Origin of the sequence: Chlorogloeopsis sp. ULAP02 (genome assembly GCF_038404745.2) — a bacterium.
Lineage (GTDB): Bacteria > Cyanobacteriota > Cyanobacteriia > Cyanobacteriales > Nostocaceae > Chlorogloeopsis.
Genome location: NZ_JAYKTT020000089.1, coordinates 1 through 88,120, shown reverse-complemented (window position 1 = coordinate 88,120; position 88,120 = coordinate 1). Strand labels below are relative to the sequence as shown.

Below are 88,120 nucleotides of genomic sequence, written 5' to 3'. Positions count from 1 at the left end.
AAATTAGTCGTGTCTTTTTCATAGCGATTGCCTTAAGAGTTAACCAAGCTTGAATATATCTGCTATGACACCACCATCATCTACCAACCTAGCCTTTGCTGGGGAGTCATACACCACTAACAGCGAAGGTTCTCCAAATAAATCTTGAGCTAGCGTTATACCCTCAGCATGATCTTCCCGATTTCCATAGGGAATTTTTTGTACTAACTCTGGGCTATGAAGGACATTTTCTTGCAAGTGAACGCCTCCGCGCAAACGGTATAGTTGCACTGGGCCATCTAAATCCATTGTTGGCCCTGCTAATATTAATAAGTCTTCTCCATGCAGGCACAAGTCTCTAATTCCTAAACCATTCAAGAACATAAAGTGCTTTTTGTACTGTCTTCCCGCTTCTGAAATGTTTTGTAAACTCAGCACTCCTGCTTGAGACGATTCTACTTCTATTTCCAACATTACAGCCCAACCACGCAGCACAGGGCCGCGCAAACCCACAAAAATCCGATGTTGATAAACTATTATACCTTCTATATCAAAGCCATTGTCTTTACCAGGAATTTCTGCTTTGACAAAGAAACCTAAATGAGGATCGTCTGCTAAAGCTTCCATCAGCAAGTTTCCCTGCTGCGTTACTTCTAATTTGCCAGCAGTTAACTGTACATTAGAATCCTCTGGATGAGGGCAACATTTGTGTAACTCACCGTCAACAAGAGGAATACGAGCCAAAATATAACGGTTTGGTTCCGACTTAACTTGTGTTAATCTCTTAATATTTTCGGCATCAGATTTTTTGGGTTTTGGTTTTTTGCGTTTCCAGCTATGGGAACCGACTATCCACAAATAATAACCATTGTGATCAATACCTTCAATATCAATTTCTTCCTCTTCTGGTGCGGCTAAACTGATATATTCCGCTACATGAAATTGTTTATGCTGGGCAAAATTATGATTATCCCAACACAGACGTTCAATACTGGAGGTTTCATCCGATCCCAACCACAAATACTTTTTATCTGTCAGCATTACCGCAGATAAGTCTTCCCTGTGTTCTTTAAAACTATTAGTAAATGTAAGTAAAACTTGATTTAAAAAATTTGGGTCTTGCATTTTACACGCTCTCTACTTAGATAGCTTTCATGTATAAATTTTCGTATATTAAAATACTCAGTATTGGCTATTTTGAAATATTCAAAATAAAATTGTTGTTAAATTACTTTACAAATAAAAGATTTTTTGAAATATTGCAATCTCAAAAGTCAATATGACAACAATTTGCATTACTTTAAGATTATATCAATTGGTAAAAAAACAGTGCAAAATTATAATCAATGCTATTATTTAATATATTGTATACAATCATTGATATTTGTCTAAGGTGTGTTAATTCCTATGACCTTAGCTAGCAACTCTAAAGTGAAAAGCAACGTGAAAAGTTTAGGATACTATGCTTATTCAGCAATTCAAAAACACTTTAAAAAGACTTTGAAATGGGAAACAGAAGTAAAAAAAGATAAAGATCCAGAAGCGCTGCATCAAATGCGGGTAGGTATACGTCGCCTGCGAACTGCTGTTAGTAGGTTTGATCAAGCGATAAATTTGCCGAAGTTAGTTAATGATAAAAATCTCGGTAAAATTGCGCGCCGTCTTGGCAATTTGCGAGACTTAGATGTGCTAAAAGAAACTTTAGAAAATCTCGCTCAACCAGATTTACCGAAAAAAGAGCGGCAATCCCTACAAACAGCTTTTGATGCTTTGGAAAAACAACGTGAAAAAGCACTGCAAGATGTACGAACAACCTTTAAAGATGAACGTTACAAATCTATAAAACAAAGTTTACAAGATTGGTTAGATGAACCTAGTTATCAATCACTAGCATCTCTACCAATGCAGGAAGTTTTACCAGATTTACTCTTACCAGAAATCAGTAGTTTCTTGCTGCATCCGGGTTGGTTAATTGGAATTCAAGTGGAACCCTCAGGAGAAATTATCTCACAAGAGTGGAAAGCAGAAACAATAGAACAAGAATTAACAACAAATGGCAAACTTCTTCATAGTTTGCGCAAACAAACTAAACGCCTGCGTTACCAAATGGAACTATTTAGTGACTTATATGGCGAATCTTACACAAATTATGTTGCCCAAGTAAAAAGCATCCAAGATATTTTGGGATCTATGCAAGATAGCGTAGTTTTAAGTGAGTGGCTTGTAGATGTTTTCAAGTGTGAACTTCACACTCAACTTCCTACGCTGGCGGATATACTAGCCCAAAACCGTTATCGAATGTGGCAACAGTGGCAACCCCTGCAAGGGCAGTATCTGAAAACTGAAACCAAACAAGAATTGCGTTTAACAGTAATTCAGCCTTTCAAAGACTAAATTCCTGGCTCAACCAAGCGGGTAGTGGGGCGGCTCTGATATAAGTCTTGCACAACTTGTACAGCACAGGCTACAGTTACAAGTCCGATGACTGCAACAGGTAACAATCCTTTACCAAACAAGGCGATCGCTATTACCACAACAGTTGTTCCGATTCTATACTTGGAGCGGATTTTACAGTAGCGAATGACGCCAGTGCGGTGGAGAATACCTAAAGCTAGGTAACATAAACCTACAGAGCCGCACAGCAACCATCGTGTCGCATCGGCAAGTGGTAATGTTTGCTTACTCAACAACACTTCTTCTACACCAACTCCCGCCGCAGCAATACCAATGACTAAAGGTAAATGGGTGTACAGCCAGATTGCAACTATACTAATTTTTCCCTCTGCTCGCGCCGTTTGAATTGGTGTACCACCAAGATTGTCAAAATAAACCCACCACAAGCTAAAAGCAATACAAAGACCGAATATAGCAGCAATTACGCTCAAAACATCCCATTTTTGCTGAGAAACACCATCAACTACAGCAATAATTGCTTCACCTAAAACAATGATTGTAAATAGCCCAAAACGTTCTGGCAGGTGGGAAGCGTGAGGGAGTAGTTTAAGTTGAAACTTTGTCGCTGTAAAGGGTGTCACCAAATCGACGATAATTCCTACAGCCCAAAGAACAAAACGCCAAGGTGTGCCGATAAATGCAGATAGCAGCCATAACATAGCAGCAATAGTAAAACCTGTGGCATAGCGTGTTGTCAGGGGACGTGCAGCAGGAATGTGTATACCAGCGCGGACGTATTCTACAATCAGTACAGCTCGCCCAAAAGCATAGGAAAGGGCAAAGCCTGGTGCACTTTCACCCAAACCGTAGTGGATGTTAACAGCCAGCGCTGCCACTGTCAGCATTTGTAAAGCAACCAGCAAACGCCGTCCGATGTCGTCGCTATCAAAGCGGTTAGCATACATAGTAGTGCCAATCCACGACCACCACACGGGTATAAACAGAAAGACAAAACCTAAAAATCCTGATAGCGAAACATCTTCTTCGAGATTGTGGGCGAGTTGAGAAACCGCAACCACAAACACCAAATCATAAAATAGTTCTAGCCAAGTGGCGTGTCGATGTTCTTCGCTGTCTTCACTGGTACGTAAGCGAGGAGGTTGTAAAAAGTTTGTCATAGTATTAATTTTTGATTGTTTTTTACAATTAGCTATTAACTACATAGGAGAAGCTTTTTCCCTTCTGCCACCTGCCTTCAACTTAGCTATTAACTAGACACGATTATCCGCCACATACTTGCCCCTAACCCAATAGCTGCTAGATGTTGCCATAGCAGCACGCGCAACGGTTGCCGAGCAATTTTTTGGGTTAATAATATCGATAAGAAAACAGAAAAAATCAAGGTAGTTCCCTGTAAAAAAGCAATTACAGCTGGATGTGCCACTACAACTGGCAATTGTTCGCCATTCAAACCAAACGTAGCAAAAAATACTGGTAATACCCGCCCTCCTTCTCCCAAGCCCAAGCGCAGATAATGAGCTAAATTACCACCCAGCACCAATGGCAAGTAACCATAAGCTAGCTCTACAAAACCTCGTGGCTTGATCCGATTTGGAATTTTAACCGCATTCACAGAACAGATGTAATTATTCAACCAGCAATAAACCTTTATTAGTGCATATCCTAGAAAAGGAATAGCCACGGGAATAATCAAAGCTAGTAGAGATAATCCCAAATGTGGCAAAAACTGAGTTAAATCTAGTTGTATCCCCAGCCATGACTGCAACTCCGGCAGACGATGCAAATATACTCCACCCAACAGTAAAAACAACAGTGCCACTTCATAACTGCGAGGTATGTGAGTTGTCCACAATTCAATTCCAGGGGGACGTAAATTAAACTCGACGGAACGATGGGGACAAGCCTTCAGGCAAGTCATGCATAATACGCAGTCTCTATTATCTTCTAGCTGTGCGGGGTGAGAGTATAAGGGACATCCATCAGTTTCCATCCCTTCACCTTTTTGTGGGCCTCCTTTATAACATTGATAGGTGGTGCAAGTGGCAGAACAAATACCTTGTTGCGCTCGTAGTTCCGTCATTGAAAGTTTGGCGTATAAGCCATTCATGCCGCCAATGGGGCAAAGATAACGACACCAAAATCGCCTCTCAAAAATAGCAGAGAAAATCATCGCTCCGGCTGTAATTAACAGCAACAAACAAGCCGAAAGGTAAGCTGTATTTTCTAAGTGCCAGAGTTCTTCCCACAAGAAAATCAAGGTAAACATCCCAAATAAAAACCACCCACCCCATTTTTCAGCTTTTTCTCGCGGCCAGCTTTTAAGTTGTCTGGGAAACAACCACGTCGATAATTTCTGCGTGATTTCACCGTAAATCATGAACGGACAAACGGCACACCAGATCCTACCAAGAAAAGGAAATAAAAAAAGAAATACAGGCCACCACCAAGCCCAAAATAGATTTAAAGCAAAATTCCGATCGCGTGTTTGCGGCCCTACAAATAATACCGCGATAATAAAGGCAAAGGCTGCGGTAGTAAAGCCATAATTAATGTGATCAGGCCACCACGAACTACGCAGAAACTTCCGCAAACCAGGATAGGTATTTAAAAGATTCACCCGAAATCGCTTTTTCTTTGTTTCCGCTGCCCAGAAAATTTCTTCTGTTAACTCTTTTGTCTCTCCTGCTTGGACAATTGCCCGTTCCACCAAGTTTTGTAACTCTTTGATATTGCCGGGGAAGTCATAGGATTGTAGGCGACGTAACGCTTCTGGGGTGATGTGCGGTTTGGCAATGCCTCTGGCGCGAGTGTAAAGACTGATATAATACTCTACTTGAGCATTAATATCGGCTTTTCGTACCCGCAGCGGTGGTACTTTAATAATTCGACCAACACAGCGTTCAATTTGGGGTTGAGCTTTTTCTGCAACTATCAAAATGCGGGCGCGACTAATGCGGGGTTCGCTCGGTGAATCTCCGGAACGAGTTACGGGAATATATGTGTGATCTTGTAGTAGTTTTTTGACTTGGGGTAACAACTCAGGCGGAATTTCTTGGATATTGTTAAGAACAAGAGTTCCTTCCCCCAACCATTCCAAAAGTCCGGGTTTGCCACCAGCACGCCCAAATAATTCGGCACCACTAGTTTGGAGAATGCCGCAGTTAATTTTGATAATTGGTTCTCGCCGTTGTTTAGAACCAAAATGAATTAAGGCAGCAATATTGTCTTTTTCTAATCCTGGTTCGCCGAAAATCAAAACTGACTTGCGATCGCTTGCTGCTTCTCTAATTTGTTCGCGCAAACGCACTGCGTAACGACTTGTCCCTACAATACCTCGTTGCGCCTTTGTAACTAAATAAGGGCGTAGTGCCAAAGAGCGTTCTTGCTCGTAGCTAAAAGCAGATGCTAGCTGTGCCAATTCCTGTGCTAACATTCGCGATACAACCTGAGCAATTTCTGGGTATTGATTGCTTACTTCTCGAAATTGATTAGCATATGCAACCCAAAAACGACATTCTGTAATAGTAGTAATTGTGCGCTGAGGCAATTCATCTAACAGTATTTCTTGTAAATGAATGACAGAACCAGGAAGAAAACCAACAGTTAAACTTGGGTTGTTTTTATTACTGCTATTGCTTTCAAGCTGACCTTCCAACAAAATATAAAGTGCTTCTGGAGGACTATCTTCAGTAGTGATATTGTGGTTTGCTGGAAAAACTTTTTCTTCGAGGATTTGAGCGATCGCACTTAAGGGTTCAGGTGAGAGAATTCCTAAAGCCGTGCGTTCCTGTAGCCATATCACTGTTTCTTGTGATGTCATCGTGGCTGTTCCCCTCTCGGCACTGCTGTATACAAAGAATTATCTCCTTGACAAGACCTTTGAGCAAGAAAGAGGTAGGGTGGGCATTTTCTAACATCTTTAAATCTCTTCTATGAAGCTCAGTAATGCCCACCTTACTTTTATAGAGGTAGTAGGGTGGGCATTGCCTTTAGAAAAGTATATTTTATAACAATTAACTTATAGGGCAATGCCCACCAAAATTCCTTATATTACCCATATGTCCCAATATCGACGCTCCTATGTGCCAGGAGGAACTTTTTTTTAACTCTGGTGACTTACTGCCGCACACCTCTATTTTCGGAGCCAGAAAATATCTCTCACTTGCGGACTGCTGTTGCCAAGATTCGGACTGAAAAACCCTTTGAAATTCTTGCAGCAGTCATTTTACCCGACCATATTCATTTTCTTTGGACTTTACCATCTGATGATTCAGATTACTCGCAACGAGTCTCCCGATTAAAAGTGCTATTTACAAGGTTACTACGGGGTAAAAAGTCATTACCTCAAAATGTTTCAGCTTCTCGCCGCAAACATCGAGAAAGTAATGTCTGGCAACGTCGGTTTTGGGAACACACTATTTGTGATGAAGCAGATCTGGCAAGGCATTTGGACTATATTCACTACAATCCAGTTAAGCATGGGTTAGTATCTTGTCCACACCTATGGGAGTATTCCAGTTTTCACAAATGGGTTAAAAAAGGTAAATATCAGGCTGATTGGGCTTGTAGCTGCTGTGGTAAGAAGCCCCCACTCCCTGATTTCGCTCATATGGTATTTGGTGAATCAGGATAAGGTGGGCATTGCACCTTATTACAATTTTTGTAGGGTGGGCACTGTAAATTTTCCTCAAACCCTTATTTTTCAGTTGTGAACAGTGCCCACCTGACTTACGCTCTGCTAAATCAGGAGAAGGTGGGCATTGCCCAAGTATGGAAATCTCTTCTATGAACATCACAACAATGCCCACCCTACGGACTACGGGCTTTTGTAGGGTGGGCACTGTAAATTTTCCTCAAACCCTTATTTTTCAGTTGTGAACAGTGCCCACCTGACTTACGCTTTGCTGAATCAGAAGAAGGTGGGCATTGCCCAAGTATGGAAATCTCTTCTGTGAACATCACAAAAATGCCCACCCTACGGACTTTGCTGAATCAGGGTGTGAACATTACACAACTGCAACCGCCCACAAGCTCTTGAGTTTACTTTTCATAACAATATTTAAGAATAAATTTATATTTGCGAGAAAACATTTAGATAAAAATATTACTTAATGTCAGGGTAAGCTGTGGCTCTAAATTATTATCGAATTACAGTCGATATAAGCCACTATTAGCAACCATCCTGACTATTTTTGTGTCTGGAAATAGTGTCGAGAGATGTGTATTGAAAAGTATGTGGTTTTGTACATTTCTTTACTAAATGTAAAAATTACTCTATTTTTCAACTCTTAAGAATTTTGTTAGAAACAAAATAGGAAAATCTATCTATAGATAGATGAAAGGGTAACGTTAGTGATTCACTGCACGTAACCGCAGTTGTCTAGACATAAAGCACTCTAGACAAAATGTAGAAGGTAGTGAAGAACTTAATTTAGTCTCTGACCATTCTATTGCATTCAGATCCCAGCCAGCCCTCAAGTATTAGGTTTCATTCAGTCATGTTAGACTTGTCCGTCTATAGCTCTCAAAAAAACCAGCAACTGATCAACTCTACCGATTGGAACGTTGTAGAAACAGAATTTGATCCCTCTAGGCTACATCATCAAGAAACAGTTTTCACCCTCGGCAATGGATATTTAGGAACACGAGGCACATTCGAGGAAGGTTATCCTCATGATTCTCCAGCAACCATCATTCATGGAGTTTATGATGATGTGGCGATCGCTAGTACTGAACTAGTTAACTGCCCCAACTGGCTACCGTTTGTAGTGAAAGTAGCAGGAGAACGCTTTCACATGGACAGTGGAGAAATCTTGCACTACGAACGTCGCCTCGATTTGCGTTTAGGTATAGTCAGCCGAGATGTACGGTGGCGCAGTCCCGCCGGACATACTGTGGAATTTCATTTTGAACGGTTTGCCAGTTTAGCAAATCAACATTGTTTGGCAATCAGATGTCAAATTACATCTGTAGATTTTGAGGGCGATATTGAGGTAGAAGTTGGGTTTCATCCTGAACCACGCACTCAAGGTGTAAAACATTGGCAAACTTTGAAGCAAGGTGGCTTAGATAATCTGATTTGGCTGCACAGCAAAACTCTCCATTCTGCCATCGAACTTGGCATGGCAGCTCAGTTAATAGTAGAAGGAGAAGAAGCTGCATCGGTACACGTAAATCAGGTTAAAGATCATAGCCCGACGCTGGTAACAACTTTGCAAGTAGAACCAGAAAAGACTGTAACTCTAGAAAAGATTGTCACCCTCTACACCTCACGGGAAATACCAACTCCTGCCGAAGCAGCGTTAATTCGACTCGTCGCTGCACCCAGCTATTCAACTTTGTTAGCAGCGCACATTGCTGCATGGGAGCGGGTTTGGCAAGATAGCGATGTGGTAATTGAAGGCGATCGCTTCTCGCAGTTGAGCATCCGCTACAATCTGTTTCAGCTACTTGCGGTTGCACCCCGTTATGACGATAGAGTTAGTATTCCTCCCAAAACCCTTTCCGGTTTTGCTTATAGCGGACATATCTTTTGGGACACGGAAATTTTTATTCTGCCTTTGTTGATCCACACTCAGCCAGCCTTAGCGCGTAACTTACTTACCTATCGCTACCACACTTTACGGGGGGCGCGACGCAAAGCCCAAGAAATGGGATATAGAGGAGCAATGTATGCTTGGGAAAGTGCTAGCACTGGCGATGAGGTAACTCCCCGGTGGGTACCAGGACCAAATGGCGAACAAGTCCGGATCTGGTGTGGCGATATTGAGGTGCATATCAATACTGATGTGGCTTACGCTGCTTGGCATTACTGGCAAACCACAGGTGATGATGAATGGATGCGCGACTGTGGCGCGGAAATAATTTTAGATACGGCGGTGTTCTGGGAAAGTCGGGTAGAGTGGAATCAACAGCGCCATTGCTATGATATTCGCGATACAATCGGCCCTGATGAAAACCACGATCGCGTGGATAATAATGCTTTTACCAATTTAATGGTGCAGTGGCACCTACAAACTGCTTTGGCACTGTGGGATTGGTTAGCTAAGTGCTATCCCGACACCTCAGTACAATTGGCACAAAAGCTTTACTTGCAGCCAGAACAACTCGAACTGTGGGGTGACATTGCCAATCATCTCTATATAAATCAAGATTTGGCAACTGGTTTGATTGAGCAGTTTGAAGGCTTCTTCAATTTAGAAGATGTTAATTTAGCTGACTACGAACCCCGTACCAAATCAATGCAAGGTTTGCTAGGAGTAGAAGCCACTAGCCAAAAGCAGATTCTCAAGCAGCCAGATGTATTGATGCTCATGTATCTGTTGCGCGATCGCTTCGACCGTAAAACCCTAAAAACCAACTGGGATTATTACAGCCCCCGTACCGATCATACCTATGGTTCCTCTCTTGGCCCGGCAATTCATGCTATTTTGGCTTGCGATCTCAATCAGCCAGCCGAAGCCTACACCCACTTTATGCGGGCAGCGATGGTAGATTTAGCGGACGTGCGTCGTAACGCCCACGAAGGGATCCACGCCGCTAGTGCTGGGGGAGTGTGGCAAGCAATCATCTTCGGCTTTGCTGGTGTACGGTTGACAAACTTTGGCCCCATCGCTTGTCCAAATCTTCCTCCCAACTGGACGCGCCTGAAATTCCGACTCAAATGGCGCAATGAGTGGCATGAGTTTGATTTAACTGCCTAATTGCACTAGGTGCTAAGACGCAAAGACAATCAGACGCAAAGGGGGTGAGACGCGGTGAGGAAGTCAGAGTCTTGGCGGTTCCCGTCGAGTCCGAACTTCCGAACCCGGAGGGCGATGCGGAGAGAAATAAGGAGAGAGAACCTGATTAAACAATTCTCCGTGTCACCGTCTCCTCTTCCCTCCCCGCGTCACCGTGTCTCTTTCAAAACCACCCTTCCTGTTCCAAAGTCTCAATCAACTGCAATCCACGCGGATCGCCTACTCCTAAAATTGCTGTTTTAGCATCTTCTCGTACGCCCAAATCTTGATCTTCGGCAAAGGCTTGAATCAAAGCATCAACGGCAGTTGCATAGACAACGTTAGAAGGTAGTTCACGGCATAATTGTCCGATCGCCCAAGCACTATTACTGCGCACTGCTGCGATTGGATCTTGCACCAAGGCTTCAATTAACGGTGGTATTGCCTTAACAACAACTTCATAACCCACTTCTGCCATTTGTGCCAAAGAACTAGCAGCCCACAAGCGTACTGCCGGGATATCGGTTCTCAAAGCATCTGCTAGAGGTGCTAAACAGCGGCGATCGCGGCAGTTACCCAATGCCCAAACAACTCCTTTGCGCACATATCCATTCCAATCGCGTTCCAATTGAGCAATCAATGGTTCAACTGCATCTGGGCTGGGATTACGTCCGAGTCCATAGGCTGCACTTACCCGCACTAGAGGACAAGTATCAGTTAATAGGCGAATCAGATGGGGAATAGCACGTTCATCTTCTATGTCGCAGAAAGCACGCGCTGCTAGCATCCTCTGCTGTGGCTGAGAATGCTCTAATAGCGGTAGCATCTCCTCTGGATCGGGTTTTGGCACTTCTGACTCTGCGGTCAGCGGCTCCATTTGATCTAAAGGGCTTTCTAGCTCCGCTTCAGCATCGAGTAGGCTAAGGTCATCTTCGTCGTACATACATCAAAAGTACCATTACCTACTGCCACTTACCACACCCTTTTTAATTTTGGATCGTGGCATTGACACTCCCGCGTTTATAAAACGAGGGATTCTTGGGTCAAAAGGGAGCTATTTCACGACTCGTAAAAATTACTTAACAAAAGGTGTAAGGGTTTAGGGGGGTGAGGGTTTCAGGGTGTAGAGTTACAAGGGAAATGATTTTTGAATATTTATACTACACTTCCATGCCCTTGATGGAAATCATGCTGGAAGTATACAATACCTATGCTTTTGGATACAGAGGTTTTAACATCCAAAAAGATTGGGTTTGATAACCTAACTGATTATAAAGATTCAGAGCGGCTTGATTGGATGGAAAAACTTGTAACCCAATTTGGCGATCGCCTCTGTTTTTTGCCCATGCTTCTGCATACTTCATTAAAGCTGTACCAATACCTCGTCGCCGATATTCTGGTACAACATAAAGTAAAAAGATATGAGCGTGGCGATCGCCACTGACTTGGTCAATCGCATTTCCCATCCACAAGCAACCGACAACAGCAGTGGAAGAGTGGGGGAGATTGGAAGAAATATCCTCATTTTTGTTCCCTTGTCCCCGCGTCCCCTTGTCCTCTTCCTCTACCCACCACAACGGAGTGTTGTCAGAGAAATATTGTTCAACCGTGTGCGATAGATGGGAAAAATCCTGAGTAGGAAACATATCCTGGTAAGTCAGGTGCATGAACCTGATTAGCATTGCCCGATCCATAATAGAACCACGCTTAATGCTGTATCCCGGTAGTAGTTCCTCAGCCAAAGTAGTATTTACGCTCACTAGTATTTTTGATGGCGACTTCAGAAAATTAGAGGTGCAGAAGATGATACGCTCAGATCAAAAGGTGAAGACACAGAGAAAAAACTCTCCTCATCTCTCAACGCCAGTCCGCTCATATCGGGTGTACTCAAGCGGCTGACTCCTCTCCCTATTCCCCCATCTTCAATCGGTGCGGGTGCTGCCATATCTGAAGGCAAAAATATGCGAGCGCTAACTGCCACCAGGGCAAGCAAAAATATTACTACTACAAGTAGTGGTGCAATATACTGACGAAATATAGCCATATTGAATGTGAGGTTAGCTTTCTGAGAATTAGCTAAAGATTTGTTAATTTAACTGGAATATATTTTAGCGGTGTTCGGGGGGTAATGTGAAGAAAACTAAATGCCAAGGTCGGCTAAGGACTACAGCAGAAAAATTTTCAATTTTTCTGCCCGTGCCGCACCCGCCTTCTTGCGCTCGCTAACCTTGGCATCAGTTAAAGCCCCTTCCCTAATTTTTCGCTTTTGTTCCTAGTCCCCAGTCACGAGTCCCTAGTCCCTTTACTTTTTATTTGCGATCGCCTAGTTCACGTTCTACATCAGCAATCACTCTTTCCCAATACCAACTTTCTGGCATACCAGGATTATCCAACTTTGCTTGCTCTATTAAACGTTCTGCTGTGGTAGCATCACCATCTAACTTCGCAATCAGTTTGTTTCTGAGACGACTATCAACTATCCGCTGATTAGCAGAAATTTTAGTTACTCGCTGTGATGAGCGAGATTGTTGTCTGCGCAATTCCCAAAATAAAACGTAATAAAGCGTACCAAAAATTAAAATTAGGCTAAATGTCCCCAAGAAAGTCAACAGGTTAAGTGCCAGATACCCCAAAACTAATTGGGAAAGAACATAGCCAAGCAAGAGTCCAGTGAATAAAAGAATAGTTGTAGCAACAACAATAATTAATTTCTGCCCCATATATCATCTTCCTCATCGTCAAGTCCTGGTCTCTTAATTGCTACTGGTTTAGGGTTCCAGGGGGCAAAGATAGGCAAAAGCAGTAACCCCGGCACCGCAGCGACGATTGTGATTAGGAAAAACAAAGGCCAACCCGTGCTTTGTGCAATCGATCCGGCTGGAGCAGCTAGGATGTCACGGCTGACAGCCATCAAGCTAGAGAGCAATGCATACTGAGTTGCAGAAAACCGTTGGTTGCACAAACTCATCAAAAATGCCACAAAGGCGGCTGTTCCTAAACCACCACAAAAATTTTCGATGTTAATGGTAAGCACCAGTAATTGATAGTTTTTAGCAAATTGAGGTTGGGCTAGTACAAAGTAAGCAATGTTACTCAAGGCTTGCAGCGCACCAAAAACCCAAAGTGAGCGATTGATACCAATTTTACTCAAAATGGCACCACCTGCTAAGGCACCCATAATAGTAGCAATTAATCCCATTCCTACCTGTATTGCCCCGATATCAGTTTTGGTAAAACCGATAGTTAGCAAGAAGGGGGTAGCCATATTGCTCAGTAAGGCATCGCCTAGTTTATAGAGGGTGATAAACAATAGAACCAATAAGCCTGAGATTACACCTCTGCGCTGGAAAAATTCTCTAAACGGTAAGACTACCGCTTCGGCTAAGGAAGTGGGAGGAGTTATTTCTTTTGGTTCTGGTGCAAATAGGCTACCTAGAATACCAATTATCATCACACCTGCCATCAATAAGTAAACTGATGACCAAGGTATACGATCAGCGAGTATTAGCGCCAAAGCACCTGCTACTAATAAAGCAATTCGATAACCAAGAATAAAAACTGCTGCACCCGCCCCCATTTCTAATTCGGTCAAAACGTCTGTGCGATAAGCATCAGAGGCGATATCTTGAGTTGCACTCAAAAAAGCAATGATTATGGCGTTGATGGCTAAAAGCTGTAAGCCTTGTTTGGGTTGTTGGAAAGCCATGAAGGCGATCGCTATAATCAAGGCTATCTGTGTGATGAGCAACCAACCCCGCCGCCGTCCTAAAAATGGGGGAGTAAACCGATCCAGAAATGGTGACCAAAGAAACTTTAATGAATAAGGTAAACTAGCAAGGCTAAACCAGCCAATAGCTGCCAAATCAACTTTTTCTACGGTCATCCAAGCCTTAAGGGTATTACCAATTAATAATAAAGGTAAACCTGATGCAAAACCTAGTAATAACAAAGCCGCCATCTTGCGGCTCTCAAATACTTTTAGCAGTGATTGAATTGGTTTCACAGCTTTGAAATTCCGTAAGGATCTAGTTAATACATATCAAGAATTACAATAAAAAGTTTTTTTGAGTTATAAGACTTATGTATATTTTGTATATTTATCTGGCTGGAGATTGAAATATATTGCCACAGCAAGTGTGTTATTTAGTGCCAATTTGCCTAACTTAAAATTAGGGGCTAGGAGCTAGGACTAGGGACTAGAAAGAGAAATTTTTGGTTCCTACAGCCCTAGTAGTCCCTTAAGTTTCATTAAGAAGCTATTGTGTTCCCTGTAACCTATCACCCATTCCCTTTTTCAAATTCGATAAACTTGATGCCCTCTAATTTCTACCCCATGTTCTAGAAGACATTTTGCCCAGCCTTCGCGAGTGCCGATATCGCTTTTTTGCTTCAATAACCCTAGTTGCTGTTCTTTTTGGGTCAGTTGAGTAAATTCTTCATAGAGAGAATAAGTAGAAGTCACAAATGTTTCTTTGCGATGCAAGATGGGCGGATTTGCTCTATTTTCGTAGTCTCTATGAGTTATACTTAAAGTTTTTAAGTCAATAGTGATACTTGCTTTTAACGCCGGATGAGGATCAGTATCAAAATCCGGGTAAAATAGGTAAGATATTTGCGGTTGGTCTGTATAAAACTTTATAATTGAGGCTCCATCAACTCGCCCGATGGTACGGCTAGCGCAGCCTTCGTAAATTCGTAGTAAGGGATCGAGTTCACACAGTGCAGAAACATGAACGTATAGAGCGCCACGTGTATGTTTGCCAACTTTGCTTTTGTTGCAAGCAGCTTTGACTACATTTGGTTTACCTAAGCTAAACAGCTTGTCATCAGCGACTTGGCAAGCTTCTTCGTAATTACCAAAAAAGGCTTTGATGTCGTGACGCATTTCTGGTGCTAATTTTTGCCAAGCAGGACGAACTTCAAAATGGGTGAGAGCGATATATACTTGAATGTCAAGAGAACGACGGTAGGCGATCGCATCCCATTCTGCTTCGTCAGTTACTTGCAAAACCACAGCAAAGGCACGCCGAAAACTACCAAACTCTTTCAATAATTCCTGTTCATTTACCAATTCACTTTTAACGGGCAGTCTGCCACGTTTTGTATAAAAAGCCATCAATGGTTGCAAGATATCTTGGTAGTCTTCAAACCGCTTCACAGGAATGCGGATTCTTGGCGTCGAATTTTTTGAGAAAAAGCGTATCGCCTTATAAGCTTCTTTCTCAGCTTCATCTCGAAAGACAAAATAAACACCCAGCGCTACAGGTACGGCATCTACATTTAGCGTTTCATCAATGTATTTTTTGAGTTCTTCTTGTTGGTAATATTTCTGAAAAGTATTGTGGCGAGTCACTACACCATCGCCATAAGGTATGAGATTGCGGCTAGGAGCATTAATTAGCACTTGAGCAGCGACAATTAAAACTTTACGCGTCAGTTGCCAAGCTGTTAATAGAGCTTGACAGCGCTCCTTGGGATCTTCAATCACGTTGAGAATGTAACCCAAGTTCACCACATCACTAATAATGCGATCGCGATCGGGATAGTAGTAAGGATCCCAGCCTGCGCTGGTGTAGCCTAAATTTGCTACTCGCTCTACATCACCGCCATAACCACAGCCGTAGTCAAAAAATGTAGTATCTTTGTTTAAGATTGCCCATTCTATAGCTAATCGCACTGGGCGGGATAAGTCAGTGCGAACAATTGCAGCTCTGTGGCGCTCAATTTCTATATAGCTCTCAGACATAAGAGCATTTGAATTTGTTAATAGGTAGTAGTTAGTAGTTAGTAGTTATATACAGTTTCGATATGAAGATGCATATTATAAACCTGCGGAGGCAGGCTTTGTTCGTATAGCCCCAGGCTTACAGCCTGAGGGCGTTAATTGCTACTAACCACTAACCATAATTTCAATTTTTGGTCGCTAATTCAATCAAATCTTCAATTTTCTTGATACTTGGATCGCCTGCTAAATATCCAATACCACGATGTAAATGTAAGCGAAATTGTGTAATGAGGGTTTCTGTATCTGTAGCTAGATTGTCGTTGTAGCAGCGTTGTTTCAGTGCCAAAAGCAAAATGTCCGACATTTCGCCACCAAAAACACGCCAACTCATCTCGACGTTACTATCTTGAGGAATTGGAATTGGGGAGGGTAGAGTTGGTTCAGCAAGGGAACGACAAAATGCCCAACGACATAATATGTTCCATTGATCGATTTTGGTAATGCGTTTGAGTCTGATCAGTTGTTCTTTAGCTGTTTGGGATAAACGAATTCTCTCGATGGGAGTTTCCATGAATAAAATGCAGAATGCAAAAATTAGAGCTTAGAATACAAAAATTAGAATCTAGAACTAATAAATTATTTTGGCTCATAGCTTTTGGCTCCCTTACTTACTCATCATCCCATTGCCAGAAGAAGAGGTATGAAAAAGTAATATTTTTATGTTGTTCGTCTAGAAATTGGGATGGGCAATGCCCACCCACACTCTAGAGCTTGATATCGATTTTTAATCTATATCAAATTTATCCAACAGTCTTTTCCCATAAATAACTGCGGCAATAGTGATAATATCTTTCTGAATTCGGTAAATCATTCGGTAAGTGAATACCGAATATTCTCTGATATTATCATCACCAAACTCTGGCACAGGTTGACCGGAAAATGGAGATTTACTGATGTGAATAGTTGCATCAAGTATTTTCTTTACTACTGCCGCAGCATAGGAAGCCGAGTCACGAGCTATATATATGGCAATTGCTTCTACATCTTCCAATGCTTTGGGGGACCACACTACTTTATAAGCCATTTGTTCAATCGTTCTTCGGCCTCATTTTGAGTTCTTGTTCCTTGGTGTTCGACTACTTCTAAACCGCGACGAACTGTTTCAATTACATATAAATGATATTGCACATCTTCTATGGAACAATTATCAGGCAATTGATTCAAAAGAGATTGTATCTTTTGTTTTGCACTACTCATAAATCTAATTTTTTAGTTAATTTATATTGCAATTATGTCAGGTGGGCAATACCCACCCCACAACTTGTTAAAAAATCTTGAAGTTGGCGATCGCTTCCTTCATCTTACCTAAAACTTCGTCAATAGGTATAGTCCCTAATTCTCCATTTGCACGAGTACGGATGCTCAAAGAATTTGTTTCCACTTCTTTTGCTCCCACTACTGCCATCACGGGGATCTTCTCTTTTTCGGCATTGCGAATGAGTTTACCCAAGCGATCGCCACTAGTATCCACCTCAGCACGAATACCCTGTGCTAACATTTTTGCCGCCACTTGTTTGGCGAAATCCAACTGTACTTCACTAACTGGCAGCAATCTGATTTGTACTGGCGCTAACCACAAAGGAAAATCTCCTGCATACTCTTCGATTAAGATACCGATGAGTCTTTCTAGAGAACCAAAAGGCGCACGGTGGATCATCACCGGACGTTTGCGAGAACCATCTTCGGCAACATACTCCAAATCAAATCTTTCTGGCAAGTTGTAATCAACCTGCACAGTTCCCAATTGCCATTCTCTGTCTAAAGCATCGCGGACAATAAAATCTAATTTGGGGCCATAAAACGCAGCTTCACCGATACCCTCAAAGTGATTCATGCCCAAAGTTTCCACTGCTCGCCGGATTGCACCTTCAGCTTTGTCCCAAGCGTCATCGGAACCAATATACTTATCGCTAGTTGGATCGCGGAAGCTCAGTCTTGCCTTGAAGTTTTGATCTAATTTAAGAATCTTAATAACTGACAAGATTAAGTCCACCACGTTGAGGAATTCGCTATCAAGCTGTTCTGGGGTGACAAATATATGAGCATCATCTTGAGTAAAACCCCGTACTCGCGTTAATCCACCCAATTCTCCTGATTGTTCATAGCGGTAAACAGTGCCAAATTCTGCGAAGCGTATTGGTAGTTCTCGGTAAGAGCGCAACTCACTCTTATATATTTGAATGTGGAAGGGACAATTCATGGCTTTGAGAACAAAGCCTTGTTCGTGTGCCGCTGCTTCCTCATTCTCTGCCATCATTGGGAACAAGTCTTCTTTGTACTTCTGCCAGTGTCCAGAAGCTTTAAATAAATCCACTCTGCCAATATGCGGTGTTACAACTGGTAAATAACCACGTTTTAGCTGCTCTTGTTTGAGAAAGTCTTCTAGAAGACTCCGCAATAAAGTTCCTTTTGGCGTCCACAATGGCAACCCTGGCCCCACTAAGTCAGAAAATACAAATAATCCCAGTTCTTTACCAAGTTTGCGGTGATCGCGTCGCTGTGCTTCTTCTTTACGCCGTTTATATTCTGCTAATTGTTCTGGCGTTTCCCAAGCAGTACCGTAGATCCGCTGCAATTGTGCTTTAGTTTCATCCCCACGCCAGTAAGCACCTGCTAGAGTTTCTAATTCAATCGCTTTCGGGTTTAATTCTTTAGTATTGTCCACGTGGGGGCCGGCACACAAATCCCACCATTCATTCCCCAAATGGTAGATTGTAATTGGTTCTTCTTTAATATCTGCTAGAATTTCTAACTTATAAGTTTCCTTAATTTCTTTAATTCGCCGTTCCGCTTCTTCGCGGCTAACTTCTTCCCGAATTACTGGTAGTTTCCGATTAATGATCTTATCCATCTCTTTCTTGATGGCTTTGAGATCCTTTTCAGTAAATGGCTCTGGATGATCAAAATCATAGTAAAAGCCGTTTTCTATCCACGGGCCAATTGTAACTTGCGCTTTGGGAAACAGCTTTTGTACTGCCATCGCCATGACATGAGATGTAGTGTGGCGAATTTTCTTTAAGTTTTCCGATTCGCTTGTACGCGGCAGATGAATTTTTTGTTCTGGTTGTTCTAATTGACTTAAATCTTGGGAAGGCGACATTGGCTGCTGATCCATTGGCGACGTAGTTGCTTAATTGTTATTTCTTCGACTGAATATATATTAACGACCATGATGTCGTACGATTCGCTACTAGTCACAACATTTAGTCTGGATTTTCCTACAGTTTCACAAAATGTTCATATACTCTGCCCAAGGTTTAGTGCTAAAGCTGTTGTAGCTATATAAAATACTAATAGTGTATCTTAAAATACATTTTTTCACATTCTGCCGTAAATTAAGTAGTTACCAAATGTTAAGAATCTTAAATGACGTTAATATTAATAAGAAACTTGGAAATATGCTTGTCAATTATGCAAGACTCAAATTTATCGGAACCTGAATTGCTAAAAACAATTTTGCAACCACTGCTAGAGGATTTTCAATACTGGTTTGCGCGATCGCGTACATTGCTGGAAACTGAGCAGCTAGATTTTTTAGGTGCTCAGGGGCAGTCAGTTTTATTAGAGCGAGTCAAGCAAGCACAAGAGGAAGTGAATACAGCAAAGATGCTATTTAATGCAACACAAGGACAAGTAGGGATAGATATGGCAACCTTAATGCCTTGGCATCAATTGCTATCAGAATGTTGGAAAGTAGCAATGCAATACCGAACACAACAAACTACTTTCCAACAGCAAGACGACATATAACAAAAGTATTAAATCTTTAACAGCATTCTTTAAGTTAACAACACTTTGTATTATATGATACTTTAACAACTTTGCTTGCAGTATAGCCGCAGATCATCGCAGGCGCATTCAGAGGAATTTCGGCGTTCGCTCTAACTTCATTTCCAAGTTAGGCGATGTAAATCTTAGCAATAATAATTTTTGAAAAATGGCTGTCCTGGAGGAAAACCCGATGTTACATCTACTTTACATTCTTGCTTTTACGATTCTAGCTGTGATTGCTGTTGCCAACCTAATTCGCAACTTGGTCATGTTCAGTTTTTATAAAGAGCGGAATTATCCGGTGAAGTACTCTTCAGGAGCTAATTATGGTAACTTTCCCTATCCAGCATCTAAAAGCACACTTACACCCCATCCAGAATTATTGGATAGTTCAGGCAACTTAATTAAAGAGCCTCTTTTGGTGATGCGTTCAATAAATGTTGATGACGCCCGCCAACAATTAGATGCCCTTTACGAATCTTCTCCAGGACAAAAGAGCGAAACTCAAGAGGAGAGCTAGACAGGGATGGGATATCGGGTGAAGAGGACACGCAGATAAGGAGAAGAATTTTTCCTTACTCCCCCTTTCCCCCTCTTCTTCCTAATCCCTAGTCCCCAGTCTCTAGTCGCTTCTACGCTTCTATCACAACCCGAAGATTACCGCGTTTTTTGGCAACTCGGCAAGCAGTGGTGCTACCGGAACGCTCGAATTCTAAATCGAGGATGGTAGGGCCAACTCGTAAGTTATGGAGCGATAGGCGATTAATTGATTCTGGTAAAGCAGGATCTATAATTCTGAGGCAGTTGTTGGGAGCATCAGGTACCAAGTTTACCATCATTTGCAATAGTTGAAAGATACTACCAGTAGCCCAAGCTTGGGGAGTACAAGCGACTGGATATTGCACAGGCGTATTATCTCCAATTCGCTCAAAGCCGCAAAACAGTTCAGGAGGACGATTGTAAGGCTGCTTTCTAGTCATGTCGAATAAACCTTCAAAAAGTTCCAAGGCTTGATCGACGAGGCCAAGCGATCGCAATCCCATCGCAATTAATGCATTATCATGGGGCCACACAGAACCGATGTGATAGCCCATCGGATTGTAAGCTGGGGATAAGCTACTTAAAGTCCGAATACCCCAACCATTAAACATATCCGGTGCGCGTAGACGCTCCGCAACACTGTAGGCTTTTTCGGGCGTGAAGATGCCTAAGTGTAAACAATGGCCAGGATTTGAAGTAATACTATCTACTTGTTTGCCTTCTCCATCTAAAGCCAGGGCGCAGAAATCCTGATCTTCCACCCAAAAGTCTCTGTTAAACCTCAACTTCAGGTTTCTTGCCTCTTCTAACCAGCTGTCTGCTAAGTCTAGCCGCTTCTTCATTTTAGCTATTTCTGCCAAACGCATTTTTGCCGCATAAACATAGCCTTGCACTTCACAAAGAGCAATTGCCCCATTGGCTAGCTCTCCTTTGCGGTTAACAATACAATAGTTGGATATTTCGATTTCTTCAAATAATGCTCCATTCAGGACAATTTCTCGGCGAATCCCAACTGTATCGGCTTGGAGGCGATCGTCAATTCTGGGATTAGTACATAACACGGAAAGTGAAAAACCTTTGTCAGCAGTACTACTGAGTAAAATAGGTGAATGCTGGTTGATCTGCAACTCTAAACGACTCAAAAACCGGGTATCAGAGCAAAATAGCCCCATGCTAGGATTGCCGTCGTTGATTGAACACCCAGAAATATTACCTAAAGTATCTGTAACTAAAAATAAATCATCATCTTTAACCGTAAGTGTCGGCTGTGGTCTTTCACTTATAACGCAAGGCCACTCTGGGATAGGTATGAATTCCGCAGGAACAAAAGTTTTTCCATCCAAGACAATCTTTTCCGGTGTCATGAGTGTATCCGGTGTCATCAGCCAATATTCCGTGTAAAGGTCAATACTTTGTTTTGAGCCAGTTTAGCGTCAACAGGATAAAAGACGCTCTTGAAAAATCTTATAAGCTATATGAACAAAAATAATAATCACATCCGCTTAAAAATTAGAAACGCATTAGAGAAATATCGTCAAATCTTTATAATTGTATAATTAATTAAAGTTTTGTAAAGCCGACACAGAAAGACTGGAAACTTTAACTGTGCTTTTAAGCACATTATTCATCCACTTTACCAACAACAGCCTATATTTGGTTGATAGCAGTGCAATGCAAGAATGTATATTGAGCTAATAGCTACTATTTGAAAAATTACGATGCTAGCAAGTGGATAGACAACATCTAGATGCATAGCTTGTGCTGCAAAAAGTACAGGAAACAAACAAAAGTGAGTCTACAATGGTGGTGTTTGGTATCTGCTTTTGATCAGCATGATGCAGACACCCCAGCGACTTTCTCGTTTAGTGTTTACAGCAATGCGGATTGCGCCTACTTTTGCAAAAGCTATTATATAGCTGCTATTTACCATTCTTTACATATTGCAACTATCTGTTTGAATTTAGAGACCGTTGTAATTTGTACAATGCAGCTGTGATGTGGATCTTGTCCAGATTGTGGCTCCTTTAGGACGTTCATGAGCATTTCAATTTCCGTGCTGAGCGATCTGCTTCAGGCCTTACCTCACCTACGGCCCCAGCTATATTTCAAAGCTTCGCTAACGGCTCTTTCTCATGCGATGGAAGATCAGATTTTAGCTGCCACTTTAGAGCAGCCTTTAGTAATTGCTAGCTTTCAACGAGAGCGATTTTACCGGCAAGAGGCTCATCGTTATCAGCGGCTTGCCCAGCGAAGCGATCAAATATACGTGTTGTCTGCTCCAGAAACAGATTTCACCAACAGCTCGGAATACTACGAAAAGATAGCTTTCAGACCAGATGATGCCTTAAGTCAGGAGTGGCATTTGGTAGTAATTGCTCAAAATTATGCTACTTGTCTAGTATGCCGAGAAAGTATTGGCTCTCTTGCCAAAAACAGGCAATTACGGGAGTTAAGCCCTAGTTTGGACATGGATACGGCACGGAGGTTTGAGGGTATTTGGACAGCAGAACGGGGAGTTAGCCTTAAAGCCGCTGAATTGCTCTTGGGGAGGATTTTAAGTTACAGACCTGAGTTGATAGATAAAATTGATTCAGTACGCCAGCGATTTGGAATCGGGGGACGCAAGAGTGACTCAAAAGTGTTACAGCAACCGAGTGAATATGCTTGTGACATTGATACCGATCCGTTTGTACAGCGTTTAGTGACTTACCTGCAAGCTAGTCAGTACAAATTGCACAAAGCCTATCGTTCCATTGCTGCCCAAGCTCGCAAAGAACGGCTAGTCAATTCGATTAGTACTGCAATTAGGCGATCGCTCAATTCCCAAGAAATTCTCAAAGTCGCAGCGCAAGAGTTGGGGCAACACCTGGGAGCTTCTCGCTGTCTAATTTATCGCGCTCAAGCTTCAGATACCCAAGCAATTATTGAACACGAATTTTTGAGTCCGAATGTGTTATCTGTTGCCGGACAAATTTGGCCTTTAGAAAATAATCCTCTATTTGAGGAAGTTATCCAACAGGATGAAGGCGTCTGTGTTGCTGATACTATCAATGATTCGCGGGTGAGTGGTTCAAAAGTACTTTGGCATCTAGTCGAAAAATTTGCCATTCGCTCTTGGCTGATGGAACCGGTGCTGTTTCAAGGGCGATTGTTGGGTATTGTGGAATTACACTATTGCAGCCACACCCCCCACGATTTGCAAGCCGGCGAATTGGATTTGGTAAAAGCGATCGCTACCCAAATTGGAGCAGCCCTAATTCAAGCAGAAGCCTACGCTAACCTAGAAGACTTGAACCAGCAACTCGAAGCTCTTGATCGCACTCGCAGCAACCTGATTGCCATCACCGGACACGAACTTCGCACACCCTTATCTACAATTCAAGTCTGCTTGGAAAGCCTTGCTAGCGAGCCCGATATGCCCTTGGAGTTACGGCAAGTAATGCTGAATACAGCTCTTGCTGATTCGGAACGGATGCGAAAACTCGTCCAGGATTTCCTCACCCTTTCTAACCTCGAAAGTGGAAGAGTAGAGTGGCATCCAGAATCCCTCACATTACAAGAATGTATAGATTTAGCACTCAGTCGGATTCGTACCCGTGTTGCCACTGATCCACTACCTAAAATTACAACCAAAATTGCACCCAACCTACCCCTTGTGAGAGCAGATGGTGACTGGTTGGTGGAAGTGATCGCCAAACTTGTAGACAATGCTTGCAAATTTACACCACCAGAAGGGCAAATCACCATTAAAGCTAGTCGCAATGATCATAAGATGGTTGAAGTAACGGTGGCTGACACAGGACGGGGCATAGAACCCAATCGCCTCGAAATTGTGTTTGACCGCTTTTACCAAGAAGAGGGAGCGCTGCGACGTACTACTGGTGGTACGGGCTTAGGCTTGGCCATTTGTCGCCAAATAGTTAATGGTTGGGGTGGCGAAATTTGGGCAACATCCACCGGAAAAAATCAAGGTAGTGAATTTCATTTCACCATACCCGCCATTGAAGGCAGCCCAGAGCAAACGCGCTCAAGAGTGAAGAGTAAGTAGGGGATCGGGATTGGACACGGGGAATTGTAAATCACTTTCTTGCTCCTTGTCTCCTTATCTCCCCTTCTCCTTGTCCTCATTTCTCTGGGCGTCCCCCTCCGGGTTCGGAAGTTCGGACTCGACGGGAACCGCCAAGACTCCGACTTCCTCACCGCGTCTCACCCTCTTTGCGTCTTTCCCCCACTCCCTAATCCCCAAACAACTGTTACAGTTCCTTACACAATCGCAATATGACCCCTGTTGCGGTGTTACGATTCCCTAAAAACTGTTGAGAGAAACCTCTATGGCAGAAACACTTTCTGGACAAACTCCGATATTTGGCGGCAGCACTGGCGGCTTGCTCAAGAAAGCAGAAGTGGAAGAAAAGTACGCTATCACTTGGACTAGCCCGAAAGAGCAAGTTTTTGAAATGCCCACTGGTGGCGCAGCCAAAATGCGGCAAGGACAAAACTTATTGTATCTAGCTCGCAAAGAGCAATGCATCGCTTTGGGCGGTCAACTCCGCAAGTTCAAAATCACGGACTACAAAATCTACCGGATTTATCCGAACGGAGAAACTGCTTATATTCACCCAGCTGATGGTGTCTTCCCAGAGAAGGTTAACCAAGGTCGTCAAAAAGTCCGTTATGTAGACCGCAGCATCGGTAAGAATCCCAGCCCTGCCAAACTTAAGTTTAGCGGTACAGCTACCTACGACGCTCCCAATTCATAGTTAATTAGGGAAATTTGGGACTGGAGACTAGAGAAGTATGAAATCTGAAGTATAAAATATGTAAATTTATTTTACCCAGCAGTCAACAGCCTGTAGGGTAGCTACAAACTTCAGACTTTCCCTAGTTCCTAGTCCCTAAATTTACAAACTATGATCTTTCCTGACTTCTCTCAATTCTCCGATTTAGCTCAATTTGGCAACTTTGTTCCGGTGTATCAAGAGTGGGTAGCGGATTTAGATACGCCTGTTTCCGCTTGGTATAAGGTATGCGCTGGACAACCTTATAGTTTTTTGTTGGAATCGGTAGAAGGTGGGGAAAAACTAGGACGCTATAGTTTATTGGGCTGCGATCCACTATGGATTTTGGAAGCCAGGGGAAATCGTGCTATTCAAATACATCGCGATGGTTCCCAAGTTGTATTTGAAGGCGATCCTTTCACAGCTTTAGCTCAATGCTTAGAAGCCCTAAATCCAGTTAAGTTATCCCAATTACCACCAGGAATTGGCGGTTTATTTGGTTTTTGGGGTTACGAATTGATTCAGTGGATAGAGCCGCGTGTGCCAGTTCATCCGCAAGATGAGCGCAATATCCCTGATGGATTGTGGATGCAGGTAGATCAGCTGTTGATTTTCGATCAGGTAAAGCGAAAAATTTGGGCGATCGCTTATGCCGATTTGCGCGATCCGAATTTTGATTTACAAGCAGCATATGAAACAGCGTGCGATCGCGTTACTCAAATGGTTCACAAGCTATCTCTACCGCTTTCACCACAAAGTACCTTATTGGAATGGAAGCCACCAGCCAATCGAGCATTAGCAGGAATAGAGGAATATCAAAGTAATTTCACCCGCGAAGAATTCTGTGCTAGCGTCGTTAAAGCAAAAGAATACATCAAAGCTGGCGATATCTTCCAGGTCGTAATTTCCCAGCGTTTATCAACAGAATATACTGGCGATCCTTTTGCCTTATACCGTTCCTTGCGTCAGATTAATCCTTCCCCTTATATGTCATTCTTTAACTTCCAGGATTGGCAAATCATCGGTTCTAGTCCGGAAGTGATGGTAAAAGCAGAACGCGATCCAGAAGGAGGAATCATCGCCACAGTACGTCCTATTGCCGGCACGCGTCCCCGTGGTAAGTCACCAAAAGAAGATGCGGCGTTTGCTGAGGATTTACTTAAAGATCCCAAGGAAATAGCCGAACACGTCATGCTCGTAGATTTAGGGCGCAATGATTTAGGACGTGTCTGCGAAAGTGGGACGGTAAAAGTAGATGAATTAATGGTGATTGAGCGTTACTCCCATGTTATGCACATTGTTAGTAATGTAGTGGGTAAATTAGCACCTGGTAAGACTGCATGGGATTTACTCAAAGCTTGCTTCCCCGCAGGTACAGTCAGCGGCGCACCCAAGATTCGAGCAATGGAAATTATCAACGAGTTAGAGCCTTCTCGACGGGGTGTGTATTCTGGCGTCTATGGATACTACGATTTTGAAGGACAATTAAATACTGCTATAGCAATTCGTACAATGGTACTACGTGACAATACGGTAACAGTGCAAGCGGGTGCGGGATTGGTGGCAGATTCGGAGCCAGAGAAAGAGTATGAGGAGACTTTGAATAAGGCTAGGGGTTTGTTAGTGGCAATACGCTGTTTGCGGTGAAATTAAACTTGTTCGATAGGTAAACGGTGATTCTTTTTCTCAGCCTGAGAAAAAGCTAAGACTGTTTGTATTCACGGCTATCTTGATAACTTTCAAGCTTGGTAATTGCTATAATTGATAAGTCGCAAATTTACCAGGAAAAATTAGTAGCATGAAAGTCAGTGCTCGGAACGCTCTCAAAGGTACTGTCAAAAAAATTGAAGTTGGTTCTGTCAATGATGAAATAGTAATAGAAATTTCACCTGGAGTAGAGGTAGTTGCAATTATTACTAAGTCATCAGTAGAGAACCTAAACTTGAGTCAGGGTAAAGAAGTATATGCTGTTGTTAAAGCATCGGATGTAATGATTGCAGTTGACTAAGGGTTGAGTGAGGAAATTTTTTGTAAGATTCTAAAACAGGGGCGAGTTCATCGCCTCTATTTGGGCTTTAATGGGGAAGCAGGAGCAGAAATTACTAAAATGTTTCTTATATTACTAATGTAACGTCCTCCAGCTTTATCGTCAGGAACTACTAGACGAGTAAATCCCTCATCTGTTAGAAGTTCGACTGCACCATCGCTTGCTTTTTTGTCATATGCAACTAGCACATTCTTAGCTTCAAAGTTTGGGTGAATTTCACCAATAGCTATGATCGCTCCATAACAGTCGGTAGCTTCAACAAGAACGTACTGTCGTAAGAAAGCGTTTTTCGTATTTTGCCCAGAATTACCAGCTTTAAGTGGCCCTGCACTCTTCTCATTATTAATTAACTCCCACAAGGGGACTCCATAATATGTTTCTGTTCTCGAACCAGATCCTGTTTGGAAAGATACAGTAACTTCAGTAACCACTGATGGGTTTTGGCTCTTTAAATCCTCTTGCAAATTTTTGAGCTTTTGCAAGTTAAAGATTGTTGGATTGCTGACTTCACCATAAAGATGGAATATCTGCGAGGTGCCACTATCACAGAGATTTTCTTGCCAGGGAGAGGGTTTATTCTCTGATTCCCAAGGAGCGTAGTTTCCTGGTTTGGCTATAGTCGGTTGCCATAACCCCAGTATCGATAGCGTAAAGGACACAATTGCGATACGGCAAATAAAATGCATAAAACTAGTCTCAGTCTAGCTATTCAAAAATTAGGCAGGTTTTGCTAAGGATATTGCTGTTAATTTCCAGTTGGAAACAAATACAGAGGAAGTAACTGTGTATACTACCAACCTTACTGGCAATATACCAACTTTGTTTATACTAAAGTGAACTATAGAACTATAAAAGCGAAAAAAATGTAGTTTAGTTTACCATTTTGCTGATTTCTACCAACTATTTTGGTAGAAATTAATATATACGGTATTTATTAAGGCAAAAATTTTTACCTTAGCCCATGATAATTTTTCTCTTATTATCTGACAGGCGATCGCACTCTTTAACTTTGAATCTAGAAAATTTGTCAGCATTTAAGATACTGAAAATGTTCCAGAGGTTTTTATGAGCAAGAAGATAACGGCTGTATCCTTGGATTTGACGCCGAATACACGTTATGTGATTACAATTCAAGAGTTGAAGGAGTCATCACCATCTGGGGATACTTGGGATGTGCTGGAGGCGATCGCAGGAACTATTGAGGCACCATCCGATTGGGCTAGCGAACAGGATCATTATTTATACGGTACACCGAAGAAGGAAACTCCAGGCACTCCATGAGTGATGAGCGCTTTTTTCTACCAAGAGCGATCGCACTCTTTCACTAGAGTAAATGAAGAAATATTTATTCTGATTTATAAAGGCTGAGTTTTGCGTACTTACAAAAGTATTAATTTGAGTTTCAAATTATATCTATTGATAAATAAATACTTACGTAACTGATAATTATTTCCTTATAATCATCACACATTAAAAATTAGTAGTTCAACCATATTAAACATAAAATCCGCGTAGGAAAGGCAAAAAGCAAGAATACTGCTCTGTTGGGAATTTCTCCCGTTTTAGCAAGTGTCTGGCTGTGGATGCTTTTCCCGGTTGATTGCTGCTGCGTTAGTCAACAAATGATTTGATGTTTTTTGATGTTGACCTGCTTACCTTTAGTATTTGTGCATCTACATAATTAACGTTTTGCCTAATTAACAATTTTTAATTATTTACAATATGAAACCATTAAAAATAAACCCTAAAACTACTGTGTTTAGGGAATTATTTGCTGTCAAAGCGCGGTTTATCTTTCTCGTATTGGTTTTTGTCATGAGTTTTTCTGGCATTCTGCTATCAAATTGGTTGATGGCAAGCCAAGCAACTTTTGCAAATATAAACCTTCTGCAACCTGCTCCTACTCAACCACTTGGTTATTATGACTATTTTGGTAAACTGCTAAGTCCAAAACAAGCTGCAAAGTTAGTGCAAAAACAAGGACTAGATCCTAACGATCCTGTTTCTTATCAAAAAGTAGGAGCAGTCCAAATCACGTCGGAATTAATCAGCCAAGGAGAAGACATATTTTTTAACAGAAAAATTGGTGACACTTTTGGTTTACAAAGAGTTTTTGGTTTTGGACTGGGTTTAGAGAACCTCTTCCCAGAAATAGGAATAGCGATCGCTCAATTGCAAGGACAACCAACGAACAACTTAGAGATTACCCTCCTGAAAGATATAACCTTGGGTAGTCGGACATTTCCCCAAGGAACTCGTATTAATACAGGCTTAAAAGTGGAAGCCGGAGGGACTTTTCCTTTAGGACTGAAATCTAATGGCGATATCACCTGTGCAATCTGTCATGCAGTAATTAATAAGAATGGTAAACGCCTTGCCGGAGCACCAAATGGCGAAATCGCCACTCCTATATTGATTGCACTTGCACAAAATACGGCTGCGGGGTTTGCGCGGTTGAAATTTAATCCCCTAGATCCAAAATTCCAAGGTAACGGCAAGACAATCATTGATAGTAAAGGTAATTTAGTACAATTGCCCGATTCTCAAAAGTTTGAACAAGCCTTCGATGATGCTGTAATGGATGTGCCTTTTGGTCACTTCGAGAGTACGCCAGATGGGATTAACAATACAACCCAAATTCCCAATCTGTTTACATTTGGGAATCATCCCTATGGAACGGTTGGTGAGGCTGCGGTTGGCCCTTTTTCGGGACTGACTGTTCTCAATAATGCCGTTCATTCCTCAGAAATTAACCTGTTAGCAGCTGCCCAATTAAGCGAACAAACTCTTGGCATCGATCCAGAAGTTTATATTGGTACATTTCTTCAAAATGCTGCCGATCCAAACCTGCGTTTACCGTCAGGCTCGCCAGTAAAACCCTCAGAGTGGCTGCGGCAGGTTGCACCCAATGCTACGCAAGCAGAACTAGAAGATCAAGTGCCTGCTCCAGGTACGGGTACTTATCCCAATCTGCAACCTAGCTTATTTACATTCAACGGTTTGGTTTTTAGTCCTAATACTGGCAATCCGGATGATATTGCTAGTGGCACTTTTCTTTTTGCTAACAATGCTATGTCAGCTTTTCAAAATAGCTTGGTGCCGCCTGCTAACCAAACTCCCGAAAACCAACAAGCTCTCAAAAGTGGTTCTATTGTGCGTGGGGCAAAAGTATTTAAGCAAGCTGGGTGTGCAACTTGCCACATTCCACCTTTCTTCACCGACAATAAAATTCATTCTGTCGAGGAAATTGGTACTAACTCAGCCCGTGCCGAATCTCGCCTGGCACTGAATGATTTATTGGTGCCGCCCAAACTATACAGCTTTGACACTCCCGTTCCCATTCCTGCTAACGCTCAAGTGTTAGATATACCAACAAAGGGCATCTCTGTTAATCCCACAACCTTACCCCAAGGTATATTGCCAAACGGAGGCTACAAAACTACTTCCTTGCGTGGTTTGTTTTTGAGCGCACCCTATTTACACGATGGTGGTGTGGCAGTGCGGGCAGGAAGCTTGCAAGTTGCTGCGGATGGTAGTTTTACTGTTATCGATCCCACAGGGTTAGGATTAACTGGCACTCTCAGCCAAGGTATACCTGCCGATGCTGCAAGTAGCTTGCGTGCCTTATTTGATCGCAACCTTCGGGCTTTTGTCATCGGAGCTAACAAAGCTTATCCTGCTTTGGAGCGGAGTAATTTAGATGGCATAGGGCATAATTTCTATGTAGATCAACAAGCTGGATATACTCCAAAGCAGCAAACTGACTTGATTAACTTCTTGCTAGCGCTTGATGACATCCCTGGAAGTTTTTAAGTGAAGGCAGAAGGAAATTAGGACACGGGGACAAACAGACGCGGGGACACGGGGAATCGTGAATCAGGTTCTCTCCCCTTGTCTCCCCCTCCTCTTTTTAGCCCCTAGCCCCTAGTCCTCTCTTCGTCCAAGATTGCTCCCTCCAGATTTGCGCCATTCAAGTTAACCTCGTTCAATTCGGCTTGGCTCAAATCCGCTTGGCTTAAATCTGCTTTTGCTAAGTCGGCTTGGGTGAGATCTGCCTCATTTAAAGAAACTGCTTTTAGATTCGCCTCTTGCAATTCAGTTTCACTCAAAGAAGCACCAATCAATTTTGCAATGGTTAAGTCTGCATGACTCAAATCAGCACCATCCAAAATGGCTTGCTCTAAAATTGCTCCATCCAAGATAGCTTTACTCAAGTTGGCTTCTGTAAAATTTGCTTGAGTTAAATTAGCTCCATTTAAGTCAGCTTCAATTAGGCTAGCTTTACTAAAATTGACCCCACTTAGCTCCGCTCCACTTAGAATAGCTTTATCTAAAATTATTTCACTCAAATTAGCTCCTTCCAAGTATACCTCGCTCAAATCTTCTCCAGTAAAGTCTCTTTTACCCGCAGCGTATTGTGTCAATAGTTCATTCGCTTTCATTGCCTTTTCCTCCCCCAAGTTTCTACCGCACTCCTTTGCAAAGGAGGACAGGTTTTAGGATTTCACCCCTTTGATTAATGATTGAGTGTTCCGCTTTTGCATTTACACAACAATTTCGTTAAGCATGACACATACTTGCTTAATAAATGTCTTTCCATAGCACGAATTGCCATGCTTGCTATCTACTCCACGGATATACTCCATTAGCGTGAGAATGACTGGTATGTTAACTTGAGGCAACTACAGCCAAAACTGGCGATCGCCTTCCATAAGGCTAGGACGAATACCTTGTAATCGCAGATAAGCCATGCGATCGGAGCCATACAATGGCATCGGTAAGCGGGGTTCTTTCAAGGCTCCATGATGCAATAGCGTTAGTTTTAAAGTTGTTTCTAAAACACTTTCTATTGATACTTGATGCCCTTGCTCGCAAACAGTCAAACGTATAGGACGAGCCAAGCCAATTTTATCAGGAACTTTAGTAGTAACCAGAATAGCTTCACGAGATGATAAACAAAGTGCCAATCCTTGTGATGGTGCTGTCACAGTTTTTTGCTTAAGGTTGTACAAGCGGGGAACGCCAGATTTTTTACATTCTACTAAGATAAATTTGGCACCTATGGCTTTGGCTCTCTGTGCTAAATAATCAGCTTCTTTGCCAACAAAGGAACCATCGCGGTAAATTAAGACGGTTTTGTTAGCTAATTCAGTTGCAGGTAATAATCGCTCCAAGAGTTTAGGTGGTATTATCTCACCATCTATAAGGTCGTCTTCGAGTCGATAGCGAATGAATTCTCCTTGCCTGCCATATAGACGTACACTTGCACAAGCATTTCTTGTTCCTGCTTGCCTCTTTTTGGAAATTCTCGAAATATCTAAGCCAATAAAATAGTCAGCCGTCTCTAAAGGTTCAGCTAGAACGAAAGGTAAATTTCCCAACTTGGCTATTATGCCCGGAATCACCTGGTTCAAAATATACTGATAGCTCTCTAAATTGCTTAAAGTATCCTCATAAATTATCTGGCTGGCAATCTGACGACGAAGTAGCAAAGAGTAAATTTGATGGTAGAAGCTACCTTCATCTGTATCATCAGTATGGCGATCGCTTTCAGGTAAAAACGCTAAAACAATGTCATGCGGTATCTCAACTAATTCATGAACTGCTTTCTCAACGGCTACTCTTGCCTCTGTTTTAGTTAAGTTTTTGACTGATAAAGATTTTTTTGTAATTATCTCACTTTTAAAGCCATACTTTGCTAAACGTTGAGTTAACTGCTCCAGAAATGAAGATACTGTTGCATCACATAGTTTCAGTGCCGCAATCTGAATAACTGTTGATTTATCTTGAAATTGAACATGACGACGATAAACACCACCCTTTGATAATCCTTTGAGAACTTCAGTTCTGTTGACAGTAACGCCATTACCAAAAAGTAATATCGTATCCTCTAGTTTGATAGGAGGTTTCCAAAATAGGTTGGGATAGTCACGGCTGTTGATACTAAGTTCTAATTCCATTCCATAAGCCGCTAAAGCCTCTTTTGCTGTTGTTTTATACGAAGTTAACAGTTGAGTTCTGTCTTGATGAGTAATTTTAGCAGCCTTGAGTAACTTCCCATATTCTACTCCTAATAGATTAGCTGTTGCAGATGTAACGCAAGGACGTAAAGCAGCCATAGGATAGTAAAATTGTTTTGTATTTTTACCAAACTGTATGGCAACAATAGGTTGATTGTCTGGTGCATCTCGTAATGCTTGTTTACTAGTTGAACTAGTAGCTTTTGCTAATAGTTCTTCTCTATGTTCTCCAATATTTCCGATCATATTTACAATTGTGGCGTTATTGCCTCGTTCATTTTCTTGAACGTGTAAACCTATTAAAAATTGTTCTGGGTTTTGCCGTTGAGGATGTTTTTCGTAGAAGTCAGCTAAAGTTTCACGAAACGTAATACTGCTGTAGATTGTTAAAGTAGCAGCAGCTTTTAGCTCATCTACTAATTCAAGACTTTCTGCCCAAAAATCTGGCTCTCTTTTGACTATAATTCCATTTTCAGATAAAACTACTGGAGCATCAAATTTAGTTTTATTCAAAACTTGAACGGCTAGCAGAGAATAAATAAAAGGTGTTGGATTAGGCTGAAATATTGAGTGAAAACTAAATAAATACTCATGAAAATCTTCTACCTCATTTTGAATACTTTTCAGTACCTCTTCTAATTCTTCTTGACTAGGTAATTTTCTATGATATGCGGCTAAAACCCAAAAATATGATTTATAACAGATGACAACAGTTTCAGATAACTTTCGACTCAAATGATAGCTCAATCGATTTCCATCTTTTTTTTCAATTTCAGGTGTAAGTCGAAAACACATTAAATTTAGTTCTAAAGTTTTAATTGGAAAAACTTCACTAAAAGCAGTGTAAGTAGGGGAAGCTGCAATAGCAACAGTCATGCAGGAACCTCAACTTGATAAAATTGACAAATTGATGTGAATTGACAATGACGGCAAGGAATACCTGGATTAGCTGGAAATATATCGGCAAATTCACATGGATTTTTTTTGTAACGATGTAACTCTTTTTGATGTTCTTGGGCTATTTGCACTAATTTTCCTTGAATTGCTTTTAATTGAGGATCTGTAGCAGTAATTAATTCAGACCATTTACCAGTTTCCAAGTTATAAAATGAAGCAACAGCTTTTTGTTGAGGGTAGAGATAGGTAGCTGCTAACAGATAAACAAAAGCTTGCCTTCTATCACAATCAGATCTACCTGTTTTTAAATCTAAAATGTGTAGTTTGCCATTGTCAATAAAAATGCAGTCAATAGCTGCAAATAAATTAAAAAAATAATTACCTTGCTGAATTAAAATTGGCTCTGGAATTCCTTCATCCCCTCTACAAAGTTGGATGATTGTCTTTCCTAAGAGAATCGGTGTCTGATAGTAGTTTTCCAAAATTTTAAGAACTCGCTGCTGAATCTCGATAGATTCTTGAGTTAACTTCAGCTTTTCTGCTACTATCTCCACACCATTTGATTGACACAATAATTGAATATTTTGGTGAAATTCATAAATACCTTTTTGTGACAACAAGCCAATTTTTTGAGGAATAGTATCTTGCTCTAAAAGAAGCTTAACCAATGGTTCGTTTTTCCGCGCTCTGGTAAAGCCTCGTTTCATATCACAGTGCCAATATTCTTTTCCTACAGCTGGAACAAACTGTGACCAAATGTTAAAACTGACATACGGTCGCCACACCATAATTTATGTTCTCATTGATGTTGATTTTTTATTCAACAGCAAGCTAGCTTAAATTGATTTTTTCGTCAACAGGATGATATAATATGCGGCTGAGTAGGAAAAAACAGTGAATCAAAGTTTTGGTGAGCTTATACGTCAAGCCCGCAAAGATAAGGGATTAAGTCAACGTGAGCTAGCAAAACTAATAGGGCTAAATTTCACTTATCTATCTAAATTAGAGAACGATCGCGCAGATTATCCTCCCAAAGAAGATGTGATTAGATCTTTAGGCAAGAATCTCGATTTAAATGAGGAAGAGCTAATCTTTTTAGCTGGGCGCATTCCTCAGCATGACGAGGACTTTATTAAGCAACATTACAAGGCAATGCCTGCTCTATTTCGTCGGATGCAGGAGAACCCTGATTTTGCTAGAAGAGTTTTTCGAGAAGCCATACAACCAGAAACTGAGGAGAAGCAAGGTTGAGTATCATCAAGCTGTACCGCTATATTCCGAACAGTGAAATTAGTGAAACAATCAACTCCAAATACAATTTTTTACGGTGTGTTGTCGTGTGGTACAAACACCATCCTAGATTAAAAGTGCGCGGTTGAAAAAATATAAATAGCAGAAGACCATTTCTACAGAAATGTCTACTACTTTCGTCGCTCAAATTGGAGATTGTCTGATTGGAAGTCTCTACGCAAAGCTAATAAATGTATCTTATGGAAGATGCTTAATGAAAAATCAAGAGTAATAATTATGCCCTTAAGTATAAATGCTTAAATAAAATTGAATTTTACATATTCTGACTAATAATCTAAAATCCATTGGCAAAATAAGTTATCTCTTTCACTAGTTAGTGCTAGAGTGGCAAGAAATTCTTGTGAAACTTTCAGCGGGTATCAATGCTGAAGAACCTACAAAAAAAACAAATATCTCTCATTGTGGGTGCAGGACTATGTGCCTTTTTAGCTGGAGCAGTAGCTTCAGTTCCGGGAATGGGGCAATATATGGGTCAATGGCTCAAAAATTTCAAAAATGAGCCTCAGCAACTCACAGAAGCAAACAAAGCCAAGTCACCGGTTTTCCCATTGGTACTGCAATCCCCTCAAGAACGAGCAGCAAAGCTGGAACAACTAGCTAAAGGGTTCCCATCAGCTGATCGGAACCGCGCTCGTTATTTGTTGGCAAGTGACTTAATAGAAGCTAAAGAAGCTAAACAAGCACTCTCTTTACTGGAAGGTTTAGAAAATGACTATCCAGTCCTAGCGCCCTATATCTTACTAAAAGCTGCCCAGGCACATGACATTTTAGGAGAAGAAGGTAAGGCTTCAGATAACCGACAAGCGGTATTAAAACGCTATCCCGAACACCCAGCTGCTGCCAAAGCTTTATACTTAATTGGACTGGACGAATACCAAGAAAAAGCGATCGCCGAATTTCCTTCTAATCCTCTGACTTGGGACATTGTTCGCAACCGACTTCAAGAAAATCCCAACCAGCCGGAGTTGAAATTGATTTTGGCAAAATACGCTTATGATCAACCAGGTATTCTTCCTGTGCTGGATCAACTGGTCAAAAATGGCACTTTAAAACCAGAACAGTGGGAAATTATTGCTACAGGCTATTGGGAAAATAATCAATTTACTAAAGCTGCCAATGCCTATGCCAAAGCAGTTGTGACTCCGCGTAATCTCTACCGAAAAGCACGAGGATTGCAAAATGGCGGCAAGCAAGAACAAGCGATCGCAACTTATCAACAATTGATTAGTGATTTTCCAGAAGCAAGCGAAACTGGCACCGCACTGCTGCGTTTGGCAGAAATGTCAAAAATCCGTAAAAACGCTTTGCCCTATCTAGATCGGGTAATCAATCAATTCCCTGAATATGCTGGTGAAGCGCTCTTAGCAAAAGCCGACATTTTGCAAGCTCAAAGCGATACGCAAGGAGCAAATCAAGCACTAGAATTACTAGTCAGCAAATTCAGCAACACTGAACAAGCAGCAGAATATCGCTGGAAAATAGCACAACAGAAAGCCAAAGCCTCAGACTATCAAGGAGCATGGCAATGGGCGCAACCAATTCCGATCAACAATCCTGATAGTATTTTGGCTCCCAGAGCAGGCTTTTGGCTTGGTAAATGGGCAATGAAGGCAGGAAAAGTGCAGGAAGCAAAACAAGCTTATGAGTATGTAATTAGCGAGTTTCCCTACTCTTACTATGCATGGCGATCGGCTGTAACTCTAGGACTGAATGTTGGCAATTTTAATAACCTGCGTCAATTACAACCAGAAGTAGTTCCACTCGTGCGCCCTGTTCCTCCCGCAGGCTCTGAAACTTTTAAAGAATTATATCTGCTAGCTCAAGATCGTGATGCGTGGTTGCAATGGCAAACCGAATTTCAAAATAAAATGCAGTCCACGGTAGCAGAGCAATTCACCGAGGGTTTGATGCGACTGACAAGGGGAGAAAATATTATCGGTATTGATAAAATTTCTAAATTGGAAGACCGAGAAAAACCAGAAGAACAAGCTGAGTATGAAGCTTTGAGCAAACAAGTTATCTACTGGCAAGCTCGTTATCCCTTTCCCTACCTTAAAGAAATTGAATATTGGTCGCAAAAACGTCAATTAAATCCCCTACTGGTAACAGCCTTAATCCGCCAAGAATCGAGGTTTGAGCCAAAAATCAAATCTGTTGCCAATGCCACTGGCTTAATGCAGGTATTGCCGAGTACAGCCAAATGGATTGCTCCTCAACTCAAGGAAAATAGTAAAAACTTCGACCTTGAAAATCCCAATGATAACATCATGCTAGGTACTTGGTATTTGGATCACACCCATCAACAGTATGGGAATAACTCTTTGCTGGCGATCGCCAGTTACAATGCCGGGCCTGGTAATGTTGCTAAGTGGTTACAAACTTTACCTAAAGAAGATACAGACGAATTTGTAGAAAATATACCATTTGATGAAACGAGGAACTACGTGCGCCAAGTTTTTGGTAATTACTGGAATTATTTGCGACTTTATAACCCCGAAATATCCCGTATAGTAGGTCAATATTCAGCCAAACACCCACAATTACCACAACAGTAAACTAGGAACTAGGGGCTAGGGACTAGGGACTAGAAATTTTAGGTTTTGGAAAATTCCAATCCAAAATCGCAAATCCAAAATTGTATTGCTCTATTCTGAGTTCTTGATAAATTACCTAAAAAGAGTAATGACTCAGGTTGTAATTGTTGGAGCTGGGCCGACTGGTGCAACACTTGCACTGCTTCTGGTGCAACGCGGTATCCCAGTAAAACTGATTGAAGCATCCCGTAACTTCCGTCGAGTTTTTCGCGGAGAAGGGTTAATGCCTTGCGGGTTGGATGCTCTTGAGCAGATGGGATTGTTGTCTGTGGTAGAACGCATCCCCCATCGCTCCTTAGATGGCTGGGAATTTATAATCGACAAGCGATCGCTATTTCGAGTTGATGAACCAATAGAACCTGGTGGTAAACCATGCACTCTCGTTTCTCAGCCAGCCCTGCTCGAAGCGTTGATTGACAAGGCAAGTGGTTATCCAAATTTTGAGTTTTTACAGGGCGTGACTGTACAGGATTTACTATGGAGTGAGCAACGGGTTTCTGGTGTGAAACTAGGCGATGAACGCTCTTTTGACACCGATCTCGTCGTTGGAGCAGATGGCCGTAATTCTGTTGTTCGACAGCGAGCAAACTTATCCATAGAGCAACAGTCTCAGAGCTTTGATATTCTTTGGTTTAAATTGGCGGATAGCCCGCGTTTTGAGACTGAAAATGTCTTTTATTCTATTTTGCAAGGTTGTCACGGATTTGGGTTGTTTCGTTCTTCAGAAGGAAACCTCCAACTAGGTTGGGCGCTTCATGAAGATGACTCCATAAATTGGAAACAAGTCGATTGGTCGAAGATGCTTGCAGAAGCCTCACCTTCGTGGTTAGCTGAACATTTCCGACAACATGCCCAAACCATTGAACGACCAGTTTTGTTATCCGTTGTGGTTGGGCGCTGCCCGCGCTGGTATGCACCAGGGTTACTGCTTCTAGGTGATGCTGCTCATCCCATGTCACCAATCCGCGCTCAAGGCATCAATATGGCTTTGCGGGATGTCATTGTTGCTGCAAATCATCTAGTTCCACTATTGCATGAGGAATCAGGACACGCAGCAATTGATGCGGTGTTGCCACAAATTCAAGCTGAACGGCAACCAGAAATTATTCGAGCACAGCAACTTCAAAGCCAGGAAGCAGCTCAGGCTCAACTACTAAGCAAAAGCGCACTTGTGCGATGGGCTGCACGTCAGCTAGCTCCCTTAATCCGCAAAGGTGTTCGACAGTCTTGGCTTCAAAGACAGCGAGAATTGCGTCAAGGAGTGACACAGGTACAGTTAACGGTTTAAATCTCACCTAAGAATAGGGAACGGGGAACTTTAACAGGGTTGGGAGAAATAAATATTTTCATGACAAGGGTTTTTGCTACATCAAAAAATTTCTGGGTAGCTACTTGCCTAGATAAAATAGTTAACAAATGATGCTCGCTAGTTGACTCATGACGCCTTCACAAGAAGTAGACACTGCAACTGCTCCTGATCTTGACCTCGAAAAATACGACCAACCAGAAACCAATCCTCTGGATGAGTTACCGGGTGAGGTCGAAATGAGCCTTTTTGAACACCTAGAGGAGTTACGGCAGCGAATTTTTTATGCGCTAATCGCCGTTGCTATAAGCGTTATTGGTTGCTTTCTCGCTGTCAAGCCGATTGTTCAGTTGTTGGAAGTACCAGCCCAAGGAGTAAAATTTCTCCAACTCGCACCAGGAGAGTACTTCTTTGTCTCTTTAAAAGTTGCTGGTTACAGTGGCTTACTTGTTTCCAGCCCTTTCATACTTTACCAAATTATCCAATTTGTTCTACCAGGATTAACTCGTCGGGAACGCCGCTTGCTAGCCCCGATTGTTTTAGGATCGAGCGTGTTGTTTGCAGCAGGGTTGGCTTTTGCCTACTACCTGTTAATTCCCGCTGCTTTAAAATTCTTTATTAGCTATGGTGCAGATGTTGTAGAACAGTTGTGGTCAATTGATAAATATTTTGAATTTGTCTTGCTGTTACTATTCAGCACAGGTTTAGCATTCCAAATACCAGTCATCCAGCTTTTACTAGGTGCTTTAGGAATCGTCTCCTCAGAAACAATGCTTTCTGGCTGGCGTTACGTAACTTTAGGGGCAGTTATTTTAGGTGCAGTCCTCACACCTTCTGTTGATCCACTCACTCAAACTCTTCTAGCTGGAGCCGTTTTGGGGCTTTACTTTGGTGGTATTGGTTTAGTTAAGCTTGTAGGTAAATAAGCAAGTAATTTGAGAGTCGGGAATGGCACCTATTACTTATGATGATTTTGAGAAAGTAGAAATTCGTGTTGGTAAAGTCATCAAAGTAGAAGATTTTCCGAAAGCGCGAAAACCAGCTTACAAACTGTGGATAGATTTTGGTAATTTGGGAGTCAAAAAATCTAGCGCTCAAATTACCAAGCTTTACCAAAAAGAGGATTTATTAGATAGCTTAATCTTGGCTGTTACTAACTTTCCAACCCGACAAATCGCTGATTTTATCTCTGAAGTGCTCGTTTTAGGTGTGGTGCTAGAAGATGGAGAAGTTGTGTTAATTCAGCCAGAGCGAAATGTACCTTTAGGAAAAAGAATTTTATAAGTACAGCACTTACGCAAAAACTCTCTCAAATTCTTATTCTTCGTGTCCTACCCTGACGGGTAGACACTTAGACGGACGTAGTCCAGCTTCTCGTAGAGTAGTGGCTTCTGTTCCCCGCAGGGTAATAAGACGCCCGCAAGGGCGTCTTATGTGTTCTTTGTGATAGCCTGCGGCAAGCCGCTTGCGCGTCTACGTTTTCGCAATCTCAAACCCAATTGGGTGAGTGTGAAATAAGCCTTTAGACAGATGGAGTTGCCTACTATAACCAGTTTTTAGAAAGATGAACTTACGCCCATGCTCCCTTTAGACTGTTGCAAGAACAGTAAATGATAAGGAGTAAAGCATATGTCTGAGCAACAAAAAGGTAAAGAAACTACACCCAGCACCTCAGGTGGCTACCAAACCCCCATTGAAGAAGATATTCGTAAGACAGGTACAGCCGCCCAAGATGATGCTAAAACTTCTGCCAAGCCAGAATCACCTGGTGAAGATACTGTAGCAGGTAGTCCCAATCAAGGCACTGAATCGCGTTAATTTTGTTACAACGCTAATAATTAAAACAATTTTATGGGGTTTCCCCAGGTATTTTAAGCGCGGCAAGAACGGGTGGATTTGTTAAACAACTATCCACTCGATTTTTATTTTGAAATGAGCGTAGGGGTGTAGGGGTATAACGGTGTACGAGTTATACCCTTAATTTAGTAAAATCACGCCGGATAGATGCGCAAGCGCCGATTTGGTTCTTCCCCAAAGCTATGAGACTTCAGGCGATAGTGTTCGACTAACTCATGCTGCATTTTCCGCACTTGGGGCGATCGCGGCAGTAATTCCACAGGTTGTCCTTTAGGAATAACGATATTTTCAACCGCCAGTCTAGCTTCTTCTAGAGCGTCAATCTCATCATCGCTGGCGCTGTGAAGGAATAGTTGCAGTTCGCGCTCATCGGTAATTTCTGGCTCGTCAATGTTCAATAACCGCCGTAAACCACGGGTAATTTGGGGAATTGTGCTGGATTTAATCATGTGAATTGGCACTTGTCTGGCTCTAGCCATTTGCCGCAATTTAGCGTGGTTTTTGACATGCGATCGCAATGCTAAAATCGCATCTGCACTATCAATATCTTTTGTCAAGACAACTGGTAAATTTAGTACCTGAATTACCTGCTCTAGTTGAGAACGACTGACACCGTAGGGGTAAACGTGCAATGGCAAATCTTCGCCATTTGGGCCAGAGTGTCTGGTATCAGAAAAATCAAAGCTATCAGTATAATCAAGGGATTCATTCAGTAAGCGGTCGAACTCGCTTCGTCCTGAAAGCTTTTCTCGTTCTGGTGTCACCGGTGGTAAAGGCACCATTTGCCCAGATGCACGCCAACCGTTAGCTTGTCGTGCTGGTACAACAGATTCCTCCGCACCAAGGGAGTGGGAGCGGCCGTTGATCGCGGTTAGCTGACGTGTGATATTGACTTTGCCATTTTCATCTACAGTTCTCACCTGTGGAGTTGGCTGACGTCCCCTCAAGAGACTATCAACAGTGTCAGCCACACTTTCATGAACTACCCAGCGTTGCCGTTCCATCATTTCCACGGCAATTTCAAAAGTGGGAGGTGCTTTACGTTCGAGAACGGTTTTTTGACTACCTCGTCGTCTGGCTTCTTCGTCTCCCAGTGTCACAGCTTGAATTCCACCCACTAGATCAGACAAAGTAGGATTTTTGATCAAGTTTTCGATTTGATTTCCGTGAGCAGTACCTACTAGTTGTACACCGCGTTCAGCTATGGTACGGGCTGCCAATGCTTCTAGTTCCGTGCCAATCTCATCAATGACGATTACTTCTGGCATGTGGTTTTCTACTGCCTCAATCATTACCTGATGTTGCAGTTCTGGATGAGCAACTTGCATTCGTCTTGCCTTACCAATTGCTGGGTGGGGAACATCACCATCACCAGCGATTTCATTGGAGGTGTCAATAATTACAACTCGTTTATGCAATTCATCTGCTAAAACACGAGCGATTTCCCGTAAAGCTGTGGTTTTACCTACACCTGGGCGTCCCAGCATCAAAATCGATCTACCTGTCTCCACTAAATCGCGGATCATGCCGATAGTCCCGAAAACTGCCCGACCGACACGACAGGTTAAACCGATAATCTTACCATTGCGGTTACGGATGGCGCTGATTCTATGCAGAGTTTGCTCTATTCCTGCTCGATTATCTCCGCCAAAGGTTCCCACTCGTTGAATGCAGTCATCGATTTGTTCTTGGGTAACAGGCTTCTCGCTCAAATATTCAGCTTGATGGGGGAAGCGAGCCTCTGGGCGACGGCCCAGATCCAAGACCACTTCAACTAAACTATCTCGTTGGGAATGCTTCTCTAATATTTGCCGCAGGTCTTGGGGCAAAATATCTAACAACTTTTGGAGATCGTCTGTAATCGTCATGCTTCCTATGGTGACGTTTTTAGAGATAGCGAAAGTACTTCGCTCTTAATGTGACTTGAGCTGGGAAACGAGAGAATGGGCAAGCCCTACAGCCTGCCAGAGCAATTCTGGTTTTTCTTCTAGGCCGACAGTTCCTGTGGCACCGTTGCCATTCACCTCCTTTGTTTCTAACTGCTCGATAATTGGTGACAGTAATACACGGGCGTAGCTTCCGTAAGCAACTCCAGAAATGAAAGACGGGGATAAGCTCAGACACGGAGAGCTTGGGGCGCGGAGAGCTTGAGACGCAAAGAATCTATCAAAAATATTCCCCGTGTCCCCTTGTCTTTTGATCACCCAGTCCTCTTTCTCCATGTCCCCGCGTCCCTGTGTCCCCGTGTCTTTTTGATTGCACAGCAACCCCATTGCTTTTAACTTGGGGACAGTATAACTGTTAGTGCCACCTGCTAACTGTACGTATCCTGGTAATTTTGCTGCCAATACTTTTTGCCCTAATTTCACGGCGGCTAGAGTAGTACCATCGCCAATATCACCACTCATCGGACGACCGTCGGTTTGCCAAATTAAGGCTGTTTTGAGTGGCTTAATTTCGTCGTAAAGAGCATGAAGGTAATCGATCAGACCTTCACCATCGGGACAACTAATTGCTACTAACTTTAACCGCTCAACCCACGGTAAAATTGCTTGCCATAATCGACGAAATTCCGTTAAGCGACCTACTTGAGTATGAATTTCTACGGCATCTACCCCAGATGAGAGAATCGATGGTGCGATCGCCCCTGGTGTTGAAACATGAGATAGTGTATAAATTATCTCATATGGACAGGCTGGTATGCAACGACCGCAACCGTAACATTTTTCGGTAATGACTCCTGAGAAGCCGTTTTTTATACCGTTAAATGTAATTGCCTGTGCTGGACAGATTTTTTCGCAAGGTCGCTGACAGTTTGGAGGACAGTTTGTAGAATCTAATTCTGCTTTGCGAAAATGCGGATCTTCACCATCATTGAGGCTAACCATCAAAAATGGCAATTTTCCTCTTTTGCCAAAGCCTCGCTCCTGGGCTTGTTGAGCAAGATGAGCAGCAACTTCTAGGGCTGATTGAGCAGCAGCAATCACAGCTGGATCGGCAGCAACATCTATACAGTCAGCGCCAGCCAATGTGTAGGCTAATGTTAAACTTCTGACTGCGGGTAGGTGCTGGAAGCTGGCTCCGCAAATTAGCTTGAACCAGTGACCTTGTTTTAGAGACACTAAAGGGTGAAACAGTTCAGTCACATTATCTATTATGCTATGTGACAGAAAAATATTGCAGGCAACTGCTCAATTTGATTCTGATTTCTCTATGGAATTTTGGACAACAAATTTTGTTCTTTGCCTGAGTGAAAAAATGAGAGTTAGCTTTGGTTGATGTTTTTGCGCCAAAATGTGGTAGAAAAATTTGGAATAGGGACATCAACGGTGCATATAATTTGATCCTGTTTTCACCAGTCAAAAATACTCCTCGAAGAGAGAAAGTTTACGCCTTGAACATCTAGCTGCAAGATAGGAGACGCTGGTTATTACCCACAGTAGTGGGTGAGATCAACAAACCCTAGATGAAGTGAAGCGGAACTTAGGGTACCTCACAAGCCTGATACTTACCATTTAGGTGCTACAGCAAGCAAGTCTAGAATCGATTTTCGTTCTAAAGCTGGAGAAAACAAATACCCTTGAGCAAAATCACAATTTAAATTTTTTAGCTGTGTTAACTGCTGCTGGGTTTCGACGCCTTCGGCATTGGCTCTCATACCCATAGAATGAGCAATGCCAATCATTGCTGGTACTAATCCCATACTTTGTTGATTTTCTTGCATATATTTGACGAAAGATTTATCAATTTTGAGGGAATTTAATGGGAAGCTATGCAAGTAACTCAAAGAGGAATAACCAGTACCAAAATCATCCATAACTAACTTGATATTTCGCTCCTTGATATTATGAAGTATAGTTTTAATAGTTTCATTGTTATCCATAAGCACACTTTCTGTAATTTCTAACTCTAAATTAGCAGGATTGATTTTTATCTCCTTCAGAATTTAGTCAATTTTTGCGATTAAGTCAGGTGTAGAAAATAAACGTGGCGAAAGATTAACACTAATAGTTAAAGATTTTTGGGTTGATAGATAATTTTGTAAAAAATATAAAGTTTCACAGGCTGATTGTAATACCCAGAGATTAATAGCATTAATCAAACCTGTTTCTTCTGTTATGGGAATAAATGTTGTGGGGTAAACTAACCCTCTTTTTGGATGTTGCCAACGAACAAGGGCTTCAAGTCCAGCAATAGTACCTGTTGCTAAAGAAATTATTGGTTGATAATAGACAACAAATTCTTGACGTTCTACTGCTCTTCTCAAGTCATTTTCTAGCTCTAAAAGCTGAATTACTTCTTGATGCATTGCTGGATTAAAAACATGATATCTTGCTTTACCAAAAGCCTTCGCACGATACATAGCTGTGTCAGCATCCCTGAGTAAATACTCTGGCTTTTCATAATTAATCTGACCCCAATTAATCCCAATACTTGCATTAATAAATACTTCGTACCTAGATAGTTTAAAAGGCAGTAATAATTTTTGAAGAATATTTTCGGCTACCTCAATAGCCATATGAATATCTGTAATGTTTTCTAAGAGAATAGCAAATTCATCACCACCAAATCGCGCTAAGGTATCAAACGGGCTTAAAGATGCCTGCAAGCGTCGAGCAATGGCGATCAGTAGTTCATCTCCTACCAAATGTCCGAGAGAATCATTTACCACCTTGAAGCGATCGCAGTCTAAAAATAAGACAGCAAAGTGATAATCTGATTCCAATTTAGCGCGGTTGAGTGCTTGTTCTAAGCGTTTGAGAAACAAAACTCGATTTGGTAAACCAGTAAGAGAGTCATGCAACGCCATATCCAATAATTTACTTTGAAGTTGCTGGCGCTGATTCATTTCTTGTTGTAGTTTATGTAGAGCTTTTTCTAACTGGTAAGTACGTTCTTTTACCCTTTTTTCTAATTCAGCATTTAGTTGTAAGATTTCTGTTTGCGCCATTTTCAGTGCTAGTTGATTTTCTACACGCACCAAAACTTCTGCAAATTCAAACGGTTTGGTAATGTAGTCTACTCCTCCTACCTGAAAAGCTTTTACCTTATCAAAAATATCGTCTAATGCACTAATAAATATTACCGGGATAGCAGCAGTTAACTCCCATACTTTTAAACGTTGACAAATTTCATAGCCATCAACCTCCGGCATCATGATATCGAGTAGAATCAAGTCTGGCAATAAAGTTTGACAAGCGGTTAAAGCCATCTGCCAGTTGAGAGCTTTGCGAACGTTATACCCTTCCTTAGTTAGAAATGAAGACAAAACTCGCAAATTGTCTGGCATATCATCAATGATCAAAATATCTTTTTTAGCTGAGTTTATGCGTTCGTAATTCATTCTACATTTGCTCTAGTCAATTCCATAATTTTCTCAAACTGTATAGTTATTAGCTAAATCACTCAAAATCTGGGGCTTGATCTTGAGGAAGTTGCTTGAGTAAATCTAAAATCAACTCATCGCTACAACTGGCAGCAGCATGATGAATTTGGGCTACTCATTGAGGTGAAAACTGTAGCAATTGTGATGCAACTTCAGCAGAGGTTAGAGTTGGTTGCACTTGGTTTGCGATCGCTTCTGTCTTTTGGTTAGTGAATTTATCTGTGTATTTTACCCTTGGCTGGGTGCCAAGCCCATAATTTGATGTTGAAATTTTCTTGTCGAAATCTCACTGCAATCACTTAGATTGATGTGAATATCAAAAGTAAATTTACTACCTACACCAACTGTACTACTGACATCAATCTTGCCTCCCATCAGTTGCACATAGTTTTGACTAATTGCCAAACCTAGTCCGCTTCCCTGCTGGGCTTTCCTCCCATTTTCTGTTTGCCCAAAAGGATTAAACAGTAAGTGAATTTCTTCTGGAGAAATACCACAACCAGTATCAGTTACCTCAAAATCAGGGATTGGGTATCGGGAATTAGGCATTGATGATCAGCTATTGGGTAAAAATAGTAAGGGAATAGAGATGATTGATCAGCACGTTGTTGCCCCTTTTCTACGCCAGCCGCTACAACGGGGAACCAACAGTAGTTAATGCTAGTCGCTTGAATTCGGCACTAGATGCGTATTGGCTAACCTTCGGGTAACCAACACCAGGTGCGATCAAGGGGGGTTCTGGGAGTCTTTGCCTAGACGTGCTCTGTGCTGCTTCTGTTGGGGTATGGAGAAAGCCTCCGCTGAGACTTCTCTTCGTAAAGTATTGCCTCCCCAATATGCTGGCTCCTTGATGTCGGGAAAAATTTACTTTCAGAAGCCTTACCTGTGGGGAGGTTTCCCCCCACAGGTAAGGCTTCACCACCACACTGACTCCTCCCCTTGTCCTCTTTGTGATCCCTAGTTCCGATAGTTACCCGCAGCTTCACAGTACCACTTTCAGTAAATTTAATAGCATTTCCTAAGAGGTTGAGTAATACTTGCCGTAATTTATGAGAATCAGTTTTGATGTAGCGGGGTAGATTAGGCGCGTATTCAAATACTAGTTTTAATCCTTAGGCAGTAGCACGCAAGCTCAACGTCTGTTTAAGATTTTCTAGTAGAAGAATTAAGTCAAAGCTTGACAAATTTAATGTGGTTTTACCAGCCTCAATTTTAGATATTTCTAGGATCTCGTTGATTAGATGAAGCAAATGCTCCCCAACGCTATTAACAATTGCTATATTTTGTTGGTTTTCAACAGTTAGAGTCTTGTCATGGCTCATCATTTGAGTCAAGCCAAGAATAGCGTTGAGGAGAGTACGCAATTCGTGGCTCATGTTTGCGAGAAATTGACTTTTAGCTTGGCTTGCCCGCTCGGCAGCTTTTTGTCCTTGTTTTGCTGTTTGTTGAGATTTAATCAGTTCTTTATAGGAAAATTGCAGTTGTTTGATGACTTGCAAAAGTTCGCTAGTACGTTTTTTAACGTGAAGTTTTAAGGTTTGATTATATTCTGCCAGTAATTTTTGTGTTTGCTTGCTTTGACTAATATCGACAAAAGTGGCGATCGCAAAAATCATCTTACCGAATTCGTCGTAAATTACCTTCCCTGAAGTTTCAAGGCAAATAATTTTGTCTGGGTAACGAATTTCCATATCGTCAACAGTGATGTTTTCACCGTGCATTACTCTCAGTATAGGGAGGCGAGCACTTTGGTATAGTTGATCTGTTCTGGCAAGATAAACCTGATGCACTTGTATTATTTCTTCAATTGTGGTTGCATATACAACTGACTGACCAAAAATCTGCCTAACAGCTTCATTCATGTAGCTAATTTTACCATTAGTTTCTATGCTCATCACACCCATTGATATGGCTTCTAGAAATTGAGTCAATCGACTCTCACTTTTAAGGAACACTTTATTTAAGACTTTTAAATCAGTATTTCTAGCTCTGGGTTTGGTAAAACATTTGTGTAATTGCTTAACCATATTATTAACTGAGTTGACGAGTTCTGCGAGTTACTTAAAATTATTAATTTTTACATTTTCATTCCATTTACCCTCGGTAATTTTTTTAGTGAATCTGTTAAGCGGTAAAATCTGATTAAGTATCCAGTGAGTCTTAAAAATGCTGAAGAGGATAGCTATTAAAAAAGTTACTATACATAGTAAGACAGTAGTACGTACATTAGCTTGAATTTTTTCTGTAAATTCAATCTAAATTTAATTACTAATTAATGCTCCGGCATCTTCATCCAGAAATAATTTTGCTTGAGGTTGTTGACGAAGAATAGATGCTGGACAATCTGTACTGATATCACCTTGTAACATCTGTTTTACAATCTTAGCTTTGTGTGTTCCTGTGGTTATACAAAGAATTTTTCGTGCTGCACAAATCATTGGAACTGTTAGAGTAAAAGCATACTTAGGAACACTTTCTAAATTAGGAAAATGTCCTTGATTCACTTGTTGCTGGTGATTAACTTTATCTAATTTCACCAATTTCATATTGAAAGCATCCTGGAAGTTTGCTACTGATGGTTCGTTAAAAGCAAGATGTCCATTTTCTCCCACACCTAAACAACATAAATCAATTGGTTGTGCTTGCAATAATTTAGAATAGCGATCGCATTCCATTAAAGGTTCTAATGTATCACCTTTTATATAATGAAATTCCTTAGGTTTTACTAGTTTTTCGACACGTTCTCGTAGATAATATCGAAAACTAGCAGGATGCTCCGCAGAAATTCCTAGATATTCATCCAAATGAAAACAAGTAATTTGTGACCAATCAACTCCACCTAATGCAGTTAAATTCTCAAGAAATTTTATTTGAGAATTACCTGTCGCTAATACTACAGCAGCACTACCATTCTGCTGAAGAACATTCTGTAAATAAACTTGTGCGATTTTTGCTACATTCTGTGCTAATTCCGCTTCACAGTTATAAATCTGCACATCTAGATCGTTGACTCTGAAAATTTTTTTGGCAACTGACATCTGATTTTCTACAGAAAAAATTTGACGCTAAAAACGTATATGAGCAGACAAATTAATCTACCTCTACAAGTACTAATGCTTGTAGTTTATTCTCACTCAGAATCTTAATTATAGTTTTTTTGCCTTCATCAATGCAGAAATAATTACTAAGAAGACAAAACCGTGTAAACTATGTAAATAAACTTAATAATATTTTACATACAGCAAAAACCATGCTCACAGCAATTCTTTTTGACTTAGATGGAACGATAGCCAACACCGATCCAATTCACTACCAAGCTTGGCGCAAGATGCTTTTAGATTATAGTTTGGATATAGATGAAAAGTTCTATCAAACCAGGATTAGTGGAAAGACTAATGCTGAAATTATCAAAGATATCTTGCCACAATTATCACTAGAAGCAGGCATAAAATTTGCGGAAGAAAAAGAAGCAATGTTCCGTGAACAAGCACAAAATATTCAACCCTTACCTGGATTTACAGAACTATTAGCATGGACAGAGGCACATCAGCTAAAACGTGCCTTAGTTACTAATGCACCGAAATTAAATGCATATTTCATGCTAGAAGTTTTGGGGTTAAAAGAAGCCTTTGATAAAGTTGTGTTTGGAGAAGACTGCGTTGCAGGTAAACCCAATCCTGCACCCTACCAAGCTGCATTGAACAAGCTGGGAATAACAGCAGAAAATGCGATCGCTCTTGAAGATTCCCCTTCTGGTATACGTTCTGCCGTTAGTGCTGGTATCCGCACCATTGGTATTGCCTCTACCCACAACCCCGATGTTCTCAGGGAGAAGGGCGCATTTATGGTAATTCCTGATTTTACAGATTTGCAGTTGTGGACACTGCTGAATTCACAAATGGAGACAGAATTAGTAAATAGCTGATCGGAGTGGCATCTGTGGGGTAGTGCCAGGCTGTGTTGAAAATAGAGACTAGGGGCTAGAGAAAAGAAATTTCTTTCCCTTGTCGGTTCGCCGTAAAGCGTTGCGTTAGCTAGCGGCTTCCCTCCGGGAAGCCACCCAACGTAGTGGCTCCTCTGCCTTACGTCGAAGGTGGATAAAAAATACTGCCATTTTTCACTAGTATGATTGGTTGTGAAAATTACATCATATTTATTTTAAACTAGGCTCTGTGAATGAAGAGTTGCGCGATCGCACACGTCTGCGTTACAGGCACGGTACACTGTTTGAGTTGACTAATATGAGTTGAGCCACACTTTTCTTGAAAATATTGTTCTATGTCGGCATTTTTATTAGAAGTTGGTACAGAAGAACTACCTGCAAGCTTTTTAAGTAGCGCTGTAGCACAGTGGAAGTCGCTAATTCCCCAAAGTTTAGCAGACAACAGTCTCACAAGCGACGCCGTAGAAGTTTACGGTACTCCCAGACGCCTAGCGGTACTCATTAAAGGTTTACCATCTAAGCAAGCAGATCGTGAAGAAGAAATTAAAGGCCCACCTGCACAAGCTGCATTTAAAGATGGTACACCAACACCAGCAGCACAAGGTTTTGCCAAAAAGCAAGGTGTGGAACTCGATGCTTTAGAAGTTCGCGCTACCGACAAAGGGGATTTTGTCTTTGTGCGGAAAGTCATCCTCGGCCGCAGTGTAGCAGAAATTTTGACAGAACTTGTGCGAGAGTGGATTTCGCGTTTAGAAGGTAAGCGGTTGATGCGCTGGGGTGACGGAGATTTACGCTTTTCTCGTCCAATTCGTTGGTTGGTGACTTTATTAGATGAAGCAGTATTGCCGATAGAATTAGTGAATGGATCGGAGACGATAAAAAGTGATCGCATCTCCAGAGGGCATCGCATCTTGCATCCAGAGCCAGTAATTATTCCTCAAGCTATTGATTATGTGACTGTGATGCGGTTGGCATCCGTTGTTGTCAATGTTGAAGAAAGGGCAAAGATTATCACCCAAGAAGTCAAAGAGTCGGCACAAAAGTTAAATGGGTATGCCGAAATATACCCAGATTTGTTAGAGGAAGTTACTAACCTTGTAGAATGGCCCTCGGCTGTCATCGGTAAATTTGAAACAGAATATTTAAATTTACCAACAGAAGTAATCACCACTGTAATGGTGCATCATCAGCGTTACTTTCCTGTTTTTAAGAAGGCAGAAGGCGAACAATTAGATCCTTCTTCATCATCTGCTTCAAATAAAGAATTACTGCCCTATTTTGTCACGATTTCTAATGGTGATTCAGCTAAATCAGATATTATTGCTGTAGGGAATGAAAGAGTGATTCGGGCGCGTTTAGCTGATGGCAAATTTTTCTATGATGCCGACTTAAAAAATCCCTTGGACAACTTTTTACCTCAATTAGCAAAAGTCACTTTCCAAGAAGATTTAGGCTCGCTACTTGATAAAGTAGGGCGAATATCCAAAATTGCCGCCCAGATTGCAGAACAGTTGCAATTAAATGATGGTGAAAGCCACAATATTCACCGCGCTGCATTACTGTGCAAGGCTGATTTAGTAAGCCAAATGGTGTACGAATTTCCTGAATTACAGGGAGTTATGGGACAAAAATATGCCTTAGCCAGCGAAGAACCACAAACAGTAGCAACGGCAATTTTTGAGCATTATTTGCCACGGAGTGCAGATGATATTTTACCCCAAACTTTAACAGGACAAGTTGTCGGTTTGGCAGACAGATTAGATACATTAGTCAGTATCTTTGGCTTGGGAATGATTCCCACAGGTTCCTCCGATCCCTTTGCCTTGCGTCGGGCAGCTAATGCAGTAATTAACATTACATGGACGGCTGATTTATCGATTAATTTGCAACAGCTATTAGAGCAAATAGCCACAGATTTTGTTGCAGTTCAGGATAAAGATAAAACAGAATTAGTGACTAATTTGGAAGAATTTTTCCTACAACGTATCCGCACCTTACTGCAAGAAGAAAAACAGATTGATTATGACTTGGTAAATGCTGTTTTGGGAGAAAATGACCGAGAATATGTAGAAAGAGCCTTAAGAGATTTATTGGATGTACGCGATCGCGCTTTATTCTTGCAACAAATTCGTAACGACGGCACCCTAGATAAAATCTACGAAACCGTCAATCGTTCGGCACGTTTAGCAGCCCAAGGAGATTTGGATACAAAACAACTCGATCCAACCGTTGCAGTCAACCCAGAACTATTCCAAAAGCCTTCAGAAGCAGCCTTTTACAACGCCTTAGTAGAATTGTTACCTCAAACTCAAGCCGCAGGGCGATCGCGCAATTATCAACTGTTGGTAGCAGGGCTAGAAAAAATTGCTCCCACAGTCAGTAACTTTTTTGATGGGGCAGACAGCGTTTTAGTGATGGATCCCGATCCCCAGATCAAGCGCAATCGATTACACTTACTTGGTTTATTGCGTAACCACGCCCGTGTGTTGGCGGATTTTGGAGCAGTTGTAAAAAATTTGTAGCCATCATCTATCAAAAGGTAGTGTAAATTGTGCCAATACACGTTACGATAAGGAGTGCTTAACCAGGGACTTCTGCTACAGTCTATGCCCAAAGGCCATGTTATTGGATTAGGAAAATCCGGTGTCGCTGCGGCGAGATTGTTGAAACAGCAGGGATGGGAGGTGGTGCTAAGTGATCGCAACACCTCTGCCAACCTGCAAAAACAACAACAAGAATTAGCAACTGAACAAATTGCTGTTGAACTAGGGTATTCCTTGGAATTAGATAGTTCAGATTTACCACAATTAATAGTTGTTAGCCCCGGCGTTCCCTGGGATATTCCCGAATTAGTCAAAGCACGAGAATTGGGTATAGAAATGATCGGGGAAATGGAACTCGCTTGGCGGTATTTACAACCAGTTCCTTGGGTAGCAATTACTGGCACCAATGGTAAAACTACTACTACCTCTTTAATTGCTGCAATTTTTCAAACAGCGGGATTGGACGCACCAGCGTGCGGTAATATTGGCTACGCTGCCTGTGAAGTAGCCTTAGCACCAAAGCGCCCTGATTGGGTAATCGGGGAAATTAGCAGCTACCAAATCGAATCTTCTTCTTCTTTAGCACCGCGTATTGGTGTATGGACGACTTTTACGCCAGATCACCTCAGTCGCCACAAAACATTAGAGAATTACTACAATATCAAAGCCCGTTTGCTGCGTAACTCAGAGATCCAAATATTTAATGGCGATGACGTATATTTGAATAAATTAGGTTTAAGTCATTGGCCTGATGCCTATTGGACAAGTATAAAAGGCAAAGATTTCCTGATTGGAGATAAAGGTTTTTACATCGAAAATGGTTGGGTTGTCGAAAAATTAACTGCAACATCTACACCTGAAGCCATTATCGAAGTATCTGCATTGCGAATGGTAGGAGAACACAATCAGCAAAATTTATTAATGTCAGTTGCTGCGGCGCGGTTAGCAGGAATTGATCCAGCCGCCATTTCTCGTGCCATTAGTGAGTTTCCTGGTGTTCCTCATCGCTTGGAACATATTTGTACTTGGCAAGGCATTGATTTTATTAACGACAGCAAAGCCACTAACTACGACGCCGCCGAAGTTGGATTAGCATCGGTTAAAAGTCCCGTCATTTTAATTGCTGGTGGTGAAGCAAAAGCTGGTGAGGATACTGGCTGGATGGCACAAATTAAAGCCAAAGCCGCCGCAGTATTACTAATTGGCGATGCAGCACCCACCTTTGCTCAACGCTTGCAAGAGCTTGGGTATGGTAATTATGAAATTGTAGAAACAATGGACAAAGCTGTTCCTAGAGCGGCAGAATTAGCTCAAAAGTATCAAGCATCTGTAGTTTTGCTGTCGCCCGCTTGTGCAAGCTTCGATCAATACGCCAACTTTGAGCAAAGAGGCGATCGCTTCCGGCAGTTGTGTTTGGAGTGGGTAGAAAATAGTTAAACTTTGCTTGTTACAATCAGTGTAAATTGCAAGGATACTACCCACTATGTCTGAAGTCGGTACTGTAGATATCAACTTTCCTGAAATTTCAGACGCAGAAGTTACCTTTCCACCTGGCGATTTATGGAGTGATGAACCCCCTTTGGAAAGCGATTTACACCGCGATCAAATTGAACTCTTAATTAGTATCCTCAAACTTTGGTGGCGAGAACGTCAAGATTTTTACGCTTCTGGGAACCTAACAGTTTATTATAGTCCCAACCAGAAAAAGTCAGAGTATTTCCGAGGCCCTGATTTTTTTGTAGTTTTGGGAACCGAGAAAAAAGACCGTAAAAGTTGGGTAGTCTGGCAAGAAGACGGCAAGTATCCCAATCTAATTATCGAAATTTTATCAAACTCTACTGCCGATGTTGACAAAGGCTTCAAAAAGCAACTTTATCAAGACACTTTCCGCACACCTGATTACTTCTGGTTTGATCCTGTCACACTAGAATTTCAGGGATTTCATTTAGTAGATGGGCAATATCAAGAAATTCAACTTACTCCTGATGGCAAGTTGTGGAGTCAGCAATTAGAACTTTATTTAGGAGTGCATGAAGGGAAATTACGTTACTTCACACCTGGAAGAGAATTGATACCTTCTGCTGAAGAATTAGCGGAACAAGAAAGATTACGCGCTCAAAAAGCTGAGGAACGTTTACAACAAACAGAGCAAGAATTAGCTAGATTGCGAGAAATTTTACGCGCCCAGGGAATAGATCCTGAGAATATTTAACTTCACTCTTCACTCTCGGCAAAATTTACGCGATCGTAAATATCATTCAAACTAATTTGAAACCGGATAGAACTAAATTCCAAAACAGCTTCTTGGGATTCATATTCAGTTAATAACCATTTTCCTTCAAGAGTTTTGCTGTGCTGCATGACATAATATCTTGCTTGATCAATTAGGATATATTCTTTAAACTCAGGAATTGACCGATAGTAGAGAAACTTGTCACCTTGGTCATAGTTTTTAGTTGACTTGGATAATACCTCAACAATTAACAACGGATTCATTACGGTAGTTGTACCCATTCCCGTATAAAGCGGTTCTCCCTCGATTACCATGATATCGGGATAAGTGTACTGGCGATAACGGGGTATCCAAAGTTTTACACCACCGATATAAATATCGTAATTTTGCCCCGTCAAATAAAACTTTAAATAGGCAGCAAAGTTACCAGCAATTTCATTATGATTCGTCGTTAATCCTACTATAGGAATGATTTCTCCGTCACGATATTCACTCTTGTACTCCGCCGCCTCTTCTAGTGCTAAATATTCTTTTGGGGTGCAGTAGCGTTTGGGGGTTTTTACTTGCATAAATGATTAATATAGCTCTATTTCTATTTAAACTTGGAGATTTTAGACTTTGAAAAAATACAGTAGGCTGATGCTCAAGTAGAAATACAACTTGACGATGACATAATTATCTTCGTTAAAGAGATTGCAAAATTCAGCAGTGAGACTCTAGGACTTCCTGGCGAGACTCCTAGACTCAATGATGAGGTTATTATCCTCGTTGACGAGATTGCAATACTCAATAACGAGACTTGAAATCTTGCTGATGAGGCTCCCAGACTCAACAGTGAGACTCGGAGACTCGCTGGCGAGGCTCCCAAACTCAACAACGAGGATTGAAACCTTGTTAGCAAAACTCCCACACTTGATGATGAGATGGTTATCCTGGCTAAAGAGATTCCAAAAACCTGTACCTCAAGAACCGCTTACATCACCAGAAAGAGAACCTACTCCTCCCAGTTGGCGTAATCATCCAACTTTTATAGTGAAATAAAAGTCTAGTCTCTAGAGTAAAATTTTCCAGAAAATTAGCTACCAGTCAAAGAAGTCCAAGAAGTTAAATTTATATGTAAGGATGGATAGATAATGTTGAGGAGTGTACCTTTACTACTGTCTCTAATATCTGCATCACACAGCTTTACAAATATTTCATTTAACGCACATCTAATTTCCCATCATTTGCTTGGCAATAGTTTGTCTGCTGCTCCAAAATTAATAATTGCTCAACAAAAACTTCCTACGCTACGAAAAGAAGGATACTTGTTTCAATTTACAGGATGTTCACAACAGTCAGATGATATAGTAATATGCTCTTTTGTAGTAAAAAATGAACAACCAATAACTAGATATCTTATCATTTCTAGTTATCTAACAAGGATAATAGATAGTGCAGGTAACGAATTCACAGCTTCACAAGTTAATCTAGGAAATAAATCAAGCAAGGTCTCCGCACCCAATCAAATGCCAAGGAATGTTCCTATGAAAGGTAGTGCTATATTTCGTGGGTCAATCACAAATACCATATCCTTGTTTGATATAAAGACTAACGGCTTTAATGTTGAATTTATACAGGAATAGATAATGAATCAGTTTTGAAGTTCAGGTTACTGTAGTTACTAACGGGATTTTTAAATTATAGAGACGTAATTCAGCGCGTCTCTACAACTAATCTTAAACAACTGCACTTTGTATTACCTTGCATTTTTAAAACCTAACAATCATAAGTTTACAATTACTAATCTGCATATGATATTTCCCAAACCATTCATAGTGACTTTTTTAGACAAACAAAGAGCGATCGCAACTTTCACTTTATCTCAGCAAACGAGTTAACTATTCTTGTTTTATTTTCAATAAGTTGATTATGTTGCATATCTTCTGAGTAGAGAATGCTGCAATTACAGAGTAAAGCCGTAGATATGACTAAACTATCCCAATAAGAGTAACCGTATCCTGAGTTAATGTCTAATGCTGCCAAGACCTTTAAAATATCAATTTCTACAACTAAAAAATTTGTAGCAATTTCTCCAATAATTTGTTTTGCTTCTTCTTTTGTTGTCAAATTCTTTTTGGTTAATACATTATAAAGCTCTCCTAAAATCTGTGTACTGACAATCAATAACTCAAAATTATCAGAAATGATTTCTTTAACTTTGAGATATTTACTTGGAGGATTCTTAGCATAGAGATAGACCAAGAGATTAGTATCAATCATAACCTTATCTACCATGCAATTCCTCTCTATCGAAGTGATAGTTTTCAGGTAAGGCAAATGAATGACTGTCTACTAAATTAAAAAATCTTTCTTTTTTTGCCTCAAGTTCATCCGTTTCCACAATAATAACTTTGAGGGTTTTGCCTTCCATATCTGAACTGAGTTTTTCTTTCAGGATTAAATTACCGTTTTCATAGGTAGCTTGTAGAACTTTGTACATATATTTTATTTGCTGAAGATTCAGATTTAAGATTTGGAATTTTGGATTATAAAGACGCGATTAATCGCGTCTCTACAACAATCTTAAACAACCGCCGCCTCCACAACTGCGCCCTGCATTTTCTCAAACGCATCAATCAGGGTTTGCAACTGCTGATCCGCCTTAAACACTGCCAAACCCCGCACTGTGACTTTTCCTGGTGAGTAAACAAAGCGAGACTTGAGATTTTCTGGTAAATTCGCTGCCAACAAGTTCCAAGCTGGTTCCTCCATCGGCGTTTCTAACACAACGTGCTGCTTGGCTTCTGGTTTAATTCGGCTGAAGCCTAGCTTTTTCCCTAGCTGTTTCAATTCCATCACCCGCAATAGTTGGTTTGCAGGTGTGGGAACAGCACCATAGCGATCGCTCCACTCAGCAGCAATTTGTTTGAGTTCTTCTTTAGACTTGGCAGCCGCCACCGCCCGGTAGGCACTCACTTTTTGATCGATATCTGGAATATAATCTGCGGGAATAAACGCCGTGAGGTTGAGATCAATCTGCGTATCATCAACTTTGGGAATTTCTTGCCCTCGGATTTCCCGAATCGCTTCTTCCAGCATTTCCATGTATAAATCAAAACCGATTACATCCATTTGACCGGATTGTTCTGCGCCTAGCAAGTTACCGACTCCGCGAATTTCCATATCGCGCATTGCTAATTGATACCCAGAACCCAATTGAGTAAATTCCTGAATCGCCCGCAAGCGTTGCCGCGCTGCATCAGATAACGTCCTTTGTTTCGGATAAAATAGCCAAGCATGAGCCTGGATACCTGCACGTCCTACACGTCCCCGCAATTGATATAACTGTGCTAAACCAAAGCGGTGAGCATCTTCAATCAAAATAGTGTTAACTCGCGGAATATCTAAACCAGATTCAATAATCGTGGTACAGACAAGGATATCTGCTTCACCACTACTGAAAGAGAGCATCGTTGCTTCTAACTCGCTTTCATCCATTTGTCCGTGGGCGATCGCTATTCTTGCTCCCGGTATCATCTCCCGCAAGTTACCTGCTGTCTCTTCAATTCCTTCCACCCGTGGGACTACGTAGAAAATCTGTCCGCCTCTGTCAAGTTCCTGACGAATCGCGCTGCGGATACTTTCGGAATTCATCGCTGCCAGATGGGTTTTAATTGGACGCCGAGATGGTGGCGGGGTGGTAATCAAACTCATTTCCCGAATGCCTGACAAAGACATATACAATGTCCGGGGAATCGGAGTAGCAGAGAGGGTAAGTACATCAATCTGAGTTTTTAGCGTTTTAATTTTCTCTTTTTGGTTCACCCCAAATCGCTGTTCTTCATCCACCACCAACAGTCCTAATTCTTTGAAAGTAACTTCTTTACCCAAAAGTTGGTGCGTACCCACAACTATATCTAACTCACCCGTGGCTAATCGTTTTTGAATTTCGCGGCGTTCTTGGGGACTGCGGAAGCGGTTGAGTAACCCAACGTTAATAGGGTAGGGAGCAAAGCGTTCTTTGAGGGTGTGATAGTGTTGTTGCGTTAGGATGGTAGTAGGTGCAAGGAGTGCAACCTGTTTCCCGGCGGTGACAGCTTTAAAGATAGCGCGAATAGCTACTTCAGTTTTACCAAAACCAACGTCGCCACAGACTAAGCGATCCATCGGGCGATCGCTTTCCATATCCCGTTTGACATCTTGTACAGCCTTGAGTTGATCGGTTGTGGGTTGGTAAGGAAAAGAGTCTTCAAGTTCCTGCTGCCAAGGCATATCTGTTGGAAAGGCAAAACCTTTTTGTTGCGATCGCGCTGCATACAATTTAAGCAAGTCCACCGCCAATTTCTTAATCGCTCTGCGGACTTTATTCTTGGTGTTTTCCCAAGCTTTGCCAGTCATTTTATTAAGTTCTGGCGGTTTCTGAGTCGTTGTCCGAAACCGCGACAGCGCACCCACTTGATCGGCTGCTACCCGCAGCAAACCATCGGCATATTGCACTACCAAGTACTCACGGGTTTCGTGGTTAATTGTCAGACTTTCCAACTTGAGGAATTTACCTACACCGTGGTTTCTGTGTACCACAAAGTCGCCAGGGCGAAGCTTATTAGGATCTACTTGTTTAGAAGTAGCTTTTCTGCGCTTACGGACATAGCTAAAAGTGGCAAGGCTATGTTGCCCGTAAAATTCACGGTCAGTAATAATAACGATACGGAATGTAGGCAGAATAAAACCTTCTAACTCTGCCATTCCGGAATATTTTAAGGCAATAGGTACGTGATTGATTTGTAGCTTTTCAATCGCTTGGTAGTCACGGGGATTAGGTATAAACTGAGCTGGGCAGTCGTGTTCTTGTAATAGAGATACAGAACGACTAGGTTGTGCCGAAATTAACCAAATAGAAAAATTGCGATCGCGCTCTTGTCGCAGTGTATCTGCAATTTTGGCGAAGGAATGGGGCGTTGCTGGTACTCCACGACTGGCAAGATTTATACCTTGATTTTCCTCTGCAAGTTCTGATAAATGTACTCTCTTGAACTCTGCCAAAGCAGCTAAACAATCATCAAACCAACGATGAATTTTTGGTAAGGCAATCAAGGCTTCTTCAATGCTTCTGTCTCCATTCTCGTCTGCGCCTCTACTCCCCAAAGCTAACCACTGCTCCTCAGCATTCTCCACCCAGCGATCGCTGTGAGCGTGACACTGTTCTGGCTCATCAATGGCAATCAGGGTATTTTCTGGTAAATAATCTAACAATGAAGCTGGTTCGCGAAAAGCAAGTCCTAAAAAGCGACGACTACCTTCTAAAGATGTACCTGCTTCAAACTGTTCTTGTTCAACTACAGAAAGATAAGTTTTAACTGTTTCTAGCACCTCCTCACTTAAAGCCGATTGAACTACAGGGGAAAAGCTCGTAGGAGTGAGAATCAGCTGCTCAACCTTATCTAACGCAGAACGCTGAGTGGACGGATCAAATTCTCGTATTTGTTCAATCTCATCACCAAACCATTCTAAGCGTACTGGCAACTCAGAAGACACTGGAAATACATCAACAATATCGCCACGGCGGCTCCACTGTCCTTCCGTTTCTACCAGAGGAACCCGCTCGTAACCTAAACTAGTGATTTTTTCGCCAAAACAATCTAGGTCAAACTCTATACCAGACTTAATAGTAAGACAGAAAGGTTTGAAAGCTTCTAATGGTGGCAGGTGCAGTTGCAGAGCAGCATGAGTGGCAACAACAGCAATTTGTCTCCTGTCTCCTGTCTGCTGTCCCCTCACTTGAACTAAATCCGCCAACACCTGCATCTGTCCCCAAGTCATTTCAGTCTCAGGATCAAAAGGTTCGTAGGGAGAGGCTTCGGAGGTTGGGTAAAAATGCACAGTTTGCCATCCCATAGCCTCTAGCTGTGCGGAAAAGCGTCCTGCTTCTTCCAAAGTTGCACAAACCACAAACAAATTCTGCCCCTCAGTTTGAGCCAAACTTGACGCTATCAAGCCTTTTGGCAACCGGGGTATACCGTTTAAATGCAAATCTTGTTGTCGATTTAGCTTGTTAATAAGCTCTGTGGTGAGCGGCGATCGCCCTAGAGTACGCACAATGGAAGAAAAAGCCATAAGTTCAAAAAACAGGTGGAAGTCGTTCTGAGCAGCAATGGATAATCATAGCCCCTACTTTAACTATTTTAGAAATGTCAAGGATGGTAGAAGCTTTGTTTGAAAGAGCTAAGTCCCTAGTACAATTACGACTACTAATAGCTAATATACGAACTGTGTTCTTGCCCAACCACCTATGAATAATGACTAATAGCTGTTTTCCCATGTTTTTAGTGTTCTCTAAAAACATCTTGGATACTAGATATTAATTTCAGATTAAAGTTTAAGTATGGTTTGCCGATAGCATCGGCAATTTTTTAAGAATGTCACCAACTGTAGAAATCCTAATTATTTTCCTACTCATCCTCGCCAACAGCCTGTTTGTCATGTCAGAGTTGGCTATAGTCTCAGCGCGCAAGGTTCGTTTACAACAGCTTGCAGAGCGGGGAGATCCAAAAGCTCGCGTTGCCTTTGAACTAGCCTCTTCCCCAAATCAATTTTTGGCTACAGTTCAAATCGGGATAACTCTTCTGGGTATCTTGTCTGGTGCTTTTGCCGAATCGACGATTGTCAGGAGATTAGAACCTTTATTAATTCAAATGCCCTGGCTAGCATCCTATTCTGACGCGATCGCTACCGTCATAGCTGTTTTAATTATTACTTATCTGACGCTAATTCTTGGTGAATTAGTACCAAAACGGATAGCTCTCAACAGCCCGGAACCAATTGCTTCGATTGTTGCTATTCCCATGAAATTACTAGCGACAATTACTGCACCATTAGTATATTTATTAAGTATATCAACTGATGCAGTTGTGCGAACTTTGGGTATCAGACCATCTAATGAACCACAAGTAACAGAAGAAGAAATTAGAGTCTTAATAGAGCAGGGTACAGAGGAGGGAACCTTTGAAGAAGCAGAACAAGATATGGTAGAGCGAGTATTTCGGTTTGGCGATCGCCCCGTTAGCTCGTTTATGACACCTCGCCCAGAAATTGTCTGGTTAGATTTAGAGGATTCTGTAGAAGAAAATCGGCAGAAGGTGATTGAAAGTCCCTATTCTCGGTATCCAGTTTGTCAAGGAGGGCTGGATAATGTTTTAGGTGTGATCCCGGTGACTGATTTGTTAGCCCGCAGTTTAACTGGGGAACCATTAGATTTGACGGTGGGATTGCGCTCGCCAGTATTTGTACCAGAAAGTACTCGTGGTTTGAAGGTTCTGGAATTATTCAAACAAACCGTTACTCACATGGCGCTAGTTGTTGATGAATATGGTGTGATTCAGGGATTAGTTACTCTCAACGATGTGATGATTGAAATTGTTGGTGATGTTCCTTCGGCAGAAGAGCTAGAAAATCCCCAAGCTGTACAACGAGAGGATGGTTCTTGGTTACTAGATGGGATGTTATCAGTAGAAGAGTTTTTTGAACTTTTCGATCTTGAAGAATATCTGCGAGGGCATCAAGGCAACTATCAAACACTTGGTGGTTTTGTGATTACTCATCTTGGTCGTATTCCCTCAGCAGCAGATCATTTTGAATGGCAGGGTATGCGCTTTGAAGTGATGGATATGGATGGTAATCGTGTTGATAAGGTGTTAGTAGTACCTAAGCAGAAGCAAACCTTTGATAGTAAAAAAGAAGGCTAGTTGAAATAGAGCCTCTTTTAAGATTAGATACTTCATACTACTAGTATTTTCTCCGTATATTTATGGAACAAACTACGGAGAAAATAACTTATTACATACTACTAGGGATATTGACAGCAACTAGTTAAATTAATAAATACATTAATTAATTTAAGTACAATTTCGGTTTTTGTTTTAGTAAAAAATTTTATATCTTTTGTAAGTAGTGTTGAAAAAACTATAAACCAACAACAGCAGATATTTCCATCCAAGAACTTTTGTCTGCTGTTGGGGTTGCTCTGTCTTATAGAGCAATACGTTTTTTAGATATCCCTATATCCAACGACAGGTTCAGTTACCTTCGGTAAAGCTTTTCGGTGTACACAGAAAAGCTTGTGCTGCCTATTAGCTAGTTTTCTGATGGAACAGAAACTGGCCAAATTTTGCATACCAAGGTTTCCTTCGATATCAAAATTTTGTTTGCGTTTACAAAACATACCAATTGCAGTTTGTTTGACAAATCAACACGGTGCTATGCCAACTACAGTCACTTACGAACTGAAACACGAAATTTTGCAATTGTTGCGTGAATATCAGCAATCTCAATCAGCAGCTGTTCGCAATCAACTTGTAAAACTCAATTTTGGATTGGTGAGAAAAGAAGCTCACTATTGGATGAATCAATGCCAAGAAAGCTATGAAGACTTGCTCCAAGTAGGTTGTCTAGGTTTAATTCGGGCGATTGAAAGATTTGAAATATCCAAAGGGCATGCTTTCAGTTCCTTTGCTATTCCTTACATTCGGGGTGAAATTCAACATTATCTCCGAGATAAAGGTGTAACAGTACGTATTCCCAGACGCTACTTAGCCCTACAACAGCAGGCGATCGGAGTTTCGCGTTCTCTACGGGAAAAATATAATCGCCAACCAACCGATTCAGAACTAGCAGCAGCACTAGAAATTTCTTCCCAAGAATGGCAAGAAATTAAATTAGCATGGATTAATCGCGCTCCTCTCAGCTTGGATGTACCAATACAAGATGGAGAAGAGGGATCTACCAGTTTGGGTGAACTAGTGCCAGATCACCACTACCGTAGCTTTCAGTTGGCACAAGAAGATCAAATTCGCCTGCAACAAGCTCTAGTAAAGGTAGAAAAGCGTACTCGTGAAGTTTTAGAGTTTGTTTTTTTGCACGATTTGACACAAAAACAAGTAGCAGAACAGCTAGGTATCAGTGTTGTCACTGTTTCCCGTAGAGTCAAAAAAGGACTGGACTTGCTAAAACAGTTAATGGGTGGAGCTGAAGAGTAACTATTAACCCTATCTCAAAAATAGTTTTACTGGCACACAAAGTGTAAAAAAACACTTTGACAACCGTAAAATTAGGTTATAAAGGTATAAGATTTAGCCTTTGATAAAATTTCCAGTATGTTGACTTCAATAAGCAAATATACCTGTAGCTATAGAGAAAGGTTAATGCACAAAAATTCAAAAATTTTAGCTGTAGCCATTGTGTCTTTGGCGATCGCCTCCTGTGGTTCGGAAGGAGAACAACAAGCGAATAATCCCCCACAGACAAGCAACCCACCAGTGCAAACTCAGCAGCCACAAGCGCAAAAGTTTAACAATCCAGTGGTGCCAGCCAAAGAAACTTCACTGGTTGCACAAGCAAGTCCTAACTTAATTCAACCTACAAATGCAACAGAAAGGATCAATTTCGTTTCCAAAGGACGGAGCGATCCGTTTGAGCAAATTGTTAAGCAATATCCTCAAGGACTACCAGATACAAATGCCACATTGAAGCCTGTTCCTTTATTGCCACCTCTACCAGCAGTGGTAACAGTACCAAGAACACTGCAAAAACGTAGTGCAGTCATGCCTGGCAAGATAAACTCACCAAATACCGCTAAGTTAAATACACCGAATACTAAAGTCAATCGTCGTCCCAGTTTAATTTCTGTCTTGCCTCGTGTACTACCACAGGTTATCCCCGATCAGAAACTAAAAGCTGCCTTACCTCCCGCTCCACAACCTGACTTAGCAAAAGCAGTGGTTGTTAGTGGTGTAGTCTTGCTTGGCAATCAGCCTCAAGCAATTATTAAAGTACCAAACGAACCAACGAGTCGTTACGTGCAGCCAGGGCAACGATTGGCAAATGGAGTGCTAATTAAACGTATTGAAATGAATGAAGGTTTAGAACCGATCGTTATTCTGGAACAATATGGTATAGAAGTTGCCAAAATGGTTGGAGAAGCACCTGTCGGTAGTCCAGCAGCAGGGACGACAACAGCGGTTGCCCCAAATACTGTTTTGGAAGCATCACCAGCCCAAAACCCACATCTGATCGGATCTTCGTAAATATGGAGACAAAAGAAAAAGTTGAATTTGCTAGTTTACCCTTAGCAGTCTATCGAGAGATCGCAGCTCATTTACGTCAAGTCGAAGGGGTAGAAGTAAGTTTAATTCCCCAATCTTCCCAAGAGTTTGATTATAACCAAAGTCAAATCAGTGGCTTGTGGATATCGTGTCCTTCAGATTCTAGTTCTCAAAGCCGACAAAGGATAGAACAGATTTTGGCCTATTATCGCAGTCAATACATTGTTTAATCACTTAGATATATAACTCGATATGTTTTGGGTTGAGGTCTCTCCACCCAAATTTTTTATATTGCACAATATATAAATATATACATAGCCTTAATAAACTGCATAATAAAGATGACAAGGCGACACGGAGAGGATATTTCTCCCCCTCTCCCCCTCTCCCACTCTCCCCCTCTCTCTGTCCTTCCTTCTGCCACACCAGTCGCCCCAAGTCGGGGAACCCGCTCACGGCGCTGGCTCCTCTGCCTACTGCCTTTTCAAGCCCGGTGTTTAAATTGAAACAGCATATCAAGTTATAAAATTACAATTTACTGAGGTAAACTGGCAAGCAAGATAAGGGAATAATGACAACAATGGCTTTACAGTCTGGGCGTCTATTACGATGGAAAACTGGCAATTTCTGATACAGAAACAAGGCGATCGCTCTTGGCATCTCCTGGAATCGCCAAAGCTAGAGATTTTGGAAGGTAGGTATAGAGTTGTGGCTCGATCCAACCTTACCAATACAAATGTGGAAGTGCGGATAACTCACTGCTCAACTCATAATCATGTGGAATTACCATCAAAACGACGCGTTTATAAGCGAGCCCGCCGCACTAATGCAGAAGGCTTAATGGCAGTAATTCCCTTTACCCACCTTAAGCCTGGCTTATGGGATTTGCAATGTTCGGGCGATTTAATGTCGGATTTGCTCGGTAAACCCTGGCAATATAGCGTTCAACTGCAAGTTCTTTCCCAGGTAATAGATGGGGAGACAGGGAGCAAAGGAGATGGCGAAAACTCTGCGATCGCCAAACAAATTAAAAGTAATATTGAAGATGCTATTATTGATCAGCCTGTAAGTCCCGTGTGGCTTCAAGGAGAAACAGCACAACAAATTTTACAAAATCTGATAGATTTAGCTTTACCTCCTTCAGAAACTCTTCTAGGAGATGAAAATACTGCAAATTCTTCTCTAGTGCTCCCAGAACTACCGTTGCAAGTTGTTCTGGAAGAGGAAACCTACATTGCTTGTTGGGGACAAACACTTAGCCTTAATGGGTGCGTACAACCAAAAGAAACGACAAATCTGCCAAAAATTTACGCTGGGCAGGTGCGGCTAGAATTGCGCTTACCTCATGGTTTGAAAATATTAACCCATCAGGTCATACAAAACTTAAGTGAAAAGTCACTGCCATTTTCCATTAGCTGCTCAATAGAAATTCCGGCTGAGTGCGAATCAAAACTTATTTTGGGTAACATCAGCTTACATGGCACACTGAATCATGACAGTGAAGCAACATTATTAGCTAGTCAGTCTTTTACAATTACAGCAGATATTACAGAATTATTGGCAATCAGTACCTTAGTCAAAAATAGCGAACCAGAAAACTGGCAAGAGCAAGCCAAAACACCATTTACGCCGCCTATAGATACCAAATCCTCAGAGCGATCTATTAAGCTGGGTTTAGAACTTTTCAATATAGTCAAAACTAAAAAAATCGCTCAATCACCAGTTCATCCTGCCCCCAAAATATCTCTGCCACCGCGTCTAAAGCCTCAATCATCCGAAAATTCAGGGGGTTGCCGTTCACCGCAACTACCAAACTTTTCACAACTCAATAGTCAAAGTAATAAAAATACTGCTAATATTTCTCAATCATCGATTCAATTGCAGCATTTAAAGCAAGAAGATACTCTCACTATTGTTGAGCAAGTAGCAAGAATAAATACTACTTTTCCATTTTTAAAACGGGTAAAAAGCTTGCCGGGAGAACAAAAAGATATTTGCCGTGAAGAAACAACACTGGACTTATACCTATCTGAGGAATCTGAACATCAAGACACAAACACAACGCCTGATGAAGATATAGCTCAATCAGTTACAGAGCATGGTGCAGAACACGAGGATGACTCTTTTGAAGACTCTGTTGCATTAGTTATTCCATCAAGCTCAAATTTATTGACGGTGCAAAATCCTTATGTTTCTCCCTTGATTGTGAAGTGGATGCACAACCACGGATACTCTTTATCCGAGCCTATCGACGTAGAATATGAAGACTACAATACCCACACTTCCACTCAACAAGAGCTAACACAGGAACAATTGTCACTTACTGTTAATCCGGAATTTTTACTGGAAGATAGCAATTTGTTCATAACGTCAGACTTAGAGCTAAAGCCAGAGGAAAATGAGGAACAACCCCTCACACTTTCCTTTCCTCTTCTTCCACCATCTTTTGTTGCTTCTCCCTTATATCAACTACCGCCTCTTCGTGATGCTAAGGCACCACCAGTTTGGTTAACGCAAGAAATTGTTATAGATGATACATACAACCAAGTGAAAGTTACTACACAAGTGAATGCAAAAGTCGGTTACTCTTCTTCTACTGAAGAGGAAAAAGACATTTTGCCAGATATACCAATTGCTCTGCCAATGACTAGAGGTATTACAGAGTCACTACCGACTCCGCAACTGCATTTACCCGAAGGTGAGTTGATCTGTGGAAAATCTGTAAGGGTACGCATACAAATGCCTTGTACGCATCCTGGCATTGCTGTTAAGTTATGGATAGAGGATTGCCAAATGCGTTGGTTGTTAGATGGGCCGCGTTTATTCACAAATTTACTGCCCAATTCTTTGGGAGTATTAGAAGTTATTACTCTAATCCAGGTTCCTTTTGGCTGTTTAAAAATTCGTTTTGAAGCGATCGCACTAGATTTGGCAACCAAACAAGAAAGTGACAAAGTCACTATTATGCGGACTGTGATTCCAGAAGACTTGCTAAGTTTGCAGCGAGATGAAATGCTGGATATTTAAAATGCTTGTGTAAAAAATTGTTAGGCAAAATTGTTAAACAGCTGTTTACAGAAGGTCTTACAGTGTTAAAAATCTTTAGAATTTACAAAAACAGACTGAATTTGCAGTAAGCTCATCTTGAATCGTAGTGTGATTTAACAGGAATATTTACTATGGCTGCTTCATTTTTGCCTTCTATTTTCGTTCCTTTGACTGGTCTAGTTTTTCCATTTGTAGCAATGGCGTTTTTGTTTGTATATATTGAACGCGAGGATCTTGTCTAATTTTGGATAGTGGATAGTGGTAAATAACTATCTACCACCTACTGTAAGGGCGGGTTTAAAAGATAAATTTTCGATTTTAAACTAAAGGTCATCAAAGAAACCCGCACGGCAGTCGCTATCACTGGGGCAACCCGACGCCAGATGACGCCAGTCGCTACCAACGGATACGTCGCTAGCTAACGCAACGCCTGACGGCAAACGCGCCTACAAATCGGCATTAGACGCGTAGCGGCTTCCCGCAGGGTAGACCGCGCTGACTCACCTGCGCTCGTGTTACCCTCTCAAGAGTGCTGGTTCACCACCGCACTGACTCCGCAACGCGCTGCCTCCCCTACTAATAACACTCTCAAAATAATACCGCCTATCTCATAGAGACGGGCGGTTTTTTTAATACTGATTTCTAAACCAGTGCTAAAAAATTCGAGACCGTTGTTATGCGGCTCATGCCAATGTTAAACAGATGAACCAAGTCCGGCATAGGCTCCATAGAAGAAAATGCCTACAACTGTAATTACACCTAAGCCCGCGATTGTCGCAACAACCCACAAAGGAATTCTCCCACTTTCAGACACTGTATTCTCCTCCCTAAACAAAAAAATCAACGCAGGTTAAATAAACAAAAATTAATACCAATGCTTCCAGTTAGTTAAAGAAGTAACTGGAAAACAAAATCCCCAGAACAAAAACTAATAGCAGTCCCAGGTACAAAGAAGTCCGGTTTAATTCGACCGGCTGATTATTAGGGTTGGTGTTTCTTTCCATTGTTCTCTCCTAGCGTTGAATGAACTGCATTGCGGCGATCGCGCCTAAAAAGAATACAGTAGGCACAGCTAGGGTGTGAACTGCCAGCCATCTGACGGTAAAAATTGGATATTGTACTGGTTGGTTAACGTTGCTGCCGCTAGTCATAATTTCAAACTACTTTGCAATAAATTCTTCGACTTGTTGTTTTGCATCAAAACGATTATTCACAATCGGCAATTCTTGCCGTTCTTGGGTGTAATATTCGTTCGGGCGAGGTGTGCCAAAAACATCATACGCCAAGCCTGTACTCACAAATAACCAACCTGCGATAAATAAGGCAGGAATGGTGATGCTGTGAATTACCCAATAGCGAACGCTGGTAATGATATCCGAAAACGGACGTTCTCCAGTACTACCTGACATTTAAACTCCTACCTCCGTCATCTATTGTTAATTAATTTATTATCCTACAAAGTTAAGAAAGAGTTACAAGTTGCAACTTCTTTCTCATAAATAGGGAGTTAATACCTGTGTTGTTACCTAAGCTGCTTCTGATTTGGCAGTAGGTGCAATGTTGGGTTGATATTTAAGTAAAATCCCGCGATCGCCAATCACAAATCCCTGTTCTGGTGATAAGAAAACTATTTTGTAAAAATTGGCAGGAACATTTTCAACATCACGGTCTTTTTCCCAAGTTTTACCGCCATCAGAACTCTTTAACAAATTTGCGCTGCCACCGCTAATCCAAATTTCCTCAGGTGTGCGGTATGCCAAATCAAGCAAACCCCAACTTGTAGACACCTCTGGATACTGCACTTCTAACCATTTGTCAGGGTTAGCTGGATCGCTAAATTGCACCTGTCCACCCCGCGCAAGCATCCACATTTGTCCACTTTCTGTAAAGCCCATGTTTTCCACTCGTCGGGAACTATTACGGTTGTGAGGTACCCAAGCATTTACACCTGGTTCCCAAGTCGAGTAAAAGTTACCTTTGGCAGAAACAGCAACGTATTTACCATCAGCAGAACGTTCCATATTTCGCACTACACCGACAGCTTCTTCAACTTGTGCTTTCCAGTTTTGACCCCCATCTGTAGTCTTGTAGATTGCTCCTACATCCGTAGCCATTTCAGCCGTTTTGGTTCCCAGCGCTAGAACATTAATCGGATTACCCGGTAACTTTTCACTTAAAGGAATGCGTGACCAAGAATTACCTTCATCAGTGCTATGTAGCAACAAAGAAGGTTCACCGACAATCCATCCCTCCTTGCCAGCAAAACTGACGGAGTTAAAGCGATACTTGTCGTCATCTAGTTGTAATTTGATTGGTTGCCACGTATTGCCACCGTCTTTGGTTTCCAAAAGTGTAGCGTTACTGCCTACCAAATAACCGTGTTTAGGATTTTCAGTGAAAGCAATGTCTAATAGTTTCGCTTCTGTTGGTAGAGAAATTACTTCCCAAGGATTGTAGCTTGTTGAAGGAACATTACTACAACCAACACATATTAGAGCAACAGCAAATAAGGCAAATATTCGTTGCCAGATTCCAACTTTTGAGCGCATTTTTGTATTTATTAGTTTTTTGTTAATTTGTCTAGGATTTCTTGTAGGTAGGGCATAACCCTACCTAAACTCTTAAAAGCGTGGCTTATTGCAAGCCATAAAGACTCATGAAAAATAAGAAACCAAGAGCCAAAGCACCAAAAATCAAAAGACTTTTTTGAGTTGGCGTCAAATTATTGACACCCAAGCCATAACCGAGATTTTCTTGGAAGCCAGAAGCCTTACCCGCAGGACCGATATTGGTGAAAGCGTTCTTCTTGGCACTGCAAACTGGACAGCGCCAAGTCAAGGGCAGTTCTGCAAAAGGTGTGCCTGGGAGAATGTCATTTTTTTCATCTCCCTTGTTCGGTTCATAGACGTAACCGCAGGCACGACACTCGTAGCGGTCTAAAACTGGATTTTCAACAGCTTGGTCGCTCATAGCCGTAGCATGGGTGAGGGTCAAAGCTTAAACTTACGTTAAAAATTATGACATAACTGTTAGGTTTTTCTATCACTGACAAAAAGGAATCAAATTACCTCTGGTCTGTTTTCCAAATTTCAGAATAGTCAAATCGATATAATGTAAAAGAAGGTAACAGAGTTATTTGCACTATACAGCGGTAGATATTCATTGTGTTTGTCCTTAGCGGTTACGAGTACCTTCTAGGCTTCTTAATTATCTGTAGCCTAGTGCCTGCCTTAGCTCTATCTGCGTCCAAGCTCCTGCGGCCTAGCGGTCGCAACCCAGAACGGCGCACTACTTACGAATCCGGCATGGAACCTATTGGCGGAGCCTGGATTCAATTCAATATCCGCTACTACATGTTCGCCCTAGTATTCGTCGTATTTGATGTGGAGACAGTGTTCTTATATCCTTGGGCAGTTGCTTTCCACCGTCTGGGCTTATTGGCATTTATTGAAGCACTAATTTTTATTGCAATTCTTGTAGTTGCCCTAGTTTATGCATGGCGTAAAGGAGCATTGGAATGGTCTTAGATGCTAATTTAACAGCGAAAGATGTGGAACAACAGCAAAAAGAGCGCATTCTCAGCCCAATCGGGCGTCCGACAGTTACTCAAGAGTTGTCAGAAAATGTCATTTTGACAACAGTTGATGATCTCTACAACTGGGCGCGACTTTCTAGTCTTTGGCCTTTACTGTTTGGTACTGCTTGCTGCTTCATTGAGTTTGCGGCTTTGATTGGTTCTCGATTTGACTTTGACCGCTTCGGACTAATTCCCCGTTCTAGCCCTCGGCAAGCTGATTTGATTATTACGGCAGGTACAATCACGATGAAGATGGCTCCTCAACTGGTGCGTCTTTATGAACAAATGCCTGAGCCAAAGTACGTGATTGCAATGGGGGCTTGTACAATTACTGGTGGGATGTTCAGCGTAGATTCCCCTACAGCAGTGCGTGGGGTTGATAAATTGATTCCAGTAGATGTATACTTACCTGGTTGTCCGCCACGTCCAGAAGCAATTATTGATGCAATTATCAAGTTGCGTAAAAAAATAGCTAATGATTCAATGCAAGAGCGTGGTGTAATTAAACAAACCCATCGCTACTACAGTACTACTCATAACATGAAGTCAGTACCCCAAGTTCACACTGGTAAATATTTGCTCTCTGATACTCGCGTTACACCACCGAAGGAATTAACAGAAGCAATAGGTTTACCTGTACCTCCTGCTCTGTTGACTGCGAAGAAGGAGGAGACAAATCGTGGCTGAAGAATCAAAACCAGTACCAGCAGAGGAACAATCCTTAGTCCAAGCAGGTAAAACTTCTCAGTGGTTGACAGAAAATGGTTTTGCCAATGAGGCTTTAGCACCTGATGCAAATGGGGTAGAGATAATTAAGGTAGAACCTGATTTTTTGTTACCAATTTGTACTGCCCTTTATGCTTACGGGTTTAATTATCTCCAGTGCCAATGTGGGATTGATTTAGGGCCTGGACAAGATTTGGTCAGTATGTATCACTTGGTCAAAGTCAGTGATAATGTTGACAAACCAGAAGAAGTCCGTATTAAAGTTTTCTTACCCAGAGAAAATCCCACAGTGCCTTCAGTTTACTGGATCTGGAAGACGGCTGATTGGCAAGAGCGCGAATCCTACGATATGTTCGGGATAATTTATGAGGGACACCCGGATTTGAAGCGTATTTTAATGCCAGAAGATTGGGTTGGTTGGCCTTTGCGTAAGGATTACGTGTCACCTGACTTTTATGAGTTGCAGGACGCTTATTAGAGCGTACAGCATTTTACTCTCCTGCCCCTCTTTTGTTCAGAGATCAAAGAGGGGTAATTATTTGGGCTTAGGTTAACTAAAAGACAGGCTAATTTAATTTTTTGCTAAAGCTTGATAAGTTTGATTATTTGTTAGCGTCTTTTGAAAAATATGTAGTGATTCGTAAATTTTCTATCTGTGAAACAAAAATAATCTTTGCATAATGCAGAACAATTTAGTTAAAGACAGCTCAAATCAAGACTACAAGATTATTGTTAGAGGTCATTGTAGCTGACCAATTCTACTTAGATTAATCTCACACTCCTAACTCACGCAGTGTAGCTTCTACCCTAGTTACACTGTCATACTTACCCTGCTGCTCGTACAAATCGCGTGCTTTTCTAAAAATAGCGATCGCTTCTTTTGCTTTACCCTGCTTTTTCAACATTGTTCCCCGCAATTCAAAAACTTGAGGATTTTTAGGGGCAAGCTTCACCGCTTCCTCGTATGCCCACTGAGCACTTTTGTAGTCTCCAAGCCGCAGCAGAATAGTTGCTAATCCTACATAAGCATTAACGTTACTACGATTCATTTGGATTGCCCGACGATAAGCTTCTTTGGCTCTGGCATTATCTCCTAAATTGCCACTAACGTAGCCAAGAGCATATTGATAATCACTATTGTTGGGATTGAGAGCAGTAGCACGACGGTAAGCGTTTAAAGCTGCCGAATAATTTCCCTGCAATGCATATAAATAACCAATGCCAGAATAAATAGAGGCATTTTTTGGCTCTAATTCTGCTGCTTGCTGATAAATTGCGATCGCACGATTATAATCGCCAGCTTGCACCAAATTACGCCCTTCTTGCAAAAGTTCCTTTACTTGTGGGCTACTTTGGTTTTGTGCAAGCAACATTTGAGCTTGAGCCGGCAAAGATATTGTTACAGCAATGCTTCCTACCAAGAAAATTTTAATTAAGAGTAGTGTTTGTCTGTACACAGCAAAATACCCTGGTCTTTATGCAATATTTATAAAGTTCCGTGATTGCTTGTCCATTAAAACAAAAATCTTCAGCTTTGCAAACTCTATTAATTAACTTTATACCAAAGATTTATAGCAGTATCAGATTAATTAACTGCGGTCAATACTAACACATTGAGTTTTTTTTGATACTTTTCCTGAATCCATTATCAAGAATGACCTACAGAAATTATTTGATCTACTGACTAGTAGATTAGATGGCAGAGGACTCACGGTAGAGACATATATCGTTAAGATGTTGCGCTAGGCGATTACTTATAGAATTCGCTACGTGCTTACTGTCGGTACGGCGTATCTGTTGGGAGGTAAAAGACTGTTTCTATATACTGTCTAAAAATTAATATTTAAAATTTCAGTTATACCTGCTTAATTATCTTCAATACACAATCTAAAATTATAATTTTTAAGTTAAGTATAATTATAAACTTGAAAGCAAGATAATTATGGCTAAAAATTCCCCATCAAAGGTACTGATGCTAGAGTTTGAGACAATATATATTTAACACTACGTCTTTTAACCTAGTATTCTAGAACAGTAAATTTAATTTAAGTTAAACAAAGCTTGTAGATATAACTTATAGCTTATCAAATAAATCAGACAGAAACAGTGTTTTGCAAAAATATGTAACACATTCATTGTTATTATTTAACTATTTAATTCTCACTTCCTAACTTCTACATCTTAGGTAGGTCTATATAAGTTAACTGAGTAATAACACTAATGCTGACAAAAACTATATTTTATTTCTCTTGTATATATGAATTCTAAATTAACATTAGTTAATAGTTGGGTTTTAAGGGTAATCTATGATTTTAACTACGACTGATGTGATTCAAGGTGTTATTGTTGATTCATACTTAGGTATTGTGACAGCAGAAGTCGTTTATGGTAGCAATTTCCTACGAGATTTTTTTGCTAGCTTGAGAGATATTATTGGGGGACGTACTGGCAGCTACGAGCGCCTATTTGAAGAAGGCCAAAGGAAAGCACTAACAGAATTAGAGCAACGAGCACTTCGTTTAGGTGCAGATGCTGTTATTGGTATTGAAATTGACACTGGCACAATCAACGTTGATCAATCGGGTGTTCTGTTGTTAATTACTGCGACAGGAACTGCTGTAAAGATACGTTAAGCAGTTAAGATTGATTTAGTATTAATACCAGTTTTTTTAGTTAGCCAAAAATAATTAAACTTAACTATACATAAGATTGGTATTAGTACTTTTTTTGAGCTTTAGCCTTAGAGGTTTTAAAGAACAGCTTACTAATAATCAAGCTCATACTTATCAAAAATCATTTTTGTTTTATACATATTGCTATCAAATAGCTTAATAATGTCAGGCAATTTTTATACTGATTTTGATAAACTGTATAATTATCTAAGCTTTACTTTTTGTAATATTTCATAAGCTCTAGTAGTTCTTGATGACGTGGATATTGCATTCTTAAAAAGAAGCTTATATCAAATGCAATAAAAGCAAGATATGTTTTATTGCTAAAGATAGAGAGAGTAACTCTTTCTATTGATAGATATTCAAATTTAGAGATAGCAATTTAATTTTAAGATAAGCATAAAAATAGCGAAAATCATCAAGAATAAAGAGTCAGGAGACTATACCTTATGTCTTATGTAAATCGTGTAGGTGACGATGTTATTAATGAACCTGCTGTAGCTGCTAGAGTAGTTGATTACCATGATCGTGTTCGTTGGGGTCCTATTCTTTCCGGTTTGTTAATTGCCATTGCAACTCAATTGATTTTAAGTGCCATTATTGGCGCATTAGGGGCAGGTGCAGTTGAAGGTTCGGGTAGACCAAGAACAATTTCACCTGATGTTGCTGGTAATGTTGGAATTTGGTCAACTATCGCTTTGTTGATTTCCCTATTTACTGGTGGTTGGGTAACAGCTCGCGCTTGTGGCCCTATGAATCGCAATACAGCCCTTCTCAATGGTGCGATACTCTGGGCAACAACTTTAGCAGTTAGCTCTTGGTTGCTTGCAAGTGGTGTATCGGGTGCTTTTGGAGTTGCAGCTTCAAACGCAGCGGCAGTTCTTAACCAAGTTCAACAGCCAGGTGGCTTAAATGTACCACAACAAGCGCCTCAAGTCAGCGCTCAACAAGCTCGCGAAATTGCAGCGAATGTACGTTCAGGTTTGTGGTGGTTTGTATTTGGTTCTTTGTTAGGATTAATTGCTTCGATGATCGGAGCTGTTGTTGGTGCTCGCAGCCCTCGTAATGGACAAAACTATAGGGCGTAGTTCACAAAATTGAGAGCATCTAGATAAACTTAAGAAACCGTAGATTTTAGCACCTAGAAAAAGGTGCTTTTTACTATTTGGTTAAGGTTAGTAGCTAGTGAGTTTAGTAATCAATAAAAAATAACTTCACTAATATCTACTTAACTATTTACCACTTTAAATATGCTGCTTCCAAACCCTGCTCTCGTCTAATCTTGCCATCTTTTTCAAACCACGCAATTACTTGCTCTGAGGTTAAATCTTCAACTGGGACATTGTACTCAGTGGCAATGTACTTTAAAAGTTTAAGTGATGAAATAGTCAATCTTGTCAAAAACTTTTCTGGTGAGGAAAGCAAAGCAGCATCTACTTTTGCTGACTCTTCTGAAGTTAAAAATTGTTCTGACGGTTGCGCTGGTGGAAAATTCATAACTAAATCTAAAACTCGCCATTTTAAAATCGTAAATAGGTAATGGCTTCATTAATTATTCCCAATTCGTAAAAGCAATTACCAATTACCAATAATCTATGACATAGAGTGATAATAACAATTCAGTTATTTATTCATTAAGTCTATTTTTTCTTGCTTGTACTAGATACCCACAACGATGCTCACCGTTAATTATCCAGTGAGTACGTTCTACTGTGCAATCCGGCAAAACGGCGGCAAACATTTCTAATTCGTGAACACAAACACTGGGGAAAGACTCTGCAACGTTAGAAATAGCGCAGTTATGCTCAGTGATGATAAAGCGATCGCGACTGTTAGAAGCATCTATAGGGTGGCACTCCGCCATGTAGCCTTCAGCTTTTCTCAGTTCCACTAAGATTGCAACGCGATCACTTAACGAGCCGTTACCCAAGCGTTCTCGATATTCTTGTGTTTTACGCTGCCATTGTTTTTTTAAGATTGTACTGACTTGGTCGTGTCCTACCGTTTCTGCTAAAGCATCTAGTAAAGAAACAGCAAACTCGCCATAGCTATCAGCGTATTCTCCACGTAAGCGATCGCTGCCTTTACTACTTAATTTATAGACGTGCTGCGGGCGTCCCATTCCCGCTTGTACCGATGAATAGACAATTAACTGCTCTGCTTCCAAGTCTTTGAGATGACGACGAATCGCTTGCGGACTAATATCTAGAGCAGTGGCAAGCTCCAAAGCCGTTGCTTGGATGTGTTTCAGGAGATACTGGAGTATATCTTGCTTAGTTGAGGACTGGTGGGTAGTCGCCATCATCGTCCCAAAATTTTATTAGAAAATTTCACTTTGACAACAATATTGTTGTTAATCTAGCTTAAAATGAAGATGGGTTAAACAACATAGCTGTTGTTTTAGTAGTTATCCTTATTCTAACAGCCGTGTGACCAATTGGTAACACGATATGGGAATTGCCCAGCAATATCCCGTCTTCCAGCCTTAAAGAGATTGATTTTGCGAACACGAGAGACTATAAGCAATGAGTGCCACTGTCAAAACTTTAGTCAACCAGCCCTACAAATATGGCTTCGTTACAAATATCGAGGCAGACACCATTCCTCGTGGATTAAATGAGGACATTATCCGCATGATCTCCGCGAAGAAGAACGAGCCAGAGTTTATGCTGGAATTCCGCCTGCGAGCTTACCGTCAGTGGCAAAAGATGACAGAACCAACTTGGCCTAGTGTCAAGTATCCATCGATAGATTATCAAAATATTATCTACTATTCAGCACCAAAGCAAAAAGCTAAGAAGCAAAGCTTGGAAGAAGTAGATCCTACCCTTTTGGAAACCTTTGAGAAATTAGGCATTCCCCTCTCAGAACAGAAGCGACTGGCAAATGTCGCTGTAGATGCGATTTTTGATAGTGTTTCTGTCGCCACTACCTTCAAGGAAAAACTCCTCAAAGAAGGAGTAATTTTCTGCTCGATTTCTGAAGCCGTACAAGAATACCCAGAATTAATGCAAAAGTATCTGGGTAGCGTAGTGCCAATCGCCGATAACTACTTTGCGGCATTAAACTCTGCTGTATTCAGTGATGGTTCCTTTGTCTACATTCCCAAAGGTGTGAAATGCCCGATGGAATTGTCCACATACTTCCGCATTAATAATGGTGAGACAGGACAATTTGAACGGACATTGATTGTTGCCGAAGAAGACAGCTACGTATCTTACTTAGAAGGCTGTACCGCACCGATGTACGACAGCAACCAACTGCACGCTGCAGTTGTAGAGCTTGTTGCTCTCGACAACGCAGAAATTAAGTACTCCACAGTACAAAATTGGTATGCCGGAGATGAAAGCGGCAAAGGCGGTATTTACAACTTCGTCACCAAGCGCGGCTTGTGCCAAGGTGTGAATTCCAAGATTTCTTGGACGCAGGTGGAAACTGGTTCTGCTATTACTTGGAAGTATCCTAGCTGTGTACTGGTGGGTGATAACTCCGTTGGTGAGTTTTACTCTGTGGCGTTAACAAATAATATGCAGCAAGCCGATACTGGCACAAAAATGGTTCACATTGGTAAAAATACTCGCAGCACCATTATTTCTAAAGGGATTTCTGCTGGTAAATCAAGCAATAGCTATCGAGGTTTGGTAAAAATCGGCCCTAAAGCCCAAAAAGCACGAAATTATTCTCAATGCGACTCTATGCTAATTGGGGATAATGCCCATGCCAATACTTTCCCTTACATTCAAGTCCAGAATAATACAGCCAAAGTAGAACACGAAGCCTCTACTTCCAAAATAGGAGAGGATCAACTGTTTTATTTCGCACAGCGAGGTATTTCGGCAGAAGATGCAGTGAAGCTGATGATTAGCGGCTTCTGTAAGGATGTGTTTAATCATCTGCCGATGGAATTTGCTGTGGAAGCTGATAAGCTGTTGAGTTTGAAGTTGGAAGGTAGTGTTGGATAAATCGAACACAGATGCACACCGATAAACACAGATGATTTATCTTGTGTGCATTTGTGATGGAAATAAAAAAACCGCCGTGACACAGAGAGCGCAGAGTAAAGAGAAGTAATAGAGAGAGAACATGATAGTTGAAAATAGTGAAGTTGTGCTGTCAGTTCGTGATTTGACAGCCGAAGTTGATGGGACGCCAATTCTCAAGGGTGTAAATCTTGAGGTACGCTTAGGAGAAATCCATGCGATTATGGGGCCAAATGGTTCTGGCAAGAGTACTTTTTCTAAAGTGCTGGCTGGGCATCCGGCGTATGAAGTGACTGGCGGTGAGGTAATTTTTCAAGGACAAAATCTTTTAGAAATGGAACCAGAAGAACGCGCCAGAACTGGTATATTTTTGGCGTTTCAGTATCCTTTAGAAATTCCTGGTGTCAGCAATTTGGATTTCTTGCGCGTCGCTTATAATTCTCGCCGGAAAGGACAGGGTTTAGAGGAATTGGATGCGTTTGATTTTGACGATCTGGTAGAGGAAAAGTTGGAAGTGGTGAAAATGGATGCTGCTTTCCTCAATCGAAGTGTGAATGAAGGTTTTTCTGGTGGCGAGAAAAAGCGGAATGAAATTTTGCAAATGGCGCTATTAGAACCGAAGTTGGCAATTTTGGATGAAACAGATTCTGGTTTAGATATTGACGCATTAAAAATAGTGGCTAATGGTGTTAATCAGTTGACTAGCCCAGAAAATGCCACGATTATGATTACCCATTACCAGCGCTTACTCAACTACATTGTGCCGGATTACGTACACGTGATGGCACATGGACGGATAATTAAGTCTGGTGGTAAGGAGTTGGCGCTGGAATTAGAAACCCGTGGATATGACTGGCTGTTAGAAGAAGCTGCGATTGAGGTGGGTGTATAATGACAATTTCAGTTTCACCTAGTCCTATACCGAACTCAAGTGAAGTCAGTTTGGCAGCTACTTTGCTAGATCGAGATGCTGATCTAACTGAGTTACTAGATCTGGTAAGCGCATCAAAAACAGAAGGTTGGTTGCAACAGGTGCGCGATCGCGCTGGTAGTTGGTTGCGTCGCTCGACTCTTCCTACAACTCGCGATGAAGAATGGCGCTTTACTGATTTGTCGGATCTACGGCAGGTAAAATTTAGCGTACAAACACCTAGTGGTGTATCTGTACAACCAGAAACTCTGCCGGAAACTGCTAACTCTCGCTTGGTATTCGTTAACGGTAGCTATGCACCAGAATTATCAGCGATCGCTTCTTTGCCGGATAGGGTGGTAATAAGCAATTTAGCTGATTTGCCTTTAGCCTATAGCCAGCGTGTGCAGAAATATTTAGCTCAGTCTGAAGGAGCGCTGGAAGTGTTTACTGCCCTTAATACTGCTGGAATCAACGATGTGGCAGTGATTTGGGTGCCTAAAAATGTAGTGGTAGAGACACCAGTACATTTGATGTTTATTGCGGCTGGGGATGTAGCGACAATTTCTTTACCACGTTGCTTGGTGGTAGTAGAAACTGGAGCGCAGGTGACTTTGGTGGAAGAGTATAAAAACCATCAAGACGCAAAGAACGCGAAGGAAGAAGTTTACTTTACCAATGCGGTGACGGAGATTTTTGTTGAGGAAAATGCTCAGGTAAATCACACGCGCTTGGAGTTGGATAGTACAGAAGCTTTTCATATTGGGAAAACTGCTGTTACTCAAGCACGTTACAGTCGCTATACGTGTAATGCCATTTCTTTGGGTGCAAAGTTATCGCGGCACAATCTCGAAATCTTACAAACTGGCGAGGAAACGGAAACCACCCTGAATGGATTGACGATTATCACTGGTAATCAACTGGCAGATACACACAGTGCGATCGCACTTAACTATCCTCACGGTACAACTCAGCAATTACATAAAACCATAGTAGGCGATCGCGCTCATGCTGTCTTCAACGGCAAAGTTTTTGTCCCTAAACCCGCACAGTTAACAGATGCATCACAGTTGAATCGTAATTTGCTGTTATCATCTAAAGCCAGAATTGATACCAAACCACAGCTAGAAATTACAGCAGATAATGTAAAGTGCGCTCACGGTGCCACTGTCAGCCAACTAGAAGATGATGAAATCTTCTATCTGCAAAGCCGAGGAATCGATGAACAAGATGCACGCAACTTATTAATTAATGCCTTCGCAGCTGAAATTATTAATCAAATTCCTGTAGCCTCTTTGCGCGAAAGACTCACACAATCCGTCAATAGTCTACAGTCTAAAGCTTAAATCTATTGACTTATTGACTATATGTACGGGCGGGTTTGATGAGAAATTGTATCTGCCCTGCCACTAATGAACGGGTAAAACCCGCCCCTAATGACTAATAACTATTAACTAATTAGACATGACCTTTACTCAAGAACTAACCCTTGCTGAAAAAGTTCGTTTTGACTTCCCCATATTACATCAGGAAGTCAACGGTAAACCCTTAGTTTATTTCGATAACGCTGCCACATCTCAAAAGCCTTTGCTTGTAATAGATACACTGCGAGATTACTATGAGCAGTACAACGCCAACGTACATCGCGGCGTACATACTCTTAGTGCCAAGGCTACAGATGCCTACGAAGCAGCGCGAGACAAAGTTGCTAAATTTGTTAATGCTAAATCGCGCCAAGAAATTGTCTTCACCCGCAATGCAACTGAGGCAATTAACTTAGTTGCTTATAGCTGGGGTATGAACAATTTACAGCAGGGAGACGAAATTATTCTATCGGTGATGGAACACCACAGCAATATCGTTCCCTGGCAATTTGTCGCTGCCAAAACGGGTGCGGTACTCAAGTATGTGGAACTGACATTAGAAGAAACTTTTGATTTGGAACAGTTTCAGAAGTTGCTTTCTGAGAACACAAAATTAGTGTCAATAGTCCATGTTTCCAACACTTTGGGTTGTATTAATCCTGTGCAAGAAATTTGCAGTCTAGCACATAACTTTGGTGCAAAAGTATTAATTGATGCTTGCCAAAGTGTGCCTCATCTGCCTGTTGACGTACAGCAAATTGATTGTGACTGGTTGGTGGCATCCGGTCATAAAATGTTCGCCACGACTGGAGTTGGCTTTTTATATGGTAAGTTAGAACTGCTGCAAGCGATGCCGCCTTTTTTAGGAGGTGGTGAAATGATTGCGGAAGTGTTTTTAGACTATTCTACCTACGCAGATTTACCACACAAATTTGAGGCTGGAACACCTGCCATTGGAGAAGCGATCGCTCTTGGTGCAGCAGTGGACTATTTGAGCGCCATTGGCATGGATAAAATTCACGCCTATGAAGCAGAATTAACTGCTTATTTATTCCAACAATTAGAAAAAATCCCTCAAATTAAAATCTATGGCCCTAAACCAAATGCTAAAGGTGAAGGTAGGGCATCTCTGGCTGCATTCACTGTGGCAGAAGTCCACGCTAACGACTTATCAACATTATTAGATCAAGAAGGGATTGCCATCCGTTCGGGGCATCACTGTACACAACCATTACATCGGTACTTAGGTGCTGCTGGTACTGCACGGGCAAGTTTATCTTTCTACAATACCCATGAGGAAATAGATGTTTTCATCAAGGCATTAAAGGAAACTATTGACTTTTTTACTGGAATCTTCGATTAAGACAAACCTCTATTCCCTAATTTCTAGTCTCTATTTTCCAGACAGTCATTCACAGGAAATTTTCTTTCCCTGTCACCTTTACCCTGTACCCTATTCCCTATCCCCTATTACTCTTTAGCAACAATCGGTAACCTTACAGTGAAAGTAGAACCGATACCTTGCTCGCTGGTGACAAAAATTTCACCTCCCATCATATGGCAAAAGTGGCGGCTAATTGCTAAACCTAGACCGGTACCGCCATATTTTTTTGTCGTGGATGCGTCTCCTTGGGTAAAGGGTTGAAATAACTGCTGTTGTTGCTTTTGAGACATACCAATACCTGTGTCACTGACGACAAAAGTAATCTTGCCACTAGTCTCTTCCTCTACTGAGTAAACTTTTTCCCGCTTTATTTTCAGCCTGACTTTACCATTAGTAGTAAATTTGGCTGCGTTACTCAGTAGGTTGTAAAGTACCTGCCGTAGTTTAGTCTGATCGGTATGCATGATGCCCAATTCATGCTCATAGTCAATTTCTAAAACATTGCCATTTTTCTCCACCAACGGTTTAACAGTGAGGACGACATTATTAATTAACGTCATTAAGTCAAATGTCTCTGAGTAAAAAGTCATTTTACCCGCTTCAATTTTCGACAAGTCAAGAATGTCGTTAATCAATGTCAACAGATGTTTACCAGCAGAGTTAATAGAATCAAGATCATTGATAAAATCTTCTGCTAACCCCATATCAACAGCATCATCTTTTAGCAGTTGACTTAAACCAATAATCGCATTCAGTGGGGTACGTAATTCATGGCTAATATTAGCCAAAAACTGACTTTTTGCCTTACTGGCAGCTTCTGCAAGTTCCTTGGCATTTTCTAGTTCTTTAGTATGCTTAGATACTTGCTCAATCAGGCGATTGAGAGATTTGGCAAGCAAACCAATTTCATCTTCTGTGGTAATCGGTGCTCGTAAATCAAAATTTGATTTTTGTGCTACCTGTTCAGCAACTTGAGTCACAGTGATCACTGGTTCAGCGATCGCACGGGAAGTACGCCAAGCCACAACAGCAGCGACTCCTACCGACACAAGCATACTAGCTATAACTATTAATCTCTCAATGCCTTTTGCTTGTTCGACATCTATAGTCATTGCCTGCTCTTGCTGTTGAGCACTTTGGAGGATATTGGTTAATTGTCCAGATAGTTGATCTAAACGCGCAGCTTTCTCACCACCCATGACAGCCAGCAATTGACTTTGTACTGCTACTAATTGTTCAGACTGTAACTGCTGCTCGTTGATAGGTTCTAAAATCGCATTGATTTGCTGAACGTAAGCATTTAAAGTAGTCGCGTAAGTTTGTAATAAAGTCTTTAAAGTGGCTTCAGTCGCTGCCAATCTTCTTGGTTTACTCTCTAAAAAATCTATGATTTTACGTTCAATGTTCTTTGTTTCATCAATATTTCTTAAAAATTCGGCTTGTGTGCTCGCTAGTCTTTGTGGATCTTCTATTACAGCAGGCAGGTAGGCGCTATGTAATTGTGCTCCAATCACCGCATCTCTATAACCAATCAGCATTTGTGTTTGGAAATGGGCATGATTAAATTGCCTGATTTCTCGCGCTCGGTAGTAGTTCGCGACTATTAATCCAGCAACAGAACCAAGACAGCCAATTCCAATGGCTAGAAAATAGCCATAACCTATTTTTTGATGAATGCGCCAAGAACTAGCTTTCAATTTCCCTCGTGAGGGAAATTCTATAGTCGGGAGTTCGTCGGTAGAGGGCTGATCGACTGACACTTTTTTGTTTTATGAACTGCTGTCAACAGCGGTTGGCTTTTGAGTTTGTATGCCTCAAATCTCTGTCGCACTCCCGCCAAAATAACCGTCTACATTATTTTTATAACAAGAGCCACTCCTCACTCTCTATATAGTAAGCGTGGTATTGATGATATTTAAGTAGTTTTTATATATATAAATTTTTGACAAACCAGATTGGGGACTGAAGAGGACACGGGGACAAGGGGACAAGCAGACAAGGAGAAGGATCGCGAATTACGATTACCCTTGTCTCCCCCTCTCCCCCTCCCCTTGTCCTCTTCAAGCGCCCCTATTTTCAAGCTCAAGCCCTCTCTATCTTGACAGACAAAGAGGGCGAGTTGGCAAAGCTAAAAGTCAAGTATCACAATTTTTGACTTTCACTTTTTGCTCTTAAGTTTAGGGTTAGGCGATCGCTGCTGATAATTGCTTGCTCACTGCTCCCTTCAACAGTTCCGCTTTATCAGTACGCTCCCAAGGCAAGTCTAAATCAGTCCGGCCAAAGTGACCATAAGCAGCGACGTCCTGATAAAAACGTCCGCCTCGCTCACTGGGCAGGTTACGTAAATTAAAGACATGGATAATCCCTGCTGGACGCAGTTCAAAATGCTCTTGGATTAAATCGAGCAAAATTTGCTCATCAACTTTGCTGGTACCAAAGGTATCGACCATAATACTTACAGGACGCGCTACACCAATGGCATAACTAAGCTGAACTTCGCATTTTTCTGCCAATCCCGCAGCAACAATGTTTTTTGCTGCATATCTACAAGCGTAAGCCGCGCTGCGGTCTACTTTTGTGGGATCTTTGCCAGAAAACGCTCCGCCGCCGTGCCTGGAATAGCCGCCGTAGGTATCGACAATAATTTTGCGCCCAGTTAAACCAGAATCTCCTTGTGGTCCGCCAATGACAAATTTACCTGTAGGATTAACTAAAAAGCGGGTATTCTCATCTGGCTGAATGGTTAAGTCCCCAAACACAGGTTGGACTACCGCTGACCAAAGATCTTGTTTGATTTTGGCTTGCACTGCTGCTTCATCAGTAATTTCACCAATGGTCGGTGTATGCTGTGTCGAGATCAAGATTGTGTCAATGCCTACAGGACGTCCATCTTCATAAACAACGCTAACCTGAGTTTTACCATCAGGACGTAGGTATGGTAGATCGCCAGTCTTACGAACTGCCGCCAGTCGGCGAGCAATGCGGTGAGCGAGACTGATAGGTAAAGGCATCAATTCTGGTGTTTCGTTACAAGCAAAGCCAAACATGATACCCTGATCGCCCGCACCAATCTTGTCAAAAAGTTCTTCACTATCCTGACGAGCTTCTTGGGCGTCGTTTACACCTTGGGCAATATCAGGTGATTGTTCGTCCAAGGCTACCATGACTGAGCAACTATTAGCACAGAAGCCGTTGACGGCATCAGTGTAGCCGATCTCAGCAATTTTCTTGCGGACGATGTTTACATAATTGGCGTTAGTTTTGGTGGTAATTTCACCAGTGATTAGCACCAAGCCAGTATTGACAACAACCTCAGCCGCAACTCGGCTACTAGGATCTTGTGTAAGTAAGGCATCTAGGATTGCATCAGAAATCTGATCGCAGATTTTGTCTGGATGACCCTCAGTAACTGACTCGGAGGTAAATAGATAACGTCGAGACAATTTTTAATCCTCCTAAAAAGGTTACGTAGCTGATTCAATATTGACATTTAAATCAGCTACCTTAATCTGCGATCATATCAATATTTTCACAATTAGCAGTTCCAGATACACACGAACTTTATCAAAATCACTTATTGATGCTACTTGTCCTTAAACTAGCTACAACTGAGGTGTTTTTTGCTGAATATCCAACTTGTGCGATCGCCCATAAAAAAGGAGGACGCAACAGCGTCCCCAAGACATTTGACACAAGTATTTAGCTTTAGACTTGAACTGCCATTTTCACTTCCTTTGCTGTCAAACGCTCGTAGGTAGCACGCATTTTCAAGCCTGTCAGGACTTGGAATAAACCAGTACCGTTATTAGAACCAGGGTACTCACGGTGTTGGAGCAATAAGTGAGTCATCTCGCCTTGGTACTTGGTAGAAGTGTTACTTAGATGGGTTTCAATATAAATTACTTCATCTAGGTTATCAAATTGACCATCTACTTCTAATACTGAGACGTAGCGACCGTAGTATACATCCGAACCATAGTACATTTGCATCCCAGGATAGGAACAAGTCAGCTTGCGCCCGCAGGGAGTCCAGTGAATTGTGGAACCTTCATCGAATAGATAAACCGGCTCAAAGCCCTCCTTACCCTCGCGCTGTAGCATCCGTACCCGCAGAACTTTACGTTCTTTATCCTCTTTAATCAGGTTGGTGGGTAGTACCTGAAGAACTACATCAGCAAATTCTCTTTGTGGCTCAATGTACTTTTGAAAATCTGGTTTACGGGAATTGATTTGAGCTAAAACATCTTCATAATTGTGACCGCGCTCTGCCATGTCTCGCTGGATTTTCCAAGCGATTTTGACTTCATCACTAATATCAAAATAGACACTGAAGTCAATTAGCGATCGCACGCGCTCATCGTATAAAGGATGCAAACCTTCAATTACTAAAATGTGATTAGGTTCTATTAACTCTGGAGGATCGATTAAACCGGTTTCGTGGTTATAAATCGGCTTCATTATAGATTGACCTTCTTTGAGCGCTTTGATTTGCTCATACATCAGGTCAAAATTATTTGCTCTTGGATCTAAAGCAGTTATTCCTGTTTCTTTACGCTGTTTTCTGTCAAGACAATGATAGTCATCCAAACAGATGACTGTCATTAATTCTTCACCGAATAGATCTATAAGACGACGCAAAAACGTAGATTTACCACATCCGGAGTCTCCGGCTACTCCAATCAATACCACGCGTTCCGGCTTATTAGTCATAAATCTCCTTTGGTTACTAAAGTTGAGTCAAACAATATTTTTCACACCTGAAGACATGAAGCCAGGAGTTTACCCCTCTGGTTTATCCTGCGTTATTGCCACTCAGCAGCGCCATAAGACATTTGACGGGTAGACATTAAAGTTGTGAGTGTTACCCGTCTAGCAATGCCTAAAAGCATTGCTGGTAAGTATTTAGTCCTAGTGATTATTGAATTCTAACAGAAGGGAGTGCTCTATACAAGGCTTACTAGCTGGAAGAATGATGTTTGTGGGATCACACTAGGTAGAGGATTCCAGCTATAAAATTACATCCTGTCATCTGCTCTCTAGAAAGTTGAGCAGTTTAAAGATGTAGCTTGTGATTCTCAGATTTTTAATTTTTAGTGCAATATCAAAGTGTTTTTTGCTTTTCAAAAATTATTTTTTATTTTACAGTGAACAGCTTACTTTATGTAGATATTTAAAGCGGTATTTTTTATCTATCTGAAGAAGTAAAACACTATTGGATAGCATAAAACAGCAACATCTTTAACAGTATGTTTGT

At 41.4% G+C, this 88,120-nt stretch carries 77 protein-coding genes and 1 pseudogene; 37 read left to right on the top strand and 41 right to left on the bottom strand.

What is annotated here, in order from left to right; genetic code table 11:
• Nucleotides 1–39 precede the first annotated feature (39 nt).
• Entirely contained in the window at nt 40–1,104 is a 1,065-nt protein-coding gene (locus tag U2718_RS33745; RefSeq protein WP_341993764.1) for a DUF3616 domain-containing protein, read from the bottom strand.
• Between the two features lie 282 nt (nt 1,105–1,386).
• On the opposite strand from U2718_RS33745, the gene U2718_RS33740 reads away from it, so the two are divergent.
• Nucleotides 1,387–2,373 (top strand): CHAD domain-containing protein, encoded by a 987-nt coding sequence (locus U2718_RS33740; protein WP_341993763.1) that lies wholly within the window; start codon nt 1,387–1,389, stop codon nt 2,371–2,373.
• On the opposite strand, the gene U2718_RS33735 is transcribed toward U2718_RS33740, so the two are convergent.
• A complete protein-coding gene (locus tag U2718_RS33735) occupies nt 2,370–3,551 on the bottom strand; it encodes a low temperature requirement protein A (RefSeq protein ID WP_341993761.1) in 1,182 nt (393 codons plus the stop codon). The genes U2718_RS33740 and U2718_RS33735 overlap by 4 nt on opposite strands.
• Before the next feature lie 89 nt (nt 3,552–3,640).
• A complete protein-coding gene (locus U2718_RS33730; protein WP_341993760.1) occupies nt 3,641–6,214 on the bottom strand; it encodes a sigma 54-interacting transcriptional regulator in 2,574 nt (857 codons plus the stop codon).
• A 291-nt stretch (nt 6,215–6,505) separates the two neighbouring features.
• On the opposite strand from U2718_RS33730, the gene U2718_RS33725 reads away from it, so the two are divergent.
• Both U2718_RS33725 and U2718_RS33720 read left to right on the top strand, forming a co-directional pair.
• Nucleotides 6,506–7,027, top strand: a complete 522-nt coding sequence (locus U2718_RS33725) for an REP-associated tyrosine transposase (RefSeq protein WP_341993759.1) — start codon at nt 6,506–6,508, stop codon at nt 7,025–7,027.
• 865 nt (nt 7,028–7,892) lie between these two features.
• The gene (locus U2718_RS33720; protein ID WP_341993758.1) at nt 7,893–10,097 is read left to right on the top strand and encodes a glycoside hydrolase family 65 protein; all 2,205 of its coding nucleotides are present in this window, start codon (nt 7,893–7,895) and stop codon (nt 10,095–10,097) included.
• A 202-nt stretch (nt 10,098–10,299) separates the two neighbouring features.
• On the opposite strand, the gene U2718_RS33715 is transcribed toward U2718_RS33720, so the two are convergent.
• The 10 genes from U2718_RS33715 to thrS all read right to left on the bottom strand — a co-directional run bounded on the left by U2718_RS33715 (nt 10,300) and on the right by thrS (nt 19,015).
• Nucleotides 10,300–11,058: a HEAT repeat domain-containing protein gene (locus tag U2718_RS33715; protein WP_289790810.1), complete on the bottom strand. Its 759-nt coding sequence runs from the start codon at nt 11,056–11,058 to the stop codon at nt 10,300–10,302.
• A gap of 265 nt (nt 11,059–11,323) precedes the next feature.
• Nucleotides 11,324–11,875, bottom strand: coding sequence for a GNAT family N-acetyltransferase (locus U2718_RS33710; protein ID WP_341993757.1), 552 nt, complete (start codon nt 11,873–11,875; stop codon nt 11,324–11,326).
• 20 nt (nt 11,876–11,895) lie between these two features.
• Entirely contained in the window at nt 11,896–12,159 is a 264-nt protein-coding gene (locus tag U2718_RS33705) for a hypothetical protein (protein WP_341993756.1), read from the bottom strand.
• Between the two features lie 265 nt (nt 12,160–12,424).
• Entirely contained in the window at nt 12,425–12,835 is a 411-nt protein-coding gene (locus U2718_RS33700; protein WP_341993755.1) for an ABC transporter permease, read from the bottom strand.
• Entirely contained in the window at nt 12,820–14,118 is a 1,299-nt protein-coding gene (locus U2718_RS33695; RefSeq protein ID WP_411813408.1) for an AmpG family muropeptide MFS transporter, read from the bottom strand. The genes U2718_RS33700 and U2718_RS33695 overlap by 16 nt, the downstream gene beginning before the upstream one ends.
• 291 nt (nt 14,119–14,409) lie before the next feature.
• Nucleotides 14,410–15,861: a DNA phosphorothioation-associated putative methyltransferase gene (locus U2718_RS33690; RefSeq protein WP_341993754.1), complete on the bottom strand. Its 1,452-nt coding sequence runs from the start codon at nt 15,859–15,861 to the stop codon at nt 14,410–14,412.
• A gap of 163 nt (nt 15,862–16,024) precedes the next feature.
• Nucleotides 16,025–16,411 carry a DNA sulfur modification protein DndE gene (gene dndE / locus U2718_RS33685; RefSeq protein WP_341993753.1) on the bottom strand — a complete coding sequence of 129 codons (387 nt, stop codon included), beginning with the start codon at nt 16,409–16,411 and terminating at the stop codon, nt 16,025–16,027.
• A gap of 213 nt (nt 16,412–16,624) precedes the next feature.
• Nucleotides 16,625–16,924 carry a type II toxin-antitoxin system RelE/ParE family toxin gene (locus tag U2718_RS33680; RefSeq protein WP_341993752.1) on the bottom strand — a complete coding sequence of 100 codons (300 nt, stop codon included), beginning with the start codon at nt 16,922–16,924 and terminating at the stop codon, nt 16,625–16,627.
• Nucleotides 16,909–17,097, bottom strand: a complete 189-nt coding sequence (locus U2718_RS33675; RefSeq protein ID WP_016876085.1) for a hypothetical protein — start codon at nt 17,095–17,097, stop codon at nt 16,909–16,911. Before U2718_RS33675 ends, U2718_RS33680 begins: the two co-directional genes overlap by 16 nt.
• A gap of 67 nt (nt 17,098–17,164) precedes the next feature.
• Entirely contained in the window at nt 17,165–19,015 is a 1,851-nt protein-coding gene (gene thrS, locus U2718_RS33670) for a threonine--tRNA ligase (protein ID WP_341993751.1), read from the bottom strand.
• Between the two features lie 296 nt (nt 19,016–19,311).
• Between thrS and U2718_RS33665 the strand changes: the two genes are divergently transcribed.
• Nucleotides 19,312–19,650, top strand: a complete 339-nt coding sequence (locus U2718_RS33665) for a DUF2605 domain-containing protein (RefSeq protein WP_341993750.1) — start codon at nt 19,312–19,314, stop codon at nt 19,648–19,650.
• A gap of 211 nt (nt 19,651–19,861) precedes the next feature.
• Complete coding sequence (locus U2718_RS33660) at nt 19,862–20,191, top strand: DUF2973 domain-containing protein (protein ID WP_341993749.1); 330 nt, start codon at nt 19,862–19,864, stop codon at nt 20,189–20,191.
• Between the two features lie 112 nt (nt 20,192–20,303).
• Here U2718_RS33660 and U2718_RS33655 read toward each other — a convergent pair whose 3' ends face one another.
• Complete coding sequence (locus U2718_RS33655) at nt 20,304–21,593, bottom strand: glycogen debranching N-terminal domain-containing protein (RefSeq protein WP_341993748.1); 1,290 nt, start codon at nt 21,591–21,593, stop codon at nt 20,304–20,306.
• A 653-nt stretch (nt 21,594–22,246) separates the two neighbouring features.
• Here U2718_RS33655 and U2718_RS33650 point away from each other — a divergent pair.
• From U2718_RS33650 to U2718_RS33635, 4 genes are all read left to right on the top strand, one after another.
• A complete protein-coding gene (locus U2718_RS33650) occupies nt 22,247–24,259 on the top strand; it encodes a DICT sensory domain-containing protein (protein ID WP_341993747.1) in 2,013 nt (670 codons plus the stop codon).
• Nucleotides 24,260–24,542: 283 nt separating this feature from the next.
• Entirely contained in the window at nt 24,543–24,971 is a 429-nt protein-coding gene (locus tag U2718_RS33645; protein WP_289790799.1) for a photosystem I reaction center subunit II PsaD, read from the top strand.
• Nucleotides 24,972–25,121: 150 nt separating this feature from the next.
• Complete coding sequence (gene trpE / locus U2718_RS33640) at nt 25,122–26,636, top strand: anthranilate synthase component I (RefSeq protein ID WP_341993746.1); 1,515 nt, start codon at nt 25,122–25,124, stop codon at nt 26,634–26,636.
• Between the two features lie 151 nt (nt 26,637–26,787).
• Nucleotides 26,788–26,997: a molybdopterin-binding protein gene (locus tag U2718_RS33635; protein WP_341993745.1), complete on the top strand. Its 210-nt coding sequence runs from the start codon at nt 26,788–26,790 to the stop codon at nt 26,995–26,997.
• A gap of 56 nt (nt 26,998–27,053) precedes the next feature.
• Here U2718_RS33635 and U2718_RS33630 read toward each other — a convergent pair whose 3' ends face one another.
• Nucleotides 27,054–27,722, bottom strand: a complete 669-nt coding sequence (locus U2718_RS33630; RefSeq protein WP_341993744.1) for a hypothetical protein — start codon at nt 27,720–27,722, stop codon at nt 27,054–27,056.
• Between the two features lie 379 nt (nt 27,723–28,101).
• Here U2718_RS33630 and U2718_RS33625 point away from each other — a divergent pair, with 379 nt between their 5' ends.
• A complete protein-coding gene (locus U2718_RS33625; RefSeq protein ID WP_341993743.1) occupies nt 28,102–28,317 on the top strand; it encodes a hypothetical protein in 216 nt (71 codons plus the stop codon).
• Between the two features lie 2,636 nt (nt 28,318–30,953).
• Here the strand turns inward: U2718_RS33625 and U2718_RS33620 are convergent.
• From U2718_RS33620 to U2718_RS33610, 3 genes are all read right to left on the bottom strand, one after another.
• Nucleotides 30,954–31,478, bottom strand: coding sequence for a pentapeptide repeat-containing protein (locus tag U2718_RS33620; protein WP_341993741.1), 525 nt, complete (start codon nt 31,476–31,478; stop codon nt 30,954–30,956).
• A 240-nt stretch (nt 31,479–31,718) separates the two neighbouring features.
• A complete protein-coding gene (locus U2718_RS33615) occupies nt 31,719–33,932 on the bottom strand; it encodes a Piwi domain-containing protein (RefSeq protein WP_341993740.1) in 2,214 nt (737 codons plus the stop codon).
• Nucleotides 33,929–34,741, bottom strand: coding sequence for a PD-(D/E)XK nuclease family protein (locus U2718_RS33610; protein ID WP_341993739.1), 813 nt, complete (start codon nt 34,739–34,741; stop codon nt 33,929–33,931). Before U2718_RS33610 ends, U2718_RS33615 begins: the two co-directional genes overlap by 4 nt.
• 106 nt (nt 34,742–34,847) lie before the next feature.
• On the opposite strand from U2718_RS33610, the gene U2718_RS33605 reads away from it, so the two are divergent.
• The 6 genes from U2718_RS33605 (at nt 34,848) to U2718_RS33580 (ending at nt 40,982) form a co-directional block, all read left to right on the top strand.
• Complete coding sequence (locus U2718_RS33605; RefSeq protein ID WP_341993738.1) at nt 34,848–35,204, top strand: helix-turn-helix transcriptional regulator; 357 nt, start codon at nt 34,848–34,850, stop codon at nt 35,202–35,204.
• 422 nt (nt 35,205–35,626) lie between these two features.
• Nucleotides 35,627–37,819, top strand: coding sequence for a transglycosylase SLT domain-containing protein (locus U2718_RS33600; protein WP_341993737.1), 2,193 nt, complete (start codon nt 35,627–35,629; stop codon nt 37,817–37,819).
• Between the two features lie 127 nt (nt 37,820–37,946).
• Nucleotides 37,947–39,146, top strand: coding sequence for an FAD-dependent monooxygenase (locus U2718_RS33595; RefSeq protein WP_341993736.1), 1,200 nt, complete (start codon nt 37,947–37,949; stop codon nt 39,144–39,146).
• Nucleotides 39,147–39,295: 149 nt separating this feature from the next.
• Nucleotides 39,296–40,090, top strand: a complete 795-nt coding sequence (gene tatC / locus U2718_RS33590; RefSeq protein ID WP_341993735.1) for a twin-arginine translocase subunit TatC — start codon at nt 39,296–39,298, stop codon at nt 40,088–40,090.
• Nucleotides 40,091–40,112: 22 nt separating this feature from the next.
• Nucleotides 40,113–40,448 carry a tRNA-binding protein gene (locus U2718_RS33585; RefSeq protein WP_341993734.1) on the top strand — a complete coding sequence of 112 codons (336 nt, stop codon included), beginning with the start codon at nt 40,113–40,115 and terminating at the stop codon, nt 40,446–40,448.
• Nucleotides 40,449–40,793: 345 nt separating this feature from the next.
• On the top strand, nt 40,794–40,982 hold the full coding sequence (locus U2718_RS33580; RefSeq protein WP_341993733.1) for a hypothetical protein: 189 nt from the start codon (nt 40,794–40,796) through the stop codon (nt 40,980–40,982).
• A 173-nt stretch (nt 40,983–41,155) separates the two neighbouring features.
• On the opposite strand, the gene U2718_RS33575 is transcribed toward U2718_RS33580, so the two are convergent.
• From U2718_RS33575 to U2718_RS33545, 7 genes and pseudogenes are all read right to left on the bottom strand, one after another.
• Nucleotides 41,156–42,889 (bottom strand): R3H domain-containing nucleic acid-binding protein, encoded by a 1,734-nt coding sequence (locus U2718_RS33575; RefSeq protein ID WP_341993732.1) that lies wholly within the window; start codon nt 42,887–42,889, stop codon nt 41,156–41,158.
• Between the two features lie 45 nt (nt 42,890–42,934).
• Nucleotides 42,935–44,167, bottom strand: a complete 1,233-nt coding sequence (gene ldpA / locus U2718_RS33570; protein WP_341993731.1) for a circadian clock protein LdpA — start codon at nt 44,165–44,167, stop codon at nt 42,935–42,937.
• Nucleotides 44,168–44,529: 362 nt separating this feature from the next.
• Nucleotides 44,530–46,365 (bottom strand): annotated as a pseudogene (locus U2718_RS33565) (EAL domain-containing protein).
• 270 nt (nt 46,366–46,635) lie between these two features.
• On the bottom strand, nt 46,636–46,956 hold the full coding sequence (locus tag U2718_RS33560; protein ID WP_411813407.1) for an ATP-binding protein: 321 nt from the start codon (nt 46,954–46,956) through the stop codon (nt 46,636–46,638).
• Nucleotides 46,957–47,038: 82 nt separating this feature from the next.
• On the bottom strand, nt 47,039–47,332 hold the full coding sequence (locus tag U2718_RS33555; protein ID WP_341993777.1) for a hypothetical protein: 294 nt from the start codon (nt 47,330–47,332) through the stop codon (nt 47,039–47,041).
• Between the two features lie 187 nt (nt 47,333–47,519).
• Nucleotides 47,520–48,434: a histidine kinase dimerization/phospho-acceptor domain-containing protein gene (locus tag U2718_RS33550; protein ID WP_411813406.1), complete on the bottom strand. Its 915-nt coding sequence runs from the start codon at nt 48,432–48,434 to the stop codon at nt 47,520–47,522.
• A 234-nt stretch (nt 48,435–48,668) separates the two neighbouring features.
• Nucleotides 48,669–49,445 (bottom strand): glucosamine-6-phosphate deaminase, encoded by a 777-nt coding sequence (locus U2718_RS33545; RefSeq protein ID WP_341993730.1) that lies wholly within the window; start codon nt 49,443–49,445, stop codon nt 48,669–48,671.
• Between the two features lie 212 nt (nt 49,446–49,657).
• Between U2718_RS33545 and U2718_RS33540 the strand changes: the two genes are divergently transcribed.
• The 4 genes from U2718_RS33540 to U2718_RS33525 all read left to right on the top strand — a co-directional run bounded on the left by U2718_RS33540 (nt 49,658) and on the right by U2718_RS33525 (nt 55,105).
• On the top strand, nt 49,658–50,332 hold the full coding sequence (locus tag U2718_RS33540; RefSeq protein WP_341993729.1) for an HAD-IA family hydrolase: 675 nt from the start codon (nt 49,658–49,660) through the stop codon (nt 50,330–50,332).
• Between the two features lie 353 nt (nt 50,333–50,685).
• On the top strand, nt 50,686–52,872 hold the full coding sequence (gene glyS, locus U2718_RS33535; RefSeq protein WP_341993728.1) for a glycine--tRNA ligase subunit beta: 2,187 nt from the start codon (nt 50,686–50,688) through the stop codon (nt 52,870–52,872).
• Nucleotides 52,873–52,956: 84 nt separating this feature from the next.
• Nucleotides 52,957–54,330, top strand: a complete 1,374-nt coding sequence (gene murD, locus U2718_RS33530) for a UDP-N-acetylmuramoyl-L-alanine--D-glutamate ligase (RefSeq protein WP_341993727.1) — start codon at nt 52,957–52,959, stop codon at nt 54,328–54,330.
• Between the two features lie 46 nt (nt 54,331–54,376).
• On the top strand, nt 54,377–55,105 hold the full coding sequence (locus U2718_RS33525; RefSeq protein ID WP_341993726.1) for a Uma2 family endonuclease: 729 nt from the start codon (nt 54,377–54,379) through the stop codon (nt 55,103–55,105).
• Nucleotides 55,106–55,107: 2 nt separating this feature from the next.
• Here U2718_RS33525 and U2718_RS33520 read toward each other — a convergent pair whose 3' ends face one another.
• Nucleotides 55,108–55,695, bottom strand: coding sequence for a Uma2 family endonuclease (locus tag U2718_RS33520; protein ID WP_341993725.1), 588 nt, complete (start codon nt 55,693–55,695; stop codon nt 55,108–55,110).
• A gap of 564 nt (nt 55,696–56,259) precedes the next feature.
• Here U2718_RS33520 and U2718_RS33515 point away from each other — a divergent pair.
• Nucleotides 56,260–56,751 carry a hypothetical protein gene (locus tag U2718_RS33515; protein ID WP_341993724.1) on the top strand — a complete coding sequence of 164 codons (492 nt, stop codon included), beginning with the start codon at nt 56,260–56,262 and terminating at the stop codon, nt 56,749–56,751.
• Between the two features lie 229 nt (nt 56,752–56,980).
• Here U2718_RS33515 and U2718_RS33510 read toward each other — a convergent pair whose 3' ends face one another.
• From U2718_RS33510 to mfd, 3 genes are all read right to left on the bottom strand, one after another.
• The gene (locus tag U2718_RS33510) at nt 56,981–57,403 is read right to left on the bottom strand and encodes a PIN domain-containing protein (RefSeq protein ID WP_341993723.1); all 423 of its coding nucleotides are present in this window, start codon (nt 57,401–57,403) and stop codon (nt 56,981–56,983) included.
• Complete coding sequence (locus U2718_RS33505) at nt 57,393–57,608, bottom strand: antitoxin AF2212-like protein (RefSeq protein WP_341993722.1); 216 nt, start codon at nt 57,606–57,608, stop codon at nt 57,393–57,395. The genes U2718_RS33510 and U2718_RS33505 overlap by 11 nt, the downstream gene beginning before the upstream one ends.
• 83 nt (nt 57,609–57,691) lie before the next feature.
• The gene (gene mfd / locus U2718_RS33500) at nt 57,692–61,222 is read right to left on the bottom strand and encodes a transcription-repair coupling factor (RefSeq protein WP_341993720.1); all 3,531 of its coding nucleotides are present in this window, start codon (nt 61,220–61,222) and stop codon (nt 57,692–57,694) included.
• Between the two features lie 302 nt (nt 61,223–61,524).
• Here mfd and U2718_RS33495 point away from each other — a divergent pair, with 302 nt between their 5' ends.
• The 6 genes from U2718_RS33495 to psaI all read left to right on the top strand — a co-directional run bounded on the left by U2718_RS33495 (nt 61,525) and on the right by psaI (nt 68,495).
• Nucleotides 61,525–62,850, top strand: a complete 1,326-nt coding sequence (locus U2718_RS33495; RefSeq protein WP_341993719.1) for a hemolysin family protein — start codon at nt 61,525–61,527, stop codon at nt 62,848–62,850.
• A gap of 513 nt (nt 62,851–63,363) precedes the next feature.
• A complete protein-coding gene (locus U2718_RS33490) occupies nt 63,364–64,140 on the top strand; it encodes an RNA polymerase sigma factor SigF (protein ID WP_341993718.1) in 777 nt (258 codons plus the stop codon).
• Between the two features lie 165 nt (nt 64,141–64,305).
• Complete coding sequence (locus U2718_RS33485; protein WP_341993717.1) at nt 64,306–65,187, top strand: hypothetical protein; 882 nt, start codon at nt 64,306–64,308, stop codon at nt 65,185–65,187.
• Between the two features lie 2 nt (nt 65,188–65,189).
• Entirely contained in the window at nt 65,190–65,435 is a 246-nt protein-coding gene (locus U2718_RS33480) for a hypothetical protein (protein WP_341993716.1), read from the top strand.
• Nucleotides 65,436–65,814: 379 nt separating this feature from the next.
• Entirely contained in the window at nt 65,815–68,232 is a 2,418-nt protein-coding gene (locus U2718_RS33475) for a hypothetical protein (protein WP_341993715.1), read from the top strand.
• A 152-nt stretch (nt 68,233–68,384) separates the two neighbouring features.
• Nucleotides 68,385–68,495 carry a photosystem I reaction center subunit VIII gene (gene psaI, locus U2718_RS33470; RefSeq protein ID WP_016876452.1) on the top strand — a complete coding sequence of 37 codons (111 nt, stop codon included), beginning with the start codon at nt 68,385–68,387 and terminating at the stop codon, nt 68,493–68,495.
• A 452-nt stretch (nt 68,496–68,947) separates the two neighbouring features.
• Here the strand turns inward: psaI and U2718_RS33465 are convergent, their stop codons facing one another.
• The 6 genes from U2718_RS33465 to U2718_RS33440 form a co-directional block, all read right to left on the bottom strand.
• Nucleotides 68,948–69,067 carry a photosystem II reaction center protein J gene (locus U2718_RS33465; protein ID WP_341993714.1) on the bottom strand — a complete coding sequence of 40 codons (120 nt, stop codon included), beginning with the start codon at nt 69,065–69,067 and terminating at the stop codon, nt 68,948–68,950.
• A gap of 70 nt (nt 69,068–69,137) precedes the next feature.
• Nucleotides 69,138–69,257 carry a photosystem II reaction center protein L gene (locus U2718_RS33460; protein ID WP_071588463.1) on the bottom strand — a complete coding sequence of 40 codons (120 nt, stop codon included), beginning with the start codon at nt 69,255–69,257 and terminating at the stop codon, nt 69,138–69,140.
• 9 nt (nt 69,258–69,266) lie between these two features.
• Nucleotides 69,267–69,404, bottom strand: coding sequence for a cytochrome b559 subunit beta (psbF, locus tag U2718_RS33455; protein ID WP_016876451.1), 138 nt, complete (start codon nt 69,402–69,404; stop codon nt 69,267–69,269).
• 9 nt (nt 69,405–69,413) lie between these two features.
• Nucleotides 69,414–69,662 (bottom strand): cytochrome b559 subunit alpha, encoded by a 249-nt coding sequence (gene psbE, locus U2718_RS33450; protein WP_016876450.1) that lies wholly within the window; start codon nt 69,660–69,662, stop codon nt 69,414–69,416.
• Nucleotides 69,663–69,779: 117 nt separating this feature from the next.
• Nucleotides 69,780–70,802 carry a photosynthesis system II assembly factor Ycf48 gene (locus U2718_RS33445; RefSeq protein WP_341993713.1) on the bottom strand — a complete coding sequence of 341 codons (1,023 nt, stop codon included), beginning with the start codon at nt 70,800–70,802 and terminating at the stop codon, nt 69,780–69,782.
• An 85-nt stretch (nt 70,803–70,887) separates the two neighbouring features.
• The gene (locus tag U2718_RS33440) at nt 70,888–71,223 is read right to left on the bottom strand and encodes a rubredoxin (protein ID WP_341993712.1); all 336 of its coding nucleotides are present in this window, start codon (nt 71,221–71,223) and stop codon (nt 70,888–70,890) included.
• A gap of 194 nt (nt 71,224–71,417) precedes the next feature.
• Between U2718_RS33440 and ndhC the strand changes: the two genes are divergently transcribed.
• Genes ndhC through U2718_RS33425 form a run of 3 tightly spaced genes read left to right on the top strand, consistent with a single transcriptional unit; the run spans nt 71,418 to nt 73,034 of the window.
• Entirely contained in the window at nt 71,418–71,780 is a 363-nt protein-coding gene (ndhC, locus tag U2718_RS33435) for a photosynthetic/respiratory NAD(P)H-quinone oxidoreductase subunit C (protein WP_026087586.1), read from the top strand.
• Nucleotides 71,771–72,517, top strand: coding sequence for an NADH dehydrogenase subunit K (locus tag U2718_RS33430; protein ID WP_341993711.1), 747 nt, complete (start codon nt 71,771–71,773; stop codon nt 72,515–72,517). Before ndhC ends, U2718_RS33430 begins: the two co-directional genes overlap by 10 nt.
• Nucleotides 72,510–73,034, top strand: a complete 525-nt coding sequence (locus U2718_RS33425; protein WP_341993710.1) for an NAD(P)H-quinone oxidoreductase subunit J — start codon at nt 72,510–72,512, stop codon at nt 73,032–73,034. The genes U2718_RS33430 and U2718_RS33425 overlap by 8 nt, the downstream gene beginning before the upstream one ends.
• Before the next feature lie 295 nt (nt 73,035–73,329).
• On the opposite strand, the gene U2718_RS33420 is transcribed toward U2718_RS33425, so the two are convergent.
• Nucleotides 73,330–73,953, bottom strand: a complete 624-nt coding sequence (locus U2718_RS33420; protein WP_341993775.1) for a tetratricopeptide repeat protein — start codon at nt 73,951–73,953, stop codon at nt 73,330–73,332.
• A gap of 909 nt (nt 73,954–74,862) precedes the next feature.
• Here U2718_RS33420 and U2718_RS33415 point away from each other — a divergent pair.
• Nucleotides 74,863–75,189 (top strand): YbjQ family protein, encoded by a 327-nt coding sequence (locus U2718_RS33415; RefSeq protein ID WP_341993709.1) that lies wholly within the window; start codon nt 74,863–74,865, stop codon nt 75,187–75,189.
• Between the two features lie 488 nt (nt 75,190–75,677).
• Nucleotides 75,678–76,316 carry a hypothetical protein gene (locus tag U2718_RS33410; protein ID WP_341993708.1) on the top strand — a complete coding sequence of 213 codons (639 nt, stop codon included), beginning with the start codon at nt 75,678–75,680 and terminating at the stop codon, nt 76,314–76,316.
• Nucleotides 76,317–76,464: 148 nt separating this feature from the next.
• Here U2718_RS33410 and U2718_RS33405 read toward each other — a convergent pair whose 3' ends face one another.
• The gene (locus tag U2718_RS33405; protein ID WP_341993707.1) at nt 76,465–76,725 is read right to left on the bottom strand and encodes a hypothetical protein; all 261 of its coding nucleotides are present in this window, start codon (nt 76,723–76,725) and stop codon (nt 76,465–76,467) included.
• Between the two features lie 130 nt (nt 76,726–76,855).
• On the bottom strand, nt 76,856–77,530 hold the full coding sequence (gene sufR, locus U2718_RS33400; protein WP_341993774.1) for an iron-sulfur cluster biosynthesis transcriptional regulator SufR: 675 nt from the start codon (nt 77,528–77,530) through the stop codon (nt 76,856–76,858).
• A 223-nt stretch (nt 77,531–77,753) separates the two neighbouring features.
• Between sufR and sufB the strand changes: the two genes are divergently transcribed.
• The 4 genes from sufB (at nt 77,754) to U2718_RS33380 (ending at nt 82,845) form a co-directional block, all read left to right on the top strand.
• Nucleotides 77,754–79,190, top strand: a complete 1,437-nt coding sequence (gene sufB, locus U2718_RS33395; RefSeq protein WP_341993706.1) for a Fe-S cluster assembly protein SufB — start codon at nt 77,754–77,756, stop codon at nt 79,188–79,190.
• A gap of 121 nt (nt 79,191–79,311) precedes the next feature.
• Entirely contained in the window at nt 79,312–80,100 is a 789-nt protein-coding gene (gene sufC, locus U2718_RS33390) for a Fe-S cluster assembly ATPase SufC (protein WP_341993705.1), read from the top strand.
• On the top strand, nt 80,100–81,464 hold the full coding sequence (gene sufD, locus U2718_RS33385) for a Fe-S cluster assembly protein SufD (RefSeq protein WP_341993704.1): 1,365 nt from the start codon (nt 80,100–80,102) through the stop codon (nt 81,462–81,464). The genes sufC and sufD overlap by 1 nt, the downstream gene beginning before the upstream one ends.
• Nucleotides 81,465–81,582: 118 nt before the next feature.
• Nucleotides 81,583–82,845: a cysteine desulfurase gene (locus U2718_RS33380; protein ID WP_341993703.1), complete on the top strand. Its 1,263-nt coding sequence runs from the start codon at nt 81,583–81,585 to the stop codon at nt 82,843–82,845.
• A gap of 107 nt (nt 82,846–82,952) precedes the next feature.
• Here the strand turns inward: U2718_RS33380 and U2718_RS33375 are convergent, their stop codons facing one another.
• The gene (locus U2718_RS33375) at nt 82,953–84,626 is read right to left on the bottom strand and encodes an ATP-binding protein (RefSeq protein ID WP_341993702.1); all 1,674 of its coding nucleotides are present in this window, start codon (nt 84,624–84,626) and stop codon (nt 82,953–82,955) included.
• 423 nt (nt 84,627–85,049) lie between these two features.
• Nucleotides 85,050–86,309 (bottom strand): methionine adenosyltransferase, encoded by a 1,260-nt coding sequence (gene metK, locus U2718_RS33370; RefSeq protein WP_341993701.1) that lies wholly within the window; start codon nt 86,307–86,309, stop codon nt 85,050–85,052.
• 137 nt (nt 86,310–86,446) lie between these two features.
• Here metK and U2718_RS33365 point away from each other — a divergent pair, with 137 nt between their 5' ends.
• Nucleotides 86,447–86,569: a hypothetical protein gene (locus U2718_RS33365; protein WP_341993699.1), complete on the top strand. Its 123-nt coding sequence runs from the start codon at nt 86,447–86,449 to the stop codon at nt 86,567–86,569.
• A 2-nt stretch (nt 86,570–86,571) separates the two neighbouring features.
• Here U2718_RS33365 and U2718_RS33360 read toward each other — a convergent pair whose 3' ends face one another.
• Nucleotides 86,572–87,576: a phosphoribulokinase gene (locus U2718_RS33360; RefSeq protein WP_341993698.1), complete on the bottom strand. Its 1,005-nt coding sequence runs from the start codon at nt 87,574–87,576 to the stop codon at nt 86,572–86,574.
• Between the last annotated feature and the right edge of the window lie 544 nt (nt 87,577–88,120).

Bases quoted from the DNA above. Each gene is read 5' to 3' on its own strand.
- U2718_RS33745 (WP_341993764.1), bottom strand. From the start codon at position 1,104: ATGCAAGACCCAAATTTTTTAAATCAAGTTTTACTTACATTTACTAAT.
- U2718_RS33740 (WP_341993763.1), top strand. From the start codon at position 1,387: ATGACCTTAGCTAGCAACTCTAAAGTGAAAAGCAACGTGAAAAGTTTA.
- U2718_RS33735 (WP_341993761.1), bottom strand. From the start codon at position 3,551: ATGACAAACTTTTTACAACCTCCTCGCTTACGTACCAGTGAAGACAGC.
- U2718_RS33730 (WP_341993760.1), bottom strand. From the start codon at position 6,214: ATGACATCACAAGAAACAGTGATATGGCTACAGGAACGCACGGCTTTA.
- U2718_RS33720 (WP_341993758.1), top strand. From the start codon at position 7,893: ATGTTAGACTTGTCCGTCTATAGCTCTCAAAAAAACCAGCAACTGATC.
- U2718_RS33715 (WP_289790810.1), bottom strand. From the start codon at position 11,058: ATGTACGACGAAGATGACCTTAGCCTACTCGATGCTGAAGCGGAGCTA.
- U2718_RS33705 (WP_341993756.1), bottom strand. From the start codon at position 12,159: ATGGCTATATTTCGTCAGTATATTGCACCACTACTTGTAGTAGTAATA.
- U2718_RS33700 (WP_341993755.1), bottom strand. From the start codon at position 12,835: ATGGGGCAGAAATTAATTATTGTTGTTGCTACAACTATTCTTTTATTC.
- U2718_RS33690 (WP_341993754.1), bottom strand. From the start codon at position 15,861: ATGTCTGAGAGCTATATAGAAATTGAGCGCCACAGAGCTGCAATTGTT.
- dndE (WP_341993753.1), bottom strand. From the start codon at position 16,411: ATGGAAACTCCCATCGAGAGAATTCGTTTATCCCAAACAGCTAAAGAA.
- U2718_RS33680 (WP_341993752.1), bottom strand. From the start codon at position 16,924: ATGGCTTATAAAGTAGTGTGGTCCCCCAAAGCATTGGAAGATGTAGAA.
- U2718_RS33675 (WP_016876085.1), bottom strand. From the start codon at position 17,097: ATGAGTAGTGCAAAACAAAAGATACAATCTCTTTTGAATCAATTGCCT.
- thrS (WP_341993751.1), bottom strand. From the start codon at position 19,015: ATGGATCAGCAGCCAATGTCGCCTTCCCAAGATTTAAGTCAATTAGAA.
- U2718_RS33665 (WP_341993750.1), top strand. From the start codon at position 19,312: ATGCAAGACTCAAATTTATCGGAACCTGAATTGCTAAAAACAATTTTG.
- U2718_RS33660 (WP_341993749.1), top strand. From the start codon at position 19,862: ATGTTACATCTACTTTACATTCTTGCTTTTACGATTCTAGCTGTGATT.
- U2718_RS33655 (WP_341993748.1), bottom strand. From the start codon at position 21,593: ATGACACCGGATACACTCATGACACCGGAAAAGATTGTCTTGGATGGA.
- U2718_RS33650 (WP_341993747.1), top strand. From the start codon at position 22,247: ATGAGCATTTCAATTTCCGTGCTGAGCGATCTGCTTCAGGCCTTACCT.
- U2718_RS33645 (WP_289790799.1), top strand. From the start codon at position 24,543: ATGGCAGAAACACTTTCTGGACAAACTCCGATATTTGGCGGCAGCACT.
- trpE (WP_341993746.1), top strand. From the start codon at position 25,122: ATGATCTTTCCTGACTTCTCTCAATTCTCCGATTTAGCTCAATTTGGC.
- U2718_RS33635 (WP_341993745.1), top strand. From the start codon at position 26,788: ATGAAAGTCAGTGCTCGGAACGCTCTCAAAGGTACTGTCAAAAAAATT.
- U2718_RS33630 (WP_341993744.1), bottom strand. From the start codon at position 27,722: ATGCATTTTATTTGCCGTATCGCAATTGTGTCCTTTACGCTATCGATA.
- U2718_RS33625 (WP_341993743.1), top strand. From the start codon at position 28,102: ATGAGCAAGAAGATAACGGCTGTATCCTTGGATTTGACGCCGAATACA.
- U2718_RS33620 (WP_341993741.1), bottom strand. From the start codon at position 31,478: ATGAAAGCGAATGAACTATTGACACAATACGCTGCGGGTAAAAGAGAC.
- U2718_RS33615 (WP_341993740.1), bottom strand. From the start codon at position 33,932: ATGACTGTTGCTATTGCAGCTTCCCCTACTTACACTGCTTTTAGTGAA.
- U2718_RS33610 (WP_341993739.1), bottom strand. From the start codon at position 34,741: ATGGTGTGGCGACCGTATGTCAGTTTTAACATTTGGTCACAGTTTGTT.
- U2718_RS33600 (WP_341993737.1), top strand. From the start codon at position 35,627: ATGCTGAAGAACCTACAAAAAAAACAAATATCTCTCATTGTGGGTGCA.
- U2718_RS33595 (WP_341993736.1), top strand. From the start codon at position 37,947: ATGACTCAGGTTGTAATTGTTGGAGCTGGGCCGACTGGTGCAACACTT.
- tatC (WP_341993735.1), top strand. From the start codon at position 39,296: ATGACGCCTTCACAAGAAGTAGACACTGCAACTGCTCCTGATCTTGAC.
- U2718_RS33585 (WP_341993734.1), top strand. From the start codon at position 40,113: ATGGCACCTATTACTTATGATGATTTTGAGAAAGTAGAAATTCGTGTT.
- U2718_RS33580 (WP_341993733.1), top strand. From the start codon at position 40,794: ATGTCTGAGCAACAAAAAGGTAAAGAAACTACACCCAGCACCTCAGGT.
- U2718_RS33575 (WP_341993732.1), bottom strand. From the start codon at position 42,889: ATGACGATTACAGACGATCTCCAAAAGTTGTTAGATATTTTGCCCCAA.
- U2718_RS33560 (WP_411813407.1), bottom strand. From the start codon at position 46,956: ATGCCTAATTCCCGATACCCAATCCCTGATTTTGAGGTAACTGATACT.
- U2718_RS33550 (WP_411813406.1), bottom strand. From the start codon at position 48,434: ATGGTTAAGCAATTACACAAATGTTTTACCAAACCCAGAGCTAGAAAT.
- U2718_RS33545 (WP_341993730.1), bottom strand. From the start codon at position 49,445: ATGTCAGTTGCCAAAAAAATTTTCAGAGTCAACGATCTAGATGTGCAG.
- U2718_RS33540 (WP_341993729.1), top strand. From the start codon at position 49,658: ATGCTCACAGCAATTCTTTTTGACTTAGATGGAACGATAGCCAACACC.
- glyS (WP_341993728.1), top strand. From the start codon at position 50,686: ATGTCGGCATTTTTATTAGAAGTTGGTACAGAAGAACTACCTGCAAGC.
- murD (WP_341993727.1), top strand. From the start codon at position 52,957: ATGCCCAAAGGCCATGTTATTGGATTAGGAAAATCCGGTGTCGCTGCG.
- U2718_RS33525 (WP_341993726.1), top strand. From the start codon at position 54,377: ATGTCTGAAGTCGGTACTGTAGATATCAACTTTCCTGAAATTTCAGAC.
- U2718_RS33520 (WP_341993725.1), bottom strand. From the start codon at position 55,695: ATGCAAGTAAAAACCCCCAAACGCTACTGCACCCCAAAAGAATATTTA.
- U2718_RS33515 (WP_341993724.1), top strand. From the start codon at position 56,260: ATGTTGAGGAGTGTACCTTTACTACTGTCTCTAATATCTGCATCACAC.
- U2718_RS33510 (WP_341993723.1), bottom strand. From the start codon at position 57,403: ATGGTAGATAAGGTTATGATTGATACTAATCTCTTGGTCTATCTCTAT.
- U2718_RS33505 (WP_341993722.1), bottom strand. From the start codon at position 57,608: ATGTACAAAGTTCTACAAGCTACCTATGAAAACGGTAATTTAATCCTG.
- mfd (WP_341993720.1), bottom strand. From the start codon at position 61,222: ATGGCTTTTTCTTCCATTGTGCGTACTCTAGGGCGATCGCCGCTCACC.
- U2718_RS33495 (WP_341993719.1), top strand. From the start codon at position 61,525: ATGTCACCAACTGTAGAAATCCTAATTATTTTCCTACTCATCCTCGCC.
- U2718_RS33490 (WP_341993718.1), top strand. From the start codon at position 63,364: ATGCCAACTACAGTCACTTACGAACTGAAACACGAAATTTTGCAATTG.
- U2718_RS33485 (WP_341993717.1), top strand. From the start codon at position 64,306: ATGCACAAAAATTCAAAAATTTTAGCTGTAGCCATTGTGTCTTTGGCG.
- U2718_RS33480 (WP_341993716.1), top strand. From the start codon at position 65,190: ATGGAGACAAAAGAAAAAGTTGAATTTGCTAGTTTACCCTTAGCAGTC.
- U2718_RS33475 (WP_341993715.1), top strand. From the start codon at position 65,815: ATGGAAAACTGGCAATTTCTGATACAGAAACAAGGCGATCGCTCTTGG.
- psaI (WP_016876452.1), top strand. From the start codon at position 68,385: ATGGCTGCTTCATTTTTGCCTTCTATTTTCGTTCCTTTGACTGGTCTA.
- U2718_RS33460 (WP_071588463.1), bottom strand. From the start codon at position 69,257: ATGGAAAGAAACACCAACCCTAATAATCAGCCGGTCGAATTAAACCGG.
- psbF (WP_016876451.1), bottom strand. From the start codon at position 69,404: ATGACTAGCGGCAGCAACGTTAACCAACCAGTACAATATCCAATTTTT.
- psbE (WP_016876450.1), bottom strand. From the start codon at position 69,662: ATGTCAGGTAGTACTGGAGAACGTCCGTTTTCGGATATCATTACCAGC.
- U2718_RS33445 (WP_341993713.1), bottom strand. From the start codon at position 70,802: ATGCGCTCAAAAGTTGGAATCTGGCAACGAATATTTGCCTTATTTGCT.
- U2718_RS33440 (WP_341993712.1), bottom strand. From the start codon at position 71,223: ATGAGCGACCAAGCTGTTGAAAATCCAGTTTTAGACCGCTACGAGTGT.
- U2718_RS33430 (WP_341993711.1), top strand. From the start codon at position 71,771: ATGGTCTTAGATGCTAATTTAACAGCGAAAGATGTGGAACAACAGCAA.
- U2718_RS33415 (WP_341993709.1), top strand. From the start codon at position 74,863: ATGATTTTAACTACGACTGATGTGATTCAAGGTGTTATTGTTGATTCA.
- U2718_RS33410 (WP_341993708.1), top strand. From the start codon at position 75,678: ATGTCTTATGTAAATCGTGTAGGTGACGATGTTATTAATGAACCTGCT.
- U2718_RS33405 (WP_341993707.1), bottom strand. From the start codon at position 76,725: ATGAATTTTCCACCAGCGCAACCGTCAGAACAATTTTTAACTTCAGAA.
- sufR (WP_341993774.1), bottom strand. From the start codon at position 77,530: ATGGCGACTACCCACCAGTCCTCAACTAAGCAAGATATACTCCAGTAT.
- sufB (WP_341993706.1), top strand. From the start codon at position 77,754: ATGAGTGCCACTGTCAAAACTTTAGTCAACCAGCCCTACAAATATGGC.
- sufC (WP_341993705.1), top strand. From the start codon at position 79,312: ATGATAGTTGAAAATAGTGAAGTTGTGCTGTCAGTTCGTGATTTGACA.
- sufD (WP_341993704.1), top strand. From the start codon at position 80,100: ATGACAATTTCAGTTTCACCTAGTCCTATACCGAACTCAAGTGAAGTC.
- U2718_RS33380 (WP_341993703.1), top strand. From the start codon at position 81,583: ATGACCTTTACTCAAGAACTAACCCTTGCTGAAAAAGTTCGTTTTGAC.
- U2718_RS33365 (WP_341993699.1), top strand. From the start codon at position 86,447: ATGCTACTTGTCCTTAAACTAGCTACAACTGAGGTGTTTTTTGCTGAA.
- U2718_RS33360 (WP_341993698.1), bottom strand. From the start codon at position 87,576: ATGACTAATAAGCCGGAACGCGTGGTATTGATTGGAGTAGCCGGAGAC.